109 protein-coding genes and 1 pseudogene (2 of these 110 cut by a window edge) are annotated in these 113234 nt (G+C 66.4%); 51 read left to right on the plus strand and 59 right to left on the minus strand.

Annotation, left to right across the window (positions count from 1 at the left end; genetic code table 11):
* Positions 1–284, minus strand: partial view of a transcriptional repressor LexA gene (lexA, locus tag AB0L58_RS00585; protein ID WP_364378698.1) — the beginning only. 427 nt of this gene lie to the left of the window's left edge; only the first 284 of its 711 coding nucleotides appear in the window; the start codon lies at positions 282–284; the stop codon falls past the left edge of the window.
* Between the two features lie 227 nt (positions 285–511).
* Here lexA and AB0L58_RS00590 point away from each other — a divergent pair, with 227 nt between their 5' ends.
* The 3 genes from AB0L58_RS00590 to nrdR all read left to right on the plus strand — a co-directional run bounded on the left by AB0L58_RS00590 (position 512) and on the right by nrdR (position 3010).
* Positions 512–952, plus strand: coding sequence for a hypothetical protein (locus AB0L58_RS00590; RefSeq protein WP_364378701.1), 441 nt, complete (start codon positions 512–514; stop codon positions 950–952).
* A 152-nt stretch (positions 953–1104) separates the two neighbouring features.
* Entirely contained in the window at positions 1105–2358 is a 1254-nt protein-coding gene (locus AB0L58_RS00595; protein WP_364378704.1) for a hypothetical protein, read from the plus strand.
* A 175-nt stretch (positions 2359–2533) separates the two neighbouring features.
* Positions 2534–3010: a transcriptional regulator NrdR gene (gene nrdR, locus AB0L58_RS00600; protein WP_364378707.1), complete on the plus strand. Its 477-nt coding sequence runs from the start codon at positions 2534–2536 to the stop codon at positions 3008–3010.
* 9 nt (positions 3011–3019) lie between these two features.
* On the opposite strand, the gene AB0L58_RS00605 is transcribed toward nrdR, so the two are convergent.
* The 4 genes from AB0L58_RS00605 to AB0L58_RS00620 all read right to left on the minus strand — a co-directional run bounded on the left by AB0L58_RS00605 (position 3020) and on the right by AB0L58_RS00620 (position 10068).
* Positions 3020–3244 (minus strand): hypothetical protein, encoded by a 225-nt coding sequence (locus tag AB0L58_RS00605; RefSeq protein WP_364378710.1) that lies wholly within the window; start codon positions 3242–3244, stop codon positions 3020–3022.
* 183 nt (positions 3245–3427) lie between these two features.
* On the minus strand, positions 3428–7756 hold the full coding sequence (hrpA, locus tag AB0L58_RS00610) for an ATP-dependent RNA helicase HrpA (protein ID WP_364378713.1): 4329 nt from the start codon (positions 7754–7756) through the stop codon (positions 3428–3430).
* Positions 7757–7944: 188 nt separating this feature from the next.
* Entirely contained in the window at positions 7945–9207 is a 1263-nt protein-coding gene (locus AB0L58_RS00615) for an MFS transporter (RefSeq protein ID WP_364378716.1), read from the minus strand.
* Between the two features lie 21 nt (positions 9208–9228).
* Entirely contained in the window at positions 9229–10068 is an 840-nt protein-coding gene (locus tag AB0L58_RS00620; protein WP_364378719.1) for a patatin-like phospholipase family protein, read from the minus strand.
* Between the two features lie 228 nt (positions 10069–10296).
* Between AB0L58_RS00620 and AB0L58_RS00625 the strand changes: the two genes are divergently transcribed.
* Positions 10297–11520 carry an aminotransferase class III-fold pyridoxal phosphate-dependent enzyme gene (locus AB0L58_RS00625; RefSeq protein WP_364380119.1) on the plus strand — a complete coding sequence of 408 codons (1224 nt, stop codon included), beginning with the start codon at positions 10297–10299 and terminating at the stop codon, positions 11518–11520.
* 149 nt (positions 11521–11669) lie between these two features.
* Here the strand turns inward: AB0L58_RS00625 and AB0L58_RS00630 are convergent, their stop codons facing one another.
* Positions 11670–12281 (minus strand): malonic semialdehyde reductase, encoded by a 612-nt coding sequence (locus AB0L58_RS00630; RefSeq protein WP_364378722.1) that lies wholly within the window; start codon positions 12279–12281, stop codon positions 11670–11672.
* Between the two features lie 36 nt (positions 12282–12317).
* Positions 12318–12737, minus strand: coding sequence for a nuclear transport factor 2 family protein (locus AB0L58_RS00635; protein ID WP_364378725.1), 420 nt, complete (start codon positions 12735–12737; stop codon positions 12318–12320).
* A 160-nt stretch (positions 12738–12897) separates the two neighbouring features.
* Between AB0L58_RS00635 and AB0L58_RS00640 the strand changes: the two genes are divergently transcribed.
* Complete coding sequence (locus tag AB0L58_RS00640) at positions 12898–13680, plus strand: SDR family NAD(P)-dependent oxidoreductase (RefSeq protein ID WP_364378727.1); 783 nt, start codon at positions 12898–12900, stop codon at positions 13678–13680.
* 12 nt (positions 13681–13692) lie between these two features.
* Positions 13693–14184, plus strand: a complete 492-nt coding sequence (locus AB0L58_RS00645) for a biotin/lipoyl-containing protein (RefSeq protein WP_364378730.1) — start codon at positions 13693–13695, stop codon at positions 14182–14184.
* 9 nt (positions 14185–14193) lie between these two features.
* Here the strand turns inward: AB0L58_RS00645 and AB0L58_RS00650 are convergent, their stop codons facing one another.
* Positions 14194–14583: a lipocalin-like domain-containing protein gene (locus AB0L58_RS00650; protein ID WP_364378733.1), complete on the minus strand. Its 390-nt coding sequence runs from the start codon at positions 14581–14583 to the stop codon at positions 14194–14196.
* A 29-nt stretch (positions 14584–14612) separates the two neighbouring features.
* Positions 14613–15107 (minus strand): luciferase family protein, encoded by a 495-nt coding sequence (locus AB0L58_RS00655; RefSeq protein ID WP_364378736.1) that lies wholly within the window; start codon positions 15105–15107, stop codon positions 14613–14615.
* A gap of 107 nt (positions 15108–15214) precedes the next feature.
* On the opposite strand from AB0L58_RS00655, the gene AB0L58_RS00660 reads away from it, so the two are divergent.
* Together AB0L58_RS00660 and AB0L58_RS00665 are read left to right on the plus strand one after the other, a co-directional pair.
* A complete protein-coding gene (locus AB0L58_RS00660; RefSeq protein ID WP_364378739.1) occupies positions 15215–15571 on the plus strand; it encodes a helix-turn-helix domain-containing protein in 357 nt (118 codons plus the stop codon).
* A gap of 111 nt (positions 15572–15682) precedes the next feature.
* Positions 15683–16159: a hypothetical protein gene (locus AB0L58_RS00665; protein WP_364378741.1), complete on the plus strand. Its 477-nt coding sequence runs from the start codon at positions 15683–15685 to the stop codon at positions 16157–16159.
* Here AB0L58_RS00665 and AB0L58_RS00670 read toward each other — a convergent pair.
* The 7 genes from AB0L58_RS00670 to AB0L58_RS00700 are packed head-to-tail and all read right to left on the minus strand — an operon-like array spanning position 16156 to position 22769.
* Positions 16156–16914 (minus strand): alpha/beta fold hydrolase, encoded by a 759-nt coding sequence (locus AB0L58_RS00670; RefSeq protein WP_364378744.1) that lies wholly within the window; start codon positions 16912–16914, stop codon positions 16156–16158. The genes AB0L58_RS00665 and AB0L58_RS00670 overlap by 4 nt on opposite strands.
* A gap of 2 nt (positions 16915–16916) precedes the next feature.
* Entirely contained in the window at positions 16917–18176 is a 1260-nt protein-coding gene (locus AB0L58_RS00675; RefSeq protein WP_364378747.1) for an FAD-dependent oxidoreductase, read from the minus strand.
* Positions 18164–19099 (minus strand): MBL fold metallo-hydrolase, encoded by a 936-nt coding sequence (locus tag AB0L58_RS00680; protein ID WP_364378750.1) that lies wholly within the window; start codon positions 19097–19099, stop codon positions 18164–18166. Before AB0L58_RS00680 ends, AB0L58_RS00675 begins: the two co-directional genes overlap by 13 nt.
* Positions 19096–20034: an aromatase/cyclase gene (locus tag AB0L58_RS00685; RefSeq protein WP_364378753.1), complete on the minus strand. Its 939-nt coding sequence runs from the start codon at positions 20032–20034 to the stop codon at positions 19096–19098. The genes AB0L58_RS00680 and AB0L58_RS00685 overlap by 4 nt, the downstream gene beginning before the upstream one ends.
* Positions 20031–20276: an acyl carrier protein gene (locus tag AB0L58_RS00690; protein ID WP_364378755.1), complete on the minus strand. Its 246-nt coding sequence runs from the start codon at positions 20274–20276 to the stop codon at positions 20031–20033. Before AB0L58_RS00690 ends, AB0L58_RS00685 begins: the two co-directional genes overlap by 4 nt.
* A 10-nt stretch (positions 20277–20286) precedes the next feature.
* Positions 20287–21504, minus strand: coding sequence for a ketosynthase chain-length factor (locus AB0L58_RS00695; RefSeq protein ID WP_364378758.1), 1218 nt, complete (start codon positions 21502–21504; stop codon positions 20287–20289).
* The gene (locus AB0L58_RS00700) at positions 21501–22769 is read right to left on the minus strand and encodes a beta-ketoacyl-[acyl-carrier-protein] synthase family protein (RefSeq protein ID WP_364378761.1); all 1269 of its coding nucleotides are present in this window, start codon (positions 22767–22769) and stop codon (positions 21501–21503) included. Before AB0L58_RS00700 ends, AB0L58_RS00695 begins: the two co-directional genes overlap by 4 nt.
* Positions 22770–22935: 166 nt before the next feature.
* Here AB0L58_RS00700 and accD point away from each other — a divergent pair, with 166 nt between their 5' ends.
* On the plus strand, positions 22936–24627 hold the full coding sequence (accD, locus tag AB0L58_RS00705; protein ID WP_364380122.1) for an acetyl-CoA carboxylase, carboxyltransferase subunit beta: 1692 nt from the start codon (positions 22936–22938) through the stop codon (positions 24625–24627).
* A gap of 16 nt (positions 24628–24643) precedes the next feature.
* Entirely contained in the window at positions 24644–25993 is a 1350-nt protein-coding gene (gene accC / locus AB0L58_RS00710) for an acetyl-CoA carboxylase biotin carboxylase subunit (RefSeq protein ID WP_364378764.1), read from the plus strand.
* On the opposite strand, the gene AB0L58_RS00715 is transcribed toward accC, so the two are convergent.
* Positions 25990–26859: an AfsR/SARP family transcriptional regulator gene (locus AB0L58_RS00715; protein ID WP_364378767.1), complete on the minus strand. Its 870-nt coding sequence runs from the start codon at positions 26857–26859 to the stop codon at positions 25990–25992. The two genes, accC and AB0L58_RS00715, sit on opposite strands and share 4 nt — an antisense overlap.
* A gap of 359 nt (positions 26860–27218) precedes the next feature.
* Here AB0L58_RS00715 and AB0L58_RS00720 point away from each other — a divergent pair, with 359 nt between their 5' ends.
* Both AB0L58_RS00720 and AB0L58_RS00725 read left to right on the plus strand, forming a co-directional pair.
* Complete coding sequence (locus AB0L58_RS00720) at positions 27219–27851, plus strand: helix-turn-helix domain-containing protein (RefSeq protein WP_364378769.1); 633 nt, start codon at positions 27219–27221, stop codon at positions 27849–27851.
* Complete coding sequence (locus AB0L58_RS00725) at positions 27848–29443, plus strand: MDR family MFS transporter (protein ID WP_364378774.1); 1596 nt, start codon at positions 27848–27850, stop codon at positions 29441–29443. The genes AB0L58_RS00720 and AB0L58_RS00725 overlap by 4 nt, the downstream gene beginning before the upstream one ends.
* 71 nt (positions 29444–29514) lie before the next feature.
* On the opposite strand, the gene AB0L58_RS00730 is transcribed toward AB0L58_RS00725, so the two are convergent.
* Complete coding sequence (locus tag AB0L58_RS00730; RefSeq protein ID WP_364378777.1) at positions 29515–29829, minus strand: L,D-transpeptidase; 315 nt, start codon at positions 29827–29829, stop codon at positions 29515–29517.
* Positions 29830–30320: 491 nt separating this feature from the next.
* On the opposite strand from AB0L58_RS00730, the gene AB0L58_RS00735 reads away from it, so the two are divergent.
* The 3 genes from AB0L58_RS00735 to AB0L58_RS00745 are packed head-to-tail and all read left to right on the plus strand — an operon-like array spanning position 30321 to position 32906.
* Positions 30321–30644 (plus strand): hypothetical protein, encoded by a 324-nt coding sequence (locus tag AB0L58_RS00735; protein ID WP_364378780.1) that lies wholly within the window; start codon positions 30321–30323, stop codon positions 30642–30644.
* Complete coding sequence (locus tag AB0L58_RS00740) at positions 30641–31933, plus strand: hypothetical protein (protein WP_364378783.1); 1293 nt, start codon at positions 30641–30643, stop codon at positions 31931–31933. The genes AB0L58_RS00735 and AB0L58_RS00740 overlap by 4 nt, the downstream gene beginning before the upstream one ends.
* Positions 31920–32906, plus strand: a complete 987-nt coding sequence (locus AB0L58_RS00745; protein ID WP_364378785.1) for a hypothetical protein — start codon at positions 31920–31922, stop codon at positions 32904–32906. The genes AB0L58_RS00740 and AB0L58_RS00745 overlap by 14 nt, the downstream gene beginning before the upstream one ends.
* A 448-nt stretch (positions 32907–33354) precedes the next feature.
* Here AB0L58_RS00745 and AB0L58_RS00750 read toward each other — a convergent pair whose 3' ends face one another.
* The gene (locus AB0L58_RS00750) at positions 33355–33852 is read right to left on the minus strand and encodes a GNAT family N-acetyltransferase (protein ID WP_364378788.1); all 498 of its coding nucleotides are present in this window, start codon (positions 33850–33852) and stop codon (positions 33355–33357) included.
* A 308-nt stretch (positions 33853–34160) separates the two neighbouring features.
* On the opposite strand from AB0L58_RS00750, the gene AB0L58_RS00755 reads away from it, so the two are divergent.
* Positions 34161–35804, plus strand: a complete 1644-nt coding sequence (locus AB0L58_RS00755; protein WP_364378791.1) for an acyl-CoA synthetase — start codon at positions 34161–34163, stop codon at positions 35802–35804.
* Positions 35805–35808: 4 nt separating this feature from the next.
* Here the strand turns inward: AB0L58_RS00755 and AB0L58_RS00760 are convergent, their stop codons facing one another.
* Entirely contained in the window at positions 35809–36537 is a 729-nt protein-coding gene (locus AB0L58_RS00760) for an SDR family NAD(P)-dependent oxidoreductase (RefSeq protein ID WP_364378794.1), read from the minus strand.
* Between the two features lie 188 nt (positions 36538–36725).
* On the opposite strand from AB0L58_RS00760, the gene AB0L58_RS00765 reads away from it, so the two are divergent.
* Both AB0L58_RS00765 and AB0L58_RS00770 read left to right on the plus strand, forming a co-directional pair.
* Complete coding sequence (locus AB0L58_RS00765) at positions 36726–37763, plus strand: AraC family transcriptional regulator ligand-binding domain-containing protein (RefSeq protein ID WP_364378797.1); 1038 nt, start codon at positions 36726–36728, stop codon at positions 37761–37763.
* Positions 37764–37926: 163 nt separating this feature from the next.
* A complete protein-coding gene (locus AB0L58_RS00770) occupies positions 37927–38595 on the plus strand; it encodes a DUF5134 domain-containing protein (RefSeq protein WP_364378800.1) in 669 nt (222 codons plus the stop codon).
* Positions 38596–38620: 25 nt separating this feature from the next.
* Here AB0L58_RS00770 and AB0L58_RS00775 read toward each other — a convergent pair whose 3' ends face one another.
* Positions 38621–39562 (minus strand): amidohydrolase family protein, encoded by a 942-nt coding sequence (locus tag AB0L58_RS00775; RefSeq protein WP_364378803.1) that lies wholly within the window; start codon positions 39560–39562, stop codon positions 38621–38623.
* Positions 39563–39619: 57 nt separating this feature from the next.
* On the opposite strand from AB0L58_RS00775, the gene AB0L58_RS00780 reads away from it, so the two are divergent.
* A complete protein-coding gene (locus AB0L58_RS00780; RefSeq protein ID WP_364378805.1) occupies positions 39620–40135 on the plus strand; it encodes a MarR family winged helix-turn-helix transcriptional regulator in 516 nt (171 codons plus the stop codon).
* A gap of 190 nt (positions 40136–40325) precedes the next feature.
* Here the strand turns inward: AB0L58_RS00780 and AB0L58_RS00785 are convergent, their stop codons facing one another.
* The 4 genes from AB0L58_RS00785 to AB0L58_RS00800 form a co-directional block, all read right to left on the minus strand.
* Entirely contained in the window at positions 40326–41000 is a 675-nt protein-coding gene (locus AB0L58_RS00785; protein WP_364380125.1) for a PhzF family phenazine biosynthesis protein, read from the minus strand.
* 71 nt (positions 41001–41071) lie between these two features.
* On the minus strand, positions 41072–44344 hold the full coding sequence (locus tag AB0L58_RS00790) for a DUF4132 domain-containing protein (RefSeq protein WP_364378808.1): 3273 nt from the start codon (positions 44342–44344) through the stop codon (positions 41072–41074).
* Between the two features lie 132 nt (positions 44345–44476).
* Positions 44477–45016 (minus strand): carboxymuconolactone decarboxylase family protein, encoded by a 540-nt coding sequence (locus AB0L58_RS00795; RefSeq protein ID WP_364378810.1) that lies wholly within the window; start codon positions 45014–45016, stop codon positions 44477–44479.
* A 50-nt stretch (positions 45017–45066) separates the two neighbouring features.
* Entirely contained in the window at positions 45067–45654 is a 588-nt protein-coding gene (locus AB0L58_RS00800) for a peroxiredoxin (RefSeq protein ID WP_040867866.1), read from the minus strand.
* A 113-nt stretch (positions 45655–45767) separates the two neighbouring features.
* Here AB0L58_RS00800 and AB0L58_RS00805 point away from each other — a divergent pair, with 113 nt between their 5' ends.
* Positions 45768–46676 carry a hydrogen peroxide-inducible genes activator gene (locus tag AB0L58_RS00805; protein WP_364378814.1) on the plus strand — a complete coding sequence of 303 codons (909 nt, stop codon included), beginning with the start codon at positions 45768–45770 and terminating at the stop codon, positions 46674–46676.
* A gap of 15 nt (positions 46677–46691) precedes the next feature.
* Here the strand turns inward: AB0L58_RS00805 and AB0L58_RS00810 are convergent, their stop codons facing one another.
* Complete coding sequence (locus AB0L58_RS00810; RefSeq protein WP_364378817.1) at positions 46692–47126, minus strand: MarR family transcriptional regulator; 435 nt, start codon at positions 47124–47126, stop codon at positions 46692–46694.
* An 86-nt stretch (positions 47127–47212) separates the two neighbouring features.
* On the opposite strand from AB0L58_RS00810, the gene AB0L58_RS00815 reads away from it, so the two are divergent.
* A complete protein-coding gene (locus tag AB0L58_RS00815; protein WP_364378819.1) occupies positions 47213–48067 on the plus strand; it encodes an NAD(P)H-binding protein in 855 nt (284 codons plus the stop codon).
* On the opposite strand, the gene AB0L58_RS00820 is transcribed toward AB0L58_RS00815, so the two are convergent.
* The gene (locus tag AB0L58_RS00820; RefSeq protein WP_364378822.1) at positions 48064–48987 is read right to left on the minus strand and encodes a hypothetical protein; all 924 of its coding nucleotides are present in this window, start codon (positions 48985–48987) and stop codon (positions 48064–48066) included. The two genes, AB0L58_RS00815 and AB0L58_RS00820, sit on opposite strands and share 4 nt — an antisense overlap.
* Positions 48988–49162: 175 nt before the next feature.
* On the opposite strand from AB0L58_RS00820, the gene AB0L58_RS00825 reads away from it, so the two are divergent.
* The 4 genes from AB0L58_RS00825 to AB0L58_RS00840 all read left to right on the plus strand — a co-directional run bounded on the left by AB0L58_RS00825 (position 49163) and on the right by AB0L58_RS00840 (position 51314).
* A complete protein-coding gene (locus AB0L58_RS00825) occupies positions 49163–49621 on the plus strand; it encodes a gamma-glutamylcyclotransferase family protein (protein WP_364378824.1) in 459 nt (152 codons plus the stop codon).
* Between the two features lie 59 nt (positions 49622–49680).
* Positions 49681–50271 carry a TetR family transcriptional regulator C-terminal domain-containing protein gene (locus tag AB0L58_RS00830; protein ID WP_364378827.1) on the plus strand — a complete coding sequence of 197 codons (591 nt, stop codon included), beginning with the start codon at positions 49681–49683 and terminating at the stop codon, positions 50269–50271.
* 81 nt (positions 50272–50352) lie between these two features.
* Positions 50353–51093: an SDR family oxidoreductase gene (locus AB0L58_RS00835; protein WP_364378830.1), complete on the plus strand. Its 741-nt coding sequence runs from the start codon at positions 50353–50355 to the stop codon at positions 51091–51093.
* The gene (locus AB0L58_RS00840) at positions 51093–51314 is read left to right on the plus strand and encodes a 4-oxalocrotonate tautomerase family protein (protein ID WP_364378833.1); all 222 of its coding nucleotides are present in this window, start codon (positions 51093–51095) and stop codon (positions 51312–51314) included. Before AB0L58_RS00835 ends, AB0L58_RS00840 begins: the two co-directional genes overlap by 1 nt.
* A 186-nt stretch (positions 51315–51500) precedes the next feature.
* Here the strand turns inward: AB0L58_RS00840 and speD are convergent, their stop codons facing one another.
* The 4 genes from speD to AB0L58_RS00860 all read right to left on the minus strand — a co-directional run bounded on the left by speD (position 51501) and on the right by AB0L58_RS00860 (position 57431).
* The gene (gene speD / locus AB0L58_RS00845) at positions 51501–52703 is read right to left on the minus strand and encodes an adenosylmethionine decarboxylase (protein ID WP_364378836.1); all 1203 of its coding nucleotides are present in this window, start codon (positions 52701–52703) and stop codon (positions 51501–51503) included.
* An 8-nt stretch (positions 52704–52711) separates the two neighbouring features.
* The gene (locus AB0L58_RS00850; protein ID WP_364380128.1) at positions 52712–53812 is read right to left on the minus strand and encodes a type III PLP-dependent enzyme; all 1101 of its coding nucleotides are present in this window, start codon (positions 53810–53812) and stop codon (positions 52712–52714) included.
* 126 nt (positions 53813–53938) lie between these two features.
* Positions 53939–56437 (minus strand): DUF3516 domain-containing protein, encoded by a 2499-nt coding sequence (locus AB0L58_RS00855; RefSeq protein ID WP_364378839.1) that lies wholly within the window; start codon positions 56435–56437, stop codon positions 53939–53941.
* 49 nt (positions 56438–56486) lie between these two features.
* Positions 56487–57431 (minus strand): PAC2 family protein, encoded by a 945-nt coding sequence (locus tag AB0L58_RS00860; protein WP_364378843.1) that lies wholly within the window; start codon positions 57429–57431, stop codon positions 56487–56489.
* A gap of 264 nt (positions 57432–57695) precedes the next feature.
* Between AB0L58_RS00860 and AB0L58_RS00865 the strand changes: the two genes are divergently transcribed.
* Positions 57696–58418 carry a sensor domain-containing protein gene (locus AB0L58_RS00865; protein ID WP_364378846.1) on the plus strand — a complete coding sequence of 241 codons (723 nt, stop codon included), beginning with the start codon at positions 57696–57698 and terminating at the stop codon, positions 58416–58418.
* Positions 58419–58615: 197 nt separating this feature from the next.
* Complete coding sequence (locus tag AB0L58_RS00870; RefSeq protein WP_364378849.1) at positions 58616–60103, plus strand: DUF4192 domain-containing protein; 1488 nt, start codon at positions 58616–58618, stop codon at positions 60101–60103.
* Positions 60104–60208: 105 nt separating this feature from the next.
* Here the strand turns inward: AB0L58_RS00870 and galE are convergent, their stop codons facing one another.
* Together galE and AB0L58_RS00880 are read right to left on the minus strand one after the other, a co-directional pair.
* Entirely contained in the window at positions 60209–61189 is a 981-nt protein-coding gene (gene galE, locus AB0L58_RS00875; protein ID WP_364378852.1) for a UDP-glucose 4-epimerase GalE, read from the minus strand.
* A 3-nt stretch (positions 61190–61192) separates the two neighbouring features.
* A complete protein-coding gene (locus AB0L58_RS00880) occupies positions 61193–61879 on the minus strand; it encodes an iron dependent repressor, metal binding and dimerization domain protein (protein ID WP_364378855.1) in 687 nt (228 codons plus the stop codon).
* Between the two features lie 198 nt (positions 61880–62077).
* Between AB0L58_RS00880 and AB0L58_RS00885 the strand changes: the two genes are divergently transcribed.
* Together AB0L58_RS00885 and AB0L58_RS00890 are read left to right on the plus strand one after the other, a co-directional pair.
* The gene (locus AB0L58_RS00885; RefSeq protein WP_364378858.1) at positions 62078–63355 is read left to right on the plus strand and encodes an acetoin utilization protein AcuC; all 1278 of its coding nucleotides are present in this window, start codon (positions 62078–62080) and stop codon (positions 63353–63355) included.
* Positions 63348–66116: a GNAT family N-acetyltransferase gene (locus AB0L58_RS00890; protein WP_364378861.1), complete on the plus strand. Its 2769-nt coding sequence runs from the start codon at positions 63348–63350 to the stop codon at positions 66114–66116. Before AB0L58_RS00885 ends, AB0L58_RS00890 begins: the two co-directional genes overlap by 8 nt.
* Positions 66117–66394: 278 nt before the next feature.
* Here the strand turns inward: AB0L58_RS00890 and AB0L58_RS00895 are convergent, their stop codons facing one another.
* The 3 genes from AB0L58_RS00895 to AB0L58_RS00905 form a co-directional block, all read right to left on the minus strand.
* Positions 66395–67363, minus strand: coding sequence for a sigma-70 family RNA polymerase sigma factor (locus AB0L58_RS00895; protein WP_364378864.1), 969 nt, complete (start codon positions 67361–67363; stop codon positions 66395–66397).
* 194 nt (positions 67364–67557) lie between these two features.
* A complete protein-coding gene (locus AB0L58_RS00900) occupies positions 67558–69075 on the minus strand; it encodes a methyltransferase (RefSeq protein ID WP_364378867.1) in 1518 nt (505 codons plus the stop codon).
* 74 nt (positions 69076–69149) lie between these two features.
* Complete coding sequence (locus tag AB0L58_RS00905) at positions 69150–69890, minus strand: VOC family protein (RefSeq protein WP_364378870.1); 741 nt, start codon at positions 69888–69890, stop codon at positions 69150–69152.
* A 273-nt stretch (positions 69891–70163) separates the two neighbouring features.
* On the opposite strand from AB0L58_RS00905, the gene AB0L58_RS00910 reads away from it, so the two are divergent.
* Positions 70164–71441: an MFS transporter gene (locus AB0L58_RS00910; RefSeq protein WP_364378873.1), complete on the plus strand. Its 1278-nt coding sequence runs from the start codon at positions 70164–70166 to the stop codon at positions 71439–71441.
* Positions 71442–71608: 167 nt separating this feature from the next.
* Here the strand turns inward: AB0L58_RS00910 and AB0L58_RS00915 are convergent, their stop codons facing one another.
* Positions 71609–71962, minus strand: a complete 354-nt coding sequence (locus AB0L58_RS00915) for a DUF3099 domain-containing protein (protein WP_364380131.1) — start codon at positions 71960–71962, stop codon at positions 71609–71611.
* Between the two features lie 172 nt (positions 71963–72134).
* Here AB0L58_RS00915 and AB0L58_RS00920 point away from each other — a divergent pair, with 172 nt between their 5' ends.
* A complete protein-coding gene (locus AB0L58_RS00920; protein WP_364378876.1) occupies positions 72135–72368 on the plus strand; it encodes a DUF3039 domain-containing protein in 234 nt (77 codons plus the stop codon).
* Here the strand turns inward: AB0L58_RS00920 and AB0L58_RS00925 are convergent.
* On the minus strand, positions 72344–73396 hold the full coding sequence (locus tag AB0L58_RS00925; RefSeq protein ID WP_364380134.1) for a YihY/virulence factor BrkB family protein: 1053 nt from the start codon (positions 73394–73396) through the stop codon (positions 72344–72346). The two genes, AB0L58_RS00920 and AB0L58_RS00925, sit on opposite strands and share 25 nt — an antisense overlap.
* Positions 73397–73840: 444 nt before the next feature.
* Between AB0L58_RS00925 and AB0L58_RS00930 the strand changes: the two genes are divergently transcribed.
* Positions 73841–75499, plus strand: a complete 1659-nt coding sequence (locus tag AB0L58_RS00930) for a DEAD/DEAH box helicase (protein WP_364380137.1) — start codon at positions 73841–73843, stop codon at positions 75497–75499.
* A gap of 49 nt (positions 75500–75548) precedes the next feature.
* On the opposite strand, the gene AB0L58_RS00935 is transcribed toward AB0L58_RS00930, so the two are convergent.
* Positions 75549–76157: a TetR/AcrR family transcriptional regulator gene (locus AB0L58_RS00935; protein WP_364378879.1), complete on the minus strand. Its 609-nt coding sequence runs from the start codon at positions 76155–76157 to the stop codon at positions 75549–75551.
* Positions 76158–76264: 107 nt separating this feature from the next.
* On the opposite strand from AB0L58_RS00935, the gene AB0L58_RS00940 reads away from it, so the two are divergent.
* Positions 76265–77005 carry an SDR family oxidoreductase gene (locus tag AB0L58_RS00940; protein ID WP_364378882.1) on the plus strand — a complete coding sequence of 247 codons (741 nt, stop codon included), beginning with the start codon at positions 76265–76267 and terminating at the stop codon, positions 77003–77005.
* A gap of 269 nt (positions 77006–77274) precedes the next feature.
* On the opposite strand, the gene AB0L58_RS00945 is transcribed toward AB0L58_RS00940, so the two are convergent.
* The gene (locus AB0L58_RS00945; RefSeq protein ID WP_364378885.1) at positions 77275–78219 is read right to left on the minus strand and encodes a helix-turn-helix transcriptional regulator; all 945 of its coding nucleotides are present in this window, start codon (positions 78217–78219) and stop codon (positions 77275–77277) included.
* Positions 78220–78274: 55 nt separating this feature from the next.
* Here AB0L58_RS00945 and AB0L58_RS00950 point away from each other — a divergent pair, with 55 nt between their 5' ends.
* Positions 78275–78844, plus strand: a complete 570-nt coding sequence (locus AB0L58_RS00950; RefSeq protein ID WP_364378888.1) for a class I SAM-dependent methyltransferase — start codon at positions 78275–78277, stop codon at positions 78842–78844.
* A 163-nt stretch (positions 78845–79007) separates the two neighbouring features.
* Here the strand turns inward: AB0L58_RS00950 and AB0L58_RS00955 are convergent, their stop codons facing one another.
* Both AB0L58_RS00955 and AB0L58_RS00960 read right to left on the minus strand, forming a co-directional pair.
* The gene (locus AB0L58_RS00955; RefSeq protein ID WP_364378891.1) at positions 79008–79571 is read right to left on the minus strand and encodes a hypothetical protein; all 564 of its coding nucleotides are present in this window, start codon (positions 79569–79571) and stop codon (positions 79008–79010) included.
* Entirely contained in the window at positions 79571–81436 is a 1866-nt protein-coding gene (locus AB0L58_RS00960; protein WP_364378894.1) for a DEAD/DEAH box helicase, read from the minus strand. The genes AB0L58_RS00955 and AB0L58_RS00960 overlap by 1 nt, the downstream gene beginning before the upstream one ends.
* Positions 81437–81579: 143 nt before the next feature.
* Between AB0L58_RS00960 and AB0L58_RS00965 the strand changes: the two genes are divergently transcribed.
* A complete protein-coding gene (locus tag AB0L58_RS00965) occupies positions 81580–82296 on the plus strand; it encodes a TetR/AcrR family transcriptional regulator C-terminal domain-containing protein (RefSeq protein WP_364380140.1) in 717 nt (238 codons plus the stop codon).
* 120 nt (positions 82297–82416) lie between these two features.
* Here AB0L58_RS00965 and AB0L58_RS00970 read toward each other — a convergent pair whose 3' ends face one another.
* Positions 82417–82611, minus strand: a complete 195-nt coding sequence (locus AB0L58_RS00970) for a hypothetical protein (RefSeq protein ID WP_029903635.1) — start codon at positions 82609–82611, stop codon at positions 82417–82419.
* 273 nt (positions 82612–82884) lie between these two features.
* Here AB0L58_RS00970 and AB0L58_RS00975 point away from each other — a divergent pair, with 273 nt between their 5' ends.
* The gene (locus tag AB0L58_RS00975; protein WP_364378897.1) at positions 82885–83259 is read left to right on the plus strand and encodes a DUF952 domain-containing protein; all 375 of its coding nucleotides are present in this window, start codon (positions 82885–82887) and stop codon (positions 83257–83259) included.
* Between the two features lies 1 nt (position 83260).
* On the opposite strand, the gene AB0L58_RS00980 is transcribed toward AB0L58_RS00975, so the two are convergent.
* Both AB0L58_RS00980 and AB0L58_RS00985 read right to left on the minus strand, forming a co-directional pair.
* Positions 83261–83905: a response regulator transcription factor gene (locus AB0L58_RS00980; RefSeq protein ID WP_364378900.1), complete on the minus strand. Its 645-nt coding sequence runs from the start codon at positions 83903–83905 to the stop codon at positions 83261–83263.
* A complete protein-coding gene (locus AB0L58_RS00985; protein ID WP_364378903.1) occupies positions 83902–85098 on the minus strand; it encodes a histidine kinase in 1197 nt (398 codons plus the stop codon). The genes AB0L58_RS00980 and AB0L58_RS00985 overlap by 4 nt, the downstream gene beginning before the upstream one ends.
* Positions 85099–85145: 47 nt before the next feature.
* Between AB0L58_RS00985 and AB0L58_RS00990 the strand changes: the two genes are divergently transcribed.
* The 3 genes from AB0L58_RS00990 to AB0L58_RS01000 are packed head-to-tail and all read left to right on the plus strand — an operon-like array spanning position 85146 to position 87068.
* Complete coding sequence (locus AB0L58_RS00990) at positions 85146–85370, plus strand: hypothetical protein (RefSeq protein ID WP_364378907.1); 225 nt, start codon at positions 85146–85148, stop codon at positions 85368–85370.
* 26 nt (positions 85371–85396) lie between these two features.
* Positions 85397–85879 carry a cation:proton antiporter regulatory subunit gene (locus tag AB0L58_RS00995; protein WP_364378910.1) on the plus strand — a complete coding sequence of 161 codons (483 nt, stop codon included), beginning with the start codon at positions 85397–85399 and terminating at the stop codon, positions 85877–85879.
* A gap of 4 nt (positions 85880–85883) precedes the next feature.
* Entirely contained in the window at positions 85884–87068 is a 1185-nt protein-coding gene (locus AB0L58_RS01000) for a cation:proton antiporter (RefSeq protein ID WP_364378913.1), read from the plus strand.
* On the opposite strand, the gene AB0L58_RS01005 is transcribed toward AB0L58_RS01000, so the two are convergent.
* Complete coding sequence (locus AB0L58_RS01005; protein WP_364378916.1) at positions 86970–87911, minus strand: rhomboid-like protein; 942 nt, start codon at positions 87909–87911, stop codon at positions 86970–86972. The genes AB0L58_RS01000 and AB0L58_RS01005 overlap by 99 nt on opposite strands.
* Positions 87912–88623: 712 nt before the next feature.
* Here AB0L58_RS01005 and AB0L58_RS01010 point away from each other — a divergent pair.
* On the plus strand, positions 88624–89400 hold the full coding sequence (locus AB0L58_RS01010; RefSeq protein ID WP_364378919.1) for an MHYT domain-containing protein: 777 nt from the start codon (positions 88624–88626) through the stop codon (positions 89398–89400).
* A 46-nt stretch (positions 89401–89446) separates the two neighbouring features.
* Here the strand turns inward: AB0L58_RS01010 and AB0L58_RS01015 are convergent, their stop codons facing one another.
* The 3 genes from AB0L58_RS01015 to ppgK form a co-directional block, all read right to left on the minus strand.
* Positions 89447–90298 carry an MHYT domain-containing protein gene (locus AB0L58_RS01015; RefSeq protein ID WP_364378922.1) on the minus strand — a complete coding sequence of 284 codons (852 nt, stop codon included), beginning with the start codon at positions 90296–90298 and terminating at the stop codon, positions 89447–89449.
* 415 nt (positions 90299–90713) lie between these two features.
* Positions 90714–92084 carry an RNA polymerase sigma factor gene (locus AB0L58_RS01020; protein ID WP_364378925.1) on the minus strand — a complete coding sequence of 457 codons (1371 nt, stop codon included), beginning with the start codon at positions 92082–92084 and terminating at the stop codon, positions 90714–90716.
* 196 nt (positions 92085–92280) lie between these two features.
* A complete protein-coding gene (ppgK, locus tag AB0L58_RS01025; protein ID WP_364378928.1) occupies positions 92281–93039 on the minus strand; it encodes a polyphosphate--glucose phosphotransferase in 759 nt (252 codons plus the stop codon).
* 180 nt (positions 93040–93219) lie between these two features.
* Between ppgK and AB0L58_RS01030 the strand changes: the two genes are divergently transcribed.
* Positions 93220–94128 (plus strand): inositol monophosphatase family protein, encoded by a 909-nt coding sequence (locus AB0L58_RS01030; protein WP_364378931.1) that lies wholly within the window; start codon positions 93220–93222, stop codon positions 94126–94128.
* A 65-nt stretch (positions 94129–94193) separates the two neighbouring features.
* Here AB0L58_RS01030 and cei read toward each other — a convergent pair whose 3' ends face one another.
* Positions 94194–94874, minus strand: coding sequence for an envelope integrity protein Cei (gene cei / locus AB0L58_RS01035; RefSeq protein ID WP_364378934.1), 681 nt, complete (start codon positions 94872–94874; stop codon positions 94194–94196).
* A gap of 417 nt (positions 94875–95291) precedes the next feature.
* Between cei and AB0L58_RS01040 the strand changes: the two genes are divergently transcribed.
* A complete protein-coding gene (locus AB0L58_RS01040; RefSeq protein WP_040692543.1) occupies positions 95292–95594 on the plus strand; it encodes a DUF4193 domain-containing protein in 303 nt (100 codons plus the stop codon).
* A 66-nt stretch (positions 95595–95660) separates the two neighbouring features.
* Here the strand turns inward: AB0L58_RS01040 and AB0L58_RS01045 are convergent, their stop codons facing one another.
* The gene (locus AB0L58_RS01045) at positions 95661–96140 is read right to left on the minus strand and encodes a DUF3093 domain-containing protein (RefSeq protein ID WP_364380143.1); all 480 of its coding nucleotides are present in this window, start codon (positions 96138–96140) and stop codon (positions 95661–95663) included.
* Positions 96141–96379: 239 nt separating this feature from the next.
* Here AB0L58_RS01045 and dut point away from each other — a divergent pair, with 239 nt between their 5' ends.
* Together dut and AB0L58_RS01055 are read left to right on the plus strand one after the other, a co-directional pair.
* Positions 96380–96877, plus strand: a complete 498-nt coding sequence (dut, locus tag AB0L58_RS01050) for a dUTP diphosphatase (RefSeq protein WP_364378937.1) — start codon at positions 96380–96382, stop codon at positions 96875–96877.
* Positions 96878–96881: 4 nt separating this feature from the next.
* Complete coding sequence (locus AB0L58_RS01055; protein WP_364378940.1) at positions 96882–97904, plus strand: DUF3710 domain-containing protein; 1023 nt, start codon at positions 96882–96884, stop codon at positions 97902–97904.
* Here the strand turns inward: AB0L58_RS01055 and AB0L58_RS01060 are convergent.
* A complete protein-coding gene (locus tag AB0L58_RS01060; protein WP_364378943.1) occupies positions 97901–98617 on the minus strand; it encodes an alpha/beta hydrolase in 717 nt (238 codons plus the stop codon). The genes AB0L58_RS01055 and AB0L58_RS01060 overlap by 4 nt on opposite strands.
* Before the next feature lie 130 nt (positions 98618–98747).
* Here AB0L58_RS01060 and AB0L58_RS01065 point away from each other — a divergent pair, with 130 nt between their 5' ends.
* The 3 genes from AB0L58_RS01065 to AB0L58_RS01075 all read left to right on the plus strand — a co-directional run bounded on the left by AB0L58_RS01065 (position 98748) and on the right by AB0L58_RS01075 (position 100641).
* Positions 98748–99125, plus strand: coding sequence for an OB-fold nucleic acid binding domain-containing protein (locus AB0L58_RS01065; protein ID WP_364378946.1), 378 nt, complete (start codon positions 98748–98750; stop codon positions 99123–99125).
* Positions 99126–99128: 3 nt separating this feature from the next.
* On the plus strand, positions 99129–99857 hold the full coding sequence (locus tag AB0L58_RS01070; protein ID WP_364378948.1) for a DUF3159 domain-containing protein: 729 nt from the start codon (positions 99129–99131) through the stop codon (positions 99855–99857).
* Positions 99858–100005: 148 nt separating this feature from the next.
* Entirely contained in the window at positions 100006–100641 is a 636-nt protein-coding gene (locus AB0L58_RS01075) for a sigma-70 family RNA polymerase sigma factor (RefSeq protein ID WP_364378951.1), read from the plus strand.
* A 40-nt stretch (positions 100642–100681) separates the two neighbouring features.
* Here AB0L58_RS01075 and AB0L58_RS01080 read toward each other — a convergent pair whose 3' ends face one another.
* On the minus strand, positions 100682–101353 hold the full coding sequence (locus AB0L58_RS01080; protein ID WP_062988989.1) for a TrkA family potassium uptake protein: 672 nt from the start codon (positions 101351–101353) through the stop codon (positions 100682–100684).
* 1 nt (position 101354) lies between these two features.
* Complete coding sequence (locus AB0L58_RS01085; protein ID WP_364378955.1) at positions 101355–102020, minus strand: TrkA family potassium uptake protein; 666 nt, start codon at positions 102018–102020, stop codon at positions 101355–101357.
* Between the two features lie 200 nt (positions 102021–102220).
* Between AB0L58_RS01085 and AB0L58_RS01090 the strand changes: the two genes are divergently transcribed.
* Together AB0L58_RS01090 and AB0L58_RS01095 are read left to right on the plus strand one after the other, a co-directional pair.
* Positions 102221–104209: an APC family permease gene (locus AB0L58_RS01090; RefSeq protein WP_364378958.1), complete on the plus strand. Its 1989-nt coding sequence runs from the start codon at positions 102221–102223 to the stop codon at positions 104207–104209.
* Positions 104206–105795: a TRAM domain-containing protein gene (locus tag AB0L58_RS01095; RefSeq protein ID WP_364378961.1), complete on the plus strand. Its 1590-nt coding sequence runs from the start codon at positions 104206–104208 to the stop codon at positions 105793–105795. The genes AB0L58_RS01090 and AB0L58_RS01095 overlap by 4 nt, the downstream gene beginning before the upstream one ends.
* Positions 105796–105913: 118 nt before the next feature.
* Here the strand turns inward: AB0L58_RS01095 and AB0L58_RS01100 are convergent, their stop codons facing one another.
* The 3 genes from AB0L58_RS01100 to glsA all read right to left on the minus strand — a co-directional run bounded on the left by AB0L58_RS01100 (position 105914) and on the right by glsA (position 109363).
* Positions 105914–106717 carry an enoyl-CoA hydratase gene (locus AB0L58_RS01100; protein WP_364378964.1) on the minus strand — a complete coding sequence of 268 codons (804 nt, stop codon included), beginning with the start codon at positions 106715–106717 and terminating at the stop codon, positions 105914–105916.
* Positions 106718–106782: 65 nt separating this feature from the next.
* Entirely contained in the window at positions 106783–107466 is a 684-nt protein-coding gene (locus AB0L58_RS01105; protein WP_364378966.1) for an SIMPL domain-containing protein, read from the minus strand.
* A gap of 79 nt (positions 107467–107545) precedes the next feature.
* A complete protein-coding gene (gene glsA / locus AB0L58_RS01110) occupies positions 107546–109363 on the minus strand; it encodes a glutaminase A (protein WP_364380146.1) in 1818 nt (605 codons plus the stop codon).
* Positions 109364–109612: 249 nt separating this feature from the next.
* On the opposite strand from glsA, the gene dxs reads away from it, so the two are divergent.
* Positions 109613–111511 (plus strand): 1-deoxy-D-xylulose-5-phosphate synthase, encoded by a 1899-nt coding sequence (gene dxs / locus AB0L58_RS01115; RefSeq protein WP_364378969.1) that lies wholly within the window; start codon positions 109613–109615, stop codon positions 111509–111511.
* Between the two features lie 92 nt (positions 111512–111603).
* Here dxs and AB0L58_RS01120 read toward each other — a convergent pair.
* Positions 111604–111726: pseudogene (locus tag AB0L58_RS01120) on the minus strand (hypothetical protein); the annotation flags it as partial.
* On the opposite strand from AB0L58_RS01120, the gene AB0L58_RS01125 reads away from it, so the two are divergent.
* Complete coding sequence (locus AB0L58_RS01125; RefSeq protein WP_364380228.1) at positions 111680–111994, plus strand: hypothetical protein; 315 nt, start codon at positions 111680–111682, stop codon at positions 111992–111994. The pseudogene AB0L58_RS01120 and the gene AB0L58_RS01125 sit on opposite strands and share 47 nt — an antisense overlap.
* 15 nt (positions 111995–112009) lie before the next feature.
* Here the strand turns inward: AB0L58_RS01125 and AB0L58_RS01130 are convergent, their stop codons facing one another.
* On the minus strand, positions 112010–113234 hold the 3' portion of the coding sequence (locus tag AB0L58_RS01130) for an HRDC domain-containing protein (protein ID WP_364378972.1). It continues 53 nt past the right edge of the window; 1225 of the gene's 1278 nt are visible here — the last part of the coding sequence; its start codon lies beyond the right edge, outside the window; the stop codon is at positions 112010–112012.

Raw genomic sequence — 113234 nt, forward strand, 5'->3', positions numbered from 1 at the left:
ACCGCCTCGTCGAGACCGCGAACGTCGACGGCGCGTGGGCGATTCGGGTCGCGGCGCAGATAGCCCTTGCGTTCGAGGGTGCGCAACTGATGGGCGACCGACGAGGTGGAGGTGAGGCCGACCGCGTCGCCGATCTCGCGGATGCTCGGCGGGTAGCCGCGCTCGCTCACCGAGGTGCGGATGACCTCCAGAACCTTGCGCTGACGCACGGTGAGATCCGCCCCGGTACCGGAGGGGTCGGTGCCAACTCCGCTCTCGTCGCCCGTGTCGTCTGTGTGGCTCACCGCAACCGCCCTTCTGTGTCCATTGAATTTCGTCTAAACGAATCTAGTCCGGTCACGCCGATGTATCAAACATCTGTTCGAGGCATGTCGGCCTTTTCTGCTGACTTTGTCGGTGGGGCGTGGTAGAAATCGAACAGAGGTTCTTCGAACACTTGATCGAATAGCTACCCCATCGTCTCGCGACATACCTGAGCACCCACCAACACCCCGTCACGGAGGTTTGTCCGATGAGCACAGCGATCAGCACCCCGAGCGTCGACCTCGAGAACGAGGCCGACGTCGATCTCGGCTTCGAATCCGTTCCGCGCGTACAGCGTCCGCATCGCGGTGGCATTCGCGCCCTGGGCGCCGCGCGCGCCGCGACGGATCGGCGCCCGCGCGATGGTCGGCCAGGCGGTGCGGTGGTGCTGTACGACCGCGGTCCCGTTCGAACGCACGCGCTACGTCAGGCGCGGGCTCCGCATCCCATGGAGCGGGTCGAACAGGCGCAGGTCGGGTTCGCGGTACTCGCGGTGGCCGCACTGTCGAGTGCGCTTGTGGTGACGGCGCTCATCGGGTTGGCGCATTGGCGCGCCGGAACTTTCGGCGGCGACGCCCCGGCTACGGTGCCTGCAGTGGTCGAGCAGCAGTCGGTTCCGGGTGGCGCGGGAGTCGGTGTGCCGCAGTAGCTCGTCGAAAGCCGATGTGGCGGACGGCGACCGGTCGATCCGCCATGAAGGGTGGCCGAAATTGTCGATTGCAAACTAGAACATGTTGCTACTGTGCCTGAAAACGTGACCTAGGCAACACTTGCCGACGAACGATTTCGGGACACCACGCAATGACGCATCGCTCCACCGCCGCACACGCCGTCCGTCTGCTCGTCCGGATCGCCGGGTTGCTGGCCTGTCTTATCTTCGGGCTCACCATGATTCCGGCCGCACAGGCGGCACCCGCATACGAGGCGTATCTGGATCTACCTGCCCTCAATGGGGACGGTGCCGGCCGCGGTGGTCTGAATCCCGCACTGCCACTGGACGAGTCGCTATTGGGTGCCGCGCTCGACCAGGCCAGAGCCGAGGGGGTGGCCCCGAGCCGCTATGCGACACTGCTGCACCAGTATTGGCTGGTGGTCTCGACCCGCAATGCCGATATCGACCTCGCGACCTGGGATCCGGCGCTCGGCGCACATGCCAACCAGCGCACCTTCAACCAGGTGTACGTCAACTACTTCCGGCTGGCGAATCAGCATCCGGAATACTGGTGGGCGGGCCTGGCCGGAATCGCGGGCGGTTCCTTCGCCTCGGGTTTCTTCGACCTCGGCGATGTCGGCCTGGTGCTCGATGTGCCGGGCATCCATCAACTCGGCGATGCGGTCGCCGACCTGTTGCACAGCACCCCACCGGAATTGGTGGCCCGGGTGCCCGCCGATATCCGGCTGCTCGCCACCGCGGGTTCGCGCCTGAGCGCCGCGGATGTTGCCTGGTACCAGACCCGGCTGATGATCATGCAGAAGCACATCTTCACCGATCTGGTCCCGATGCACGAGGTCTATGCCGCACTCGGCATGGCCGGAATCGACGAGCTGTATGCGGCAGGGGTGATAGATGCCGATATCCGCACCGCCTGGCAGTCGATCGATTCACATACCCGCGACGGATATGTGGACGCGCTCATCCGCATGACCGATCGTGAGCAGAACCGAGTCATCGCCGACCAATGGGATGTCACCTCGGCGGGTCGTGGCGCAATGGGGCGGGTGATGACCTACGTGAGCACGGTGGCCGGTAAGCCGGCGGTCCCCGGCGTCCGCGCACCCGGTGTTTTCGCGCCTGCCACCGTCAGCGCGGATATCGCGGGGCGCACAGTTTCGCTGCGCACTCCGCTGCCGGACTTCAACTGGGCCGACCGCGATGCCCGCTGGCACTACATCACGGGCGATCTGGTGCCGCGGCATATCGATATGGAGAGCAATCGCCCGTTCGCCCAGGTGGTGCTCGGTGAATCCTTCTGGAGCAAGCTCGCACACGGCCGGATGATCGCGCGCATTCCCGATTTGATCGCCGATCTGACGACACAGTGGCAACTCGGATGAGTGTCGGTGGACGGGGTAGTTGGGACGTGTGAGACGGTTGGTGACCCCACCCGGGTATCCTGGACCCGATATGGACGTATCGGTCTAGACCCCTGTACACGTGCTCGCCGGATCGGGACTGGCGAACCGGAGCCGATTCGGACGCGGGCGCGCGCATCGACGAAGGATCTCTCGGATGCATTGCCCCTACTGTCGACACCCCGACTCGCGGGTCGTCGACTCGCGTGAGGCCGAGGAAGGCACGGCCATCCGCCGCCGGCGTTCCTGCCCGCAGTGTGGGAGACGATTCACCACGGTCGAGACCGCGATCCTATCCGTGGTCAAACGCAGCGGAGTCACCGAACCGTTCAGCCGGGAAAAGGTCATCCGCGGTGTGCGGCGCGCCTGCCAGGGCCGCGAGGTCGCCGAAGACGCCCTGAACCTGCTGGCCCAGCAGGTAGAGGACGCGGTGCGCGCGAAGGGTTCGCCCGAAGTCCCGAGCCATGAGGTCGGCCTGGCCATCCTCGGCCCCCTGCGCGATCTGGACGAGGTGGCCTACCTGCGGTTCGCCTCGGTCTATCGCTCCTTCACCTCGGCGGACGATTTCGAACGCGAAATCGCCGATCTGCGCAAGCACCGTGCGGAAGCGACGGTCGCGGCCAGCGCGGACTGACCATCGCGGTCACAGGCAGATGCCCGGTGGACATGAGCAGCCGAAGCTGCCCATCGCCTGCCCGGGGCAGATGGTGACCGATCCGGTGTCGAGCAGGCGAACCAGCTGCCGCAGCAGGTCACTATCGGCGCGGACCGGCGCTGGTTGCGGTGCTGGTGGCTGTGCCCCGGCGGCCGTCATCGGGGCGAGCGCGATGGCGCATGCGGCGATTGTCGGTGCGAGGGATTTCCGCATGTCGAATGCATCCTTCGAGAATTCGCGCCGGACAGCCTGGGCACCTACCGGCGCGGAGCGAGTGTCGCGGCGGCCGTAGTACTTCTGCACGCCACCGTCTCCGGCGACATTAGCCGCGTTATCCGTACCTCGTCGCGCCCCCAGAACTACCGGTAGCGGATCGGCCTCGGCGCGCGGTCGGCATCAGCGGCGGATGGCGGCGATGGCCTTCTCGATGCGCTTGGTGGAGACCGGGTAGGGCGTGCGGAGTTTCTGGGCGAAGAGGCTGACGCGGAATTCCTCGATCATCCACCAGATTTCGGTGACATCGGGGCCATGCTTACGGGTTTCGGGCAGGACATTGACCAGGCGGTCGTAGGCGGCGAGGGCGCGGTCGATTTCGACCATGCCCTGTCGGTCGCGGACCGCGGAGCCGGGCAGTGATTCCAGGCGGATGCGGGCGGCCTCGAGGTAGCGGGGTAGTTCGCGCAGGCGAGCGCTGCCCCACTCCGAGATGAAACCGGGGAAGATCAGGTCGTCGAGTTGGTGGCGGACATCGTCGGCGATATCGCGTTCGGACGCATCGGCGAGTGCGGACGAAACCTGGTGCGCCCCGGCCAGCACCGGTACCACCAGCCGCACGATACGTGCCACGACGGATACGAAGTCGGGGCGGATCTTCGCGACCAGAGCATCGAACTGATTCGGACTGCGTACCGGGCCACCGGCGGCGGCGATCAGTTCGTCCGCGGCGGCGGCGCGGCAGTCGTCGATGAGTGCGTCGAGCGAACCGTACGGATTCTGGCTCAGCGCAAGCCGATCCCGCGGTGGCAGACTCGCGGTGACGGTGCGGACCGAGGTGGGAATCGCGCTGAGCACCAGTGCGCGCGTACCCGCCCGCATGGCGGCGGCCTGCTCGCCGGGGGAGCTCAGCACGCGCACGGCGACACCTTCGCCCTCGGGGACCAGCGCCGGATAACCGGTGACCGTCTGTCCGGCCACCTCGCTGCGCACCGTCGGCTCGACCGTCCCCAGCGATTCCGAGGTCCACACGGTGGCGGGGGCCCGTTCCGTGCCCGCGGTCGCCCGCGCGACCGAAGCCGAAACCTGATCGGACAGTTGGGTTTTCAACTGCGCGAGGTTCTTCCCGCGCGCCAGCACCTGGCCGTGGGCGTCGATCGCGGCGAATGTCATGCGCAGATGGTCCGGTAGTGCGGCGGGGTCGAGGTCGCTCGGTGCGATGGTGACCGCACCGAGCCGCGACAGTTCCCTGGCCAGACCGATACGCAGGGGCTCGGCGCGTGGGGTGAGCGCGGCCAGGGCGGCCGCGGCGAAATCCGGTGCGGGAACGACGGTGCGGCGCAGGGCCTTCGGCAGCGTCTTGATCAGCGCGGTGGCCACCTCTTCGCGCATTCCGGGCACCAGCCAATCGAAGCCGACGGCCCGCACGTGTGCCAGTTGCTCGACCGGGATCCGCACGGTGACACCGTCATCGTCATTGCCGGGCTCGAATTGGTAGGTGAGTGGGAAGCTCAACTCACCTTGGCGCCAGGCATCCGGAAAGTCGGTCGGGTCGAGCGTCGCCGCGGCGTCATTGACCACCGTATCGGTCGAGAAATCCAGCAGTGCCGGATCTTTGCGCTTCGCCGTGCGCCACCAGCTGTCGAAATGCCGCACCGAAACGATCTCGGCCGGAATGCGCTTGTCGTAGAACTCGAACAGCACCTCATCGTCGACGAGGATGTCGCGGCGGCGGGCACGATGCTCCAGATCGGCGACATCGTCGAGGAGTTCGCGATTGCGGTGGAAGAACTCGTGGCGGGTCTGCCACTCACCCTGGACGAGGGCATGCCGGATGAACAGCTCGCGCGACAGTTCCGGATCGATGCGGCCGTAATCGACGGCACGGCTTACGACCAGTGGCACGCCGTACAGCGTGACCCGCTCGTAGGCGCGCGCGGCACCGCGCTTGGTTGACCAATGCGGTTCGGAGTAGGTGCGTTTCACCAGATCTCCGGCCAGGCGCTCGGCCCACTCCGGCTCCACCCTGGCCGCCATCCGGCCCCAGAGCCGCGAGGTTTCCACGAGTTCGGCCGCCATCACCCAGCGCGGCGGCTTCTTCGCCAGCGAGGATCCCGGGAAGATCATGAATTTTGCATTGCGGGCACCGAGGAATTCCCGCGTCTCGGCCTCGCGGACGCCGATGTGGGAGAGCATGCCCGCCAGCAACGCCTGGTGGATGGCGGTCGAATCCCATGGGGTGCCATCATTTTCGAATGCCGTGGTGGCCTGCGGTGTCGAAGCGGCGGCATTGTCGCGGCCCCCGTAGCTCGCTTTCGTGCGAGACCGGTTCGGGTCCCGCCGCTGGCGCGGCCCGCCGTCCGAATCGCTGCCATCGGCAGCGGATCGCCCACGGCGCGAGCCGCTTTCGGCGCCGCTGGAACCGTCGCCGTGCGCCGACCACCCGAGCCCACGGGTGATGGTCCGCAACTGCCCGTGCAGATCCTGCCACTCCCGGATCCGCAGGTAGTGCAGGAACTCGTCCCGGCACATGCGCCGGAACTGATTGGCCGACAGTGACTTCCGCTGCTCGGTCAGGTACTCCCACAACCGCAGGTAGGCCAGGAAATCCGAGCCTTCGACCACGAAGCGGGCATGTTTGGTGTCCGCGGCCTGCTGATGGTCGGCGGGCCGTTCGCGCACATCCTGAATGGACAGCGCCGCAACGATGATCAGCACATCGGCGAGCACGCCGTTGCGGTGGGCTTCGACCAGCATGCGCGCCATTCGCGGATCCACCGGTATCTGAGCCATCTCGCGCCCGGTAGGAGTGAGCGTCAGCGTCGCATCGGACACCTGCTCCGCTCGGGTCCGTCCCTCGGTGCTGCTGTCGCTGGTACTCGACTGGTCTTTGGTCGTCGAATCGGCCTGCCGCCGAGCCGGTTTCGCGGTGGCGCGTGCCGCGAGCGCGCCCAATTCCTCCAGCAGTGCGACACCGTCGCGAATGGCCCTGCGGTCCGGTGCCTCCACGAAGGGGAACTGCTCGATATCGCCGAGCCCCAGTGCGGTCATCTGCAGGATGACGGCGGCCAGATTGGTCCGCAGGATCTCCGGTTCGGTGAAAGCGGGCCGGGATTCGAAGTCTTGCTCGGAGTACAGGCGGATGCAGATGCCGTCGGCGACACGACCACAGCGTCCCGCGCGTTGACGCGCCGAGGCCTGTGAGACCTCTTCGATGGGAAGGCGCTGCACCTTGGTGCGCATCGAATAGCGGGAGATGCGCGCGGTGCCCGGATCGATGACGTAACGGATGCCGGGGACGGTCAGCGAGGTCTCGGCGACATTGGTGGCCAGCACAACTCGTCGGCCCGGATGCGGGGCGAAGACGCGATGCTGTTCGGCCGTGGACAGGCGGGCGTAGAGCGGCAGGATCTCGGTGCGCGGAAGCTGTAAGTCGCGCAACGCATCCGCGGTGTCGCGGATCTCGCGTTCGCCGGATAGGAAGACCAGTACGTCACCGTCACCCTCGGCGAAGAGTTCGCGCACCGCGTCACCGATGGCGTCGACCGGGTCGCGGTCCACGATCCGGGTGTCCTCGTCGTCATCATCGGTGGCGGCGGGTAGCTCCAGCGATAGCGGTCGGTACCGGATTTCGACCGGATAGGAACGGCCGGAAACTTCGACAATCGGTGCGGGAGTGTTGGATTCGTCCGCGCTCGGGTCGTCTGTTTGCTTCGCGCTCGGGTCGTCTGTTTGCTTCGCGCTCGGGTCGTCTGTTTGCTGCGCGCTCGGGTCGTCTGTTTGCTTCGCGCTCGGGTCGTCTGTTTGCTTCGCAAAGTGGCGGGCGAACAATTCCGGATCGATGGTCGCCGAGGTGATGATCACCTTGAGATCCGGTCGGCGCGGCAGCAATTGCTTCAGGTAGCCGAGCAGGAAGTCGATATTGAGGCTGCGTTCGTGCGCCTCGTCGATAATGATCGTGTCGTAGCGGCGCAGCAGCCGGTCGCGCTGGATTTCGGCGAGCAGGATGCCGTCGGTCATCAGCTTGACGAGTGTGCGATCGGAGGCCTGATCGGTGAATCGCACCGTGTAGCCGACGACATCGCCCAGTTCGGTGCCCAATTCCTCGGCGATGCGCTCGGCGACGGTGCGTGCGGCCAGCCGGCGCGGTTGGGTGTGTCCGATGGTGCCTCGGATGCCCCGGCCGAGTTCCAGGCAGATCTTCGGAATCTGGGTGGTCTTACCCGATCCGGTCTCGCCGGCGACGATGACGACCTGGTTTTCCATGATCGCCTTGGCGATCTCGTCGCGGCGGGCGGAGACCGGTAGCTGTTCCGGATAGCGGATTTCGGGTACCGCGGCACGGCGGGCCTCGACGCGCTGCTCGGCTGCCGCGATCTCGGCCGTGATGTCGGTGAGATCGCCGCCGCGGGCCCGGTCCAGGTTACGGCGCAACCGGTGTTCATCGCGGAGGGTTACGGCGGCCAGGCGGGTCCGAAGCTCGCGGAGATTCGCGTCGGCTGTCCTGGTCATTGCGTTCACCAGGGTAGCGAAACCGGCACGTCGAATCCGAGTCGGGCGTGGGCATCCGGTCAGCACGCTGGCGACACCGTGCTCCTCGCGCGGGCCGGTTCACCGTTCGGAGCGGCCCTGATGTGGGAAGATCCGACGATGACCGCCGCTGCCCTCGGCGCACTCGTCGACCGGCGGCGTGCCGGAGATCAGCGCGGCGCGACCACGTCCGATCGTGCGTGACGAAATCCCGATGTGGTGAGCGCGAGCGCCGAGATCAACAGCCCGACGACCGCGATCCACACGGTCCACCGAATGCCGAGCCAGGCGGCGAGCACGCCACCGATCGGTGCCCCGACCACGATCGCGGCCCGGTTCAACGAGCGCATGGTCGCATTCATCCGGCCGAGCAGACGGTCGGGTGTGACGGATTGGCGGTAGCCCATTTCGAGCGGACTGTCGACGCCGATGGAGACGCCGAAGAGGAATTGCGCGGCGCACAGCAGGGGCAGACCCGCAACTCCGTTGTGCGCCAAGGGGATCAGCGCATATCCCACGGGCGTCAGCCACCGGCAGCCGATGATCATCGGCCCGATACCGAATCGTCGACCGGCGTGGTCGGCGACCGATGCCCCGGCCACGGCACCGACGCCACCGGATGCGAAGGTCAGTCCGAGGGTGGAGGCGCCGAAGCCGAGTTCGTCGATCACGAAGAGCACATACACCGTGGACACCATCGCGCTGAAAAAGAACCAGCCGTGCGAGGCGATGGCGAGCGGGGCGAGCATGCGATGCCCGTATACCCACGCCAGCCCTTCGCGCAGTTCCAGGCGCAGATTCCGGTCCGGCGGCGGATCGGATCGTTCGGTCACGCGCAGCCGCGCCACGATCAGCCCGGAGATCAGATACGACGCCGCGTCCACCATGATCGCCAGCGGCGCGCCGACGATCCGGACCAGCCATCCCCCGATGACCGGTCCGCAGGTCTGGGCCACCGCCGAGGACTGTTCCAGCCGGGCGTTCGCGGGGGTGAGCAATTCCGGTGGCACCAGACTCGGCAGAAACGACTGGTGTGCGGCGTCGTAGGTCAGTGACACGGTGCCGAAGAACACGACGATCGCGATCAGTAGCGACATGCTCAGGACATCCATCGTCGCCGACAACGGGATGACGGCGAGCAAGCCCGCCCGCACCAGATCTGCCGTCACCAGGACCGGCCGCCGCCGATATCGATCGACGAGCACTCCGGCGATGAGGCCGAACAGCAGATACGGCAGCCAACGCGCGGCTGCGAGCACGCCGAGCTCGATGGGCGATGCTCGCAGCGTCTCGACCGCGAGTACCTGCAACGCCAGCGCGGTGATGTAGGTCCCGACCATCGACAAGCTGTCGGCGGACCAGAACCACAAGAATCCGGCGGCGGACAGCAGGGGATACCGGGCTCGAACAGGTTCGTTGGTCGCCACGTTCATCCCCCGACAGTCGGCCCCAGATTATCTCGGCCAGATCCGTTGCAAGCGTGTGGCTTCCGCATCCGCTTGCGCGAATCCGGCTCGGTAGGACGGTATCCAGTGTGCGCGGTCGTGCAGGTCGGCTCCGAAGGCGGTGACCGATCGTTCGTCGGGGGTGATGAGCAATGATTCCGTAGGTTGCGCGGATAGCAGTTCCGCGTCGAGGTCCGCGGTCGCAAACAGGTGTGCCAATGGATGAATGATGACGAGAAGTTCGGCCGCGGCGGCCAGATCCGCATTTGTCGCCGAGTGCATACCGCCGTCCATGAAGCGGCGGTCGCCGATGGTCATGGGCGGGTAGACGCCGGGCATCGCGCGACTGGCGACCACCGCGTCCGGCAGTGCGGCCGCATCATGTCGATCGAAGACCCGGCGCTCGCCCGAGCGGGCGTCGACGGCGACGATCAGCAATCGGTCGGGCCACCGTGCCGTGCCGATCAGGGTTCGCATGCGCTCGACATGGACGGCATCGTGTTCGGCGCTCATCTCGAGCGCGATCTCGCCGACTCGTCGACGCCTTTGCTCCGGTGCTGCATCGCCATCGCCGAGGACCGCGAACACACGGTCGAGTACGCGGGGGTCGGGCGCGGGCAGTTGCGAGTCGGACGGCGCGGGTTGCCGGGGTGCGGCGAGTTCGTCCGGATCTCGCCCCGAAGCCAGGACCGCGCCGACGATCGCTCCCGCGGAGGTGCCGACGATCAGGTCGGCGGCGGCGAGATCGATGCCGTGCCGGCGCGATCCGGCAGCCAGACCGGCCATCCAGGCGGTTCCGACGACACCACCGGCGCCCAATATGAGCGCGCGCTTCGGAAACTGTGTCACCGCACCGACATTACGTTCCGATCGAGTTGCGGCCGGCATTGCTGCGGTAGCGGCTCGCGTTTGCGGGGCTGTTCGCCCATATCACCTGCTGGGACGAACAGCGGTGGGTGGATGACATGGCGCACCGGATCATGCCTATCGTGATGGTCGTGGACCGGGTGCCGGCGGCGGTCGCGCTGGGTTTCCGGGCGAGGAAATGATGTGGTTGTCGAGGTAGAGGTGGTTGATATGGGTGCGCTATGGCATGGGTTCGCCGATATGGGTGCCGTGGAACGCGAGGGCGCGTTCGTCGTGGCGCGCGGTGCCGGTGCCTACGTCTACGACCAGGCGGGTACCAGATATCTGGACGCGACGGCCGGGCTGTGGTTCACCAATGTCGGCCACGGTCGCGCGGAGATCGCCGATGCGGTCGCCGAGCAACTGCGCACGGTCGCGCACTACTCGAACTTCGGTGATTTCGCCGCACCCGCCACCCAGGAATTGGCGGAGAAGCTGGCGAGCATCGCGCCGGTGCCCGGCAGCAAGATCTTCTTCACCTCCGGCGGCTCGGATTCGGTGGACACCGCCGCGAAACTCGCCCGCCGCTACTGGCACGAGCTGGGCCGCCCGGACAAGACGATCGTGGTCGGACGCCAGCGCGCATACCACGGAATGCATGTGGCGGGAACGGCTTTGGCGGGTATCCCGGTCAACCGGGAGGGCTATGGCGAGTTGATGCCCGATGCCCGCACCGTCGCATGGGACGATGCGAAGGCGTTGCTCGCGCTCATCGAGGAAATCGGCGCGGAGCGCATCGCTGCCTTCTTCTGCGAACCCATCATCGGCGCGGGCGGGATCTACCTGCCGCCGGACGGCTACCTCACCGAGGTCCGCCGCATCTGCCGTGATCACGACATCCTCTTCGTGGTGGACGAGGTCGTGACCGGCTTCGGTCGCATCGGCGGATCCTGGTTCGCCGCAACCCGTTTCGATCTCGAACCCGACCTCATGACCACCGCCAAGGGCCTCACCTCCGGCTATGTCCCGATGGGTGCGGTCTTCATCGCACCCCACGTCGCCGCCCCCTTCTTCAGCGGCGGCGTCTGGTGGCGCCACGGCTACACCTACGGCGGCCACGCCGGTGCCGCGGCCGCAGCGCTGGCCAACCTCGCCATCGTCGAACGCGAAAACCTGCTCGACGAAGCGAAGCGTCTGGAGTCCAGCCTGCACGAAAAGCTCGCCCCGCTCGCGGATCACCCGCGCGTCGCCGAGATCCGCAGCGGTCTGGGCGCGGTCGCCGCCATCCAGCTCGCCGACCCCGCCGAGGGGCTACCGCTGGTGAAAACGCTACGGGAACACGGTATCTCGGGGCGTGCCGCAGGTCAGGGCGCCATGCAGATCTCGCCCGCATTCGTCATGACCGACGCCCAAGTCGACGAACTCGTCGAGGGTTTCACCCGCGCCCTGGGCTGAGCGGTCCAGCGCCCGATCACCGTGCGGATCGCTCGGCCGATGCCACCGACATCGCATGGCGGCGGCCCGACCGTCAGTGCGCGCGGGCTCGCACCCGATGCGATGGTGCCGACGAGTGGCGCACCTGCCACTCGTCGGCGGGGGTCGGTTCAGACGGTGGTCACGACCTCGTCATAGGTGAGGCGGGGGGAGCGGGGGAACCAGGCGTCGGTGCCGGGGATGCCGATATTGACGACGACGAGGGCACTGTGCGTGCCGTCGGGGAAGAAGTCCTTGTCCAGGCCCTCGGTGTCGAATCCGTTCATCGGGCCTGCGGCCAGACCCGCCGCGCGGATACCGAGGATGAAGTAACCGGTTTGGATGAGGGCGTTGAAACGGGCCGATTCGGCGCGATAGCCGGGGTCGGCGAAGTAGTCCTTGGCCTCGGGGGCGTGCGGGAAGACCTTCGGCAGGTTTTCGTGGAAGTTCAGGTCGGCGGCGAGGATGGCGGTCAGGGGTGCGGCCGCGGTCTTGGGCTTGTTGTTGTCGATCATGTGGGTGACCAGGCGGGCCCGAGCCTCGGGGCTGCGGACCAGGACGATGCGCAGCGGCTGCTGATTCATCGAAGTCGGGCCGTATTTGACCAGTTCGTAGATGTCGCGGATCCGGTCGTCGGTGACCGGTGCATCGGTGAAGGTGTTCGCGGTGCGTGCCTCCCGGAACAACAGGTCCTGGGCTTCGGCGGCAAGGGGCAGCAGGGTTGCTGGCTGCACGGTGTTCACGTGGTTCTCCTCGAAATATGGTCGGGGACAGCGGAATCAGTCATGGGCGACGCGCCGGGACCGGGTCAGCAGGTTGCCGTCGACGCGGACGAGCACGTCGTGGACGACGCAGCTCGGCGCGATTTCGGGCTTGCTGTCCGGCCGGATCTTGACCACGAGGCAGTAGGCGGTGGAGACGATGGTTCCGTCGTCCTGCGGCTGCAGGTTGATCATGTTGAACCAGTGCCTGCGCTGCATCGGATCGGCCTCGAAACGCTTGTGGAATTCGACCAGGTCCGAGACGATGCCCGCCCTGGTCCGGGCCGGTGGCCGACCCGGTGTGTGTTCGAATTCCGCTTCCGCGGTGAAGGTTTCGGCGTAGCCCGGGATGTCGCGGTTGTCCAGCCGCTGCATCTGATCGGCGTAGAACTGCTGGACCTCGGCGTACAACTCGGTGCGGCTTGCGACGGTGGTCATGATGGCTCCTTGGTTGCGGCGGGGCGCGGCTGCACGCAACGGTCGCCGATGGCACTAGAGGCTGGCTCGAGCCGCGCGCGGGTTGACCGGGGCTATAGGACCCGCGACGAGTCTGGAGGTCGAAAACCCCGGCGAGTACGGAAAGACCGATGGAGGAGTCATGGCGGAAAGTCAGCGCGTCGCACTGGTCACCGGAGCGACCAGCGGTATGGGCCTGGAGATCACCAAAAGCCTTGCAGCCCAGGGCATCGCGGTGTTCATCTGCGCTCGGGACCAGCAGCGGGTGACCGATACGGTCAAGAGCCTGCAGGACGACGGTCACGAAGTCGACGGCACGGTGTGCGATGTCGTCGATGCCGCGCAGATCCGTGAATACGTCGACGCCGGGGTGCGGCGCTACGGCCCGATCGACATCCTGGTCAACAATGCGGGCCGCAGCGGCGGCGGCGTCACCGCGCAGGTCACCGACGATTTGTGGTTCGACGTGATCAATACCAACCTCAACAGCGTCTTCCTGATGACCAAAGCGGTGCTGACCGCGGGCGGCATGCTCGAGCGCGGTAGCGGTCGTATCGTGAATATCGCCTCCACCGGCGGCAAACAGGGTGTCGTACACGGTGCGCCCTATTCGGCCTCCAAACACGGCGTGGTCGGGTTTACCAAGGCGCTCGGACTGGAGCTGGCCAAGACCGGAATCACAGTGAATGCGGTATGCCCCGGTTTCGTGGAAACCCCGATGGCGGAACGGGTTCGCGAGGTCTACTCGGGTCTGTGGGGTGTGGATACCCATGAGGTGCATGCCAGGGTGAGCGCACGCGTGCCGATCGGGCGCTATGTGCAGCCGTTCGAGGTCGCGGCAATGGTCGACTACCTGATCGGGCCCGGTGCGGGCGCGGTCACCGCACAGGCGCTGAATGTCTGTGGCGGACTCGGCAATTACTGAGAGGTCGGGACCATGACCGCAGTGGAGGCGAACTCCTCGGGCGCGCTCGACGGCAGCGCCGGGCACGACGAGTATCTGCGCATCCTGGATGCGATCCAGACGGGCGCGCTGCAATTGCTCGCAGGCTTCCCACAACAGCCCAGCGCGTTGCGAGTCCAGGTGGGCGAGGTGACGATCGAGGCGGAATGGCAGGTTTCGGCCGCATCGGTCGAAACGGCCGGGGGAGCGGTCGAAGCCGCTGCCGCACCGGATAGTCCGCCGCTCGGTGCGGTGTTGCGTGCACCGAGTGTCGGGGTCTTCTATCGCAGTCCGGAACCTGGTGCGGATCCCTTCGTCCAGGTGGGTGACCGCGTCACGGCCGGACAGCAGATCGCCATCGTGGAGGCGATGAAGTTGATGATTCCGGTGACCACGCAGACCAGCGGCGTGATCACCGAAGTACTCAAGGAAGACAGCGAACCGGTCCAATTCGATGAGCCCTTGTTCTCGTATTCTCCCGAATAACAAGGGTTTTCATGCCGGCGAGCCGGAGCGGCGCCAGGTCAGCACCCGGCGCTGTATCCGCCCGCCGACCTGGGCGGCCCCGATCAGCGTGAGAATGTCGCCGTCGAGCGACATCCGGCGCACCTGTTCGGTATCGGCCCAGGCCGGATTGGAGCACACGGTGATCGCGTGCACCATTTCCGTGCCGCGTCGCCGCCAGGTTCCCGCGTAACCCATGAAAGGCGGTGTGTCCATGGCCCCGTCGGTGCGCATCATGCTCACCGACATATAGCCGTGTGCGCCGTAGATCAGCAGGCCGCGCGGTGCGTCACCCAGTGGGCCGGTGCTGGTCGCATCGTGTTCGTCGATATCGAAGTAGGACAGCAATTCCCAGGTTCCGACGAGATCGGTCGCATTCATGACCCCCACGATGGCGGCCGCCGCTCTAATCACGCTGTAGCCGCCCCGCGTGCGAAGCCGTGGCTGATCCGCACGAGCCGCCAGACCACCTCGAGTTCGTCGAGATCGCGTGGCCCGTAGACCATGACCAGTGTCTGCGGCAGGAAACGCTGACGCGCCATGGGATGCAATTCCGCCCACTCGCGCGTGATCACCTCGGCCGCAATATCTTTCGGCAGACATATGTGCAGGCTGCCGTCGTCGTATCCGTGCAGATGGGCGAATTCGGTGCCGACCAGGTATGCCTCACCCGGTCCCTTGGCGATGGTCGGGCGCAGATGCAGCGCCCGGGTATCGGGCAGTGAGACGCCGCTGCGGCCGAGCAGCACGCCGTTCAGCGTGGTCATTCGCGACCACAGGGCTTCCTGCAGATCTGGTGGCGCGAGCTGGCTGAGCTGCTGATGCGGATTGTGCGCCCGCGTGTCCGGCCGGTCGCCGGAGCGGGGCGGCAGGTCGATGCGTCCGTCCACGGATGTCGCTGTCATGACTGTGTTCCCTTCGGTTTTCGTTCGCGGTGGTGCTCGCTCACGCCCCCTGGGGTCACATTACTTTCCAAAGTATAGTAGTTACCAAGTGGAAAGTGAGGACAAAAATGACAGCCACCGTCGACCCCTGCCCGATCACCCCGGTGATCGACTTGGTTTTCGGCCGCTGGTCCACCCAGGTGCTCTGGGTGCTGACCCACGACGGCCGCCTGCGCTTCACCGAACTCCAGCAGCGCATCCCCGGCCTCACCCCCAAGGTGCTGACCCAGCGCCTGCGTCAGTTGGAACGCGACGGACTGGTGTCGCGCACCTATCACGCCGAGGTGCCACCCCGCGTCGAGTACGAGGCAACCCCGCTCGCGATCACCCTGACCCCGGTCTTCACGAGCATTGTCGACTGGTCGAGCGCACATCTCAGCGAGGTGCTCGCCGCCCGCGCCGCCTACGACGCGGGCGAATCCTGACCCGATCCGACTGCGTCGCCCGCGGATTCGTCATCGACACGCAATGGCCATCGCGCGAGCGCACGGCTAGCGTCATATGGTCCGCCGGATGACGACCAAGGAGGCTCGCTCGTGTTCGATCGCTCGCAGCTGTTCGCGCTTTCGCCCCTCGCGTCACTCGCCATTGCCGCCGTGGTGGCTACCGCTGGACCAGCCGCCGCCGCCCCGAACGGCCTCGATCAGCTGACACCGGTGGACGAGGCCGGATATCTGGTCGACGACCCGCAGTACAAGGGCGCGGTCTTCTTCCGCTCGCCCGACGGCCGCAGCTGCGGATTCTTCCTGAACGGACCGGCGGGCTGTGACGCGGTGCCGATCGATGCGCCGCCGGACACGAACCAGGTGCGCTCGTCGACCGTGGCGCCGGCCCGCTACCTGACCGCCGACCAACCCACCTTCACCTACGCCGGCGGCGCGCAGGTGCTGCCGGAGGGACATAAGATCTCCGTCGGCGGCACCACCTGCGGCATCGGCTACCAGGGCACGGTGACCTGCGAGACCGGATCGCACGGGTTCACCATTGCGGCGACCTACGGCGTCTTGCACTAGGCAAGAGTGGTCCGCGGTGCCAATGTCAGGAGGTGTTCGGCCAATTCACGCGGCATGGTGATCATGCAGTCGTGTCCGGTCGGCAGCACATGCAGGCGGCCGGGCGGCAGGTCGGCCGGTGGCAGGGTGCGCGGCATGGCGGCGCGCATGGCCCTGTAGTCCTCGCCGCCCTCGCTGCAGTACACGTGCGTCACCGGAATTTTCGCCAGTGCGATGGGATTGGTCAGCAGCATCCGCTGCTGGAAGGTCTCCAGGGATTGCGCGGTCATCATCGAGGCCGCCCAGCTCAGATCGGGCTCCTCGGTGATGCCGTACAGACCGCCGTCGCCCATCGGCTCGGTCTGCGGCGGTACCCGCCAGCCGTCACCGTGGGCCGCGGCCGCAGCGGCGAAGGCATCGACCATACCGGGCATGATGTCGGCCACCGCCTCACCGTCACGTGGGACGAAGGTGTCGATATAGACGAGTTCGGCGATGCGGTCGGGGACGGCGTCGGCGAGCGCGGTCACCACAATGCTCGCGTAGCTGTGCCCGACCAGGATGACGTCGGTGCGATCGTCGGCGGTGAGCAGGCCGACCAGATCTTCGACGTGGGTATCCAGGCCGACCTCCGGGGTCAGCAAGTCCGCGCGGTCGCCGAGGCCGACCAGCGACGGGGAAAGCACGCGATGTCCGGCGTCCGCGAGGAGCGGCGCGACCCGCTGCCAGGCCCAGCCGCCATGGAATGCGCCGTGGACGAGCAGATATGTCGACACGATCAGTTCTCCCTGAATTTCGTTAGGGCAGTGACGGTTCCGGCGATATCGGCCGCCGGTGGCACGTGTTCGGGTCGGATGCCGAGCCCGATCACTCGGGCCACCGCACGGGGCAGCCCGGGAAAGCGGCGCAGCAGACGCACCAGCAGTGGCTTGTCGGTGCCGGGCCGTCCGGCATTCGGATAGAGGTCCGACAGCAGGCGCAGCTGCGCGAATTGGACTACCCGCATGGGGAATTCACGCCTGCGCTGCACGGCACGCAATTGCGCTACGCTCGGGCGCGCACCCGCGACGAGGCTGGGCGCGAGCAGCCGGGCGGCTGCGATCGCGTCCTGTACCGCGAGATTGATCCCGACTCCGCCCGCGGGCGACATGGCATGGGCCGCATCGCCGATCGCGAGCAGACCGGGCCGGTACCAGCGGCGCAGCCGATCCACCCGCACATCGAGGGGTTTCACATCGTCCCAGGTGCAGATTTCGGCCGCCAGCCGCGCGGTGAGGCTGGGATAGATCGCGGCGAGGTCGGCGCGGAAGGCGGCGAGTCCGGCGGCCTTGACGGTCGCGAATCCCCCCTTCGGAATCATGTAGGCGACCTGCAGATAGTCGCCGCGGTCGATACAGACGATGAAGAAACCGTTGCCGCTGCGCACTGTCGGCAGCCGCTCGCCGTCGGGTTTGCCGACCCGGAACCACAGTACGTCCATCGGTGCCGCGCTGGCCGCGACCTCGAGCAGGCCGCCGCGCACAATCGAATTGCGTCCATCCGCGGCGATCACCAGCTGGGACCGGACCTCCAGCGGTCCATCGGGTGTGCGCACCCTGGCACCGACCACGGTGTCGTGCTCCTGGATGAGTTCGGTGACCTCGGCCCGCTGGATCAGCCGGAAGCCCGGATAGCGCCCACCCGCCTCCGCCAGGAAGTTCAGCACATCCCACTGCGGCATGAATGCCACGAAAGGGAAACCACCTGGGAGACTGCGGAAATCGGCGAAGATCACCGGTCCGCTCGCGGTGGCCATCGGCAGCCGCGGCAGTTCGACGTGTGGCAGCGCGAGGAATTCGGTGGCGAGCCCGAGTTCGTCCATCGCCCGCAGCGTCGATGGGTGCACGGTGTCACCGCGGAAGTCTCGCAGGAAGTCCGCATGCTTTTCCAGCACAAGTACTTCCACGCCCGACCTGGCCAGCAGCAGACCGGTCATCAGCCCGGCCGGGCCGCCGCCGACGACGCAGACCCGCACCGATTCGGTGGTCACGCCAGACATGTCGGCACCCGCCCGTGGTTGTACACGATCATCTCGTCGAAAATCGACAGCACATCCAGCGGTTCGCCGATCGGACCGCCCGCCCACTCCGCATCGGCGCGGTACAGATTGCCGACTATGCGCTCTTCGTCGACCAGATCGGCGAATTCACCGTGATCGGCCTCGAGTGCGATGGCCAGCGGCGTGAGTCCGAGGGAGCGGCCCTCGGCAGCCAGGTCCCGCACCCACCGCAGATATCGCAGTGTCTGGTCGAAGATCTCGGGTCCGGTCACCGGACCGTGCCCGGACACCACGGTTTCCGCACCCAGTTCGGCGAGCCTGGTGATCGCCGTTATCGACCCACGTACCGATCCCATCAGGCAGAACGGCGCCGCGCCCGACATCACCAGATCCCCGGCGAAGAGCACCTTCTCCTCGGGCAGCCAGGCAACCACATCATTGGTGGTGTGCGCGGCCGGTCCGAGGTGGATGAGTTCGACACGCCGTGCGCCGATATGCAGGGTCACGCGGCTGCTGAAGGTGATGCTGGGCAGGGTGACCCGCACATCGCCCCACTGCACCTGCGGCCACAGATTGGTCAGCGCGAGTCCGGTTTCGATCATCTCCGGCCGGATCCGATCGTGGCCGATGACGACCGCGGTCGGTCCGAAGAGGTGATTACCGAAGTTGTGGTCGCCGTGGTGGTGGGTGTTGACAATCGTTCTGGCCGGACCGATATCGAGGCCGTCTACGAATTCGACCAGCGCGCGCGTGCGTCCCTCGGTAGCCAGCGTATCGATCACCACCGCGCCGTCCGGACCCGCCAGCACGCCCGCATTGCTCACACACCAGCCGCCTCGACTGTGCGTATACGCATAGACCCGGTCGGCGATTTCCCGCACGACCGGGCCCCCGGCCACCTGCGGCAGTTCGGTGGCGGTCATGTCGGTGACTTCACGGATTCGGCATACCGCACCGCGCACAACAGCGTATTGCGACTGTTGGTCGACAGCGCCTCGGCGAGATATGCGCGCGCATCGGCGAGATCGGTATCGGCTCCGAGGATTTCGCGGGCCGCGACCGGATTGATGGCGACGGTGTGCCGTGCCGTCACTACCGCACCGTCCGGGCCGTCCGCGAATTCCCAAGCACCGCTGTGCCCGAAGAGCATGGCGGGCGGCAGCAACTGCTTGTAATCGATGCGCTCGTCGGTGACGCACACACGGACCGATTTGGTGGTGTGCGGCATACCGCCCGCGGTGACGGTATCCATCTCCATCAGCTGTACGCCGGCGCCGTCTTCGTCGAGTTCGATCCGGCCGACGTGCGGGACGTGTTCGGGCCAGCGCTCACTGCGGTAGATGAACTCGTACACCGCTGCCGCCGAAATATCCAGCGAGACAGTGTCTTCGAAGGTGTGCACAACATCGTCGACCGGGTGACCCAGCTCCGCTATCCGGGCCAGCGCCGCCAGCTCGGTCTCGCTATTGCGATCCACCGCGCCCGCGATCAGATCCGGATCGGCGCCGTCCACCGCGGTGAAGCGGTGGTCGAGGGTGACCTTCGTGGTGCCGGGACCGATTTCGCGGAACGACCAGCCGCCACCCATGGATGCGATCGGCGCCTGACTGCGTTCCTGTTCGAAGACGATGCGCCGCTGCGCCGCATCGAGCACCCGCCGGGAGGTCCAGTTCTTCACTTCGCCATTGACGGTGGCCCACAACCGGAACCGCTCCTCATCGGGTCCGCGGTGCAGATGGCGCACCAGCACGCTGGGCTCGAAGATCACCGGCCATTTGGTCACATCGGCCACCAGGTCGTAGACGACCTCGGGCGGTGCCTGCACCACCTTGGTGTGGCTCATCACCTGGGTACTCATGCCGCACCTTGCAATTGGCTGTTGACGATGTCGATCAACTCCTGTGGCGTCTTGACATCGATGAGCTGTTCCTCCGGGATCAGCACGCCGAAATCGCGTTGGATCCGCGAGGCCGTTTCGATGAGCGCGAGGGAGTCGTAGCCGAGCTGTTCGAAGTCGAGTCCCGCGATATCTTCGGCGATATCATCGCCGCCCGCGCATTCCACGAGGATCCGGCGTAGTTCGGTGATGGTCATGGTCATGATCGGCTCCCTAGGTTTGGTCGACAGCGCGCACGACGACCGCGGAGTTGAAACCCCAACGGCCACGGGCCAGGACGAGGGCGCCGCCGACGGTGGCGGGCCGCGGTGCGCCGAGAACCAGATCGATCCGGTAATCCTCGGCAAGGGTGGTGGTGTAAGCGGTCGGCGGTATCACCGAATCGCGCATGGACAGCAGGGCGGTCACGATGTCGAGCGGGCCCGCACCCGAGAACAGTCGTCCGGTCAACGGTTTCGACGCCGTGACCGGGACACCGTCGGCACCGAAGACGGCCTCGATGGCCGCTGCCTCGTCGCGATCGCGGTCGGGCACGCCCGCCGCATCGGCGAAGACGACATCGATATCGCCTGGCGCCATACCGGCGTCGGCGAGTGCGAGTTCCGCGGCGCGACGCAGACCGGAGGGCCTGCCCGAACCCGGTGCCGGATCGAATGTCGAGGCATACCCGGCGATTTCACCGTGTACCTTCGGAACGCCGCGGGTGCGGGCCGCCGTGCCGTCCTCGACCACCAGCATCGCACCGCCCTCACCGGGCACATATCCGGCGGCCGCGGTGTCGAACGGTCGATAGGCACGCTCCGGCGCGGCCGAGATGCTGACCTCACCGCTCGCCAGATGCGAGGCCCAGCCCCACGGGTCGAGCGCGGAATCCACGCCGCCGGTGACCACCAGTGGGGTGCCGCGGTCGACCGTCCGCCTCGCGTGCCCAACCGCGTCCAAACCGCCCGCCTGCTCGGCGACCAGCGCACTGCTCGGCCCGCGCATGCCGTGGCGGATCGAGATCTGCCCGGTATTCACCGCGTAGAACCAGGCGAACGACTCGTAGACGCTCACATGCTCGGACCCGCGCGACCACAGCTTATTGAACTCGCGATGGGTGAATTCGAAACCGCCGGAGGCATTTCCGGTGACCACACCCATGTCGTAGTCGGTCAGCGCCGCGGTATCGACCTTGGCATCGTCGAGGGCCCATTGCGCGGCCACCAATGCCATCCGCGTCGAAATATCGGTCTGCGGCAGCAATCGGCTCGGCAGATGTTCGGCCGCGTCGAAACCGGCGACCTGCCCGGCCAGTCGCGCGGTGCTGCGGCTGGTGTCGAACCAGGTCAGTGGTGCGATACCGCCCCGGCCGTCCAATACCGCATCCCAGAAGCGTTCGACGCCGAGGCCGTTCGGCGCGAGCACACCCATACCGGTTATCAGGATCATGCCGCCACCGCCTCGGATTTGCGCAGCACCATCGCGCTCTGGAAGCCACCGAAACCACTACCGACGGTGAGTACGGTGTCCATCCGGTGCTCGCGCGCGGTGAGCGGCACGTAGTCCAGATCGCATTCCGGATCGGCCTCGTGCAGATTCGCCGTCGGCGGCACCACCTGGTATTCCAGCGCGAGCAGGGAGGCGGCGATCTCGACCGAACCGATCGCACCCAGTGAGTGTCCGACCATCGATTTGATGGAACTCATCGGTGTGGCGTAGGCGTGCCGACCGAGACTGCGCTTCACGGCCGCGGTTTCGTGCCGGTCGTTCTGCCGGGTTCCCGAGCCGTGCGCGTTGATGTAATCCACGCCGGTGGGGTCGATGCGCGATTCGTCGAGTGCGACCCGGATCGCCTCGGCCATCTCCCGGCCGTCGGCCTTGAGACCGGTCATATGGTATGCGTTGCAGCGCGTGGCGTAGCCGGTGATCTCGGCGTAGATACGCGCGCCCCGCCGGCGCGCGCTCTCGTACTCCTCCAGCACGAACATCGCCGCACCCTCCGCGAGCACGAAGCCGTTGCGTGAATTGTCGAACGGCCGGGAGGCGTGTTCGGCATCGTCATTGCGTGAGGTGGTGGCCTTGATCGCATCGAAACAGGCCACCACGATCGGCGTGATCGGGGTGTCCGCCGCACCGGCCAGCATCACATCGGCCGAACCCTCGCGGATCAGCTGCACGGCGTGGCCGACCGAATCCAGTCCGGAGGTGCAGCCGTTGGAGATCATGGCGACCGGCCCCTCGGCGCCGACACTCCAGGCCACTTCGGCGGGCATCACGCTGGGCACCATGTAGTCGAACATGTGCGGGGACAGGTAGGCCTCGTCGACCAGCCAGTTCTTACCGGAATCCGACAGCACCAGATATTCCTGCTCCAGGCTGGTCGCCGCGGCGACCGCGCTGCCGAGGCTGACGCCGAGCCGGTGCGGATCCAGCGATCCGATCTCGATGCCGCTATCGGCCACCGCCTCCCGTCCGCACACCACGGCGAACTGCACCGCCCGGTCCATGCGGCGAATCTCCCTGGGCGACAACCCTTCCTGAATCGGGTCGAAATCGGCCTCGCCCGCTACCTGGGACCGGTAGGGCGTGGGGTCGAAGAACGAAATCCGGCGCGTCGCCGTGCGGCCCTCGGACAGCAGTTTCCAGAACTCGTCCTTACCCGAACCGCCGGGCGCGCGGACACCGAGTCCGGTGACGACAACGCGGCGGCTCATACCGCACCACCGGATGCGTTGGGGTTCATGGCGATATCTCCCTTCGATCGTGGGTCAAGCATCGAAGGCCGTCCTCGAACCTGACTCGAGCGCCGGAGTCGAGCTGTTCTCTAGTGGGTGCGCGCAGGCTGTGCACAGCAATTCCGGAGCAGAGGAGATACGCGTGATGAAGTCAGCACACGGCCCGGACGGCGCCGCGGACTGGGTGCTCTGCCCGGCCTGTCTGATTCCGCTGTACGGTAAGCGATTCGCCCGCGATCTCGGTGTCTGTGGTGAATGCGGCAGACATACGCCGATCACGGCCGAGCAGCGCATCACCCAGCTCGCCGACGAGGGCCGGTTCGAACCGCTCGCCGTCATCCCCACCGCTGACGATCCGCTGACCTTCAGCGATACCAAGCCCTATGCGGACCGGCTCGCCGCCGCACGGGCACGCACCGGCATGCACGACGCCGTGCTGTGCGCGCTCGCGGCGATCGAGGGGAATCCGGTGCTCATCGCGGCCATGGATTTCCGCTTCCTCGGTGGCAGTTTGGGCACCGCAGTCGGTGAGATGATCACCGCGGCCGCGGAAACCGCACTCGCCGAACGGATTCCGCTGCTGATCGTCACCGCTTCGGGTGGTGCGCGCATGCAGGAGGGACCGCTGTCGCTGATGCAGATGGCGAAGACCAGTGCGGCGCTCGAACAGTTGGACCGTGCGGGCATTCTCACCATCACGCTGATCACCGATCCGACCTATGGCGGAGTGGCGGCATCGTTCGCCACGCTGGCGGATGTGCTGATTGCCGAACCGGGGGCCCGACTGGGTTTCGCGGGTCGCCGGGTGATCGAGCAGACGATCCGTCAGGAGCTGCCGCCGACGTTCCAGACCGCGGAATTCCTGTTGGAGCGCGGGCTGATCGATATGATCGTGCCGCGCGCCGGGCTGCGGCAGGCACTCGGTTCCCTGCTGCGAGTGGCCGGTCCGGCCGACCCGACCGGCGATGTGGTGACCGAACTGGACGCGGGAACCATCACCGATCCGGCTCGGGTTCCCGAGAGCGATCCCTGGGCGCAGGTGCGGCGGGCACGCACACCGAACAGGCCCACGGCGCTCGACTACTTCGCCCTTGCCTTCGACGGCTTCCAGGAGCTGCGCGGGGACCGCATCGCAGGGGACTGCCCGGCCATCGTCGGGGGTACCGCCTGGCTCGGTAACCAGCCGGTCGTGGTGATCGGACAGCAGAAGGGACATGAGCCGAAGGAGCTGATGGCGCGCAACTTCGGCATGCCCACACCCGCGGGATATCGGAAGTCCGCACGGCTCATGCGTTTTGCCGAAAAGCTCGGGCTGCCCGTCATCACGTTGATCGACACCCCTGGCGCTTATCCCGGCGCGTCCGCCGAGGAACAGGGGCAGGCCGTGGTGATCGCGGAGAATATCCGGCTGATGTCCGCGTTGCGGGTGCCGGTGGTCAGCGTGGTGATCGGGGAGGGCGGCAGCGGTGGCGCGTTGGCGCTGGGCGTCGCCAATCGGGTGCTGATATTCGCCAACGGGACCTATTCGGTGATCAGCCCGGAAGGATGTGCGGCCATCGTCTGGAATGACCCGGCCGCCGCACCGAAAGCCGCTGCCGCGCTGTCACTGACGGCCGGTGACCTGCTGCGGCTCGGTGTCGTCGATGCGGTGCTGCCGGAACCGGGTGACGACGTCGGTGCCGCACCGTCGGCGGCGGCGAACCAACTGCACCGTGCGCTCGCGGCGAGCCTGCGCGAGTTGACCGGGCTCGGCGGCGAAGACCTTGCCGCCGAGCGGCGCGCCCGCTTCCGCCGGTTCGGTGCGCGGCAGCAGGTTCCGGTTCGGTCGGTGGCGTAAGAGAGTGCGGGACACCATGTTCGAGAAGATTCTGATCGCCAATCGCGGCGAGATAGCGCTGCGCGTCGCGCGTACCTGCCGGGAACTCGGGGTGCGCACCGTCGCGGTGCATTCGGTCGCCGACGCGGAATCGGCCGTCGTGCAGTTCGCCGATGAATCGGTGCAGATCGGGCCGGCCGCCGCCAAACGCAGCTATCTCAACGCGGCCGCCGTACTGGCCGCGGCCGAGACGACCGGTGCCGATGCGATCCATCCCGGCTACGGATTCCTTTCGGAATCACCGGATTTCGCGGATGCTTGCCGGGCGGCGGGGGTCACCCTGATCGGTCCGCCCGCCGATGTGATGGCCCAACTCGGCGACAAGCAGTCGGCCCGCACCCTGATGGCCAAGGCGGGGCTTCCGCTGCTGCCGGGCAGTTCGGATCCGCTCGAACCCGAGGAGGCGCACGTGCTGGCCGACTCGATCGGCTACCCGGTGATCGTCAAGGCCGCCGCGGGTGGCGGCGGCCGCGGCATGCAGGTGGTGCGCGAGAGTGCGGCGTTCCCACACGCGTACCAGCAGACGCGGGCAACCGCTCGAATGTTGTTCGGGGACAGTCGAGTCTATCTGGAGAAGTACCTCGAGGGCGCCCGGCATGTCGAGGTTCAGGTGCTGTGCGATGGCTACGGCAACGGTGTGCACCTCGGTGAACGTGATTGCTCGGTGCAGCGCAGGCATCAGAAGCTCATCGAGGAGTCGCCCGCGCCGCGGCTACCGGAGGGCCTCGCGGCGCGGATGGGCAAATCCGCGGTGGACGGCGTGCTGGAAGCCGGGTACGTCGGCGCCGGAACCGTGGAATTTCTGGTGGACAGGCAGGGGAATTACTATTTTATGGAGGTGAACTGCCGAATCCAGGTCGAACATCCGGTAACCGAAATGGTAACCGGTATCGATTTGATCGCCGAGCAGATCCATATCGCAGCCGGGCAACCGCTCGGCATCGTGCAACAGGATATTTCCCTGCGCGGCGCGGCAATCGAATGCCGGATCAATGCCGAGGATCCGGCCGCCGAATTCGCCCCGGCACCCGGAATTGTGGCCGAGTTCACACCACCCGGCGGTCCGTTCGTGCGCGTCGATACTCATGTGCACGCCGGATATTCGATCCCACCGCATTATGATTCGCTACTCGCGAAGCTTGTCGTCTGGGCGCCGGACCGGGACCAGGCGCTCGCACGTATGCGACGAGCCCTGGCCGAATTCCGGATTTCGGGTGCGCGCGTAGCGACGACCCGCGATTTTCTGCGGGATGTCCTCGACCATCCGGCCATGCGGTCCGCGACGCATTCGACCGCGCTGGTGGACGAGTTGTTGCGGGCGGATTAGGCGGGTTTTGCTCGAGCCGAGCGGAATTCGGGGGAATACCATCCGATGAGGTATCCCGCGTGCCGACTGTTGAGCATGGCACTGACCGATACATCAGAGGCGGCGAGGATATCCTGATGCAATTTCTGCAGTTTCTGGCAGGGATCGAGACCGAGTTCGCGCTGCATCGACCTGCTGAATTGCTGGTAGGACTCGAGTGCGCGGGCGCGCTGGCCCGCACGGCTCAGAGCGAACATGTAGTACGCCTGCAGCCGCTCGTGCAGCGGGTGCTGCATGGTGAGTCGTGCCAGGTCAGGGCAGGCTTCGCGATATCGGCCGAGCCGCAGCTCGGCTTCGACGCGCAGCTCGATATTGGTCAGTCGCAGATGATCCAGATGCGAGATCTCCGCGGCCAGCGGTATTCCGCCCTCGATATCGACCAGCGCCGGACCACTCCACAGCGCCTCTGCGGCGGTGAACAGATCTACCGCGCGATAATCGTCGCCGGCCTTGGCGGCGCAGCGCGCGGCGTCGGACATGCTCTGATAGTCGCGCAAATCGAAGACACAGTCCTTGACGTCGAACGAATACCCTTTGCTGCGGGTGCGGAGAAAACGTTCGGCCACCTCGGCCTGTCCGATGCCGAGCTGCTCGGCCATCTTCTTCCGAATTCCCAACACATAGGTCTGTACGACGGTGACGGCGCTGCGCGGTGGATCGTCGTTCCACAACTCTTCGACCAGCGTGGTAACCGGAACGACGGTGTCGTGTCTGACGAGAAGTAAGGCGAGCAGTTGGCGTTGTTTCTGTGCTGTCGGCGTTGCGTTGTGATTATTGAGAGCAAGCGTCAATGGACCTAACACGCGGGCACACACTGGATACTTCACCTGGAGTTCTCCTACGGGCGTTATTCCCCCCGACCGATGTGAGTTCTCGAAATCCCACCTCGCTGTAGGCAATACCAACACTATCGAAAACCCAGTATCAAGTCGATGAATCTTGAGTTATATCGGAGTTAACTCGGCTCGGCGGCTTCGCTAATTCTCCTTCCTGCCAAGGAGATTCGCGCATCGGGTTGATTCGTGGGATGACGCTCGCTCGGGTTGCGCGTAACTGGTGATTCGCTTCCGGGTGGCGGTGGCGTCACTCGCGGCGGTTCGGCCGCAGCCGTTCGGCCCTGTCGCGCCGCCGTGCGTCTTGAACTTGCAGTTTCTGAAAAATTGCAGTTTGTGCTACTTTGGCGGACGTGTCCAAGGACGAGCGCCCGATCGGGTTGCGAGAGCAGAAGAAACGCCAGACCGAGCTCGATCTCTGTCTGGCCGCACGACGGCTTGCGGTCGAGCGCGGGCTGGATGCGACGACCGTCGAGGACATCGCGAGAGCGGTCGGGGTCTCGCCCCGCACATTCTTCAATTACTACGAGACGAAAATGGCCGCGGTAGTGGGGCCGATCAGCGAGATCGGCACACCGGAGCTGCGCGAGCGGTTCATCGCGGGCGGGCCCAGCGGTGCGCTGATGGACGATCTCACCTGGTTGTTCGCGCACGGCTTCGAATCCGAGAGCGAGGTGCGCGAGGGCATCGCGCTGGTCACCGAGATCATCAAGACCGAGCCGCGGGTGCTCGCGGCCTTCGTCGCCTCCGGCGCCCGCTTGGAGAGCGTGATCTCCGACCTGCTCTCGGCTCGGCTCGGCACTGCCGTCTCGCCCGAATTCGCCGGTCTGGCAGCGGGATTCATGACAGCCATCACCACGCGGGCGGCGATGGCCTCGGCCGGTGACCCGGCCGTATCGCTGGCAACGGCGGTACACGAGCACTGCGCGATGGCCGCGCGGATGTTCGAACAGCATGAGGGCAAGAAAGGGAGACGCAACACATGACCATCACGGCGGAATCGCCGCCCGAGCCGATTGTCCTGACCCAGAAGCGGATCTGGCTCATCTTCGGCGCGCTGATCGCGGGGATGTTCCTGGCCAGCCTGGACCAGACCATCGTCGGCACCGCGATGCCGACCATCGTCGGGGATCTCGGCGGCATATCCCATATGGCTTGGACCGCAACGTCATATCTGCTCGCGACCACCATCATGATGCCGATCTACGGCAAGTTCGGTGATCTGTTCGGGCGGCGCTGGCCGTTCCTGTTCGCCATCACGATCTTCACGGTGGCCTCCATCGGCGCCGCGGCGTCGACGAGTTTCTGGGAGTTCATCACCTTCCGCGGCCTGCAGGGCGTCGGCGGCGGTGGTCTGATGATTCTGGCGCAGGCCATCATCGCCGATGTCGTCCCTGCCAAGGATCGCGGCAAATACATGGCCCCGATGGGTGCGGTCTTCGGCATCACCTCGGTCGCGGGTCCGCTGCTCGGCGGCTTCTTCGCCGATCACCTGGGCTGGCGCTGGTGCTTCTGGATCAATGTGCCGATCGGAATTGCCGCACTGTTCATCGCCTTCCGCTACCTGAGCATCCCGAGTCACCGGCCCAAGACCCGGCCCGACTATCTCGGTGTGGTGTTGATGTCGGCCGCGACGACGCTGCTGATCCTGATCACCGACTGGGGTGGCAAGCAATATGCTTGGGGCTCAACGATTATGGTCACCATGATTGCGGCATTCGTCGTGGTGGTTGCGGCCTTCGTGCTGGTCGAGGCCCGCGCCGAGGAGCCGATGCTGCCACTGTGGTTGTTCCGCAACCGCACCTTCGTGCTGACCTCCGCGATCGGCTTCCTGGTCGGTCTGGTGATGTTCGCCGCCCTGGCCTTCATCCCGACCTATCTGCAAATGGCAACGGGCGCTTCGGCTTCGGTATCGGGCCTGCTACTGATACCGATGATGGTCGGCCTGATGATCGCGTTGGTCGCCTCGATGACGATGGTCACCAAAACCGGCCGCTACAAGGTCTATCCACCGCTCGGCGCGGTTTTGATGTTCGCGGACATGCTGTGGCTGACCCGCCTGGACGCGGACACCCCGATGTGGGTCGTCTCGGCCATGCTGTTCGTGATGGGCGCGGGCCTCGGCCTGATCATGCAGATCATCGTCCTGGTCGTCCAGAATGCCGTCGCCCCTGACCAAATCGGCACCGCGACCAGCGCCAACAACTACTTCCGGGAAATGGGCGGCGCACTGGGCGTGGCGATTTTCGGCTCCATCTTCACCAGCCGTTTGACCGAGGGCCTCACCGATGTCTTCGTCTCCCACGGCCCCGAAGCCGCGGCCGCGAAGCTGGATCCGGGCGGGTTGGTGCCCTCGGTGGTCAAGCATCTACCCGACGGCCTGCACGATGCCATCGTCGGCGCCTATGTAGACGCTTTGGTCCCGGGCTTCTGGTACCTGATCCCCGGCGTCGTAATCGCCTTCGTGCTCGCCCTGTTCATTCCCCATATGAAACTCGCCGACGAGGCGGGCATGGTCGCTCGCGGTGAGGCGGTCATGGCCGAAGACACGGATTCGCAGCTCGTCGGCGAACGCTGACGCGGGCGCGGCGCAGATGCGAAGGGCCCGAGCGGAATCCGCTCGGGCCCTTCACATACGCAATTCCGGTGTCAACGTACGACTTCGACGACGTCACCGGGGTTGAGATAGTGGTAGGTCGTCTCGGCGCCCTCGGGGGTCATCCGGATGCAGCCGTGCGACTGCTCCTCGATGGGTCCGATATGGGTGGCGATATCGCCGTTGAAGAAGACCGCCCACTTCATCGGAGCGTTGTGCATGGTGCTCCAGAAGTCTTCGCGCTTGAAGGCGACCTTGAAGACGCCGGGCGGTGTCTCATATCCGGGCCGACCGTGCGAGATCGGGGTCGGACCGTAGGTGACCTTGCCGTTGTCCATCAGCCATGCCTCGTTCGTCGACAGCCGCATGCACATCCGCGCGGTCTCGCCGCACGGTGCGTATACCGGAGCCGGCGGAATGGGCGGAACGATCGCCGGTGTGCCGATATCCGGTCCACCGGGCCACAATGGCTCAGCCTGTGCCGTCCCCGCCATCAGCAGCCCTGCGGAGATGGCACCGACGAGGGTTGCAGATCTGACCGACCACTTTCGAAGACGTTTGTTGTTCTGCACGTTTCTGACCCCTCTCACCTGTGCCGGCACCCTGTACGTGGATCGCCAGGGTGATGATGGGACCAACTTCGTTGCGACAAGCATAGAACCGGCACGGGTGGAATAGATCATTTCAGCATTCGACCTCGGTGTCTGCGGAACCGGACCGATGTTGCATAGGTGATGAACCCGGCGGCATAGACTCCAGCGGAAGGAAAGGATCCCCGCGCACATTGCCCGGGTCCCAAGTACGCTCGGAGTGTCGAAATGTGACGCGACAGATTGGTTTCCGTAATTAAGGGGGAACAGTGGACGCGCTGAAGCTCGACCCGGCGGCGATGGCCGCCTACACCACGATCGCGAATACGGTGTCGCAACAGCTGGCCTCGGCGTCGGCAGTCGCGGGGGGCGCGGTGCAGCCCGAGCGGCTGGTCGCCGATCTCGGTCAGGTCGGTGCCGGTTTCGTGGCCCGGTTCACCGAGAAGGTGAACGAACACGTGCAGGCGCTCTCCACCGCAGGGCAATTGGTCGCCGCCTACGGGCAGGTGCTGCGCGACTACAGCGCGGATATGCAGGGTATCGATGTCGATTCCGCGGGCGCCCTTGCCCGGCAAGGAGAGGCGCTGCCATGAGACGACTGCTTCGACGTCGGCCCGCCGATAACGCGTCCGACGCCCCCGCGAGCACGCCCATCGATCCGAATGTGGATCCGCCGATCGTGGCGGCGCTGGTCGAGCCGATGCTGCAATTGCGTGCCTCGCTCGGCAGTGGCGTCGCGACGCCGGACCAGTCCGTCGTCAACGCGCTGTCGGCCGCGTCCTCGCAGGCCGCCGATGCCGAGGGCCCACACCGCGAGGGGCTGCACGCCCTGGAATCGACCTGGACCTCACGCGCCGCCGCCGATGCCGTTCCCGCACTGCGCACCACGCAAACTCAGATCGGTGACATCACCGACCGCGGACCCGAATACCTGTCGGTACTCGGCGATGCCCATGCCACCAGCGCCCGCGCCGCGCAGAAGGTGGACCAGATCATCGCGGACTTCCGTCGCGACGCCAAGCAGATCATGGGCACCGCGAGCGCGTCCTCGGATACCGACGCGGTGATCGCGCGGGCGACCCAGGCGCTGCGCGACGCGGTCACCGCGGTCAGCACGGCGCAGTCGGAAATGGACGGCCATACCGCGCGGCTGGATGCCATGGGACCGCTCACCGTCACCACACCGCAAGGTGTCGGGACCACCCAGCAAACCGTGGCGCCGGGTACGACCAACGGCATGACCACCGCAGGCCTGACGACAACGACGCCACTGGATCCGGTGCAGGCGGCCCAGCTCCAACTGCAGCAGTATCTGATCAATGCCGGTGTTTCGGTCGGCACCGCCGCCATTGATGCCGGGGTCAATATCGGCACCCACCTCATCGACAAGATCGCCGAAGTCGGCACGCATGCCATGGATACCGTGGCCGCGTCCGCGGATAAGGCCATCGATAAGGCGATTCCCGAAATCATCCATCCGGGCAGCACCACGAATTCGCCCACCGGTGGTGACAGCGCGAGCAAGTCTTCGAACATCATCGACTTCGGCGGCGGATCGGGGCAGTCGTCCAAGCCCGCGCCGAGTACCGGGACCAACTCGGTGATTCCGCCGAATATGGGGGGCTCGACGGCGACGAGACCCGCTCCCGCGCCGGCGCCACAGGCACCGGCCGCCGGCGCGGACACGCCGCCGCCGCGCCCGTCCGGGCCGGAACCGACCAATCAGCCCGGCACCACCGGCGGTGGTCTGGCGATGCCGCCGTCGTCGCAGTCGGATGAGGACCGCCGACCGCGCGATGGCCAACTCGGCGTCACCGTGCCGACCGTATTGGCGACCGTCCCGCCTGCGGTGATCGGCGAATTCGACGATGACGAGCTCTGATTCCGGCTCTTCGAGCCAGAACCAGGGCAATCCGTTCGACACCGGGCTGCCCATGGTCCGGCCCGCCGCTCCGACCCCGAAGCGGCGCCGCCGTCCGAGCGCACGCCGCGGTTCGGGCCAGCGCCGGACACCGCTGACCGATGCGCTCGATCCACCCGAGCGGCCGCGCCGTCCCCGCCCGGCCGGGGACTGGCAGGAGTGGCTCGAACCGCGGCGTCCCGCGCAAGCGCCACCGGAGGCGGAGCCCGGTCGTCTTCGGACCCGCGCGTTCGAGCCCGACGCCGCGCTACCGGCGGAAACCAGTTCCGTCATACCGACGATCATCGATCGGTCCGGCGGCAATCCCGGACCGGCACTGCGGCATCCGCCGCGCCGTCGCGATCCACAACCGACCGGTGGTGGTGGCAACCGCGTTGTCGCGGTGCTGATCGTGCTCGGTGTGGTATTGGCGGTGGTCTCGGTGCTGATGTTCGTCTTCGGCGGTTCGGGCAATCACAAGCGCCCGGCGACGGCGACACCGGCGGTTGCCCAGGGAACCGGCGGGCGCGCGCCGGCGACCACGGCACCCGCTGACCAGCCGTCCGCGATCGCCACCCCGGGCTGCGAACAGCGGCGCACCGGTGATGTCATCTCCGGCACCGATCCCGGCGGCACCGGCGATGGGCCGTCGGCGATCCTCGCGTTCGAACGTGCCTACTATGTGCAGCGGTCCGGATTCGCCGCTCGCGGCGTAGTCGCCAATGATGCGAATGTGCCCGCCGCCGACCAGATCCAACGCGGGATCAACCAGGTGCCGATCGGCACCCTCTACTGCGTGCAGATCACTCGCGCGGGCGGCGATGCGGGCGAGGCGCATTGGGAAGTCCGACTGACCCAGCAGCGTCCGGGCGAGCAGTCGCAGACCTTCACACAGATCGTCACGACGCGTACGGCGGGCAACCGCACGCTGATCACCGCGATCAACGCGGCCTGACCGAGCCACCGGGCCGATCCGGATGTCCGCGCGTCGACGGCCGCCGATGCCCGCCGAACCCGTGGGCGTCAGAGGATACGCGCCGTCACGACTGGCGGTGCGCCGCTGGTCAGCGATGTCCGTCGAATGTGCGGTGTCAGGGTTGTGACCGTGCGTGCTGACGGTCCGTGATGCCTGCTGGATCTGTGGCGTCAGGGTATGCGCGTTTTCGATCCGACCGGCCGTGCGCTGATGGTCAGCGATGTGTGTCGAATGTGCGGTGCCGGACGATGCGCGTTATGACGACGCTGTGCGGATCCTCGGCGCCGAGCGATGAGGCGTGGCCGATGCGTTCGAGTGTGCGTGCTGACGGTCCGCGATACCTGCCGGATCCGTGGCGTCAGGGGACGTGCGTCATCGCTCCGACGGACCATGCGTTGACGGTCGATAACGCTCGCCGGGTGCTGCGTCAGAGCGTGCGCGTCATGAACACGCTGTGCGGATCTTCGACGTAGTCGGCGAACGGTGCGCAGATCTCGAACCCGTGGCGGAGGTAGAGCCGCTGCGCGGGGGCGAAGTAATCGGAGGCTCCGGTCTCCAGGCTGAGTCGCTGGTAGTTGCGCGCGCGGGCCTCGGCGATTACATGGTTCAGCAGGGCCGCGGCAATGCCGCGGCCGGTGTGACCGGCGGCGGTGTGCATCGACTTGATCTCGCCATGGGCGGGGTCGAGTTGTTTGAGCGCGCCGCAACCAGCAAGTTCGTCGTCCTCCCAGGCAGTCCAGAACGTGACGTTTCGGCCACGGAGCGCCTCCAGGTCGAGGGCGTGCACGCTGTCTTCGGGTGAATTGTCGTACATCTCGGCCAGATGCCGGGTGAGCAGGGCAGCGACCTCCGGACCGGACAGATCATCGGCGACGATCCGCAGCGCGGTCGGGCTCGGTAGGCGTTCGCCGATATCGCTGGACATCCGTCCATCATGGATCGTGCCTGCGTCGACTCTGCTGTCTGGGTCGGTACTCGACGAATTCGCCGGTGACGCTCTACTGTGAGGGCACTTGCCCTCACCTAGGTGGATACAATGCCGATATTCGAGAAGTTCGCGCCGCGCGCTGGTCGAGCCGTGCTGTCCGCCGGTACTGCTGGTCACCGCGGTCAGCCGAGGGGGAGCGCGATGCCGAACAGCTGCGTGTTCGGACGTACGGTATCCGAATCGGCTGCGGCCGAAGGGAATCGGGTCGACGAGCGATCAGGCGAGATTGGCGTCAGGATCGAATCATGAAGTTTGCGAACAGGGTCGGGGCGCTTGCCTCGGCCGCGGCGCGACGGGCCGCCGACGAGACCTATTACGCCGCGCTGACAGTGCGTGCGGGACTCGCGACCCCCGAACGCCCGGATCGACTTGCCCGCATGGGCGCCGCGGTGCTGCGTTCCGGACTGCTCGGCGGGCTCACGACCGTTGCCGCGCTGCGCTATCGCGACCGCGCCGCCATCGTCGATGAACTCGGCCGCGTCAGCTTTCGTGAACTCGACGAGCGCAGTACCGCGCTCGCGAATGCCTGGCGGGCGCGCGGACTGCGCGACGGCGAGGGGGTGGCCATCCTGGCGCGCAACCACCGCGGCTTCCACTACGCGGTCTTCGCCGCGGCGAAATGCGGTGCTCGAATCATTCTGCTCAATACCGACTTCGCGGCGCCGCAACTGCGCGAGGTGATGACCCGCGAGGGTGCCGATCTGCTGATCTTCGACGACGAATACGCAAGTATGCTCGGCGATTTCACACCGCGCAGGGGACGCTACCGCGCCTGGGCCGATAAACCGGGCGTCGACACCATCGACAATCTGATCGCGGGTGCGGCGCGCACACCTCCACGCAAGCCACGCACCGTCGCTCGCATCGTCCTGCTGACCAGTGGGACGACCGGTACTCCGAAAGGTGCGCCGCGCAGCAGCGAGCCGGTCTCCCTGTCACCACTGGGCGCCATCCTCGACAAGGTACCGTTCCGTGCCCGCGAAATCACCGAATGTCCTGCGCCGCTATTCCATACGCTCGGATTCGCGCACGCGGTCCTCGCGGTCGGTTTCGGATCCACGTTGGTGATCCGGCGCCGCTTCGATCCACAGGCGGTACTGGATAGTCTGGACCGGCACGGGGCAACCGCCATGATCGCGGTGCCGGTGATGTTGCGGCGACTCGTCGACGCAGGTCCGAAAGCCTTTGCCGGACAAGATCTTTCGCGGTTGCGGATCATCTTCGTCGCAGGCTCACAGCTCGGTGCCGACCTGTGCGTCCGCGTGACCGAGGCATTCGGGCCGGTGGTGTACAACGTGTACGGGTCCACCGAGGCGGCCTACGCGACCATTGCCACACCCGCGGATCTTGCTGTCGAGCCCGGCTGCGTCGGGTCTCCCGTGCCGAGCACCGTCGTGAAGATCTTCGACGACAACGACCGGGAAGTGCCTACCGGCACCACCGGACGCATCTTTGTCGGCAACGACTATCAATTCGAAGGTTATACCGGAGGTGGTGACAAGGCGCGCATCGGACGGCTGATGTCCACCGGCGATGTCGGTCATTTCGACAGTGCCGGAAGACTTTTCATCGATGGCCGCGATGACGACATGATCGTCTCCGGCGGCGAGAACGTCTATCCGGGCGAGGTGGAGGAACTGCTCGCGGCGCATCCGGCCGTGGCGGAGGTCAGCGCATTCGGGGTGCCGGACGAGCGATACGGTCAGCGCCTGCGCGCGGTAGTCGTTGTCCGCGAAGGGTATTCGCTCACGGCCGACGAGGTGCGTGCGCATGTCAAGTCGCATCTGGCCCGCTTCAAGGTCCCGCGTGAGGTGTTGTTCGTCGACGAGCTTCCGCGCAACCCCACCGGAAAGGTACTCAAACGAGTCCTGCGAGAGCTCTCGGCCTGACGGGTCACATACTGCCGAGCATCCGCCGCATCGTGTGACGCAGTTGCACCGGATCCGGCATCGCGGTACGGAACCAGCCGGTCGGCGGCACGACCACCAGTCCGCCGCGCCGGTGCTCGACACAGTCGACGATCGCGTCCGCCACCGCCTCCGGATCGGGTGCGTAGCCGGGCGCGATGGTGCTGACCAATACGCCCTGTTCGGCGAGTCCGCGATGCAGTGCGGCGCCGAGTCCGACCACCGCATGTTTGGTCGCGCAGTACACCGCGGCGCCGAGTGCGGCCGTGACCCCGATAGCCGAACCGATATTGACGATATGTCCGTGGCCCTGTTCGACGAAACGCATTCCGGCGAGCCGGGATCCGGTGATCACCGCACGTAGGTTGGTATCGATCTGCCGATCCGATTCCTGTTCGGATTCGACTAGAAACGAACTGGTTGGTTCGATATCGGCGGCGTTCACCACCACATCGAGACCGCCGAGTCTGCGTTCGGCGGTCGCCAGGAATTCGGCGAAACGCTCGCCGTCGGTGACCTCGACGGGTAGGCCGACGGTGTCGGCCTCGTGAATCCGGTTGAGCTGGGCGGTGATTGCACGCACTTTGCCGAGATCCTTATCGCCGATGGCCACATCGGCACCGGCGGCCAGGAAGGCCAATGCGGTCTCCTTGCCGATACCGGAGGTCCCGCCCGTAATCGCGACGCGCGTGCCGACAAGGGTCTTTCTCGGCATGTTGTTCTCGCCTACCTTGATCTTCGCTCGACGATAGCTATGACGGTAGATATGCGGTGGTGCGGTTGCCATGCGATATCGGGTCATGAGATTGCGCATACCGGTCAGCTCGAGCCGAACTCGCTTGGTATATACGATGTTCGGTCAAAACCTTGCGAGTCTCGGCCACCTGCGATCACGATGTATTCGTGGCCTCATGGGAGTGGCGGCGGTCGGTGGCGAATGCGGCGATCCTTGCCGAGCTCGCGGATGATCACAATCTGCCGCGCGCGGATCTCCTGCGCGGCACCGGTATTGATCCGGCGGCATTGAAAACACCCGGCGCGGAGATCACGGCGGCCCAAGAACTTCTACTCGTCCGCAATCTGGTCACCCTGCTCGACGACCAACCCGGACTGGGCTTCGATGCGGGGATGCGCACGCGCATCACGACACACGGCGTACTCGGTATGGCGGTGCTGAGCAGTCCGACCATGCGGTCGGCCATCGATGTCGCGATGCGCTACTTCAGCATGATGACCTCGTTCGCGCGGGCCTGGCACGTTTATCACGGCGACGAGATCTGGCTCTATGGCGACGACCGCGATCTGCCCGCAGATGTGCGCGCCTTTCTGGCCGAACGAGATGTGGCGGCCCTGCTGTACAACTGGTATCTGGTGTTCGGGGTGCCGCCCCCGGTGCTGCGGGCCGAGGTCGCCGGTGGGCTACTGCCCCGGATGCGTCCGATACTGGAGCAATTCGAGATTCCCAGCTCCGAATCCCCGGAGCTGCAACTCGCGGTTTTCGATGCCACCGATATCGATCGGCCGATGCCCAATGCCAGCCCGCTGACCGCGCTGCTCTTCGAAGGACAGTGCGCCGAACTGCTGCAACGCCGAGGTTTGAAACGGGGCCTGGCCGGATCGGTGCGCGAGGTGCTGCTGCATCAGATGAACGGCCGCATCACCCAGGAGGATGTCGCCGAACGCCTACACATGAGCCTGCGCACCATGCGTCGGCGACTGGCCGACGAGGGCACCTCCTACCGTCGACTGTGCGTCGAGACCTACGGCACCCTCGCCGAGGAACTACTCGCCACCGGTCTCACCGTCGAAGACGTCGCCTATCGCATGGGCTACTCCGGCGCACCGAGCTTCTCCAACGCCTTCAAACAATGGCGCGGCATCTCCCCCGGCCGCTTCGCCCGCGCCGCCACCGACCGCCTTCGCGCCAGCGTCGCGCGCTAGCCCACGCGGCGGGCGATCAAGATCAGGTGGAACTGGTGGCGAGGGCTTCGCGTTTCGCCGCCGTGGTTTCCACGTGATCATTTGTCCAGCAGGTGCGAATGGGAGTGGGGTGGGGGTGCGGGATGGGAGGATGGAGGGAGGTTTTGGGTTGGGAGGCGTGGGCGTGGTGGAGTTTGCGCAGGAGTATGGCGCCCTGCGGTGGTCGGTGGTGGCAGCGTTTGTGGTCGCCGCTGCGGTGGTGCTCGGGCGGCTGGCGGTATCGGATGGTGTCGGCGGGGGCGAAGCCGTTCGTCTGCAAGCGAATTCGCCTGGCGCGGCATGTCACGAGTCCGATGCCGCCCATCTGATCATGTGCATGGTGATGCTTGCGATGCTGGTCTTCCCGATGGGAGCGGATCCGGTAGCCCTGCGCGGGGTGCTGATCGCCCTCATCGTCGTGTTCGCGGCCTTGTCGGTAGATCGAATTGCTCAGTGGCGCAATGTAACTCGCGCACTGGCCGATGATCGGATCATCGCACTCGGATATCACATCGCCGTGGCGGCCGCCATGCTGTACGCCATCGCCGGACACCATGCGGGTGTGCACGTCGGCGGCCCAGCGCCGGGACCGGCGCTGGCTATGGCCACGCTGTTCACCACCGATGCGCTCGCCTTGATCGCCGCAGCCGGTACCGGCCGACGACGACGCTGGCTCGGCCACCCGATCGGCATCCGAACCGACTCCGGGCTTTCGGGTTCCTTCGTCGGCCGCGTACTGACATCGGCAATCGTGCCTCATATCGTCATGGACCTGGGCACGGCCTACATGCTGATCGCGGCCGTCTTCCGATAGGCCGCCAATTGCTGCTTTTGTTCGATCACGCTGCCGCGAGACGGGGGAAGAGGGCCTCGGCGCTGTCGCGATTGATCGCGTCGAGTTGGCCGGGTTCGAAGCCCTCGTAGCTCTCCAGCAGCGAGTCGAGGAGGTCACCGCTTGCCTCCGGGGCGAAGGGAAAGTCGCTGCCGTAAAGGATGTGCCCAGGTGCGGCGAAGGCCAGCAGGGAGGGGAGTGCGGACGGCGTGGTGGACAGCGCGGTGTCGAAATAGAAGCGCTGCAGGTCGGTCAGAATGCCCATGGGTGTGGTGCCGGGGTTGAACTGGGCGCCTCCGGTGAACCGCCAGGCGGCGTAGGGCAGGAAGCCGCCCGCATGCGAGAGGATCACCTTCATCCGGGTATGACGGCTCATCACACCGTTGAGTGTCATATGTACCGCGGTGCGCGTGGTGTCGAAAGGGAAGTCCAGCAGTGGGCTGGGCATGCCCTCCAGCATCGGCATCGGTGGGGCCGTTGGGTGGATGAAGACCACCGCGGCGCGCGCATCGAGCTCGGCCCAGAGCGGGTCGAACTCCTTGTGACCGAGGTAGCGGCCGTAGACGTTCGATAGCAGCACCACACCGTCGGCGTGCAGTTCGTCCAGTGCGTAGGCGGCTTCGGCGAGCGCGCCCTCGACGTCCGGCAGTGGGAGGCTTGCGAAGAACCCGAACCGGTCGGGCCGGTCTTTGGTCAGTTCCGCGCTGTCGTCGTTGACCCGGCGGGCGAGCGCGCGGGCCTCGGCATCGTCACCGAAGTGGGTGCCCGGTGAACTGATCGAGAGGATGCCGGTGGCGATCGAGCGGTGGTCCATCATCGAGATCGCACTCTCGGCATCCCAGGCGGGTGTCGGCCAGCCCCCGGCCGTCGCCTCGTGCGAATCCATCACTTTTCGATAGACGGGAGGGATGAGGTGCTGGTGGACGTCGATGCGAGATCGAGTTTCCATTTTCGCTCGCTTACTAATATTTAGCTCACTAATTATTGTGATGCTAGGCTAGCAGGCGTGGTGAATACGGGCAATGCCGAGCAGATCGCAACGGATGCCGACGCAATCGGGGAGGAGATCGCGCAGGCGGCGGACGCACTGTTCGTCGCCATGCGGCGGGCGCGTTCGGCGGGTGCCGAGCAGATCGGCGGACTTTCCCTGGCTCAGATCGCGCTGCTCGAACCGCTGGCCGGAGCGTCGGATATCCCGGTCGGTCGACTGGCGAGCAACGCGGATGTCAGTGTGCCCACCGCCACCCGTATGTTGCAGCAACTGGAAACCAAGGGCGTCGTGGTGCGCCGACGATCCCCCGAGGACGAGCGGCGAGTTCTGGTCAGCCTCACCGAGGTTGGCGCCGAGCGGCTCGCACTGCTCCGCACCCGGCTGCGCGAGCGCCAGCTCCGCGCCTACGAGGCGTTTTCGCCCACCGAGCGAGTCCAGCTCGTCACGCTGCTGCGCCGCCTCGCCGAACTCGTCTCCGATTCCGACCGCCACCCGCGGCCGCTGTCGTCCACCCGCGGCACGCAGAGCTAGCGCCGACCTCCGGAGGGTTCCGATGCAAACGCCTTCTGGCATCGGCGCAAACGATTACGCATGCCGACTTCCGATCTCCGGGACGGCAGCCTGCTGACCGCACGAGGTCGACAATTGGCGGCGAGCCGCGCAGGCCGATTTCGGTCGGCAACGACTGGTCCGAGTGGACCTACTGTCGGATGATCGCGGTCTACAGTTCGATGACCGAGTCGGCGACAACCCGGCCGCCGAGCCGGACCCAACCATCGGAGTCCCATTCGGTGAAGAGCTGCGAACCCTTGCCCTGAGTGATGATCAGGCCGCGCCGTAGTAGAGCGGTGAGGGCGACGGCGGCGGCCCCGGTCGCTTCGTCCTCGGCGACCCCCATGGCAGGGGCGAACATGCGGGAGCGCAAGGCGCCGCGGTGCTCGTCGGTCCAGGTCCAGAGGTAGTGCGAGCCGCTGTCGAAATCGTCGGGGCGCAGATTCGCCAGTGCGTCGAGGTCGTCGAGCTGGTGGAATTCGAATTCCGGGGCCCATTCGCCGCGTGCCGTGATCCAGACGAGCCCGTCGATGAGTTCGACGGCGACCGGACCTGCCGACAGCTGCAGAACCCGCACCGGCTGGCCCTGCTCGGCGAACCACCACGCGGTACCCACCGACGGATGCCCGGCGAAGGGCAGCTCCACCGCGGGGGTGTAGATCCGCACCTTGGCGATCTCGTCTACGGGGTCCTCGACTACGACCGTCTCGCTGTAGCCCGCCTTCGCCGCCAACGCCTGGTGATCGACCTCGGCGACGTCGGTGGCGCGAGCGATACCGAGTTCGTTGCCGCCCTGCCCCGCCGGGTCCGTGAAAACGCGCACGACCTCGATCCGCGTACCCATGGCCTCTGGTTCACCCTGTGTGCCCATGATCGTGAGCCTACCGGCCGCCGAAAAGTGATTCATGCGTGTTGTCAGTGCTGGCCACAGAGCCAGGTGAGATCACGGAGGATCTCCGACGCGGTGATCGGGCTGAGATCGGCGAACGTGGGGGCATTGCGGCCCGAGAGCGCGGCATACCGGAGCTCGTGCACGGGCGCGACCGGTTCGAACGGCTCCATGCCCGGGTCGATCCCGATGCTGAAAACCCGGTCGTCCGGGAGCCGTTTGTCGAAGGTATCGATGCGACCGCCATCCCCGCGTTCGGGCGGATTCCAACCACGGTTGGTCAGGCCGTGGATGCGGCCGACTGGCACGGTGGCGTTCGCCGGAATGCGGGCGCTGGAACTGGCGAGCAGTTCCGGATCCGGTTGGTACACCTCCCGGCCGATCTGTGGAAATGGTTGCAGGAGTTCGTAATCGGCAAGCACATCGGCCCATGCGCCAGTCGACTCGGTGCCGAGATGAAGGGGATGGGCAATGCCGATGATGGTGTCCTCCGCGATATCGAGGATGGCGTCGTCGGCATCGGCGAAGGTGTTGTCCTCGGCGATGCGGAACGAGTCGAGCACCTGGTCGTCGCGATAGGTCGCCCAGATCAGGCGGCGAGTCACGTTGATGCGCACCGGATGTGCGATGAACAGGGTGCGCAGTTCGTCGAGGGTGAAACGGCGTTCGGTGACCATGGCACGCTCGAGTCGGCGGATCTGATCGGCGGCGAACTTCTTGACGGACTTGCGGATCGAGCGATACCCCGCAGTCGCCGCGGCGGCCAAGTCACCGTCGTCGCGGACTCCGGCCTTGGGCAGGGCCTTGTAGCGGGTGCCGTCGGTACCGGTGATGGTGGGGCGCAGCTGTTCATCGAAGCCGAGCACGAATTGGCGCGGCCCGAAGTCGAGCAGGGCCGTGCCGTCCGCGCGCAGCCCGAGACCCGGAACCATGCGGTCGGCGAGTTGATCCTCGCTCAACCCCAATTCGTCCGCGACATCGGTGACCCGGATCTGCGCCGCATCCCGGACCGCGGCGTTTCGGCCTTTCTCGCTCAACGTGATCAACGCCGACAAGGCGTGATCCGTGCCGATGGCGGCAAGGGTGTCGAGCGCGTTGTCCTTGGCTCCACCCCAGAGGATATTCGGCAGCAGATCCTCGACAGTCTCGTCATTTCCGAAGGCGGCCAACACTTCCCACACCCAAGTGTCTTTCGATGGCGCACCCGCTCTGGTCCACTGGCCGTGGATCGCGCCGGCCGTGGCGGCCAAACTCGTCGCATCACAGTCTTCGCGAACGCGTGCCAGCGCGGCATGCGGCGCGCCGGGTTCCGACATCATCATCAAGGTGACGAGATTCTCGACGGCTTCGGGCGGTAGCGCATGGCCGCCGGTCAGCCCGATCGCAGGCAGCTCGGAAATCGATAACCACTGCGGGAGAACGGGAATCCGTGCGGGCACGATCTCGGTGGGATCGGTATCGAGCAATTCGCGCACCGCCGCGGTGGCGCCGTATACAGCTGCGGCGGCGATGATGGTATCGGCGTGACCGAGGGTGTCCAGGGTGCGCAGAGCCGCGGCACGCGTGCGTCTTGCCTTGCGCGCCTTGCCGATCGCACCCGGAATGAACGCGGTCGCGGCATAGGCCGGATGACGGCGCAACCAGTCCAGCGCGACGCGGCGGCGGGAGCGCATGCCGAGCCAGTTCACGACCAGTTCGGCGACGGCCGGACTTTCGAAAGGCGCGATCGCCGGTGCGAGGTCCCGCGGGCGCCGCACGACGACATCGACAACCAGATCGTGTGCCGCGGCACCGTGTGCGGCCGTGAGCATGAGTAACGGAGCGGCGGACCAGAGTCCCCAGCCTACTGTGCTCGTGCGCAGATACGGGTCCGCGATCGCGAAGTCGACCTGGGCGAGTGCGTACAGTGTCCAGTCGTTGAGAAAGTCATTGCCCGGCGGAATGCGCTCCAACCGCTCACGTATCTCGTCCGCGGACAGCGTGCCGATGGCATCGAGCCATTTCTCCCGTTCTCCATCGCGCCAGGAAATGGCAATGGCCGCAGGAACTTCGAGCGCTACCGTGGCAACCGGCTTGCGGCGTGGTCGCTGCCATGGCGGTGGGCTCAGGATCGCGGGAACCAACTGGGCAGGAGTCACCTCGACCGGCTGCGTCACCGGTAGATTCTCGGTGATCAACTGTTGTGCGATTTCCGGCAGTTCGTCGCGCATGGCGACGGCGAGTTCGGGGTGACGGCGGACGTGTCGGCAGAACTCGGCGGCGTTCTCGCGGCGGGTGGTCCGTTCGCCGAGCACCCGCAGGGCCCTGGCCGGAAACCGTTCGGTCGATGCCAGCAGTGCCGCGGCGGTCGCATTGCGCCACGAGTGCCCGGCCAGGAAGTCCATCGCTTCGTCGGTGGGAAGCTGGGCGAGGATGCGCGACAGGGTTTCGGCCCCCGGCGCGGAGCTGTTGCCTTGACCCGCCTCCCACAGTCGAGTGAGGACCGAAGTGGCATCGGGGCCGAGATGTACCGCGACACTGTAGATCAGCGATTTGTTGTCGCGCAGCAGATGCCAGTGCCAGCCGAGCAGATCGAGGATGCGATGCGCGTGCGCCGCATCGGTCACCGAGGCGAGTAGGAATATCGATCCGAGGCCGTCGGTGAGCTTCGGATCGGCGAGATCGACTCTCACCCAGTCTTGTTCGGTGGGGAACAGGTACGAGGTGAGCAACCGGATCGACAGCGGGCCGCGGCGCAGCTGCCGTGCCTGGTCCAGGGCGTCGGCGTAGTCCATCTGCCCGGCGGCGGCCAGCAGGGTGCGCAATCGTCGGACCAGAGTCGCGGGCGGATCGCAGGGCTGTGACACCACCGATCGCCCGCCCCGGTCATCGGATGCTTCCGCGTGGATGCCGCTGAGTGCGACAACGGTCGCTACGGCACAGCCGAGACCATGGGTCGCCACCAGATAGTCGGCCAGATCCGCGTGGTCGTCGTAGTAGCGGCCGAGGGCGTTGGCATCCCACAACTTCGCGTCCATTCCGATCGCGGCGCAAACGGCCGCGCCGAGCGGGTCGGCGCGGCGATCGGCCAGGTATTGCGCACCCCGTTCGGCGAGCACCTTGTTCGAGCCGGTACGGCTCAGGATGGCGCGGATCCGATCCGTGGATTGCGCCAGCTTTTCGGAGATTGTCTGTGCCGCGGCCGCATTCACGGCAACCTTGCGCGCGGGCCACCGGCCGCGAAATGGATCGGTTTTCGACCACCAGGCGGCGGGTACCACCCAGGTGTCCTCATCGGTCGGCGGCGTGCGGACAGCCATCGGCCTGCTCCCTTGTTCACGAGGTGCGTATCGCGGACAGGCTAGCGAGCCGCTCCGACACGTGCCGGTCGGCGCGGAAACGACAGCGGCCCCGTCCATCCGGACGGGGCCGCTGCGCGCTTCGGCAAGATATCAGACCGCGGCGGTGGCCAGCGTTTCCGTGGATTGCACGGCCTGGCCGACACCGGCGACGATCGCCGCCGCCCGCAGCGATTCGAAGATCACCTCACGCGAGACGCCCGCCTCGCGCAATGTCTTCTCGTGCGCCTCGAGGCAGTGCGCGCAGCCGTTGATCGAGGAGACCGCGAACGACCACAGCTCGAAATCGGCCTTGTCGACACCCGGATTGCCGATGATGTTCATCCGCAGACCAGCACGCAGATCGTCGTAGCGGCCTTCCAGAAATGCCTTGCCCCGGTAGAACACATTGTTCATGCCCATGATCGAGGCGGCGCCGAGTGCGGCGCTGTAGGCCTGCGCCGACAGATTGTCCGCGGCTTCTTCGGCGATTTCACGCAGCGTCGTCGCCGACCGGGTCGCGGCCGCCGACGCGAGCAGCGTGCCCCACAGTTGCTGTTCGTTCAGCACGGTGGTGCGTGTGATGGACGACAGATTGAGCTTGAGGTCCTTTGCGTACTCGGGAAGGGAGTTCTTCAGGGTCTCAATGCTCATTCGGCGAATCCTCTTCTTGTTCGGGGGTTTTCAGGTGTATCGGATAGTGCTCAGACACTCGCGGCGAGTAGTTCACCCGCGTTGATGGTCGGGTCGCCCTTCTTCCAGTTGCAGGCGCACAGCTCGTCGGACTGCAGTGCGTCGAGCACCCGCAGTACCTCGTCCACATTGCGACCGACCGAACCGGCGGTCACCGAGACGAACTGGATCTCGTTGTTCGGGTCGATGATGAAGGTGGCGCGGTCGGCGACGCCGTCGGCGTTGAGAACACCGGTGGCGGTGGCCAATTCACGCTTGAGGTCGCTCAGCATCGGGAACGGGAGGGTCTTGAGATCCTCGTGCTGGGCGCGCCACTGGAAGTGCACGAACTCGTTGTCGACCGAGGCGCCGAGCACCTGCGCGTCGCGGTCCTCGAACTCGTCGTTGAGCTTGCCGAAGGCGGCGATCTCGGTCGGGCACACGAAGGTGAAGTCCTTGGGCCAGAAGAAGACGATGCGCCACTTACCGGCGTGATCGTCGGAGGTGATCCGGGTGAAGTAATCGTCAGGCTGCTGAGCGTCGACCTTCGACAGGTCACCGCCGATCACCGCGGTGAGGTTGTACGCCGGGAATTGGTCGCCGATGGTCAGCAAAGCCATGCTTGTCTCCTCGTCAGTCGGTTTGCTAGAGCGAGTGGATCGAAAAGCTCACGATGATCTTGCCCAAAGGCCGGTGAAAGGTAAACGTGATCAGTCGCACTACACTGATAGGCGTGACTGATCAGACTTATCAGCCGACCCTGTCGCAGCTGCGTGCGTTCGTGGCGATCGCGGAGTACCGCCACTTCGGCACCGCGGCCGTGCGGCTCAATGTGAGCCAGCCCACGTTATCGCAGGCACTCGCCGCATTGGAACATGGGCTCGGGCTGCAGTTGATCGAGCGCAGCACCCGGCGGGTGCTCGTCACGGCCGCGGGGATGCGGCTGCTGCCGCAGGCGACGGCGACCCTCGAGGCGGCCGACCGGTTCGTCGCCTCGGCGACCGGTGACAGCCTGGGTGGTACCGTGCGGATCGGCATCATTCCGACGGTTGCCCCGTATGTGCTGCCGAATCTGCTGCCTGAATTGCGCAGGGTATTGCCCGCCTTGAATCCTCAGGTGATCGAGGACCAAACCGCGCGGCTGCTGGAGGGATTGCGCACCGGCGTCCTGGATGTGGCCCTGCTCGCGCTGCCGACCGAGGTGCCCGGCCTGGTCGAGATCCCGCTGTACACCGAGGAATTCGTGCTGGTGACCCCGCGCGGGCACGAACTGGCCGGGCGCACCGATATCGCACCCGCCAGCCTGGACGCGCTGCCGCTGCTGCTGCTCGACGAGGGCCACTGCCTGCGTGATCAGACCCTGGAATTCTGCCGTTCCGCCGATGCGCATCCGGGGGCGGTCGGCGATACCCGCGCCGCGTCGCTGGCGACCGTGGTTCAGTGCGTCGCGGGCGGGCTCGGGGTGACATTGATTCCGGAGATGGCGGTGGCGGCCGAAACCGCTCGCGGCACACTGGAAACCGCGCATTTCACCGCACCCGCCCCTGGGCGCACCCTCGGTCTGGCATTTCGTGCTTCGACGGCGCGCGCGGACGATTACGAACGGCTGGCGGAGATCATTCGGTCGCAGCGGCCGCGGTGAACCGAGTCCGCGAGATCAGTGTGCGGCGTCGCCGAGGAGTTCGGTCGCGGTGCGGTGGATCTTGTGCAGGGCGCTCATGAGGTGACGGCGTTCGGTGGGGGTGAGCTCGGCGGTGACCTTGTCCTCCAAGGCTTGTCGCTGTGCCTCGATCGGCTGTTGCAGGGCGCGGCCTTTATCGGTGAGCCAAAGGCGGACCAGGCGGTTGTCGTGGTCGTCGCGACGGCGCTCCAACAGGTCGGCGGTGGTCATGCGGGTGGCCATTTTGACGACCGTCGGGGTGGTGACGTTCAGTGCGGCGGCGACCTCACCGGGGGTGCGCCCGTCCTGCTCCCACAGCAGTGCCAGGACATGATTCTGGCCCAGATGCAGTCCGAGCGTTCGCATTTCGCGGTCCGCGAGTGCGCGCAACACCTTCGAACTGCGGCCGTGTAGGTCGAGGAACTCGGGCACCGGTCGGATCTCCTTGACGGTTGACGAACTGATCGTTAGCCGTCTAACGTTCTTGTTGGTTAGACGGCTAACGATATGGGGATCTGATGATAGTGGTCACCGGTGGCACCGGAAATATCGGCCGTGAACTCGTCGCCGAGCTCACGGCCAGAGGTGCGGAATTCCGTGTTCTCGTGCGCGATCCGGCCCGTGCCGCGAATTCGGGCCGAGGTGAGGTGATCGTCGGAAATCTGGACGATCCGGCGACGCTCGCGCCCGCACTCGACGGTGCCGACGCGTTATTCCTGCTGGTGCCCGGCATCGGCCTGCCGCACACCGTCGATGCGGTGCACGCGGCGCGAGCGGCCGGAGTTCGGCATATCGTGCAGTTGTCGTCGTTCAATGCGATGGGTGATCCGGTACCGGCCATGGGGCGTTGGCATCGCGAGCGCGAGCGAGTCGTGGCCGAATCCGGCATACCGGCGACCGTGTTGCGGCCCGGTGGATTCATGACGAATGCGCTGGCGTGGGCGGAGACGATCCGATCCGGTGGCGCGGTCCTCGACCCCACCGGCCCCGGGCGCTTCGCTCCGATCGACCCGGCCGATATTGCCGCCGTGGCGGCCGAGGTACTCACCGACGGCGGTCACCACGGCATGACCTATACCCTCACGGGTGCGCAAACCTGCACTGTCGCAGAACAGGTCGCGACCATCGCCCGCACGATCGGCCGCACCATCGAGGTGCGCGAGGCGGCCACACCGCAGGAGGCATTGGACTCCCGCTACCCCGGTGGTGCGCCACCGGCATTGGCGGCGGCGATCATCGAGGGGTTCGAGTTGATGCGGGCCGATACGGCGGGGTTCCGGACCGACACCGTGCGTGAGCTGCTCGGCAGAAGTCCGCGTACGTTTGCCGAGTGGTGTGCACGCAACGTCGATGCGTTCGCGGGCGAACGCTAATTGCAGGTTTCGAATTCGGTACGGAGTTGGCGCTGCAGGGCGATGGCATCGGGGGTGAGGTAGTGCTCGGGGTGGGCGTCGGCGGCGGTGGCATGGTCGGAGCATCCGGCCACCTCGACACTTCCGGTGAATTGTTTGTCGGGTGCGTAGCCGCCCCAGTTCCAACGCAGGTCCATCGGGTGATCGGGTGTCGGTCTGGTGGTGGCGATGACCGCGGTGAGGTCCTGGTAGGCGGTATCCGGGCTGTGTACTCCGACAGAGAGAATCGTCAGATGTCCGTCGATGATGCGGATGAAGGCGGCTGGGACGGGAAGCGCGGTCAGCAGGGTCTGGATGTCCCGTTCCTGCTGGGCGCCGAACGGCAGGTCGACGGTCCAGACCGGCCGCTGGTCGGCGGGCCGGATGGTGACCTGTGTCGGATCGTTGCCGAGGACCGTGCGTACCGCTGCCAGGGAATCCGTTGCGGGCGGGGACTTTTCGATCTCGATACCGGAGTTGGTCCAGGTGATGGTGGCTCCGGGCAGGCGTGCGCCGAGTTGGCGTAGCTCACGGGTGCGGGCGGTGATTCGATTCGGGTCCAATTCGGCGCCCAGTTTCAGTTCCAGTCGGTCGCCGACAACGAAGTCGGTCGACTGCTGGTAGGAGTCGAAGTCATGCCGCTTGATGGCATTGATCCGGTCGACGACGTCGGCGATCTGCGTGTCGGAGGCCGCACGCATCGATACGTCCAGGTCGAGGTAGGTGCCCCGGGTGAAGTCGTTGGAGTAGTCGACGGAAAAAGTATCCACGCCCGGCATGGCGGCGAGCTCGGTTCGTAGCAGATTCGCCTGCGGGCGGCGGTCGGATGCGTTCGTGCACCCGGCCACGGGGAGCGAAACGACGGCGACGGCAATCCCCGCCGCGAGCATACGCCGGATCATGGGTGCCTTCCTGTAGCGGGTAGCGGGCGGGTCGCGGCCCGGCGGACGTTGTCGGCTCCCGTGGCAGGGTACGCGTTCGGACGCCGATTTCCCGGTAGCGGGCGTCGGTGTCGGGCGGATCGGGTGTGTTGGTCGGGCGTAATGTCCGCTGGTAGACAGTCGGAAAGGGGTCGTGGTGGACGAGTTGGGTGCCAGTGCGTCGAACGAGCCGGGACAGCGCCTCGGTCGTTCGATGGCGAATGGTGGTCGGCTGTTCGTCTACGGAACATTGCAGTTTCCGGAGGTATTGGTCGAGTTGATCGGACGCTGTCCGGAATCGGCGGCGGCGGAGCTCACCGGGTGGCGGGTGGCGGCATTGCCGGAGCGGGTGTATCCGGGCCTGGTGCCCGCCGCGGGCGGGGTTGCCAGAGGCGTGGTGCTGTCGGGGCTCGACGCGGGAGAGTGGGCGGTGCTGGACGCGTTCGAGGACGACGAGTACGAGTTGCGGCGGGTGCGGCCCGGCGCGGCGCCGTCGGTGTGGACGTATGTGTGGACTTCCGTTGTCGCACCGGATGATTGGCACGCCGAGCGCTTTGCTGCCGAGCATCTGGGCGCGTTCGTGACGCGGTGCGCCGAGTGGCGAAGGTTGCTCTGAAACGGGCTTGGGCGGGGGCGTATTTGCCATTCCAAGACGACCGGTCATATATTAATCGCATGGCGCGACCGCGACGCAGTGATGACATTCGGCAGCTTCTGGTGGAGGAGGGTGCTGCCGGATTCTTGACGAACGGCTATCACGGGACCGGTATCAAGCAGATTCTGGATGCGGTCGGAGTGCCGAAGGGTTCGTTCTACAACTATTTCGATAGCAAGGAGAGTTTCGGGCGGGCCATCATCGACAACCATTCGCTGTGTGTGCAGCGGAATATGGCCGAGGCGTTCGGGAGTTCGCCGGATCCGGTCGTCGGGCTACGGGCGTTCTTCGGGCGGCTCATGGATGATTTCGTGCGGGCGGAGTTCACCGGTGGCTGCCTGATCGCGAATCTCGGCGGGGAACTCGAGGGCAGTGAGGTGCTCCGGGAGTCATTGGCGCAGGCCTGGCATTCCTGGCGGGACGGGGTGGCCGCGGCGTTGCGCCGGGCGCAGGAACTCGGGACGATTCGCGACGATATCGATGCCACCGAGTTGGCGGATCTGCTGTTGGAGTCGTGGGAGGGGGCGGTGATCCGGATGAAGATGGAGCGCTCGCTCGAACCGCTGCACAAGTGTTTGCGCCGAATGCTTGATGACTACTTTCGGCCCTGAACTGTAGGTTTTGCTGTCCTGGACGGCGTGCGCCTATTTCAAGACGACCGGTCGTATCGGTAGGTATTGCGAGGAAGAGAGATGAATATGGTCAAGACGGTCATCGTGACCGGGTCCTCCAGTGGGATCGGGCGCGATATCGCTCGGGCCTTCGTCGAGCGCGGCGACAATGTCGTGCTCAACGGGCGCGATGCGGACAAGCTTGCGGCGGTGGCGGATGCGTTGGACGCGCCAGCACAGGTGGCGGCATTCGCGGGTGATATCGGCGCGCCGACAACGGGTTCCGAGCTGGTACGGCTTGCGGTGGCGCGGTTCGGCCGAGTGGATGTGCTGGTGAACAATGCCGGGATCTTCGGCGCCAAGGCGTTCGTCGATGTCACCGAGGCGGAGCTGGACGGCTACCTGAACGGCAACCTGAAGGGGACCTACTTCACCACACAGGCGGTGGTGCGCCAACTGCAAGCGCAGAAAAGCGGTGGCAGCATTGTGAATATCGGGACGGTGCTGATCAGCCATGCGCTCGCGGGGCTGCCCGCATCGGCGGCGCTGGTCAGCAAGGGTGGGGTGCACGCGTTGACAACCAGTCTGGCCGCGGAACTCGCCGCGGACAGCATCCGGGTCAATGCCGTCGCACCCGGCATCATTCGCACACCGCTGTTCGGTGACGGCGACGAAAGCGCCTCGGGCCGACTGGCTTTGCTCAACCGGATCGGTGAAGTGAGCGAAACCACCGCGGCGGTGCTGTATCTCGCGGACGCCGCCTTCACCACCGGCCACATCTTCCCCGTCGACGGCGGATTCATCTCGGGAAGGGCCGCATAATGCCTTACGTCAATATCAAAGTCACGAACGAGGGTGTGACGCGCGAGCAGAAGACCCGACTGATCAAGGGCGTATCCGACCTGCTGCGCGACGTCCTCGGTAAAGATCCGACGACAACCTTCGTCGTGATCGACGAGGTCGAGCTGACCGATTGGGGTATCGGCGGGATGAACGTCGAGGACTGGCGCAAGCAGCAGGCGCAGGTCGCACCGCCGGTGTGAGCGTCCACGCCTGTCGGGACTTGCTCGGGACTCGGGCAAGCCCTGGCCGTTGAATCACGCTCCGCGCCGACAATGCGTCCTCTCGATGCCCGAGCCCGATCGAGTACGCGAGAAACGCGACCGAACGCCGAATCGCACCGGCCCGAAGGGAAATCCCTTGGCAGCCGGTGCGATTCGAGATTACTGCTAAACGCGCAGCGCGTGCGGTTCGATCGCGCCGCGCACCAGCGCCCGCGCATCTATCGTCTCGGCGCGGTAGGGCAGCGTGCCCAGCCGATCGGTCATCGCCGGCACCGGGTCATCGATTCGCTCGTTCAACCCGAACAGGAATGTCCATTCGTGCTCATCGCTGCCGTACTGCACCACGGTGTCGAACTGCTCGTGGAAGCGTTTCCAGGAACGCTTCAGCGTCTCGTTGCGCCACATCGTCGCGCATCCGGCCTGTGCGCTGAGCACGCCGCCGGGTGCCAGCAGCGCCCGACATCGTGACAGGAACTCCGACTCGTAGAGACGGTTGTGCTGCGCGTCCTCGACTCGCTCATCGGGCAGATCGATGACGATCACGTCGTAGCGGGTACCCGCCTCGGACGCGTTGGCCAGGAAATCCCAGCCGTCGGCGTAGTGCACCTTGACCGGGCCCTCGCCCTGGACCGCGGCGGCCAGCTCGTCGCTGGTGTAGCCGTAGGGCAGGTGCTCGGCGCACAACTCGACCTCGCGCTGGTCGATATCGACGTGATCCACCAGCGTCGCGCCCGCGGCGACCGACATCTGGCTGGCGACCCCCTCACCCGAACCGATGATGAGGACCTTGTCCAGCTTCGCGGCCAGCGCGAAGGCGGGGACCATCATCGCCTCGTGATAGGTGAGCTGGGAGAACTCCGTGGACTGGCGGTCGTCGTCGGAGAACAGGCTGATGCCTTGTTCGGTGCGCGCGATGACCATGTGCTGGAACGGAGTATGAGTGTCGACGATGATCTCGTGCAGTTCCCAGATGCGGGTCAGGCCATTGCCGACCGGCTCCTCGATCCTGGTCGACCCGTGCCCGCGCTGGATGACCTGCATGCGAACATCCTTGGGGGACAGCTTATCTCGCAGAAGCTCGACGGCCTTCGACGCGCCGGCGCCGATACTTCCGCAGGTGAATACGTCGACAAAGATGTCGCCGGACTCCGGATAAGTGTGAATCGAGGCGTGGGACTCCGACAACAGCGCGAGGACGGTCACCCCCTGCGGATCGAACTTCTTGTGTACGACATCGCAGATGGTGACGCCCGCGGCGATCAGAGACTCACGCAACGCCGATTCGAGTCGTTCGCGATCGTCGCAGAGATCTGCGTCGACACCACCGAACTCGGCCAGCACATGCCAGCCGGTGAATTCCGCCGTCATAGGCAAACTCACTCTCGCTCAGCGCCCGAGACATGAACGGTCAAGGGCGGAAAACCATTGAAGGACACCGACGAATAGCTCGCGGTATAGGCACCGGTATCGAGGATCTGGATGCGATCACCGGCTCGCAACGAGGTCGGAAGAAGGACCTTCGTGCGTTGATACAGTACATCGTCGCCATCACAGGTCGGTCCGGCCACCACCGCCTCGTCCACGGGATCTCCGTCACGTTCGGTGACGAAGCGGTATGCGATGTACTCGTTCTCGGTCTCGGCCATTCCGTTGTAGCGGCCGATGTCGAGATACACCCAGCGCCGTCCGTCCGGCGCGATGCGCACGCCGATGACCTCGGCGTGGATGGTGCCCGCCGAACCCACGAGCGCGCGGCCGGGCTCGACGACGAGTCCGGCGGTCTCGGGCAGGTATTCGGCGGTGGCGGCCGCGATGACGGCGCCGACATCGTCGAGCGCGGGTGCCGCCTCGACGTACGAAATGGGCAGTCCGCCACCGATATTGACCGACCGCACCCGAATATCTTTGTCTGCCAGCCCGGCCACGATGCGGGCGGCCTGTTCGATACCGATGCGCCAGGCCCGCGGGTCGGTCTGCTGGGATCCGACGTGGAAATACGGACCACCGACGATCAGTCCGAGATCGCGGGCGCGGATCAGCAGGCGCAGCGCCTCGGTGGGAGAGCAGCCGAATTTGGTGCCGAAGGGCGTCGTCGACTGTGGCGCCGAGGACAGGAACCGGCACTCGACCTCCGCGCCCGGCGCGTACTCGGCGATGCGCAGCAGATCGTCCTCGGTGTCGAAGGCATAGCGGTGCACACCCGCGGCGTAGGCGATCGCGATGTGGGCGGCCTTCTTGATCGGGTTCCCGTAGCACATGCGGGTCGGGTCGACGCCCTCGTGCAGGCACAGTTCGATCTCACCGACACTGGCGACATCGAACTCCGCCCCGTGGTCGTCGAGCAGACGGATGAGTTCCGGCACCGGACTCGCCTTGACCGCGAAGCGAATTCGGGCTCCGGGTACCGCGGTCTGGAGTGCGCGGTAATTCTCGCGCACCCGCTCTGGGTGGATGACCAGATAGGGCGATTCGGGCAGGTTTGAACCGGTCAATCTAAGGGAACTCTCCGTCGTTTGGGGGTCGGCCGTCGTTCGGGCACCGCGCGAGAGAGTATCAGCGCGATGCCCCCGGTAACCAACTCGTTGACGACACCTTGATCATGATCACCCTGCGACTACCGTGACCTCGTCGAATACGACCTCGCCCGCGGCGTCCGACTCGGCGAGATCGACCACCGCCGCCAGTGCCCAACCGTGGTCCCCGGCGGGGTCGTCTAGCACCTGACGCACCTGCCAGAAACCGGGGCGCTGTGCCACCTGGAACAGTTGCGGACCGCGAGCGTCCGGGCCGGTGCCGATGCTCTGGTACTCGTCGAAGTAGGGGACCAGCTCCGCCGCCCAGTCCGGCCCGGTGCCGAGTTCTGCGAGGGCCTCCCAGCGACGCAGCGCGGCGAGTTCGACGCGACGGAACATGGCATTGCGGACCATCACCTTGAACGCGCGTTCGTTGGCCGAGATCGGACGCACCGATTCCGCGCCGAAAGCGAGCTGATCGGCATCGGTCTCCGCGCCCGGGTTGGTGAGTTGCTCCCATTCGTCGAGCAGGCTCGAATCCACTTGGCGCACAAGTTCGCCCAGCCATTCGGTCATATCGTCGAGATCTTCGGTGCGCGCGGATTCCGGGACGGTGCGCCGCAGCGCACGATAGGCGTCGGCGAGATAACGCAGGACAACACCCTCGGAGCGGGCGAGTTCGTAGTGCGAAATCAGCTCGGCGAAGGTCATCGAGCGTTCGATCATGTCGCGGACGACCGATTTGGGAGACGGGGCGAATTCCGACATCCAGGGGTGGCCGGCGCGGTAGGTCTCGAAGGCGGGTTCGATCAGCTCGGCCAGGGGTTTGGGCCAGGTGACCTCCTCCAGCAGTTCCATGCGTTCGTCGTATTCGATGCCGTCGGCCTTCATCTCGTTGATCGCCTGGCCGCGGGCCTTGTGCTGCTGGGCCATGAGCAGCTGGCGCGGATCCTCGAGTGTCGATTCGATGAGGGAGATGACGTCGAGGGTGTAGCCGGGCGCGTCCTTGTCGAGCAGCTCGAGTGCGGCGAGAGCGAAGGGGGACAGCGGCTGGTCGAGGGCGAAATCGCGCTGCAGGTCGACGGTGAGTCTGGCGCGGCGACCCTGTGCGTCGGGTTCCGGAAGTTGTTGCACCACACCGGCATCGCGCAGGGCGCGATACAGGCGGATGGCGCGCAGGATGTGGCGGCGTTGTGCGGGGCGGGGCTCGTGGTTGTCCTCGAGCAGATGGCGCATGGCGTCGAAGCAATTGCCAGGGCGGGCGATCACGTTGAGCAGCATCGAGTTCGTCACATTGAAGCGCGACACCATCGGTTCCGGATTGGCGACGACGAGCCGATCGAAGGTCTCCTCGCTCCAGGAGACGAAGCCCTCCGGCGGTTTGCGGCGCACCACCTTGCGCTGCTTCTTCGGATCATCGCCAGCCTTGGCCAGCAGCCGGGTGTTCTCCACCTCGTGGTCGGGAGCCTGCACGACGACGGTGCCCATGGTGTCGTAGCCCGCCCGGCCCGCGCGGCCCGCGATCTGATGGAATTCGCGGGCCTTGAGCCTGCGGGTGCGCACACCGTCGAATTTGGTGAGGCCGGTCAGCAGTACCGTGCGGATCGGCACGTTGATGCCGACACCGAGGGTGTCGGTGCCGCACACCACCTTCAGCAGACCGTCCTGGGCCAGACGCTCCACCAGGCGGCGGTACTTGGGCAGCATGCCCGCGTGATGTACGCCGATACCGTGGCGGATCAGCCGCGACAGGGTCTTGCCGAAGCCGGAGGAGAAGCGGAAATCGCCCAGTGCCGCTGCGATGGCATCCTTTTCGGCACGGGTGGCGAAGTTGACGCTGGTCAGCGCCTGGGCGCGTTCCAAGGCCGCGGCCTGGGTGAAATGCACGACGTACACCGGTGACTGATTGGTCGTGACCAGATCTTCCAGCGTTTCGGTGATGGGCGTGCGGGCGTAGGAAAAACTCAGCGGGACAGGACGTTCGGTGCCCGCGACGATGGCGGTCGGATGGCCGGTGCGGCGTTCCAGATCGGCGGCGAAGAAGTCGACCTCGCCGAGCGTGGCCGACATGAGCAGGAATTGGGCGCGCGGAAGTTCGAGCAGCGGCACCTGCCAGGCCCAGCCGCGATCCGGATCGGCGTAGAAATGGAATTCGTCCATCACGACCTGGCCGACATCGGCGGCCGCGCCCTCGCGCAGTGCCATATTCGCCAGGATCTCGGCGGTGGCACAGATGATCGGCGCCTCCGGATTCACCGCCGCGTCACCGGTTACCATGCCGACCCGGTCCGCGCCGAAGACGTCGCACAGGGCGAAGAACTTCTCGCTGACCAGGGCTTTGATCGGTGCGGTGTAGTAGGTGCGCAGGCCACGAGTCAGCGCGAACAGGTGCGCGCCAACCGCGACCAGGGATTTTCCGGACCCGGTGGGGGTGGCCAGGATGACATTGGACCCGGACGCCAATTCCAGCAGCGCCTCATCCTGCGCCGGATACAGTGGGGTGCCCTGCTCGGCCGCCCACGCCCCGAACGATTCGTAGAGCGCGTCGGCGTCGGTTCCCGGTATCTCGAGCAGTTCGGTCAGATCCACTCCGACCACCCTACGGGCAGCCGTCTACGGCGCCGTCAGGGTGATCGGGTCAGTTTGACTGTTCGCCCTCGCCGCCGTCGTAGCCACCCTGCTCGGCCAGGAAGCGCTCGAATTCGGCGCCCAATTCGTCGCCGCTGGGCAGTTCACCGTCACCGACCAGCAAGCTCGACTGGCGCTCCTGGGAGGTGACGAAGCTGTCGTATTGGCGCTCGAGCGCGTGCACCACCGTCTCGACCTCGGAATTGCCCGCGATGTGCTCGTTGACCTGTTCGCGCACCCGCGCGGCGGCCTCACCGAGCGCGGCCAGCGGGAATTCCAGGCCGGCGTTGTCGGCGACGTGCTCGAGCAGGGTCTGCGCTGCCTCCGGGTAAGCGGTCTGCGCGAGGTAATGCGGCACGTGCACCGAGAAGCCGACCGATTCGTGGCCGTGCTGGGCCATCCGGTACTCCAGCAGCGAGGACGCGCTGCCTGGGACCTGTAGTTCGCCGGGCCAGCGCTGATGGTCGGCGATGAGGTCGCGGTCGGAGGAGTGCGCGGTGATGCCGAGCGGGCGGGTATGCGGGATTGCCATCGGGATGGCACTCAGTCCGATGCTGCGTCGCACGCCGAGCTGTTCGGCGAGCAGCCGCACCGCGGTGGTGAATTTCTCCCAGCGCAGATCCGGTTCCAGGCCCGACAACAGCAGGAACGGGGTTCCCGACGTGTCGCGCAGCGCCCAGAGGTTCAACTCGGGTTCGGCGTAATCGGAGAAGTGATCGGTTTTGAACGTCATCAGCGGACGACGCGAGCGATAGTCCAGCAACTCGTCGACATCGAACGAGGCGACCAGCTCGCTCTCGAGGCTCTCGCGCAGGTGCGTCGTGGCCAGCCGCACCGCATGCCCGGCATCGGTGAAGCCCTCCAGTCCGTGTACCAGGACCGGACCCAAGCCATCGTCGTTCGACAGCTGCGGAGCTGGGAACTCCAACTCGTACATTCGCGACTCGTGGTCCATCGCGTCTCCTTCCTGCGCGGTTCACCGATGCGAGCTTTCAGGTTCATCGGCCTGTTGGGCAATTCGCGGCGGTCAACCACTGTCCATTGTCCCCCATGACCCCGACACACGTTTGCCATGGGCGACACCGACCCACAAGAGAGGGCAACATCGGTGGTGCCCCGCACATTCCCGACCCGGTCACCAGTGGCGATCACGTGCGGCTCACTCGGAGAATCGGCGTGGCGGCGCGGGCGGGCACGCGGAGTTTGGCACAGTGGTGCGGTGACTGTGCCGAATTCGACGCGCAGGGGGCCACGCGGATTCGGGGTATCGGGTTGGGTGCCCCTCGCCGCGGGAGCAGTTCTGCTCATCGGCTGCTCGTCGACGGTGACCGGACATCCAGCGGCCTCCGCACCGAATACCGGGACCCAGCAGGTGGCGGCACAGCTTTCGACGCTGATGCCCGATGCCGCGCAGTTCCCGGCCGAGTACGAGGCCGTCGTGCTGCCACCGGAGGCGGCCGCGCAGGCGGCGGGAGATCTGACCGGGGTCGGGCGCGGTGCGACAGTGCAGCCCGATGGATGTGTCCCGCCCGCTCAGCAATTCGGTTCGAATCAGACGGCCGTCGCGGTGGGTACCGACAACCGGACACGCGCCACGATGACCGTGGAATTGACCAGGACCGGGCAGCCGCTGTCGGCCTTGCGTGAGCAGTTGAAACGGTGTCAGCAGGTGCACGTGAGCAAGGCGGGAGCGACAACGACGGTGACCACCGAACTGCAAACGCCGCCTCCGATCGATGTCGACGACACACTCGCACTGCGCCGTACGGTGGTGCCGCAGGTAAGCACGGCCGGGTTGACGCAGTCGATGCAGACGCTGACCGGGCAGGTCGCCGATGTGCGAATCACGGTGACGTACATGACATTCGGCGATGCGAAGCCGGATACGACGGCGTTGAACGAACTGTTCACGACGGCGGTGCGGAGGGTCGAAAAGGGGTGAATACCATCGGTTCCGCCGATCGGCGGCGGGAGCTCACGGCCGGACAGTAGCAGGTCGCACCGACACAGCTGCCGCCGCTTCCGCATTCGGTTCCCGATTCGTCCACAGTCCCAATGTTTTCCACAGGACAATTCGGTCCCGAGATATCCCCAGGTCAGCGTACGGAGCGTCGTGGTGGGGGCGCGCATCCTCGACGCATGACGACTTCCACGAACCCCGCTTCCGCCCTCGGAGATCCTGGTGATGGCGCATCGCCCCGGACCGGTTTCTGCCCGAGCCCCACCGTTCACCTCCGCAAGTCCGCCCGCCCAGCGCGTGTCGGCGACTCGGATCGGCGTGATGTCGAGTATTCGAGTGACGCCGCGGATACCGGCGGCGCGGTGCGAATCGACGGCGACAGCGTCGAGGCGTATGCGTATCGAACGTGGCCTACGGACAAGGTTGCTGCCCGAATAGATTCGGAGTCCTTCTTCGACCCCGACGTCGACGACGAATCGTCGCAGTGCACACGAGGTTTCGGGACAGCGCCGCGCCCGGGAATCTGTGCCGAACCGCCCCCGGAATTCGGGGATCGGCTTTCGGGAGAAGCACTGCATGTCGATGATCCTGGTGAATTGATAGTCGCGGTGCCCGCCATGGTCGGATTTGTGCCGGAGCGGTCGTTGGTGGTGGCTGTGCTGCGTGGCACGACCGATGCGGAGCAGAGTCCGATCATCGATGCGGTGGTGCGGTTCGATTTGGATCAGGAGGGTGGGAGTCGCCGCGGGCTCGCGGCGGCGTACGCGGAGTGTGTTTCGCATATCTGTGCGGCGGAGGGGGCGACAGAAGTACTTGCGGTAATCGTCGACGATCGAGTGCGCGAACCGCGGCGCACACGCCGAAACGGTACGGGGACCCCGGGACCGTGGGGCGCGCTCATAGCGGCATTCGCGCGGCGGCTGGCGCGGGCCGAGGTGTACCTCGAGGGTGCCTGGGTGGTGCGCGCCATCGAGGCGGAGCAGCCGTGGTGGAGCATGCTCGATACGAATCACCGTGGGAAGCTGCCGGATCCGGCGACATCGATGGTGACGGTGGCGCATGTGCTCGAGGGGCGGCCGATTCGTGGTACCCGTTCGGAGCTGACCGATCTGGTCGCATCGGATGTGGAACTGGCGAAGCAGGTCGCGGGGTATCTCGACAGTGCCCGCGAACTCGCGCACGAGCGGTACGCGGCGGCCGTCCGGCGCGGTGATCCTGATGGATATCATCGATGGGCACTTGAACATGTGCTGTGGCAGATCGCCAATATCGAATCCGGTATGGCCCTCACCGCCAGGGAATACGCGGAACTGGCCGCAGTGCTGCGTGATCGGACGGTGCGTGACGCGCTGTTCGGGCTGGCCGTCGGAGATCACGCCGCCCCTGCGGAGACTCTGTGGGTAGCACTGACACAGGCACTGTCGGGCAGCGACCGTGCCGATGCCGCAACACTTCTCGGCTATGGCGCCTACATCCGCGGTGACGGGCCGCTCGCCGGCGTCGCGCTGCAAGCTGCCTTGGCAGCGGACCCCGCTCATTCCATGGCGAGTCTGCTCGAGATCTCCCTGCGCACCGGGATGCGCCCGGATACGCTGCGCCGCCTTGCCTACTGTGGGCTGGGCATCGCCGCGGACCTCGGCATAGACCTTGGGCCAGTTGTCCGGTGAGCCTGTTCGCGTTCTCGGGTGGTCACGGATGAGTCGGCGCTTAACATGGTGGATGTGGCATGGGCCGCACCACCATGTGACCGCACTCGATGGCGGGAAACCGGCCTATTTGGCGCTGTGCGCCAGCGGACCGAGGTCGCGCAGGAATTCCCATGCATCGGCGACGATTTCGTCGAGGTTATTGTGCTTGGGCTGCCAGCCGAGGTCGGTGATGGCGCGATCGCTGGACGCGATCAAGGTGGCCGGGTCGCCGGCGCGGCGCGGCGCGTCCTGTGCGGCGATGGGCAGTCCGGTCACGCGCTCGCAGGCCGAAATCACCTCGCGGACCGAGAAACCGGTGCCGCTGCCGAGATTGAAGACGCGATGGATGCCGGATTCCGCGGAGCTCAGGGCCAGCAGATGAGCATCGGCGAGGTCGCGGATGTGGATGTAATCGCGGACCGCGGTGCCGTCGGGTGTGGGCCAGTCGGTGCCGAAGACCGAAATCGCCTTGCGATGACCGAGGGCGACCTGGAGAACGAGGGGGATGAGATGGGTTTCCACCACCCGGTTTTCGCCGAGACCGCCGTAGGCGCCCGCGACGTTGAAGTAGCGCAGGCTGGCCGCGGCCAAACCGTGTGCGATCGAGTAGGAGGTGATGGCATGGTCGATGGCCAACTTGGAGGCACCGTATGGGTTGGTCGGCCGGGTCGGCGCGTCCTCGGTGATCGGCACCCGTTCGGGTTCGCCGTACACGGCCGCGGTGGAGGAGAAGACCAGCCGCGGCGTTTCGGTGCGGCGCATCGCCTCGAGCAGTTCGAGCGTCTTCACCACATTGCCGTGCCAGTACTTCTCCGGCTGCTGCACCGACTCACCGACCAGCGACTGCGCCGCGAAATGCAGGACACCATCGAAGGATTCGGCCTCGAGCAGTGCCGGTGCGGCGACCGCGACATCACCCTCGACGAACCGCGCCTCGGTGGGCACGCCCTCGGCATTGCCGGTCGACAGATCGTCGACCACCACGACCTCGTGCCCCGATTCGAGCAGAACCTGTGCGCAGACCCCACCGACATAGCCCGCGCCGCCCGTGACCAGAAGTTTCACGCCTCAGACCAACTTCACCTGGACAGCGTGGGCCATTTCGTCCGAGAGCTCGAAACCGGCGTGGCCGGGCACGGTGATGACCACCGAACCGGGCTTGGTCTCGACCGTCACGCGGGCGTCGGGCACCACGCCCGCCTCCCGCAACTGGCCGATGACCTCGGGATCGGTCTGAATATGCTCGGCGAGGCGACGCACCACGACCGCGTGCACCTGACCGTGCGGCAGATCCGACAACCGCACCAGCGTCTCTTCGGCGGCGTTCGGCGGGGCGATGCCCAACTCGTCCAGGCCCGGAATCGGGTTGCCGTAGGGGGAGGTGGTCGGGTTGTTGAGCACCTCGACCAGCCGCCGCTCGACATCGTCGCTCATGACATGTTCCCAGCGGCACGCCTCGGCGTGCACGTTCTGCCAATCGAGCCCGATAATGTCCACCAGCAGCCGCTCGGCGAGGCGATGCTTGCGCATGACGGCCACCGCCATGCTGCGGCCCTTCTCGGTCAGTTCGAGATGGCGGTCACCGGCGACCAGCAGCAGACCATCGCGTTCCATCCGCGCGACGGTCTGGCTCACTGTCGGGCCGCTCTGCTCGAGGCGCTCGGCGATACGCGCACGCAGGGGCACTACGCCCTCTTCCTCGAGGTCGTAGATGGTACGGAGGTACATCTCCGTGGTGTCGACCAGATCCTTCACCTGTTACCCCTTCGTCGGCACGAATTCTACCCACGCACGTCGGCACCCCCGCGTGCCGCGTGGTTTCGCGCTACACCCGTGACTGCGCTGTGGGAATTCTGTCGGCGCACGGCCTGTCACCGTATTCGCTCTCGCTTGTATTTCTACTGCATACGAACGCCCAACGGGGCTGTTACCTTCCCGCGTAGCGTTGCGAGCATGGCCACTGCACCGCACGGCGAACAGTCCACGCCGCTCGACGAAGGTGATCTCGAGGCGGGATCCGCGACCGTTGTCTGGACCGACCGCTTCCTCGACTATGCATGGACCCCGGAGCACCCCATGAAACCGGCGCGCCTGAAGTTCACCATGGCCCTGGCGGAAAGTCTCGGATTACTAGACGGTGTCGAGCGATTGGTGCCCGAGCAGGCCGAAGTGTCTGATTTGCTACGCATCCACACCGCCGACTATATCGAGGCCGTTGAACATGCCACAGCGCCCGCGGGTGCGCCGCTCGCACCGCCGTACGGCCTCGGCTCACCGGACAATCCGGTCTTCCCGCGGATGCATCAGGCGGCCTCCGTGATCGTCGGCGGCACCTTGACCGCCGCACGCGAGATCGCTCGGGGACGGACCAGGCGTGCGGTGAGCATCGGCGGCGGCATGCACCACGCGATGCCGGATTCGGCGGCCGGATTCTGTATCTACAACGATGCGGCCGTGGCCATCTCCTGGCTGCTGGACAACGGATTCGATCGGATCGCCTACATTGATGTCGACGTGCATCACGGTGACGGTGTGCAGCGCGCCTTCTACGGTGATCCCCGGGTACTGACGTTTTCGATTCATCAGCATCCGGCCACTCTGTGGCCCAATACCGGGTGGCCGGAGGAGATCGGTCACGGCGCCGCCGAGGGCACCGCGATCAATCTGGCGGTCTTGCCGGGCACCCGGGATCCCCAGTGGCTGCGTGGCTTTCACGCGATCGTGCCCGGTGCGCTGGCGGCCTTCCGGCCGCAGATCGTGGTCAGCCAATGCGGTGTCGACACCCATCGCGAGGACCCACTGGCCGATATGGAACTGACCGTCGACGGTCAGCGCGCGGCCTTCATCGCCATGCGAGATCTGGCCGACGAATACGCCGAAGGTCGTTGGCTCGCCGTCGGTGGCGGTGGCTACGGCCTGGTGCGCGTGGTGCCGCGCGCGTGGACGCATCTGTTGGCGACCGCGCTGGACCGTACCATCGCACCGGAAACCGCGGTGCCGCAAGACTGGATCGATATGATCCGCTCCGCGGCACCGACCGTCGACCCGCCCCACTCCATGGGAGACGGTGGTGACACCGCCTACCACCCATGGGATGGTCCCGGCGGCACCGGGGAGACCGGTGACGCGCGGACCGACCGTGCGCAACGCGCTATCGATACGGCCGTTTTGGCTACGCGCCGAGCCACCTTCGGGCTGCTCGGCCTGGATCCAGAGGACCCCCGTGACTGAGAACCCGCCTGTTCCGGACTCTCCGAGCACGCCAGCGGTGCCACCGCCGCCGCCGCAGCACTGGTTCGCCGATGTGCTCGCCTCCGACGGCGGCGTGGTGCGGCTGCGCCCGATCACGCCCGATGATGCCGAGCGGCTGCAGCAGTTTCACACGGCACTGTCGGATCGCTCCCGATATCTGCGCTACTTCGGTCCGTACCCGCGCATTTCGCCCAAGGATCTCTACCGCTCCACGCACGTCGACCATCACGATCGGGTCGGTCTGCTGCTGGTACTCGGTGAGGCGATCATCGCGGTCGGCCGCTACGAACTGCTGACCGACCGCTCCGGACCGCGCGCCGCCGAGGTCGCGTTCGTGGTGGCCGACGAACATCAGGGACGCGGACTCGGGTCGATCCTGCTCGAACATTTGGCGGGTGCGGCCGCCGAGAACAAGATCGAGACGTTCGTCGCGGAGGTGCTCGCCGAGAACACGGTGATGGTCACCGTATTCCGTGACGCGGGCTATCAGGTGGAGCGGGCCAGAGACGGTTCGGTGCTGCATCTGGAATTCGCTATCGATCCCACCGAAGCGCTGCTCTCGGTGCGGGATTCGCGTGAGCGCGCCTCGGAGGCGCGCAGTGTCGGCAATCTGCTCGCACCGCGTTCGGTCGCGGTGATCGGTGCCACCATGGGCCCGGCCCGGGTCGGCGGAGTGATCTTGGCCAATCTGCTGTCCGGGGTTTTCCAGGGGCCGGTGTTCCCGGTCAACCCGAATCGGCGTTCGGTGCGCGGGGTGCGCGCCTACCCGACCGTGCGCGATATTCCCGATGAGGTGGATCTCGCGGTGGTCGCCGTGCCGCCGGAGGCGATCAGTTCGGTGCTGGACGACTGTATGGCCAAGGGTGTCAAGGGATTGGTCGTACTGACCGCGGGCTTCGGGGAGACCGGCGCAGGCGGTGTCGTCGCCGAACACGAGTTGGTCGCCGCGGCCCGCGGACACGGGATGCGCGTGGTCGGACCGAGTGCGCTCGGCATCGCCAATACCGATGCCGCGGTGTCGTTGAATGCGACCCTCGCCTCGGTGCTGCCAGGGCGCGGGCGTATCGGATTCTTCTGTCAGTCCGGGCCGTTGGGTGCGGCCATCCTCGGTGAGGCCGCCGCGCGCAACCTCGGTTTGTCGACCTTCGTCTCGGCGGGCAATCGCGCCGATGTGTCGGGCAACGACCTGCTGCAATACTGGGATACCGACTCCGCCACCGATGTGATCTTGCTATATCTGGAAAGCTTCGGTAATCCGCGCAAATTCTCCCGTATCGCGCGTCGGGTCGCACGCAGTAAACCGATCGTCGCGGTGAGCAGCGGGCGATTGGCCGCGCGGGCCCAGCCGACCGGCGATATAGACCGATCCATCGTGCGGGACCTGTTCGCGCAATCGGGAATCGTTCAGGTCGACTCGATTTCGGAGCTGTTCGACTGTGCGGCGCTGCTGGGCTATCAGCCGCTGCCCGCGGGGCCACGGGTCGCCGTGATCGGCAATAGTGCGGCGTTGAACTGGCTGGCTGTCGATGCCGCACGCGGCGAGGGGCTCGAGGTCCGGCGGCCTGCCACGGTGCCCTACGACGGCGTGCGGCGCCCGCGCCCGACCGAGCGCGTGGTGGACGCGGAGTCGCTCGGCGATCCGGTGAGTCTGGGACCGGACGCGACGCCGGGCGCCTATCTGGATGCGGTGGTCGCCGCGTTGCGCTCGGATGAGATCGATGCGGTGATTGTGGTTTTCGCGCCACCGGTGCCACTGCCGATGGCCGGATTCGCCGAATCCATTCGCGAGGCCGCGGCGGCCGTGCCCGATGCGGGTAAACCCATTCTCACCACTTTCGTTGCCGATCAAGGGATTCCGAACTTGCTGGCGGTGCGCGGTCCGAGCGGTACGGCGGCGCATGGCTCGATACCGTCCTATCCGGATCCGGAACGCGCCGCGCGGGCGCTGGCCAGGGCGCACCGGTATGCGCAGTGGCGCACGAAACCGGTGTCGACGGTGATCCGTCCGGCGGGTATTGATGCGGACCGCGCCAAGCGGCTCGTCGCCGGATTGATGCGCGAATCCGACGGGCGCTGGCTCACCGATCTGGAAGCCGTGGATCTGTTGGAGTGCTATGGCATTCGCGTCGTCGAATTCCGCGAGGTACGCAACGCCGACGAGGCGGCAGCGGCGGCCGAGGAACTCGGCTATCCGGTGGCGGCCAAGGCGACCGGCGAGATGTGGCGGCGCCGACCGGATCTCAGCGGTGTGCGACTGGACCTGTGGCGTCCGGAGGCGGTGCGCCAGGCCTATTCGCATCTGGTGGAACTGTGTGGGGATCCCGCCGTGCACATCCAGAAGATGGCCACCCCCGGTGTCGGCTGTGTGCTGCGGGTGCAGGATGATCCGTCCTTCGGCTCGGTCATCGGATTCGGCCTCTCCGGGATGATCATCGAACTCCTCGGTGACCGCGCCTACCGCGCCCTCCCGCTCACCGCCGATGAAGCGACCGCCCTCATCGACGCCCCTCGCGCCGCCCCGCTCCTCTCCGGCACTCCCGCCAGCCCCCGCGTCGACAAACCAGCCCTGGTGGAACTCGCCCAACGCGTCTCGGCCCTGTTCGACGACCTCCCCGAAATCCGCGAACTCTCCTTCGACCCCGTCCTCGCCTCCGCCAACGCCGCCGCAATTCTCTACGCCCGAGCCCGCTTCGGCCCTCAACCCAGTCGCTTCGACACCGGCCCCCGCCGCCTCGGCTGAGTCCTCACAGCCCACCGCCACTCCAGATCACGCAAGCCGTCGGCCGCCCAACACAGCAATCTGCCGCACCGGAGAACGTCGCGGTCGATGACTGATTCGGTGATGAAGGAGGTTCGCCGACCGGCTCGCGCGAACCCGGAGGGGGCGGGACGCGCGGTCACCGGTCGGCGTTTCGTGGTGACCGTTCGGGGGTCACCAAGCCGGACGCCGAACCGGCCTCGGAGTGGTCCGGCGTCATGGGCACGTGCCGGGATCACCGGCACGAGTTATCGCGGGAATCAGCTGGCGTAGGCGCGCAGGCGGTCGGCCCGCTCACCCTTGCGCAGCTTCGACATGACCTCACGCTCTATCTGACGAACACGCTCGCGAGAGAGTCCGAAGAGCTTGCCGATCTGATCGAGGGTGCGCGGCTGGCCGTCGTCCAGCCCGAAGCGCAGGCGGATGACCTGCTGCTCCCGCTCGTCCAGGGTGGCGAGCACGCTACGCACATCGTGGTGCAACAGTCCGGCGATCACGGCGGATTCGGCCGAGGTGGCCTCGGAGTCTTCGATGAAATCGCCCAGCGGTGCCTCTTCGTCATTGCCGACCGGCATATCCAGGCTTACCGGGTCGCGGCTGTGATCCAGCAGATCGGAGATCTTGTCGACCGGAATGCCCGACTCGTTGGCGAGTTCCGCATCGGTGGCCTCGCGACCGAGCTGCTGATGCAGTTCCCGCTTGATCCTGGCCAGCTTGTTGACCTGCTCGACCAGATGCACGGGGAGGCGGATGGTGCGGCTCTGATCGGCCATACCGCGGGTGATGGCCTGGCGGATCCACCAGGTGGCATAGGTGGAGAACTTGAACCCCTTGGCGTAGTCGAACTTCTCCATTGCCCTGATCAGACCGAGGTTGCCCTCCTGGATCAGGTCCAGCAGCGGCATACCGCGGCCCGTGTAGCGCTTGGCGAGGGAGACCACGAGCCGGAGGTTGGCTTCGAGCAGATGCGAGCGTGCGGCCTGGCCCTCGCGGACGACGATGGCCAGATCGCGCTTGCGGGTGGCCGACAGTCGTTTGCCGGTCTCCAGCAGATGCTGCGCATAGAGGCCCGCCTCGATGCGCTTGGCCAGCTCGACCTCGTCGGCTGCCGTGAGCAGTGCAGTACGGCCGATCCCGTTCAGGTACACACGTACCAGGTCGGCGGCAGGGCTCTGGGCGTCGAGGTCCGAATCGCTGGTGCGCACACGAGTGGTGGCGGGGCTTGTCATGACTTGCCTCCTGTCGGTGGTGTCTCACTCCGATCAACGGACCCGACAGGTAGAAAGTTCCCCGCTATTGCTCCGATAAACCGCTCTGAACTGCGGTTTCCGTCACTCGCGTCTGAGAAGTTCCTGAGAACCCCACCCTGTCGGAACAGCCGGTGTGCGAAGCGTCCGGCGGGTTGCGAGCGGTTGCCGCTTCGTTACACAGGTCGCACCAAACCGTGGCGAACCAATCCGGCTACCACGGATAATGCGTCGGCCGCGAACTCCTCGGTGACTTCGCCCGATCCGTCGGCGAGCGCGAGCAGTTCTACCAGCTCTTGCAACGGCAAACCGTCGGCGCGCATTCCCGCGACGAGCGCGATGGTGGACTCGTCCACCTCGTGCTGCCAGCGCGGACCATCGCCACGGTGCAGCCGCGCGACCTGCTGGTTCCAACCGAATTCGCCGTGCAAATAGACCCGTTCCAGCGCGGTCGCGGAATCGACCACGAAACGTGTTGACCAGGCAAGATTTTCGTCGGCGGCGACGCGACGCAACCAGGCCGAGCGTGCGAAATAGGCGGTGGCCTCGGCGCCGAGCGGATCGTCGAAACCGTGTGTCAGGTCCTCGGCGAGCAGTTCGGTCGGACCGTCGACAGCGTGCAGATAGACGAAGCCGAAGCCGATGCCCTCGACATCCGCGGCGGCGAAGGCGTCGAGCCACTGTTCGGCGCGCACCTGTGCGGCCGGATCGCGCGGATCCAAACCCGCGTCACGCAGCCATGTTCCGACATAGAGAGCCGGATCGGCGACATCGCGTTGGACCACCCAGGCATCGACGCCGTGTGCGGGCAGCCACGACGAGACGCGTTGACGCCAGTCCTCGCCGTCCACGTGCACCCACGCGGCCAGCATCGCTGCGGTGCCACCCGGGGCAAGCACGTTGGGGGCCTGCGAGATCACCAATTCGCTTGCGCCGTCGAGAGCAATGCCGGAGTCGCGGTACGTGTGTTCGATGCGGGCGGGGCCGACGACGAACGGCGGATTGGCGACCACCTGGTCGAAGCGGCGACCGGCCACCGGCTCGAACCAGGAACCGGCCAGGAGTTCGATGTCGAGTCCGTTGAGTGCGGCAGTCGCCTCGGCCAGCCACAGGGCGCGCGGGTTCACATCGGTCGCGGACACGCTGGCCGCGTAGGCGGCGGCGTGGACGGCCTGGACGCCGCAGCCGGTGCCGAGGTCCAGGACCGATCCGACGGGGCGAGTCGGTGTGGCGCGCAGCAGCGACAGCGAGGCGTGGCCGACACCGAGCACATGATCCTCGGTCAGGGTGCGCCGGAACATGGAATCGTCGAGGTCGGACAGGATCCAACGGGTGCCTGCGCCCGCGTCGAGCGGGCGCAGGTCGAGGGCCGCGCGGACATCGTCACCGTCGCGGGTGAGCAGCCCCGCGGCCACCGCGCGGTCGATATCCACCGGTGCCAGTGCCGCCGCGACCTCGCGTTCGGGCAGTGCGTCACCGAGCAGCAACAGGCGGATCAGGGTGCCGAGGGCGCCCGCCTGGCGAGCCGCCCGCCGGACCGGTACCGGTTCGGAGCGACCGAGTGCGGCGTGCACGTCGGCGCCGAGCACTTCCAGCAGCGTATCGGCGTCATAGCCGACGCGGATCAGCGCGGACCGCAGATCGGGGCACAGCGCGGTGAGTAGCGATCCGGTGGTCGTCTGGTTGGTAGGCACACCGGTACTCTGCCACCGCGACACGTCAGCAACCGAAATGTGCTCGTCGTGTCACGACGACAGTGCTCGCGATCTCAGACGGCGTTCGGATCGCGGCTGGTGATGCAGTAGGGCGCATCGGCCGGATCGGACATGACGATCCAGCGCTCGTGGCGCTCGACCAGGGTCGCGCCGAGGGACTGGTGCCAGGCGGCGGTGGCATCGATATCGGTGGAGGCGAGGTCGATGTGCGCGCCTGCGGGGCGGTCCTCGCCGAGGCGCTGCAGCAGCAGCTGCACGGGCATCGGCTCTTTCGCGCGCAGCCGGGCGAATTCGGGCAGGCGCCCCTGAGCCAGGTCCCAGTTGGTGAGGGTGGTCCAGAAACGAGTTTCGGCGGCGTGGTCGGTCGGGCCGATATCGAGGCAGACCTGGTCGAGACGGGTGAGAGTGCCGTCCGGAGTCCGCACGGCCGGGGCGGGAGTGCCCTTCGCACGGCCGCTGGGGGTGAAGCAGAAGAGCTGACCGCCCGGTGACCGCAGCACGGCGTAACTCTTGTGGTTGGCGACCAGTTCGGCGTCGAGGTCTAGTGCGATGCGGACCGCGGCGGTGACATCGTCGACGTCGATATCGAGGTGGACCCGGCCGAGTCCGGTCACCGCCTGCATCTTGACTCCCGCATCGGCGAAGAGTGCGGGATCCGGTAGGAGCGTGAGGAATTCGTCGTTCACACCGCGTCGCGGCGAGAGTTGGGTATCGGTGATCGTCGACCAGAATGTCGCGCATTGGTCGAAACGTTGCGTCGGGCGGTCGAGGAAGGCCCAGACCCACCGAATCATGTCTTCTCCTGTTTCCTGCGGGAGTTCCCGCGCCGCCACCGGTGTGCGGTTGTCGCATCTTCCGGTGATTCGGCGGCGCCCGCGCCCGGTTGGCGCGGATGTGTCGCACATCACTGATGGAGAGGGAGTTCCCGTCGCTTGCCCCCGCCACACAGTAGGTGTCGCCCGCGATGGTGTCGAGCCGGTTTCGGATCGGCCGTATTGGCACGATCTTGGCGGTTTATGGCATTCCGGCCACTCGTTCGACGGGCGGAATTCCGGCACGCTCAGCGGGTGACTGAACTGCAGACGCCTCCGGTAGCTGTCGATTCCGTGCCGAGGCGGCTGCATCCCGCCTGGATCGTCGCCGGTGTGGGATTCATCGCGCTGTTGGGCGCGGCGGCGTTCCGGTCGGTACCGAGTGTGCTGCTGGATCCGCTGCACGAGGAGTTCGGCTGGTCGCATGGCACCATCGGGGCCGCGGTCTCGCTGAATCTGCTGTTGTACGGACTGATTTCGCCGTTCGCGGCGGCGCTGATGGACCGATTCGGTATCCGCCGGGTGGTGGCGTGCGCACTGGTGCTCGTCGCGGCGGGTAGCGGGCTTACCGTATTCATGACCCAGCCTTGGCATTTGGTAGCGACGTGGGGGTTGTTGGTCGGGGTCGGTGTCGGATCGATGTCCATGCCGTTCGTGGCGACGATCACCGGCCGCTGGTTCGTGCGTCAGCGCGGTCTGGTGACCGGCGTGCTCACCGCGGCGGGCGCGACCGGGCAGCTGATCTTCCTGCCGCTGGTGTCCGCGGTGGCGCATGCGCACGGTTGGCGGGTGCCCTCGCTGATCGTCGCGGGTGCCGCGCTGGCGGTGGTGCCGCTGGTCCTGCTGTTCATCCGTGACTTCCCCAGTGATGCGGGTGTTTCCGCGTACGGTGCCGAACCGGGCAGCACAGTTGGACTGCGCGTGCCGGCGAGCGGCGGTGCGACCCGCGCGCTGACGGTCTTGGTCACGATCGCGCGCAGTCCCGGGTTCTGGCTGCTCGCAGGCGGATTCGCGATCTGTGGCGCGTCGACCAACGGTCTGGTCGGAACTCATTTCGTCAGTGCCGCACACGATCACGGCATGCCGCCGACCACCGCCGCAGGTCTGCTGGCGCTGGTCGGTATCTTCGATGTGGCGGGCACCATCTGCTCCGGCTGGCTCACCGACCGGGCCGACCCCCGCTACCTGCTGGTCGGCTACTACACGCTGCGCGGGCTTTCGCTGCTGATCCTGCCGTCGCTGTTCGCGCCGGACACGCAGCCGAGCATGTGGGTGTTCATTATCTTCTACGGCCTCGACTGGATCGCCACCGTCCCGCCGACAGTCATGCTCTGCCGCGAACTCTTCGGCGTGGACGGCCCCGTCGCGTTCGGCTGGGTCTTCGCCTCGCACCAGATCGGCTCAGCTATCGCTGCCACCGGTGCCGGCGTCATCCGCGACATCCAGGGCTCCTACAACCTCGCCTGGTACATCGCCGGCGCCCTCTGCGCCTTCGCGGCACTGATGTCCGCCACCATCCGCCGTCACCCCTGAACTCAGGGCCGAGAATGCGCTGATGGCGGAGCGCTCGCGACGTTTACCTCAACTGTCGCCCGGTGATCGCTTGTCCAGCTCGGAATCGTCGTGTCGACGCCCGCGTGGTGGAGGTGGGCGTCAATTCCTGGCCGGACCTGGACCTAGGGCGGGCTGGGCGGAGCGCGTCAGGAGTCGATAGCGCGGTGGGGGCGCGATTCGATGGCGGTGCGGGGGCGGTCCCAGCGGCTGGGTTCGTCCTTGCGGCGCGGCGGGCGGTCGTTGGCGATGAGGACGGCGATCCAGGGCAGCGGGATCGACGCGGCGATGATCAGGATCGAGAGCAGGGCGTTGCTGAAGACGCTGTAGGCGACCGCGGCGAGGATCAGGCAGGGAATGCGGAACGCCATGATGATGGTGTAGCGGCGAACCCTGGCGCGGTGCTGATCCTCCAGCGACGGCGCGGCCTCCGTGATCAGCACCGGGTGCTTTTCGTCATTGCCGGGGAAGTAGCCGGTGGACTTGCGGGGTGGCGTCGGCATCGTCACGTCGGGGCGATCACCGCTGCCGATGTCGTCGGCGTCGGGGGTGTCGCCGTACTGCTGCATACCCTGAGTCTTCCACTGTCGAGGGCGCACCGCACATGGCCTGGTCAGCCGCACGAACACCAACCGTGAGCAGCCGAGCTCGCGGGGATGCGGCATCATGGAATCCGTGAGTACCGACACCCTGGTTCGCCCGGATACGACCACCGACGAGACGACGGGCGACGACACCCCGAAGTTCTTCCACTACGTGAAGAAGGACAAGATCGCCGAGAGCGCCGTCATGGGTACCCATGTGGTCGCGCTGTGCGGTGAGGTCTTCCCGGTGACGCGCTCGCCGAAGCCCGGCTCGCCGGTCTGCCCGGAGTGCAAGAAGGTTTACGACGGCTTGCGCAAGGGCTGAGACCCCGCCCGCGATGACGAACCGCCCGGCGCGCTGAGTCGTGTCCGGGTGCCGTCGGCGTCGATGCCGGCTGTCCGCTCGATCGGCCCCTGAGCCTGCGGTGGGCTCGGGGGCTTGGCTGTGCCTGGATCATCCTGGTCGGTGTCGGAGTCGTCCCCGCTCAACTGACTGGACAACCATTCCTTCACCTGGTCGATGCGGGTGCTGCGGGCGGGCCAGAATTCCTGCACGGCCGCATTGAATTCCGCGCCGAGAATGACGGCGAAGCCAAGGAAGTAGGTGAACAGCAGGAATGCGATCGGCGTCGCGAGCGCGCCATAGCTGACGCCGGTCCTGGTGACCCAGCCGAGGTAGCGGCGCAGCCCCTCGCTGGCGGCCATGAAGAACACGGCAGCGACCAGCGCCCCGCCGAACAAGCGGTGCCACGGCAGCGATCTGTGCAGTGCCAGCTTGTACAGCGTGGTGAGTCCGATGATCAGCAGCAGGCCGACACCCGGGTAGTAGAACGAATCGATCAACCGCAGCCCGGGTTCGCGCCACGCTTCCGGCAGCACCCGTCCGATCAAAGTCGGACCCAGCGCGATGAGCGGCAGCAGGAATACCGCGACCACCAGGAACAGCACATACAGCAGCAAGGCGAAGATGCGCTGCCACACCGGATGCCGGGCATCCTGCTGTCCGTGCGCCTCGACGATCGAATCAACAAAGGTCGACATCGCCGAGGATCCGGCCCACAGCGACATGACGAAGCCCACCGAGACGAAGGCGGCGCGTCCGCGACCGAGCACATCCCTGACGGTCGGCTCGATCAGATCGCTCACCACACTCGGGCTGAACAGGTCCCGGCTGAACGCGATGATCTTCTGCTCGACGATCTGCACGGTGTCGGGTCCGAACCATTCCCCGACGTAACCGAGGCTGCCCAGCACGCCGAGCAGCAGCGGTGCCAGCGACATCGTCTGCCAGAACGCCGCGGCCGCGGATTTGGTGAAAATCGAATCGTTCCACGACTTCACCGTCACCCGCATGACGAGTTTGCCACCCTGTCGCGTGGCATGTGCAACCCGCGTCGCCGCGGTGCGGGCGTAGGTCGACGCGGTGGGTTCCGTGCCGCCTCCGCCACTGTGGATCGGCTGGTCGCCGGTCCCCGGGGTGTTGCGCGGTAGGGCACTTTCGTCGGTCATGATGCCTAACAGCATTGCGCATCCGAGCAGATTGTTCCGGTTTGCCATGGCATCGAGTCGATGGGGAGCAGATGAACACGGCGTGGCGCACGGTTCGGTGTGTGATGCCCGTCGCCCACGCCGCGTCGGTTTGGCGACACGCCATGGGGGACAGCTAGGGTCGTCTTCGTGACTGGGTCGGGTGGCGCCGCTGTGGCGGGAGAAGCGGAAACACCGGGCGATTCGCAAACATCGAGCGCCACGGGTTCCGCAGGTGGTTCGCTACGTGCCTGGCAGCGCCGGGCCCTGATGAAGTACTTGTCCACCAAGCCGAGGGACTTCCTCGCGGTGGCGACGCCGGGCGCGGGTAAGACCACCTTCGCACTGCGGGTCGCGGCCGAACTGCTGGCCGACCGCACCGTCGACCAGGTGACCGTGGTCGCCCCGACCGAACACCTCAAACATCAGTGGGCCCAATCCGCGGCTCGCGTGGGCATTCAGCTGGATTCGCGCTTCTCCAACGCGACCGGCGCGACATCCGGCGACTATCACGGCGTCGTGGTCACCTACGCCCAGATCGCCTCGCATCCCGCCCGGCACCGCGTCCGCACCGAAAGACGCAGAACGCTGGTGATTCTCGACGAGATCCACCATGCGGGCGATGCGAAGTCGTGGGGTGAGGCTACCGCCGAGGCATTCGGTGACGCCACGCGACGGCTCGCGCTGACCGGAACCCCGTTCCGCAGCGACGACAGCCAGATTCCGTTCGTCATCTACGAACCCGATGAGGCCGGGTTCCCGCGCTCGCGCGCCGACCATACCTACGGTTACGCGGAGGCATTGGCCGACGGCGTGGTCCGGCCCGTGGTCTTCCTGGCGTATTCCGGTGAGGCGCACTGGCGCGACAGTGCGGGCGAGGAGTATTCGGCGCGTCTCGGTGAGCCGCTGAGCGCGGAACACACCGCCCGCGCGTGGCGGACCGCACTGGATCCGGCCGGCGACTGGATGTCGAAGGTGCTGGTCGCCGCGGACACCCGACTGCGCCAGTTGCGTGCAACGGGTATGCCTGATGCCGGTGGTCTGGTGATCGCCACCGACCAGGAGCGGGCCCGCGATTACGCAGAACTGCTGGAGCACATCTCGGGTGAGCGGCCCGCGGTGGTGCTGTCGGATGATCCGTCCTCCTCGGACCGGATCGCCGAATTCAGCAAGACCACCCAGCCGTGGATGGTCGCGGTGCGCATGGTGTCCGAGGGTGTCGACGTGCCGCGGCTCGCGGTCGGCGTCTACGCGACCAGTGCCTCGACCCCGCTGTACTTCGCCCAGGCCATCGGCCGGTTCGTGCGTGCGCGCAAGCCCGGCGAAACCGCCAGCGTATTCCTGCCGTCGGTGCCGGTGCTGCTCGATCTGGCCGCGCAGCTGGAGCTGCAGCGCGACCACGTCATCGGCAAGCCGCACCGGGAGCAGAACGGCCTCGAGGACGCGCTGCTGATCGAGGCGAACAAGCAGAAGGACGAGCCGGGCGAGGACGAGAAGCCCTTCGTCGCACTCGCCGCCGACGCCGAACTCGACCAGGTCATCTACGACGGATCCTCCTTCGGCACGGCCACTTTCGCGGGCAGCGCCGAGGAGGCGGACTATCTGGGAATTCCGGGACTGCTGGACGCGGAGCAGATGCGCGCGCTGCTGCGGGAACGTCAGTCGAGGCAGCTCGCTGAACGCGGTGAGGCCGCGACTCCCGATCCGGGTCCGCAGGTCGCTTCGGCCGCCGAACGGGTCGCGACCGCCGATAAGCTCGGTGAGCTGCGTCGCGAGCTGAACAGCCTGGTCGCCATGCACCACCATCGCACCGGCAAGCCGCACGGTGTGATCCACGGTGAGTTGCGGCGCGAATGCGGCGGTCCGCCAACGGCACTGGCCAGTGCGGACCAACTGGGTGAGCGCATCGCCGCGCTGCGCCGGAAGTAACCGCTGGGCCGCCGGAAATAGCCGCTGGCGCTGAAATGCCCGCTGGCGGTCAGCGCGCGATGGCCGCTGTCGGCCACGCGGCCATGGCACAGTCGATGGATTGGGTGAGTTCGGTGTGGGCGGCGCCGTCGCGGGCTCGGATCGACAGGCCGTACAGGACCGTGGCGTAGAAGCTGGCGAGGGCCGCGGTATCGGTGTCCGGAGGTAGATCACCTTCCGTGACACCGCGATCCAGGCGGCTGCGGATGTCTTCGGTTGTCTCGCGGCGCTTTTCGACCAGGAAGTCGCGGATGGTTTCACTGCGGGTGGTGTAGGTGGAGCCTGCCAGCACGACCATGCAGCCGTGCGGTTTGTCCTGCTCGGTATAGGCGGTGGCATTGTCGCGGAGCATGGCTTCGATGCTGGCGCGGGCGGTGGGTTCCTCGCGCAAGGCGCGGGCGGTATAGCCGCCTTCGGTTGCGCCGTACAGGCCGACAGCCGCGCGGAACAAATCCTCCTTGCCGCCGAACGCGGCGTACAGGCTCGGTGAGTTGATCCCCATCGCCGCGGTGAGATCGCTCATCGACGAGCCTTCGTAGCCGTGCTCCCAGAACACCTCCATGGCGCGACGCAGCGCGACCTCACGGTCGAATGCGCGTGGGCGTCCACGTTCCGCCATGGCCGCTTCCTTTCTGTGTCGATCGTTAAATATACCCCTTGACGCCGTTGGCGCCCATACGCTTAGCTATTTATGTACTGATCGACACAGAATTTGGAGGAGTTGCGATGTCGGATCTGACGGACAAAGTGGCGCTGGTGACCGGGGGGAGCCGGGGGATCGGTGCGGCGATCGTCCGGCACCTGGCCGCCGCGGGCGCGGATGTGGCGCTCACCTACCAGCACAACGAACTGCAGGCGAAATCGGTGGTCGCCGAGGCCGAAGCGGTGGGGCGGCGCGCGATCGCCATCCAAGCCGACAGCGCCGACGCGGGCGCGGTCGTCGCGGCGGTGCATCGAGCCGCGGCCGAACTCGGCAGGCTCGATGTGCTGGTCAACAATGCGGGAATCTTCCCGGCGAAGCCGTTCGGGGAATTCACCGTCGAGGAGATCGACCGCGCGCTCAATATCCACGCGCGGGCCGCGTTCATCGGCGCACAGGCCGCGGTCGAGCATATGACCGAGGGCGGGCGGATCGTCAGCATCGGCAGCAACCTGTCCGAACGCGCCGCATTCGGCGGAATCACCCTGTACAACCTGAGCAAATCCGCACTGAACGGATTCACGAAGGCCCTTGCCCGCGAACTCGGTCCGCGCAGTATCACCGTCAACCTGGTGCAGCCCGGCTCCACCGACACCGATATGAATCCTGCCGACGGCGACCACGCCGCCCACCAAATCGACCTGACCGCCCTCGGTCGCTTCGGCACCGCCGACGACATCGCCGCCACCGTCGCCTTCCTCGTGAGCCCCGCCGGCCGCAGCATCACCGGCGCGACCTTCACCGTCGACGGCGGTACTAACGCCTGATGCCACCGCCGCTCGGACCGCAGCGTGGGACCGTTGTCGACGCCGACGTGCGATCTCCGCGCAGATCCGGTGAGCACCGCACATCGGCGGCAACTTGTGCGCGGTACGCACTTTCGTTGTGCGCCAGGTTATCGGGATGGCATGGGCGTCGGCTCGTGGCCGCCGGGGTGCCTCGTCGCTCGGTTGCGGGTCTGAGACCTCTGGCGCTGCGTGCGGCCGTGAGCGGATGTCGGGTCCACCAGTGGTTCCGGGCGCGGTGTGAGCGGACGTTATCCGGCGAAGTAGCGACCGGGGGAGACGCCGACGGTGCGGCGGAAGGCGGCGACGTAGGCGCTGGGGGTGGCATAGCCGATGCGGCCCGCGATGCGGGCGATCGGCAGGCCTTCGGCCAGTAGGGGGAGGGAGGCGGCCAGGCGGATCTGGGTTCGCCACTGGCCGAAGGAGATTCCGGTTTCGGCGAGGAACAGGCGGGCCAGGGTGCGGGGACTGGTGGCGGCGTCGACGGCGAATTCGGCGAGGGTGCGCGGGTCGGCAGGATTGCGGGTCAGGGCATCGGCGACCTGTCCCGCTCGAGTATCCATCGGTCGGCGGGCGCCGACGGGAATCACATCGACCGGCTCGAGCAGGTCGAAGACCACCGCCTCGGCGCGCTCGCGCCGTGCGGCGGCGATGGCGTCGGCGGGGTTCCGAGTCTGCCCGGCGGCCGGGCCGGCTCGGGCGTCCGTGAGCGGGCGGACGCTGATCGGAGGCTCGTCGACGGGCTCGAGTCGATCGGCGTCTGTTGCTCGTGCGAGCGCGGTGTCGGGCCCGGTGAGATGGTCGAACAGTTCGCGCAGCAAGGGTGACACTCGAAGCATTGTCGGAGTGGTCAACGACACCGGGCAGCGATCGGGCGCCACAAAGATGCCGCGCATGGTCGCACCCCGGGTGGTTCCGGTCCGGTGCCGAGTGCCGCCCGGAATCCACAGGGCGCGGGTCGGTGGCAGCACCCAGTACCCGTTGCCGATCTCGACGGCGATGACACCCCTTGCCGCCCAGGCGATTTGGTGTTGCGGGTGTTCATGGGTGTCGAACCAGAGGCCCGCGGACATGACGCCCGCCCCGAAGACCATGGCGGTATCGCCGATCGCGGCCGGCAGTACCACGGATCCGCCGTTCGGCTGACGGGGTATCCGGCGTTGGCCGGGCACCAGGGATTGGCCGTTTCGCGACACAACTTGTCACCGTAGCCTGTCGTGGTCATAAGCGGCCGCCCCTAGCGTGAATCACATGGCGATGAACTACTTCCACAAATTGCTGTGCCGGTCGGCGGCTTGGGAGCGTACGAGTACGACGCGGATCGTCCCGTGGGCGCTGTCCGGCCTCGACCTGGGTGCGTCCGCACTCGAGATCGGCCCCGGATACGGTGCGAATATCCGAGCCTTGCGAGAGCGCACCGGCACGCTCACCGGTGTCGAGATCGATCCCGTGCTCGTCGATCGGCTACACATCCGGCACGGTGCCACCATGACGGTGATACAGGGCGACGGTGCCGATATGCCCCTGCCGCCAATGCAATTCGACTCGGTTGTGTGTTTCACCATGCTGCACCACGTGCCCACCGCCGGCGCGCAGGACGCTCTGTTCGCCGAAGCCCTACGTGTCCTGCACCCCGGCGGTGTCTTCGCGGGCAGCGACGGCCTCGATGGACGAATATTCCGGCTGATGCACCTCGGTGACACCTGCGTACCGGTACCGCCGGAGCACGCCGCCGAACGGCTCACGCGAGTCGGCTTCACCGATGTCGAGATCGAAACCGGCACAAGTAGTTTCCGCTTCCGGGCGCGACGCCCCGAGTGAGACCGAGCCTGTACCCTGCTGTGAATCAGGCGGTTGTCGCCATATCAGTGCGATCAATGCACACTCAGCCCGACAGCGGTTACCTGTGGCTTACCCGGCCGTCGCGACCTGGTCGCGTTCGACGTCGGGCGACCGTGAGTCGTTCGGCCGGAGATCCTTTCTTTCAGCGCACCGCCGTTGCGGATACCCCGAAGTAGTCCGCGGTGTCGAGTGCGTTGATCGGGGTCCATCTGGCTGATTCGACCGGCACCGTCGAATCTTCCGGTGCCGCTTGGAAATAGCCCTGGATCTCCAGCGTCAGGCGCGGGTTCTCGTCCACGCGGCGGGCCATGTCGTAGTAGACCGCTAGGACGTGTACGCAGCGGGCGGTGCGAGCCGAACATGAGCAGTCCGTGCCGGCCGGCTTCGGCGCCGGACTGGTGCCGGCGCCGACGAGTGCCCGGTGCATCTCATCGGTGAGAACTGTTGTGTCCGGGATGATTTCGGCGATCGCGGTGACAGCCGGGCGGGGCAGTGGCGCGAGTTCGAGGTGGGTCACCGAGGCCTGCCCACCGCGGTGGATGGTGGCGCGCACGATACGCCCCTCGATGGTCGCCTGGACACCGGTGTTGCGGGCAATGCTGCGCGCCCGGGGGAGCAGCGGGTCGGGGCGGGTCTGGCGCAGGGGCTCGGCGAGCCGGACCCAGTCCATACCCCATGCCGTATACCCGAATTCGTTGTTCGCCATCAGTTCTCCCTCTTGCGGCGCAGGATTTCGATCAGCTGGTCGTCGTCGAGGCGGGCCAGTGCGGCGATGCCCGCCGAATCGTTGAGGTCCGCGAGCGCGGATTTGCGGTCGTGCATGCCCGCGATGTGCTCCTCGACGGTGGTGCCCGAGGTCAGGGTCGTGATGGTGACGGTGCGCGTCTGGCCGATGCGGTGCACCCGGTCGGAAGCCTGCGCCTCCACGGCCGGATTCCACCACCGGTCGAAATGGATGACATCGGCGGCGCGCGTCAGGGTGAGCCCGGTGCCCGCGGCGCGCAGACTCAGGATCAATACGGGCGGACCGTCCACGGCTTGGAAGCCTGAAACGATCTCCGCTCGCTCGGCCTGATTCAGGGCACCGTGGAAGAACGGTGCCCGCACGCCGAACTGCTCGTGCAGATGGCGGACCAGCAGGTCGCCGGTGGCACGGTACTGGGTGAATATCAGTGTCGGAGCGCCGGTTTCGAGATTATTGGCCACGATATCGGCACACAGGTCCAGCTTTCCGGAACGCCCCGCCAATTCGCCGAGCTCGCCGGTGATCAGTCCCGGATGGTTGCAGACCTGCTTGAGGGCGGTCAGCGCGGCGAGCACCCGGCTCTGCCGTTGCGCGCCATGGCCGAAGCCGTCATCGATCGCTTTGTCGAGTAGTTGGTCGTAGATCTGTTCCTGTTCGGGGGTCAGATCGCAGAGCAGATCACTGTGGATCTTCGCGGGCAGCGAAGCGGCGACCTGAGCCTTCTTGCGCGCCAACAGCACCGGTTCGAGCGAATCCCGCAGTCGGGCCGCCGCGGCCGCCGAACCCTCGTGGATCGGCCGGACGAACCGACGTCGGAACTGCGTACGGTGCCCGAACAGCCGCGGCGCCACCAGATTCAGCAGTGCCCACAGCTCCTCGAGATGGTTCTCCACCGGTGTGCCCGTCAGTGCGACCTTCGCCTCCGCCGTCAATGCCCGCGCCGCCTCGGACACCTGCGTGCGCGGATTCTTCAATGCCTGCGCCTCGTCGAAAACGACGGTCGCCCAGGATCGATCGGCCAACGCACCGCCGTGCAACCGCAACATCGGATATCCGGTCACCACCACGGTCCCCGCCGCGTCGGCGATCGCGCCCCCGCGCCACACCACGACCCGCAGCCCCGGCGCGAACCGCGAGATCTCATGGGCCCAGTTCCCGACCAATGATGTCGGACAAACCACGAGCTGCGCTCGATTCCGAGCCCGCCCGAGCAGAAACCCGATGGTCTGCACGGTCTTTCCGAGCCCCATTTCATCGGCCAATACCGCCCCGCCGTGCGCCGAAACGGTCTCGTGCAACCACCCCACGCCTCGCACCTGGTACGGCCGCAGATCCGTTGTCAGCTCCGCCCGCAAATCCGTTCCGACACAACGTGTTTCATGCAACACCCGCACCGCACGTTCGGCGGACACGATCGCGGTCCCGGCGGCATCCGGGACCGCGTGCGCCGCGATCGGCAGCTGCGACGTATCGCCTGCACCACGTCCCGACTCGGGCCGCGACGGTGTGCGCAGCGGCGATACGCCGCCCGCCGGATCAGTCGCCGCCTCGCGGTCGGCTTGCCGACGAGATGTGTTGTGTGCTGACGTCCGCGCATCGCACGGTTCGGCGCCGTCCAGCAGTACCGCGCGCCAAGCATGGAAGGACGAGCCCCCGTCACCGAGGTTCAGATTCACCAGTTCGTCCGGATCGACGAGTGCGCAATCGACATCGGTGACCTCGATCGCGCCGTCCGTACCCGTCGGAACTGCCAGAGAGAGCGTTTCCTGATTGCCATCGGGCGCGCGGCCGGGCGCGGAGCCGGTCCAAGTCCAGAGCGCGAACATGTGCCGGTCGGGCAGGTACGTGGCCTGTGTGCTGGACAGAGCGGTCCCCTAGATCGTCGTATGGTGTACGGAGTATTATAACAACGTACGGCGTACTGGATTAATTCCGAGAGGACCATGTGACCGACCAGGCGAAACAGCTGATGAGCCTGCTCTGGCGACATGCCGTGCCGCCGCGATCCGGCGCGCGTGGCCCGAAGCAGACGGTGAGCGTCGATGCGGTCATCGCGGCCGCGATCGCCCTCGCCGATCGGGACGGGTACGAGAAGGTATCGATCCGTGCGGTTGCCGCCGAATTGGGACTGCGCCCGATGAGCCTGTATACCTATGTGCCGAGCAAGGAGGCCTTGGCCGTGCTGATGGTCGATGCGGTCGCACTGGAGGACGCGCCCATCCCGGCCGATCTCCCGTTGCGTGACCGGATGGCCGCGATCGCCGGGCAGGTCCGCGCGGAACTGATCGCGCATCCGTGGCTGCTGGAGGTGCCACCGTGGCGGCTGGTGCTCGGTCCGGGACGGATGCGCCGCTATGAACGGCAGCTGGCCGCGATCGAGGGGATCGGGTTATCGGATCTGGCTATGGATCGGGTGATCGCGGTGCTGTCGGAATTCGCGACCGGCAATGCCCGGATGGTGATCGCCGGAATCCGCAGTACGGCGGAGCTGACCGACGCGCAGTGGTGGGAGCAGCACGGTCCGCTGCTGACCGAGGTCATGTCGGTCGAGGAGTTCCCGATCGCCTCGCGAGTCGGTGCGGCGGTAGGCGAACGCTATCAAGCGCCGTCGGACCCGCAGGGCGCCTTCGCCTTCGGTCTCGCGAAACTGCTGGACGGCATCCTTGCCGATCCGGGCGCGGCATGAGTGGGCGCGGCGAGAGCACGGTGTGGAAAAGCCGACAGCGGGCGACTTGGAAGTCGCCCGCTGTCGGCTATCAGCGATGTTCTGTTGTTCGATGCTGTTGTGTCGGGACGCGAGGACCGATCAGAGCGCGGGAGCCGATTCCGTATCGATCACGGCTTCGAGCTCACGCAAGCGATCCATGTGTTCATTCGCGTGGTGCTGGCAGAAGAGCAACTCGCCACCTGCGGGCAATACGGCACGAACTCGTGCGGCAGCACCGCAGCGGTCGCAACGATCGACCGCGGTCAGTGGGGTGCTTGTCAGGGTTCCTGGCATGACTCCTCCGTCCTGGCTCCCGGCACTACAGTCCGTTCACCTGGTGTGGGGCCCGTGGTCACTCCGCGGGCTCGCTACCGCTACTTCCCAGCAGGGGTATGACTACTCTGTCAGACGTTCGGGACGGGGGCTTTGTTCCCGGAAGTGATTCAGTGTGTTTTCGGTAACACGACCTGGGATTTCGCTACTGGCGAACATCACTGGTTACGTATCGAACTCCACTCGACCACGATCACGAACAGGCCTATCCAGTTGTCTACCGGGAGATTACCCGTGATCCATGACACTCACACGCTCGTTCACATTTGCACGCTCGCCGACTGGCTGACCGCGCGGCAAACCGGCGAGTACCGCCCGGAGTCGTTCGAGGAGATCGGATTCATCCATCTCTCCACGCCACAGCAGGCGCATCTGCCCGCTAATCGACTGTTCGCCGGACGCCGCGATATGGTGCTGCTGCGCATCGATCCGGCCCGCGTCGGCGCACCGGTGAAATGGGAACCGGGCGTGCCTACCGATCCCGAATCGATGCTGTTCCCACATCTGTACGGTCCGCTGCCGGTCGGCGCGGTCACCGCCGTGGTCGAGTATCAGCCGGGGCCGGACGGCACCTTCGTCGCGCTCGACCCGAACTATCCGAAGGTGTGACCTACCGGTCCCTGACCTCACGCGCCACGATGGCGGCCTGAACCCGGGACCGCACACCGAGTTTGGTGAGCACCCGCGAGACATGTGTCTTGACCGTCGTCTCGCCGATGAACAGCCGCGCGGCGATCTGCGCATTGGACAGACCGTCGCCGAGACAGGCGAGCACCTCGCGTTCGCGTTCGGTCAGCTCGTCGAGTCCGTGCGGTGCGGGCGCGCTCGGTTCGCCATCGGTGGAGGCGAACGCATTGATGACTGCGGCGGTCACCTCGGGTGCGAGCACGCCGTCACCCGCGGCCACCGCGCGTACCGCATCGACAAGTGCCTGTCCCGACGCGGATTTCAGCACGAAGCCGGACGCACCGGCGCGCAGCGTCCGGAAGACGTACTCGTCCAGATCGAAGGTCGTCAGGATGAGCACTCTGGCCAGGCCGTCGTCGGTGATGCGGCCGGTCGCGGTGATACCGTCTACGCCGGGCATGCGTAAATCCATCAGCACCACATCCGGGCGCAGCGCCTTGGCCTGTGCCACCGCGATATCGCCGTCGGCGGCCTCGCCGACCACCTCGATGCCCTCGGCGGTCTCCAAAATGATCCGCAGTCCGGCCCGGATCGCGCTGTGATCGTCGGCGATCAGTACCCGGATCATGACACCTCCGTCGTCGAGATCGGCAGCCGGGCAAGGACTTCCCACCCGTCGGCGCCGGGGCCCGCGGTGAAGGTGCCACCGAGCGCCACGGCCCGCTCCCGCATATTCATCAGACCGCTGCGGCGTGCGTCCTCGGTCGGTCGATTGCGCACCGGAACCGTGGGATTGCGCACCGAGATCGTCAAATCCGCTGCCTGGGTGCGCACGTCGATATCGACCTCCTGTCCCGGTGCGTGTTTCATGGCATTCGTCAGTGCTTCCTGGACGATTCGATAGGCGGCCTGATCGACCGCGCCTGGCAGTGCTGTCCCGTTCAGCGAATCCCGCACGCGCACGATGATTCCGGCCGCGCGGGCCGCATCGACGAGAATCGGCAGCTGGGCCAGTTTGCGCGGCGCGGCCGCATCGTCCTCGGCGCCGTCGTCGCGGCGCAGCAAACCGATCATGGTGCGCATCTCCTGCAGCGCGCCGACGCTATTGGACCGGATCGACGAAACGATCCCGGCAACGGTGGGATCGGTTTCCTGCCGGGCCAGCACCCCCAGCGCCGCCTCGGACTGGATGGCGATGGCGGACAGATGTCCGGCGATCACATCGTGCAGATCGCGTGCCATCGTCTTGCGTTCGTCGGCGATGGCGGCGCGCCGATCCAATTCGGCGACCAATGTCATCGCCTGTGCGCGTTTGCGTTCGGCCTCGGCGATATCCTTGTGCCCGCGCACCGACAGCGCCCACCACAGGGGCGTCGCGACGAATGCGAACAGCGCGGCGATGGTGATCACCGCGACCCGCCAGTCGCCTAGCGCCAGCGCCAGTACGGTCAGTGCGGCCGACACCATCCCGCACACCACGACCAGAAAGCGTGAGCGCGCGGGCGAGGCATACAGCACGCCCGCGTAGATCAGATCCGAATAGATGAGCCAGACCGGCACCGTCGGACCGAGCACGAAATCGATAGCGAACGGGATCAGCCCGATTCCGAGCGCCGACATCGGCATGCGACGCCGCAGGAAGCTCGCCACGCAGATCAGCGCGAGCACCCCGAACCGCACCGGCAGCGACGGATGGCGACTCAGATCACTGGCCATTTCGAACAGGCCGGTCAGATAGAGCGCGACGCCGAGCACCAGCGCGAAGGCGGTGACCAGCGCGTCCTGCGCGGTCACCGACAACGCCTCCCACTGCTGCCGCATCGACCCATCACAGCACACGCACCCGCGTCCCCGGGTCGACCGAAGGAATGAGACCCGGTCGATCCGATGACCCACGTGCTCGGACCCCGCGCGCCGCGACGCTGCCCCGGATCGAACCGCTGCCGCTGCGGGTCGACGGATTCCTGTCCCGGCATGCGGACAGCGCCACCGGTTGGGCGTCGGCGATCGCGGGATTGTGCTTGCGCGCCCGTAGCGATTGCCTGCAGGTCGCTCGAAAGGTCAGCGCGGTCGCGGGCCTGGTGGGCGGTTAGCCCTTTTTGCCGGTTAGGGTAGAGGTGTGAATGTCGATGTCACCGCCCTACCCGGGATCGGGGTACGCAAAGACTTCCAGCTACGGTCGGGCCGCCGGATCGGTGTGGTCGATCACCGCGATGGCGGCATCGATCTGATCGTCTCCAAACCCGATGACCCGGATTCCTGCGCCGCGCAAGTGCCGCTGACTCCCGACGAGGCCGCGGTGCTCGCCAATCTGCTCGGCTCGCCGCAGCTGGTCGCGAAGCTACGCGAGGATCACCGCGACCTACCCGGGATCACCACCCGTCAGCTACCCATCGGCGAGGATTCGCCGTACGAGGGCCGCACCCTCGGCGAAACCGGAATGCGTACGCGCACCAAGGCTTCCATCGTCGCGGTCATGCGTGCGGGGCAGCTACACCCCTCGCCGGGACCGGATTTCACCTTCACCACCGATGACATACTCGTGGTCGTCGGTACGCCTGACGGTCTGGACGCGGCCGCGAAGATCCTGACGCACGGGTGAGAGCGTGAACGAAACCGCGCTCGCCCTCATCGAGCTCGGGGCGGTGTTATTCGCCCTCGGCATGCTCGGGAGAGTGGCGGCACGATTCGGTATGTCCCCGATTCCGCTGTACCTGCTGGGTGGGTTGGCCTTCGGTCAGGGCGGATTCATCGAACTGGGCGCCGCGAACGAATTCGGCCATATCGCAGGCGAAATCGGCGTGGTGCTGCTGTTGTTGCTGCTCGGCCTCGAGTACACCGCGGCCGAATTGGTGACCGGATTGCGTCGCTCCTGGGCCGGGGGCCTGGTCGACCTCGTCGCGAACGCGACGCCCGGCGCGGTGGTCGGCTTGCTGCTCGGCTGGGGCCTGAACGGCGCCATCACCATGGCCGGCGTCACCTACATCTCGTCCTCGGGCATTGTCGCCAAGGTGCTGAACGACCTCGGACGCCTCGGTAACCGGGAAACCCCGGTGATCCTGTCGATTCTGGTCTTCGAGGATCTCGCGATGGCGATGTATCTGCCGATTCTCACTGCGGTCCTGGCCGGTACGAGCTTCCTGAGCGGGTTGACCGTACTCGGTCTCGCCCTGGCTACCGTCACCATCGTTCTGGTCGTCGCGCTGCGGTACGGTCGGTACGTCTCGGCGATCGTGGACAGTGCCGACCGCGAGGTATTCCTGTTGAAGTTGCTGGGCGCGGCACTGCTGGTCGCCGGATTGGCATCGGCGCTGAATGTTTCGGCGGCGGTCGGCGCGTTCCTGCTCGGCATCGCGATCTCCGGTTCGACCGCGCACGAGGCGACCAAACTGCTGGAACCGATCCGGGATCTGTTCGCGGCCATCTTCTTCGTGGCCTTCGGACTCAGCACCGATCCCGGTGCCATTCCGCCCGTGCTGGGCTGGGCGATCGTGCTCGCGGTGGTGACCGTGCTGACCAAGGTCGCGACCGGCTGGTGGGCGGCGAGTCGACAGAGCATCCGCCGGATGGGCCGGGCGCGAGCGGGCGCAGCCCTGGTCGCGCACGGTGAGTTCTCCATCGTCATCGCGGGTTTGGCGGTGGGCATGGGTGCGGTGGACGGCCAACTCGCGGCCCTCGCCTCGGCCTATGTACTACTGATGGCGGTGCTCGGCCCGATCGCTGCTCGCGTCGTCGAACCGATCATCGGCATGGTGCAGCGCCGTTTCAGACCCGCCGTCACTACCGGATAGCGGCTGCGCCGCAAGGAAACTCGGGCCAGTGTGGTCAGCGGCCATGGGAATCGGGTGCGTCGCAAGCGGATTCGTCGCCGGTCTCGGCGCGGCGGAGGTCGCCTCGCGTTCGGCGCGTAGGTGCTCGATGCGCCGCCACAGCGTCGATGCGACGAGCCCGACCGCCAAACCGATCAGGGCCGCGCACATATGCCCGTAGTCGGTGAAGGTCGGTCCGATCAATAGCGCCGAGCCGAGGACCGCGACGATGACACCCGCCCACAATGCGCGGACCACACCGCGGAAGTGGAAGGCCATGGCCGCCAGCACCGCGGTGAATCCGTAGCTGGTGCCGACATCGGCCGCGTACTGCACGCGCACCGGGATGACGTGGTGGTCGATGGCATGGTCGATCGCGGTGACGGTGAGCAGCGTCGCGCCGATATGTCCGGTCGCGAACAGCAGAATCCAGCGACTGGTACCGAGCCAGCGTTCGGCGAAGCCCATGACCACCAGGATCTCCGCGATGGTGACCCAGGGAAATTGCCCCTGGGTCCAGAACGCCGACGCCACCAGGACCTGGATCGGGTTGTGCTGCATGTTGTAGAGGTTGGTGGAGGCCGAGAAGATCAGCCTGCGCTCCACCGAATCGCCGACGCCGCGCAGTGTCCACCAGGTGACGAACAAGGTGAACGCATAGGCGGTGCTGGCCGGTGCGCCGGACAGGTGCTGGCGCAGTTCGGGCAGCAGTCGGCGCAGCAAGTGGGGCCGACGCGCCCACGACCAGACCGCGCGCAACTCGTCACCGAGATCGACGGTCTGCGTCCAAGGGGAGTGGATTCGGCGCAAAGTGGGGGCAACCACAATGCACAAGTCTGCCGGTTCCGCGCGCTTCTGTCCGCAGACCCGCCAGGTCTGTGTCGTGGCTCACCTGACCTGGTCGTTCCGCTGAACGGTCGATTCACGCCCGGGTACCGCCGCCTCCACAGAGTTGGTCGTACGACCAAGAGATCGGCTGACGGGAGTCGGCGGCAAATGCGACGGTCGGCGATCCCGGATCGCCGCATCGGCCGGGGATGAGTGGCTGCTCGGTCGCATTGATACCGGTCGCAACCGCATGTCCGAATTTCCGATATCCACTCACTCGACGGCCTCGGGTGTTGGATGCCGGTGCTCGGTCAAGGCTGCTCGGCGACCGCACCTGATCCTGCTCGGCGGCGCTGGGCCGCAACGAGACTCGGCATGCATGCCGAAATCGCCGGGCTGTTCTTGCAAACGTGCGAGCGCACGTTGTCGACCGACGATTCCACGAGATCCATTGTGCCCCATAGGTATCGGTGCTGATCGATTGCCAGGGGCGGCTGCCGACGAGATTCGACAACAGTAGACCGTTCGGTATGCGTGCAGAACGGGCGATCGCCGCCCGGTAGCGGGTGTCGTCTCGCTGATCGGATTCATCCCATGACAAATTTAGCGGATGGTAGTACTGTAAATCGCCTACCTGCTGGTTCTGTACAAGCGGGCGGGCTCGTGCTGTCGCTGTGACGGCCGACGGCCGCCCAACGAGGGAGTTCGCGTGCTGGAAATCAACCACTTCAGCCACGGGTTGCTCACGCCGGTACTCGCCTATCTGATGTCATTCACCGGATCATTGCTGGGACTGCGGTGTGTGGTTCGGGCGCGAGCCGGTAGCGGCCACGCCGGATGGCTCGTCGCCGCGGCCGTCGCGATCGGGGGCACCGGTATCTGGGTTATGCATTTCATTGCCATGCTGGGCTTTTCGATCCATGGCGCGTCGATCCGTTATGACGTGCCGATCACCCTGCTGAGCGCGGTGATCGCGATGGCGGTGGTGTGGATCGGGCTGCGGGTCGCGCAGCTACCGGGATTGGGGCCGGTGGGTTTGTACATCGGCGGTGCGATCACCGGTGTCGGCGTCGGCGCTATGCATTACTCCGGCATGTACGCGATGAAATCCGATGCGGTCATCGAATACGACGGACGAATCGTCTTGCTGTCCATGGTGATCGCGGTGATCGCCGCGACGGCGGCGTTGTGGTTCGCGCTGCATATCCGCGGCACCCTCGCCACCATCGGCGCGGCATCGGTGATGGGCGTTGCGGTCTGCGGCATGCACTACACCGGCATGCTCGCGATGCATGTGCAGAACGGCCACCATATGCACCCGCCCGCGGGTGCGGGCGCGGCCCAACTGTTGACGCCGCTGACGGTCGGCATCGGCATGGTGACCATGATGCTGCTACTGCATATCGGCATCACCGATGTCGAAGATCCGGCCTACGACGGTCCGCGCGGACCGCGGGCGACGGGCTACTGGCCGACCAGGGACTGAGTGCGCATCGCTCGGTGAGCTCGTCGCACAGGCGATTTCGATGTGCTCATGGGCGCGGTACCTCGGTCCGTGTCGGCCAGTACGCGGTCGTGGACGGCATTATCTCCGACTCCACCGGTGGCAGTGGCGGTAGCGGATCGAGTTTGGCGCGCGGTGCGATGCGCAGCGGCGGCAGTTCGATATTGCGGTCGATCTCGGTCAGGCTGACGCTGATGAGCAGGAGCATGGTGACCACACTGGCCACCACGATCAGCGGGGCGATCAGATCCATAGCACCGGCCCCTTCGGGGGTGTGGGTATCTCCGGAGTGCGCGTGCATCGCCGACATCCCGGTGTAGTGCATACCGCAGACCGCCACGCCCATGATCAGCGCGGCGCCGACGGTGGCGAAAAATCCCTTGACCCGCAACGTGAACCAGAGCGCAACCGTCGCCGCGACCACCGCGATGACCAGTGACAGCACGACGCGGCGGGGATCGTAGGTGATCATCGCATTCGACTTCATCGCGTACATGCCCATGTAGTGCATGGCCCCTACGCCGATTCCGGTGATCGCACCCCCGCCCAGCAGGCCGAGCAGCGACGGTTCGGGTTTGACGACGATGAAAAGCCCGATGCCGACCATGGCGATCGCGGTGATCGCGCTGAGCAGGGTGAGTGGAATGTCGAACCGTATCTGGGAGCCGCGGATCGAAAAGCCGAGCATCGCAATGAAATGCATGACCCAGATGCCGGTTCCCCCGATGGCGACCGCCGCGCCGAGCAGCCAGCCGATCCGGTCCTTGCCGGTGCGGGCGCGGGCGGCGCACTGCAATCCGAGCAGGCATCCGGTGACCGACATGGTGTAGGCCAGCAGCGGAGTCAGTAGACCGTAACTGAAATGATAGATGTCGAGCACGCAACACCCCCACTGCCGATACTGGAACATTCGGCGATTGAAACAACAGCGGGTCAGACGATACGACAGCCGTGGACGGGATGGGGGTCGAAATCTGGTTTCGCACAAGTGGTTTCAGTCACTTTTAGGTTTGATTGAAACCTGAATTGGTTAGCGGATCGGACGCTGTTCCGGTTGCCGCACTGTGGCTGATCGATTGCGCGAATGTGTGCCGAAAGAGTCTGTCGCAGAAGCGATTCGGTTCAAGACAATGGACAACCCCAATGGGTGCAGTCGAATTCGGCAGTAGCGGGAGCGCAGGCGGATCGAATGCGGGCAGAGTTGCCGGCCGATGGGACGACGAGAAGGGCGGTCGCATACAAAGAAGCGCCCGCGCTGTCGGGCGCGGGCGCTTCGGAAAGCGAGCAGAACGAACTCAGTCGAGATAGTCGCGCAGGACCTGCGAGCGGCTCGGGTGGCGCAGCTTGCTCATGGTCTTCGACTCGATCTGCCGGATGCGCTCACGGGTGACCCCGTACACCTGGCCGATCTCATCGAGGGTGCGCGGCTGGCCGTCGGTCAGGCCGAAGCGCAGCCGGACCACGCCCGCCTCGCGCTCCGACAGCGTCTCCAGCACCGACTGCAGCTGATCCTGCAGCAGCGTGAAGCTCACCGCGTCCACCGCGACGACGGCCTCGGAGTCCTCGATGAAGTCGCCGAGCTGGCTGTCGCCCTCATCGCCGATGGTCTGGTCCAGCGAGATGGGCTCACGCGCGTACTGCTGGATCTCGAGGACCTTCTCCGGCGTGATGTCCATTTCCTTGGCCAGTTCCTCCGGGGTGGGCTCGCGGCCCAGATCCTGGAGCAACTCGCGCTGGATGCGACCGAGCTTGTTGATCACCTCGACCATATGCACCGGGATGCGGATGGTGCGGGCCTGGTCGGCCATGGCGCGGGTGATTGCCTGCCGGATCCACCAGGTGGCGTACGTGGAGAACTTGTAGCCCTTGGTGTAGTCGAACTTCTCCACCGCCCGGATCAGACCCAGGTTGCCCTCCTGGATCAGGTCCAGGAATGCCATACCGCGGCCGGTGTAGCGCTTGGCCAGCGAGACCACCAGACGCAGGTTGGCTTCCAGCAGATGGTTCTTGGCGCGGTTGCCGTCGCGCACGATCCAGGTGTAGTCGCGGCGCATCGCGACCGGCAGCTTCTCGCCCTGCTCGGCGAATTCGCGCACCTTCTCCGCCGCGTAGAGGCCGGCCTCGATCCGCTTGGCGAGTTCGACCTCCTCCTCGGCGTTGAGCAGTGCGACCTTGCCGATCTGCTTGAGGTAGGCACGGACCGAGTCGGCCGATGCGGTGAGTTCGGCATCCTTGCGGGCCTGGCGCAGCGCCTCGGATTCCTCCTCATCCCACACGAAGTCGCCGGAGGCCTTGTCCGCGGCGGACGGTTCGTCGGCCTCGCCCTCCTCGACCTCCTCGGCGACGTCCTCGACCAGTTCCTCGGCCTCGTCGGCGAGATCGTCCTCGGAGACCTCGAGATCGCCGAGATCCTCGAGATCGAGATCCTCGGACTCGAGGTTCTCGTCGCCGGGCTCGCCCTCTGGACCGGCCTTCTTCGGTCCGGCCTTCTTGGCCGGGCCCTTCGTCGCCTTCGCGGCGGCGGCCTTCTTGGCCGGAGCCTTCTTGGCGGCGGCCTTCTTGGCCGGAGCCTTCTTCGCGGCAGCCTTGCGGACCGGCCGTGCTTCGGTTACATCTGCGGAGTCGGCATCGGCCGATTCGGCGGTCTGACGGGTCGTGGCTACCACGTACGCCCTTTCGTGACGGTCTCGTGCGGCGTCACGCCAGAGTGGTTTTCCGGCGGAGCGGTCTGTCGGGTTTCACCGGCGGAGCGCCGGGTCTGGGGTTTCCGGCTCGCGGCCGGAGTACGTTCCATTGTAACGATCGAACCAGGGTACCTACGGCACGATCCCGGCAACGGCTAATGCCGCACCCTCCGCGCGTCTACGGTGCGATGCCGGCATCGATCGCCATGGCCGCCCCGACGATGCCCGCGGTGTTCTCCAGCCGAGCGGGAATCACCGGCGTTCGGTTGGTGAGCAATGGAATCCATTGCTCGGCATCCCGGCTGATGCCGCCACCTGCGACGAAGACCTTCGGCCAGAACAAATTCTCCAGCCCGGCGAGCACAATGCTGACCTGGGCGGCCCACTGCTCGTAGGTCAGGCCGTCGCGATCCTTGATCGATGCGGCGGCGCGGTGTTCGGTCTCCATGCCGCCGATTTCGAGATGGCCGAGTTCGGTATTCGGCACCAGCGTGCCGTGGAACAGCAGTGCCGAGCCGATGCCGGTGCCGAAGGTCAGCAGCAGCACCATACCTTCGAATTCCTTTGCCGCGCCGTAGCGATCCTCGGCCAGACCGGCCGCGTCGGCATCGTTGAGCACGGTGACGGTGCGGCCGTCGAGCGCCTCGGAGAACAGTGCGCGCGCGTCGGTGCCGATCCATGCCTTATCGATATTGGCGGCCGTCTGCGCGACACCCTCCAGTACGACCGAGGGCAGCGTGATCCCGACCGGGCCATCCCAACCGGCCTTGGCGACCAGTTCGGTGACCGCATCGGCGACCGCACGCGGTGTGGAGGGATGCGGTGTCAGAATCTTGATCCGCTCATGGACCAACGCTCCGGTGGCTAGATCCACCGCGGCGCCCTTGACGCCGCTGCCACCGATATCGATGCCGAATGCGTGCCCCCGAGCGGACATGCCGTTCCCTCGCTCCCTGTACTGGCCGATGTCATGAACGCGCCGCCGCACAGGAGCTCACCACCGGCTGGTCGCGGAGCATACGGTGATGTGCCCGACGACGGCGTTGTGTCGTGCACGACAAGAGTAATGGGCGGGCATCGGTTCCCGTTCGCCGAGGATGTGTGATGGCATGGGGGCATGCCGGAGACCACAGCGCCAGTTACCGCCCGCCCGACCGCGACGCCATCCGAGGATGTTGCCGAATTGCGTCGGATCGCGGTCCAACTCGCCGAAACCGCGGCGGCGCACGTGCGCTCGCGCCGCCCCGAGGTATTCGGTCCGGAGGGCGCGCGCGATGGGGCCGTGCACACCAAGGGCCACCCCACCGATCCGGTGACCATCGTCGATACCGAGTCCGAGGATCTGATCCGGCGCCTGCTCGCCGAGGTGCGCCCCGGCGATCCGATCCTCGGTGAGGAGGGTGGCGGCGGCAGCCTGGCCGGAGGTGACCGCGACGCCGTGCACTGGGTGGTCGACCCGATCGACGGCACCGTGAACTTCCTGTACGGCATTCCGGGCTACGCGATTTCGGTCGCCGCGGTGCGTGACGGACAACCCATCGCCGGTGCGGTGGTCGATGTCGCGCGGGCGGCGACCTACAGCGCCGCACTGCGGATGGGAGCCACAAAGGTGACCGGTGACGGCACCGTGGAACATTTGCGTTGCACCCCGGTGCGATCGGCGTCGATGGCCTTGGTGGCCACCGGATTCGCATACGGCAAGCACCGCAGGGCCAGGCAGGCGGAGCTGGTCGCGCAGATCCTGCCGGAGATCCGCGATATCCGCCGCCTCGGTGCGGCGGCGCTGGATCTGTGTTTTGTAGCCGAGGGCCGGATCGATGCGTACTACGAACATGGACTCAACGCGTGGGACTGGGCGGCGGGCGCCTTGATCGCCGCGGAGGCGGGTGCGCAGCTGCGCCTGCCCGCGGCGATCAGCCCAGGTGTGGCGGGTGAGTTGGTCGTCGCCGCCGCACCGGGCGTCGCGAACGAACTGATCGAGCTGCTCGAACGCGTCGGTGCGACCGACGCGATCCCGGACGCCTGAATAACGGATCGCCCCGGTCTGCCGAAGCGGCACACCGGGGCGATGAAGGTCGGTTTTCGGGGAGATCAGCAGCGTGCGGTGCGCGCCGCGGACAGCAGTTTGGGGTCGATGGACGGGGATCCGCCCGGTGCCGGATTCTTCAGCGACTTCAGCACTTCCTCGGCGTCCGGGCTCGGCCGCAGCGATTCGCCGAATACCGAACCGAGCACCAATTCCACGGTGTCGTCGTTGCGCTGATCCTCGATCAGCTCGGCGCACGGTGCGACCAGCTGAACCGAGGCGGCGGCCGGTCGGCCGTTCACGCCGAAGCGGATCTGGCCGGTGCAGTTCAGGTCGCCGTTGACATAGACCGTATCGTTACCGAACTGCTGCCCAGGTGCGCTCGCGAAGCCGAGATCACCGAGCGCCGAGGCGATGTGGGAGGCCTGACCGCTCTTGTTGTTCGCGTTGAGCACGCGGACCTTGGACGAGGCCAGTGGCGCCGGTTCGACATCGGTCAGCCGCGACTGGCCGACCCGCTGACCCAGCGGGGCCGGCTGGGGCGATTTGGCGTCGGTGGCCGGGCTCGGCGAATTGCACGCCATCGCGGTTCCGCTGCTGTCCTCGGTGGTCAGGGCCTTGATCCACACCACGGTGCAGATCAGGAGTAGGACGCCGACCAGGATCAACCATGGCTGGTTGCGTCGCCGGAGGAAGGGTTGACCCGTTCGATCCGTTGAACTGCCTTCGGTGATGAGTGAAACCACCTGCACACTCTACGAAAGTGTTTCCGGGACTGGGGGATGGCAGGTCGGCGGAGTCGGGCGGGGTGGGTAAAAATAAGTGCGTAAGGTCTCGGCGAGCTCACGGTTGGTGTCGATTACCCCTCAGTTTCGAATCGTCTGTGTTTTGATTGCGACTTTTGCCGTGGCGTCCGCTATTGTCTGGCGGCCCAGATCGAAACACCGCAGCCCAAAACGGTGGTCGGTCGCGGGAACAAGAAGGGCATGTCCTGCGTTTACCGAGCGCTATCAAAGGTGGGTCCGCATGATCCGCCCTGATAGGGGACCGGTGTACGTGTGACGTGCACCACCGGCGGGGCGGTGCTGGTCATTCCGATTCCGAGGGATCGGTGTGAGCGGCCCGGTCCGGGATATACGGAGTAAGGACGAGGGGAAGACGACATGGCAACCGACTATGACGCACCGAGGCGCACTGAATCCGACGAAGTGTCGGAAGATTCGCTGGAGGAGCTGAAGGCTCGTCGCAACGAGGCACAGTCCGCCGTCGTGGATATCGACGAATCCGATACCGCGGAGTCGTTCGAGCTTCCCGGCGCGGACTTGTCCGAGGAGGTCCTGACAGTTCGGGTGATCCCGAAGCAGGCCGACGAGTTCACCTGTTCCAGCTGTTTCCTGGTCCATCATCGGAGCAGGCTGGCCAGTGAGAGTGGCGGTCAGCTGATCTGCATGGACTGTGCAGCCTGATCTCCGGTGCGAGATCTGATCTCCAGCCCGAGATCAACGGTCAGCCCGCGCTCGGCACGCCCGGCCTCAGCCAGGTATGCCAAGCGCGGCCAAGACCCGGTCCGGCCGTCGCGTACTGATCAACCAGTACGGCGTCGGATCGTCCGGGTCGTCGAGTACAAGCAACACCATCGGCCCCACCCATGGCCGATGTTGGACATAAGCGGCGGGGTCGAGCTGGCGGCCCAGCGCCGCGCTCTTGGCGGTGGGAGCCACCGTGGCCGATCTGGCCACGAAATTCACCGGCAGATAAGCGCGATCGGCGCGGAGTTCGCGGATACCGGCGGCATCCTGGGCGACCTCCACCCGATGGCGGCTCAGCCACAACAGCACCCACACCGGCACCGGAAACAGCAACGCGTAGGGCAACCAGGCGCGCAGACCTGGTGCGCCCATATGAATTTCGGCGGCCAGCAACCCGGCGATGGCGAATGCGATCGGCCACCACCACAGCGGCACCCACAGCCGTTCGCGGTAGGGCTCGAAGCTTCGCTGTTGTTCGTCCATGGTCACTGGGTTGGGCTGGTCCGACACGACTCAACACTAATTCACTGAGGTCGAGGGCGTACGCGTAGGCTCGGGCAATGTGAGCGAGCGCAGCGAGCGATTAATCAACACAGCCGCCTGGGCGGTCATGACGGAGCCGAGCGTCAGCGAGGCGCAGTCATGAGCGAGCGTAGCGAGCGACTGATAGACACAGCCGCCTGGGCGGTCATGACGGAGCCGAGCGTCAGCGAGGCGCAGTCATGAGCGCCCTTTCACCCATACCTTTGCTGCGGCTTGATCCCGGCATCCCCGTGCCAATGCGTGCCCACCACGGCGACGCGGGCGTGGACCTGTGCACTACGGAGGACGTCATCATCGAACCGGGGGAGCGGGTGCTGGTCGGCACCGGTGTCGCGGTCGCACTGCCGGTCGGTACGGTCGGCCTGATCCATCCCAGGTCCGGACTGGCCGCGAAAACCGGTCTGTCTGTGGTGAATACGCCGGGCACCGTCGATGCGGGCTATCGGGGCGAAATCAAGGTGTGCCTGATCAATCACGATCCGCGCACCCCGATCGAATTGCGCCGCGGCGACCGGATCGCGCAGCTGCTGGTGCAGCGGGTGGAGCTGGTCGACTTCGTGGAGGTCGACGTACTCGACGACACCACGCGAGGTGCGGGCGGTTACGGGTCGAGCGGTGGCCACGCGAGTCTGGCCGCGCCGGCCGACGAGGCGGGCACACTCGGCAAGGAGGCATGACGGAATGTTCGGAAAGAGACGTAAGTCCGGTGGACGTGACGAGTACGCCGAGGACCGCTACGACGACGAATACGCCGACGAATACGGTGAGTACGCCGCCTATGGCGACCCGGATTACGACGACGAGCCGATCACCGATGAGAACCCCATCGTCGATCCGATCACCGATGAGAACCCCATCATCGATCCGATCACCGATGAGAACCCGATCGTCCCAGCTGATTACGCCGCCGCGCATTACGACGACGAGCCCGAGTACGACGAATCCGAGTACGACGATGACGACTACGACGATGACGACTACCACGATGACGACGTCGCGGAGATGCCCAAATCCGGCCCGTACGACTACGACGAGGTGGCCGAGCTGCTGGACAATGTCTCCGATCAGCGCCTCGATCTGGGTTCGGTAATCCTGCCGGTGCCACCGGGTGGCCAATTACAGGTCGAGATGACCCCGGACGGCACGCCGCAGGCGGTGCACTTGGCGACCGAACACGGTCGGCTCACCGTCGCGGCCTATGCCGCGCCCAAGTCGGCGGGCCAATGGCGTTCGGTGGCAGCGGATCTCGCCGAATCGCTACGCAAGGACGGCGCCAGGGTCGCGGTGGAAACGGGACCGTGGGGCCGGGAACTGCTCGCCATCACCGAGGGCGCGGATCTGCGCTTCATCGGGGTGGACGGTCCGCGCTGGATGGTGCGGCTGGTGGCCGCGGGTCCACAGGGTGCCGCCGATGACGGCAGTCCGCTGGTGCGGGCCGCGCGAGCCATCCTGACCGAGACCGTGATCCGGCGCGGCGACGACCCGATGCCGGTGCGCGAGCCGCTGGCCGTCGTGCTGCCGCCGGAGTTGGCCGAGCAGCTGGCCGCAGCGCATCATGCGCAGGTGGAGGCCCAGCAGCAGGCAATGGCCGCCCAGCAGGCCACTGTCCAGCCCACCCCGCAGCCGCTGATCCCGCCGCGCATGCCGAATGAGCCGCGCCGCGGTGCGGACGGCTCCGCCATGCAACAGCTCGGGCTGAACTAGAACACCGCGAGTCCCGCGGTTCCGAGAATCGCGGGATTCGTGCCGAGTTCATCGAGGGTGACCCGGATCAACTCGGCGCGTGGGATCAGCTCGGCCCATTCCTCGGCGACCGACAGCGGATGCACGGGATCGTCGACGGCGGTCACGATCGCGACGGGCACCTCGACGGTGCCGAGTCGCTCGGCATCGGGCCACTTGTAGTCCGCGGCTTCCTGCAGTGCCTCCGGCAGCCGCGGCCACTGCGAATGCCAGGACTGGGTGAGCGCATCGGCGAGCCAGCGCGGGCTGCTGGCGCGCATCCGTGCCACGACCGCGTCGAGACCGTCCGCACGCAGCTGGGCCGCGGTGGCGGCGGCGCTGAGCGCGGCCGGGCAGGCGGCGGTATCGGGCCCGGTCCAGGCCGGTAGCGCCGCCACCACGCCGGTTGCCGCTTCGGGATGTTCAGCCGCCCATTCGAGCGCGACCGCCGCACCGAGGGAGATCCCGGTGGCCAGGACCGGGCCACGCCTCGCGGCCGCATCGAGCGCCGCCCGGTAACCGGCAACCACTCCGGTCGGGTCGGGTTCGACGGCTACGAATTCGATTCCGCGTGCGGCGCAAGCCGGTCCGAAGGCGCGGCGTGCGAAGTCGGCATCCGATCCGGTTCCCGGCAACGCAACGGCGATCGTGGCGCGGCCGCCGCGGCCCGGCGCGAAATGTGGGGAGTCGAACACCGGTCCGAGCGTAGCGGGGGGAGGGTTGCGCATCTACAGTGGCGGGTATACGGCCAACAGCCGGTCGTTACCGGAACAACCCCGATGGCGTGTGACCCACGTCGTCTTGCTCCACGCAGGAGAGCGTCACATGTCATCCGCCGCCTCAGGTTATTTTCGCCGTCTGAGCCGCAGGCTGACCGAGGATATCGATCAGTTGGACGCCGAGGAACTCGCCGAATCGGCCGATGCGTCGGGTGCGTGCCGGGCCTCGGACTGTCAGCGCGGTGAGGAGGCCACCATGCTCGGCCGACTACGCAGTGTCGAGGCGTGTCCGAAGTCCGTCGGCGCCAGTGTTCAGGCAGAATTCTTCGACGGCACCGATGCCATCAGTCTGGTGTGGATCGGTCGCCGACGCATTCCCGGTATCGAACCGGGACGCAAGATCCTCGTCCGCGGTCGAGTGGGTGACCGGGATGGCCGTAAGGTGATCTACAACCCCTACTACGAATTGCGTGAGAACAGCTGACGTATGCCATCGAGCAACGAGAATGCCGCCGAGCTCCACACCAGAGGTCGTGAGCCGATCGAGACGGGCCCGTCCGACGTCGTGGATCGCTCTGTCGACGCGGAAACCGAAGAGGCCGAACAAACCTTGCTCGAGCAACTGGGCGGCTTCAGCGGCCTGATCTACTCGACTCTGCCCGTACTGGTCTTCGTGCCCGTGAACACCTTTGCCGGGCTCACCGCGGCGATCTGGACGGCACTCGGCGTAGCGGCCGCGATTCTGGTGTGGCGGCTGGTGCGGCGCAGCCCCATCCAGCCCGCGATCTCCGGCTTCCTCGGGGTGGGCATATGCGCGTTCATCGCCTATCGAATGGGTGAGGCGAAGGGCTTCTTCCTGTTCGGCATCTACACCAGCCTGGTCTATGCCGGAGTGTTCCTGGTGTCGATGCTGGTGCGCTGGCCGCTGGTCGGCGTGATCTGGGGTGTGCTCAACGGCCACGGCACCGAATGGCGCTCCGACCGCCGCGTCGTGCGCCTCTATGACCTCGCGACCACCACCTGGGTGGTCGTCTTCGGCGCGCGCTATCTGGTGCAGTCACAGCTCTACGACACCGATCGCACCGGCTGGCTGGCCTTCGCGCGCATCGCGATGGGCTGGCCGCTGACCGCGGTCGCGCTGGCCGTCACCGTGTGGGCGGTGCGCCGGGCTGGACATCTGCCGGTGGGCCGGGGTACGGCCGCCGAAACGGCCTAGGACTTCCCACCCCGATTTCGCTGGGGTGTTAACGAATCGCCGCCGGAGGTGGGGGAGTCCCCACCCTGGGGTACCTGGTTGGGCCATCGAGTTCGTCAGACGATCAGTGCAAGCAAGAAAGCACGATCGACGAGGAAGGACTCGGAAGTTGGCTACCGAGCACAACATTGCGGCACTGTCGAAGAAGCAAGCCCACCACAACCCGGCCCTCTCGGAGAGCCGTCGGGTATCGGCCGAACTGGATAAGTTGATCGCTCCGGCGGCCGCGGGCGACCGCCCGGCGATCGCCGAGATCATCCGGCTGGTGCACCCGCTCGTGCGCCGGTATTGCGGTGCGCGCCTTGGTAATACCGCACATCTGCACGTCACGGCCGACGATGTGGTGCAGGAGATCCTGCTGGCCACCGTCAACGCCATTCCACGCTATCGCGATCAGGGCAAGTCGTTCCTGGCCTTCGTCTACGGCATCGCGGCCAATAAGGTGGCCGACGCGTTCCGGCGTTCGCAGCTGCACCCGATGTACCCGGTCGACGAGGTGCCCGATACGGCATCGACCGCCGCCGGTCCGGAGGAGTGGGCGATCGCATCCGAGCGTCGCGAGGCCACCCGAGAACTGATGAAAATCCTGGCACCCGCCCACCGCGAAGTACTGGTGATGCGGATCGTGCTCGGCTGGACCGCGGCGCAGACCGCCGAGGCCATCGGCACCAGTCCCGGCGTGGTTCGGGTGATGCAGCACCGTGCGCTGAACAAGCTGCGCGCCCAGCTCGCGGCCGCGTCCTGAGGTCGGTAAGGCGCTGATCCGCATCAGCCCCGTCGGGGTGTCAGGGTTTGATGCCGTGCGTGGCCAGCGCCACCCGCAGATCTTCCTCGGCCTCCACGGAGGTCACGAACAACAGCTCGTCATCGCCCTCGAAGGGGTCGTCGGGCTGCGGCACGATTACCCGGCCGCCGCGCAGAATCGTCACCAAGGCGGCGTCGCGCGGCAGGGTGAGTGTGCGGACCGGTTTGCCCGCCAAGGCGGTATCGCTGGGCAGGGTGATCTCGACCAGATTGGCCTGCCCCTGCCGCAGCGTCATCAACCGGACCAGATCGCCGACCGACACCGCCTCTTCCACCAGCGAGGCGAGCAGCCGCGGTGTCGACACCGCGACATCGACGCCCCAGGACGCGTCGAAGAGCCATTCATTGCGCGGATCGTTGACGCGCGCCACCACCCGGCGCACGCCGAATTCGGTCTTGGCGAGCAGGCTGTGCACCAGATTCGCCTTATCGTCGCCGGTGGCGGCGATGACGACCTCGTAGGTCTGCAGACCCGCATCCTCCAGCAGTGCCAGTTCGCACGCGTCGGCATGGACCCAGACCGCATCCGGGATGGCGGCGGGGTCGATGTGGTCGAGCTGGCGCTCGAGCAGCATGACCCGATGGCCGCCGCGCAATAGCTCCCTGGCTATCGATCGGCCGACGGCGCCGGCTCCGGCGATCGCCACTTTCATTTCAGTCCTCGCTTGCTGGGGGCTTGCCGGCCAAGGCGACGGCCTCGCCGACGGAGCCGGAGGTGGCTGCGACATAGACGATGTCGTCGGCTTGGACCACGGTCTTGCTCTCGGGGAGCAGGCCCTGACCGAACCGGATGATGAATGCGACCCTGACGCCCACATTGCGCTCCAGATCGCGCACGGTGCGCCCGTACCACTCTTCGTGCAATGTCAACTGGGCTACCGCGACGGTGCCCGTCGGATCGCGCCAGGTGGTGGTGCCGCCGTCCCCGATCAGCGTGGTCAGGAAGCGGTCGGTGGTCCACGGCACGGTGGCGATGGTCGGAATGCCGAGGCGCTCGTAGACGGCGGCGCGTTTGGCATCGTAGATGCGCGCGACCACGCGCTGCACGCCGAACATTTCCCGGGCCACGCGCGCGGATATGATGTTGGAGTTGTCGCCGGAGGAGACCGCGGCGAACGCGTCGGCCCGCTCGATTCCCGCGCGGGTCAGCACATCCCGGTCGAAGCCGACGCCCACCACCCGTTCGCCGGGGAAGTCCTCGCCGAGGCGCAGGAAGGCGCTGTGGTCCCGGTCGATCACGGTGACCTCATGGCCGACCCGGACCAGGGCGCGTGCCAGCGACGAGCCGACTCGCCCGCAACCCATGATCACTACGTACACCGCAACCTCGTTCCTGGAAACTGTGTTCAAGCCGGGCCGTGAGCTCACGCCCGCGGGGCGTCCAGTTTGCTATCTCCGGCATGGAACCGTACCCGCCAGATGTTTCCATGGCCCAACTTCCCCCTCTGCCTGTCAACCAAACATACGACGGGAGCCGGCCGAGGGAGCGCTCCATCCTGCGGGGATCTATGCTCGCTCCAGTGTCCAAGTTGACGACGGCAGCCAAACGTGTGCTGCTGGGCAGGCCTTTCCGTAGCGATGCGCTGGGCCATACCCTGCTGCCGAAGCGAATCGCACTCCCGGTGTTCGCCTCCGATGCCATGTCCTCGGTGGCGTACGCACCGGAGGAAATTTTCCTCGTCCTTTCGGTGGCAGGCATCTCTGCCTATGTCTACGCGCCCTGGGTGGGTCTGGCCGTCGCGTTCGTGATGGCGGTGGTGGTAGCCAGCTATCGGCAGAATGTGCATGCCTATCCCTCCGGCGGCGGTGACTACGAGGTTGCCACGACGAATCTCGGGCCCAATGCCGGGCTCACCGTCGGCAGCGCGCTGCTGGTCGACTATGTGCTCACGGTGGCGGTATCGATCTCCTCGGCGGCGTCGAATATCGGATCGGCGATACCGTTCGTCGCCACGCACAAGGTGTTGTTCGCGGTGATCGCCATCGTCGTGCTGACATCGATCAATCTGCGCGGCATCCGGGAATCGGGTGTCGCCTTCGCGATTCCGACTTACGCCTTCATCTTCGGCATGTTCGCGATGCTGGGGTGGGGACTGTTCCGCATCTTCGTGCTCGGCGACGACCTGCGCGCCGAATCGGCGGGCTTCGAGCTCAATGCCGAGGAGGAGCACCTGTACGGACTCGCGTTCGCCTTCCTGATCGCGCGGGCGTTCTCCTCCGGCTGTGCCGCATTGACCGGTGTCGAGGCGATCAGCAATGGTGTGCCCGCATTCCGGAAACCCAAGTCGCGCAATGCCGCCACCACGCTGCTGATGCTCGGCAGTATCGCGATCGCATTGCTGATGGGCATCATCATCCTGGCCCAGAAGATCGGAGTCGTCTACGCGCACAACGAATCCGACTTGATCGGCGCTCCCGCGGACTATCACCAGAAGACCTTGATCGCGCAGCTGGCCGAGACCGTATTCCACGGATTCCCGATCGGCTTCTTCTTCATCACCACGGTGACCGCGCTGATCCTGGTGCTCGCGGCGAATACCGCGTTCAATGGCTTCCCGGTGCTGGGTTCGATTCTGGCGCAGGACCGTTACCTGCCGCGGCAGTTGCATACGCGCGGCGACAGGTTGGCGTTCAGCAACGGGATCCTGTTCCTCTCCGGTGCGGCTGTCGCCTTCGTCGTGGTGTTCGGCGCCGAGGTGACCAAGCTCATCCAGCTCTATATCGTCGGGGTGTTCGTCTCGTTCGTGCTCAGCCAGACCGGCATGCTGCGGCACTGGACCCGGTTGTTGCGCACCGAAACCGATCCGTCGCAGCGAGCGCGGATGAAGCGCTCGCGGGTGATCAACGCAATCGGGCTGAGTGCCACCGGGACGGTGCTGGTCATCGTGCTGATCACCAAGTTCTTCGCCGGTGCCTGGATCGCGATCTGCACCATGGTGGCGATCTTCGTTGTGATGAAACTCATTCGGCGACACTATGATTCGGTTTCTCGCGAGCTCGACGAGCACGAATGGGACGGTGTGCTGCCGAGTCGGTCGCATTCGATCGTATTGATATCCAAACTCCATTTGCCGACACGTCGGGCGCTGGCCTACGCACGCGCTACCCGCCCCGATACCTTGGAGGCGGTGACGGTGAACGTCGACGAGGCCGATACCAGGGCGCTGGTGCGGGAGTGGGAGCGCAGCGATATCACGGTGCCGCTCAAGGTGATCGAATCGCCCTATCGCGAAATCACCAAGCCGGTACTGGATTACGTCAAGCGGGTGCGGCGCGATTCGCCGCGCGATGTGGTGACCGTATTCATTCCGGAATACGTTGTCGGACATTGGTGGGAGCAGATCCTGCACAACCAGAGCGCGCTGCGGCTCAAGGGCAGGTTGCTGTTCGAGCCCGGCGTCATGGTGACGAGTGTGCCGTGGCAGTTGACGTCGTCCGCGAAGGCCAGGCAGGCGGGTGTGGTGAATGCGCCGGGCGCGGTGCGACGCGGGTACGAGGACCAAGGGTGACCGACTGGCGCTCGAACACATTCGAGGTACGGCTCGGGCCGCCAGGGCACGGCGGATTCTGCGTCGCGCGGTACGAGGGCCGGGTGGTCTTCGTGCGACATGGACTGCCCGACGAGCTGGTTCGAGTGCGGGTCACCGAGGATCGCGGGGGTTCGTTCTGCCGGGCAGAGGCGATCGAGATTCTGGAGCCGTCCCCGGATCGTGTCCCCGCCACCTGTCCCGTCTCCGGACCCGGTGGCGCGGGCTGCTGTGATTTCTCCTTCGCCACCCCGGCGGCGCAGCGGGAGCTGAAGGCGGCGGTGGTCGCGGAGCAGTTGCGTCGTATCGCCGGAATCGAACGCGATGTCACCGTGGAGCCGATCGCCGGATACCCTGTCGACGCCATCGGCGGCTGGCGCACCCGCGTCCGGCTGGCCGTCGATGCCGAGGGCCGCGCCGGAGTACACGGGTACCGCAGCACCGAAGTGATCACCGATCTGCGCTGCCCCCAACCGGTTCCGGGTGCGATGGACGGCATCGCGGATCGAATGTGGACGCCCGGTGCGGATCTGGTGATCGCGGTGGATGGTGACGGGATGCGACACATCGTCGAGCTGGCCCCGTCGGTGGTCGCGGGTCGTGCCGAGCGTGGGAGCGAACGGCCCTCGCCGCGCGGCGGGGACCGCCGCGCCGGGAAACGTCGTGCCGCTGAGCGCGGACCCGGTGGTACCGACTGGCCGCACACCGGCGCACGCGGGCACGGTGATGACGCCCGTCGGGGTGGTCGTGCGGGTCGCGGTGGCGCGGGGTGGCAGCGCTTCGACGATGTCGGCGGGGGCCGGGATGGTGTCGGTCGGAGTCGTGGTGCCGAACCAGGGGAGGATGGCGAGTGGAGTCGCGGTGGTGATCGGGGTAGGCGGCAGGAACGGGGTCGTGATGAGTTCGGTGGCGCAGTTGGGGGCGAGGGGGTTCGGCGGCGGGCGGCGGCGCGGCGGGCGGCGACGCATGCGGCTCGGGACGAATGGGTGATGGGTGGTAGCGGTCGGACGGTCGAATATGTGGCCGGGCGGCGGTGGGAGCTCGCGGCGACCGGGTTCTGGCAGGCCCATCGTGGTGCGGCGCAATGCTATTCGGATCTGGTCGCTGGCTGGGCCGGGCTCGGTCTCGGAGCGCGAGCATGGGATCTGTACAGCGGTGTCGGGGTCTTCGCGGCCGCGTTGGCCGGACAGGTCGGTCCGACCGGTTCGGTGCTCGCGGTGGAATCGACAAGGTCCGCGGTCGCCGACGGCAATGCCGCGCTGCGCGATCTGCCGTGGCTGGACCTGCGCGCCCAACGCGTCGAACACTGGCTGGCCGAACACGCCAGCAGCGCCGCCCCGGATGTCGTCGTCCTCGACCCACCCCGGGCGGGCGCGGGCAAGGACGTCGTCACCGCCGTGACCACCAGCGGTCCGACTCGAATCATCCACATCGGTTGCGATCCGGCTTCTTTCGCCCGCGACCTGGCCCTTTACCGGTCGGCGGGCTACCACCTCACCGACCTCCGCACCTTCGACGCCTTCCCCGCCACCCACCACGTCGAATGCCTCGCTCTCCTCGAGCGCTAAACCCCCCACACCTCATCAAGATCAGGTGGAAACTGTGGCGGCATCGTCCCCTTGAACCCAAGCGAGAAGGCGCCGCCACCAGCTCCACCTGATCTTGATCGACGGCCGTGCGTGGAGGTCAGTCCTCGTATACCGGTGGCCGACGGTCGCGGCGTGCCCGGATGGCCTCGTCGAAGTTGTCGGTGGTGAGGCGGACGTAGAGCTGGGACATGCCCTCGTGCTGCATATGCGATTCGAAACCGCCCGCCTCCATGCCGCTCCACAGCATGCGTTTGGTGAGCTCGGTGCCGACGCGGCTGAAGCTGATAATCCGTTCGGAAAGGTCGTAGCAGGTGTCGAGAAGTTTGGCGATGGGCACGACACGCGAGACCAGGCCGATGCGTTCGGCCTCGACCGCATCGACATCCCGGCCCGACAACATGATCTCGAAGGCGCGCGAGGCGCCGATGGCGCGCGGCAGCAGATAGCTGATGCCCAATTCCGCTGAGGTGAGGCCGTTGTTGATGCCCGCCGCGCGAAAGTAGGCGTCCTCGCCCGCGATTCGGATATCGGTGGCGACGCTGAGACAGAATCCACCGCCGATCGCCGCGCCGTTGATCGCGCCGATGACCGGTTGGTTCATTCGCCGCAGTGTGATCATCACATCGTTGAGCAGATCCATCGAGCGCCGCGCGACGCTGGTCTTGGTCAGGCCCTCGGTATTGGGAATCGGGCCCGCGTTCTGCAGATCCGCGCCGGAGCAGAAGCCGTCGCCCGCGCCGGTGAGCACCACGACTCGCACCTCGTTATCGGCACTGACCGTTTCGAGGGCCTCCCGCAGCGGGATCATCACATCGAAGGCCATCGCATTCATCCGCTCCGGCCGATTGAGCGTGACCAGCGCGACCTGTGGTCGCGGTTTCTCGATGAGCACGAACGACATGCGGACTCCTGAGCAGATATGGTGAAGCCCTCACTATACCCAAGCAAGCATTAGGTAGAATTCGATCAGTCGAGCTGCCAGGTCGCGCGGATGGTCGCCGAGATTTCGGATTCGCCGAGTTCGACGGGAACCGGCGCGCCACCGTATGACTCGTTCATCGGGGCCGACACGGCCATGAGCCGAGGCGGCGTGGGCGGCGCGGAGGCGGCGTTCTCGGTGATTTCGAGGACCGGTCCCAGGGTGCGCCGGGCGCGGCCCGCATATTGTTCGGCCTTGGCCAGCGCATTGTCCCAAGCGGCAGCGCGGGCGCGGGTGAGCAGACTCTCCTGATCGGCGAAGCCGAGCGTGAGGCCACCGAGGCGGACATCGTCACCACCGGCGTCGACACAGTTGGCGATGATCGTGGCGGGGCCCGGATCGGCCGTTTCGCCGATATCGCGCAGCACGACGGTGAGATCGGTGGTCGCGACATAACCGGTGATCTTGGAGCCACCGCCTTCGAGCCAGACGGTTTCGGTGCGCACCGACAGTCCGCTGGTGGCGATGTCGGTGCCGGGAACGCCATCGGAGCGCAGCGAATCGGTGACGGCGGCGACGCGCGCACCGGCCTGGCCGTAGGCGAGGGCGACCTTGCTGGCCCGGGTTTCGATGGAAATGGTGACGCGCATCAGATCCGGGGTGGCGCGGGCGTGGCCGGATCCGAAGGTGGTGACCGTGCCCGTGGTGTCGTCGGACTTCTTGTTGCTCACGGCCCTCTCCTGACTTCATCGGTTTCAGATGCAACGGTCGATGTTTCGGAAATGTCCCCCGCGGTCCGGGCGAAACCGGTCAATAGTCGCCGCCACGCACGGCGATCGCGCGCACCGCCGCATCCATCTGCGCATACGCACCCGCGGCGAGTCGCTCGATCAGCGCGAGTTTCAGCGTCGGCGCTTGCTCGGTGAGCACGTCGAACCGCTCCGGACGCAGAACCGCAACGCGGACTGCGCTTTCCGCGCGTGCCTCGTTCACGAACGGCGTCCCGACCAGCATCGGCATCTCGCCGAAAGACATGCCGGCCGAAAGCGATACCAGCCGATGGATCCGGGCATCGGCGCCTTCGAAGGTGATACGGACCCGGCCCTCGAGAATCAGATACAAACCGGAGCGGGTGCTGCCGCGCTCGGTGATGACCTCGCCGCGAGCGATGGTGCGCACCTCGAAATCCTTGGCCAGCCTGGCGCGATCGTCCGGAGCGAGTGCCGCCAGCGTGGGATGGTCCTCGATTTGCAGGGAGGTGGACACCGGTTCGTCGGCGGGCCGATGGTGGTCGAGGACGATGTCCTCACACCATTCGGTCGCGGTATCGCGGTCGATGAACACCCGCCCGCGCGGATCGGCCGGATCGAGGCTGGAGACCAGGTGCCCCAGTTTGCTGTCCGGGTCGACGATGGCGACGCGGCATCCGGACGCGGCTAGTTCGGTCTGTAGCGCATCGAGCATCCGCACCGCGATCTCGCTCACCTCACCGACCTGCCGCAGATCCACCACCAGTGCCTCCAACTCGCGCGCCTGCTCCTCGATCGAGCGAACCGTGCGTTCGGCACCCGCGAAGAGCAGGTCGCCGTGCAGTTCGTAGACGCGGGCCCGGTGCCCGTATTCGGCGAGTACGTCCAACTCGTCAGTGGTACGTCGCAGCCGCGACGGCGCCTGAGCCACCGTGTACGCGGCGCGGACCGCGGTGCGCGCGGACCGGGTGACGTGCAGGAAGTGCAATTCGAGCCGCTGCGACAGTGCCCGGCAGGCCGCGACTCCGCGCACGCTGTTGCCGTGTGCATCCAGCCGAGGGGAGTAGACCGCGATGCCGATCTGGCCCGGCAGTACGGCCAGGATGCCACCGCCGACACCGCTCTTGGCGGGTAGGCCGACGGTGGTCACCCAGTCACCCGCGGCGTTGTACATGCCGCAGGTGGTCATCACGCTGAGCACGCGTTCGGTGAGGGCCGCGGTCAGCGCACGCTCGCGGGACAGCGGGTTGATTCCGTTATTGGCCAATGTCGCGGCCATCAGCGCGAGGTCGCGGCAGGTGACGTCGACCGAGCACTGCCGGAAGTACCGGTCGACCGCCTCGTCCGGATCGGATTCGATGATGCCGAAGGAGCGCAGCATGTAGCCGATGGCGCGATTGCGGAATCCGGTGCGTGCCTCCGATGCGTACACCGCTTCGTTCATGGTGAGTTCGCGCCCGGCGAAGCGGGAGTAGCAGCGCCGGATGCGTTCGAAGCGGTCGGTCGGGTTGCGGCCGTTGATCAGCGCGGCCGCGGTGATCGCACCGGCATTGATCATCGGATTACGTGGGCGTTCGGTCACCGGGTCCAGGCTGATCTCGTTGAACGCGTCGCCGGAGGGTTCGACATCGATGTGTTCATCGACACTCGCGATGCCCCGATCGGCCAGTGCGAGTGCGTAGGTGAAGGGTTTGGAGATCGACTGGATGGTGAACTCGGTGCCGACGTCGCCGGTACCGTAGACGCGTCCGTCCGCGGTAGCCAGGCATAATCCGAACGAATCGGGTTGTACGGCAGCCAGTTCGGGGATGTAATCGGCGAGTTCCCCGGAGTCGTCGGTGCGGCACAATTCGTAGACATCGGTGACGATGCGTGCCACGACGCCGGGGTCGACCGTTTGCGGAACCTTCTGCTCGGGCAGGGCCACAGGTCCACTCTAAGCTGGGTAACGTTACGTGGATCGGCGAACTCGTCCGCCCGAGCGTGTCTTCGGATGGGCTGGCGATTCGTGTGGAGGCTCACATTTCCACGCGAAGTCGACTGGTGGCGGGGCATTGTCGTGCGGCGCCGCTGGCGCGGCTCCGTAGACTGATCGGATCAGATTGCTATCCGGAGGGAGCGAGTTCAGGTGGGAGTGCTTTCCCGGGTCGATACGCCCGAAGACCTGCGACGGCTTACCGTTGCCGAATTGGGTGAACTGGCGGAGGAGATCCGCGAGTTCCTGGTGCAGAAGGTCGCCGTTACCGGCGGGCACCTCGGCCCCAATCTCGGTGTGGTCGAGTTGACCATCGCACTACACCGGATCTTCGACTCGCCGGCCGATCCGTTGATCTTCGACACCGGGCATCAGGCCTACGTGCACAAGATCCTCACCGGCCGCAAGGATCAGTTCGACACGCTGCGCAAGCAGGGTGGGTTGTCCGGCTACCCGAGCCGATCCGAGAGCGCCCACGACTGGGTCGAGTCCTCGCACGCCTCGGCCTCGCTGTCCTATGCCGACGGTCTGGCGAAGGCCTTCGCGCTCACCGGGCAGAACCGACATGTTGTCGCGGTCGTCGGCGACGGTGCGCTCACCGGTGGCATGTGCTGGGAGGCGCTGAACAATATCGCCGCCGCACCGGACCGGCCCGTTGTCGTGGTGGTCAACGACAACGGTCGGTCCTACGCGCCGACCATCGGCGGCCTCGCCGACCGGTTGACGGCGCTGCGCACCCAGCCCGCCTACGAGCACGCGTTGGACGCGGGTAAGCGGATTCTCAAGAGCATTCCGCGCGTCGGTGAATCCGCGTACTCGATGGTGCATGCGGTGAAAGCCGGGATCAAGGATGCGGTCAGCCCGCAGGAGCTGTTCAGTGACCTCGGGCTGAAGTACGTCGGGCCGGTGGACGGTCACGACACCGTCGCTCTGGAGGCGGCGCTGCGTCGGGCCAAGGATTTCGGCGGGCCGGTGGTCGTGCATGTGGTGACCCAGAAGGGGCGCGGCTATGCGCACGCAGAGAACCATGTCGCCGACCAGATGCACGCCTGTGATCCGATCGATCCGCTGACCGGCCGTCCGCTCGGCGGGCCGAAGGCGCTCGGTTGGACCTCGGTGTTCTCCCAGGAGCTGATCGCGCATGCGGAGAAGCGCGACGATATCGTCGCGATCACCGCGGCCATGCCGGGACCGACCGGACTGGCCGCATTCGGGGAACGCTTCCCGGAGCGGACGTTCGATGTCGGCATCGCCGAACAGCATGCGATGGCCTCGGCCGCCGGACTCGCCCTCGGCGGCATGCATCCGGTGGTGGCGATTTATTCGACATTCCTGAACCGTGCCTTCGACCAGTTGCTGATGGATGTCGCACTGCTGAAGCAGCCGGTGACGGTGGTGCTGGATCGCGCTGGAATCACCGGCCCGGACGGCGCCTCGCACAATGGCATGTGGGATCTGTCGGTGCTCGGCATCATTCCCGGCATGCGGGTCGCGGCCCCGCGCGATGCGGCGACCTTGTGTGAGGAGTTGGCCGAGGCGCTCGCGGTGAGCGACGGGCCGACCGCCATTCGGTTCCCGAAGGGCAGTGTGGCCGAGGATATTTCGGCTGTCGAGCGGCTCGACGGGGTCGATGTGCTGCGGCTGCCCGAGCGTGAGGGCGGTTCGGCGCGAGCTCAGCGTGGTGATGTGTTGTTGGTCGCGGTCGGGCCCTTTGCGTCGACCGCGGTCGCGGTTGCGGATCTGCTGGAGCCAGAAGGTATTTCGGTCACCGTCATCGATCCGCGTTGGGTGCTGCCGGTTTCCGATACCGTCGTCAAACTGGCCGAAAATTACCGTCTCGTAGTGACTCTGGAAGACGGCGGTCTGCACGGTGGCATCGGCTCCACCGTCTCGGCCCGGTTGCGCGGCGCTGGCTTGGATGTGCCGACCCGCGATCTCGGTGTGCCGCAGCACTTCCTGGACCACGCCTCCCGCAATGAGGTACACGAGGAACTCGGCCTGACCGCTCCCGATATCGCCCGCCGCATCTCGGGTTGGCTCGACGCACGCTGAGCGAGCTTGCCGCTGGGGCGCCGACTAGCGTTGCGACGACGGGAGGCACGGACTTTCCCGCGATTGCCGCAGACGTCCATGGAGCACCAGGTGCGGCCGCGATTGCGGGAATGGTCGTAGCAGGCCCAGCGGCAGCTCGGTTCTCGGCGGGTCTTCAGGCGTGACCCGGTGCCAGCCGCGACGGCGGTGGCGACGTCGGCGAGCCGGGTGGCCAGGGTGTGGTCGACCGGGTCGCCGGTATGCGGGACCAAGCGGGGCGCGGTGCCCGGCACGTCCAAGGTCAGTGGCAGCGCCGCGCTGAGCGCGACGAGTTCGGCGCGTGCCGCCGGGTTCAGGCCGTCCGGGCGCGCCGACTGCCGCCGTTTCGTCTGGATCCACGACACGCTGCCGTACGAACTCGCCGACACCTTCGGCGCGGCGATGGAGCATGGCCCGCAGGTGTTCGAGCAGACCGTCGAGAACGCCGTCTCGACCAGGCCCTGAACGTCGATGCGCGGCCTACTCGCCTGGGGTTGGGGTCAGGGCGGCGGCGAGCCGGGGAACGGCGAGTTCGCGCTGCCAAGGCCGGGCACCGCCCGACTTGAGGAATCCGTCGATCGCGGCGGATAGGTCGTCCGGCTCGCCGACGTGGTCGTAGTCGGGGAGTCCGTCCCAGCACAAGCGGCGCACCAGGTCGGGGGACAGCAGATTCTCCACTGGAATCGCGTACTCGGTGGACAGTTCGCCCATCGCCGCACGCGCGCGAACCAGCCGAGCCGCGGCGGCCGGATCGCGGCGCTCCCAGCGGTTCACCGGCGGCGGTCCCTCGAACGGTTGGGTCAGGGGCGGTAGGTCGGTGTCGGGGAGGGTGCGTCCGCGGTCGACGGCGGCGAGCCAGTCACGGGAGTATCGGCGTTGACGTGGTCCGCCGAACACCGGCAGGGTGCGCAGCTGGGCGATTGTGCGCGGTTCGGCATTCGCGGCGGCGACGATCGCGGCATCCGGGAGAATGCGGGCGGGTGCGACATCGCGGGTGCGGGCGAGGGTGTCCCTGGTGTTCCACAACTCGCGCACGATGGCCAGTTGGCGGGTGCGGCGCAGGGTGTGGATGCCGGAGGTACGCCGCCAGCGGTCGGCCTTCGGCGTACCGGGTTCGGTGATCCGGACGTGCTCGAATTCCTGTGCGGCCCAGTCGGTCTTGTGCTGGGTATCGAGCGAGGTGGCCACCTCGTCGCGCAGCTCCAGCAGCAATTCGACATCGAGTGCCGCATAGTTCAGCCAATCGTCGGGTAGCGGCCGGGTCGACCAGTCGGCGGCACCGTGTCCCTTACGCAACGCCCGGCCGAGCAGCCGCTCCACCATGGCCGCTAGTCCGACGCGCTCGAAACCGGCGAGTCGACCACCCAATTCGGTGTCGAACAGTCGCGCGGGGCGCAGGCCGAGTTCGGCGAGTCCGGGCAGATCCTGATCCGCCGAGTGCAGCACCCACTCCAGATCGTTGATCGCGGCGGCCAGCGGTGCGAGCGCATCGGCGACCGGAATCGGATCAATCAGGAAGGTGCCCGAACCCGCACGCCGCAACTGGATCAGATAGGCGCGCGCCGAGTACCGGAAACCGGAGGCACGTTCGGCATCGACTGCCAGCGGTCCGGCGCCTGCCGCGAGCCGGGCGGCGGCATCGGCGACTTCATGGGCGGTGACGAGCACTGGCGGCACACCATCGGCAGGCACGAGCAGCGGCTCC

Origin of the sequence: Nocardia sp. NPDC052112 (assembly GCF_040680135.1) — a bacterium.
In the GTDB taxonomy this organism is placed as follows: Bacteria; Actinomycetota; Actinomycetes; order Mycobacteriales; family Mycobacteriaceae; genus Nocardia.

What these genes read in the sequence shown, in the direction of transcription:
- AB0L58_RS00965 (WP_364380140.1), top strand. Translation starts at nt 81,580, where the DNA reads ATGAGCCTGCTCTGGCGACATGCCGTGCCGCCGCGATCCGGCGCGCGT.
- accD (WP_364380122.1), top strand. Translation starts at nt 22,936, where the DNA reads ATGAAGTCAGCACACGGCCCGGACGGCGCCGCGGACTGGGTGCTCTGC.
- AB0L58_RS00835 (WP_364378830.1), top strand. Translation starts at nt 50,353, where the DNA reads ATGAATATGGTCAAGACGGTCATCGTGACCGGGTCCTCCAGTGGGATC.
- AB0L58_RS00655 (WP_364378736.1), bottom strand. Translation starts at nt 15,107, where the DNA reads ATGACAGCGACATCCGTGGACGGACGCATCGACCTGCCGCCCCGCTCC.
- AB0L58_RS01080 (WP_062988989.1), bottom strand. Translation starts at nt 101,353, where the DNA reads ATGAAAGTGGCGATCGCCGGAGCCGGCGCCGTCGGCCGATCGATAGCC.
- AB0L58_RS00980 (WP_364378900.1), bottom strand. Translation starts at nt 83,905, where the DNA reads ATGATCCGGGTACTGATCGCCGACGATCACAGCGCGATCCGGGCCGGA.
- AB0L58_RS00675 (WP_364378747.1), bottom strand. Translation starts at nt 18,176, where the DNA reads ATGTCTGGCGTGACCACCGAATCGGTGCGGGTCTGCGTCGTCGGCGGC.
- AB0L58_RS00815 (WP_364378819.1), top strand. Translation starts at nt 47,213, where the DNA reads ATGATAGTGGTCACCGGTGGCACCGGAAATATCGGCCGTGAACTCGTC.
- AB0L58_RS01045 (WP_364380143.1), bottom strand. Translation starts at nt 96,140, where the DNA reads ATGGACGAACAACAGCGAAGCTTCGAGCCCTACCGCGAACGGCTGTGG.
- AB0L58_RS00795 (WP_364378810.1), bottom strand. Translation starts at nt 45,016, where the DNA reads ATGAGCATTGAGACCCTGAAGAACTCCCTTCCCGAGTACGCAAAGGAC.
- AB0L58_RS00725 (WP_364378774.1), top strand. Translation starts at nt 27,848, where the DNA reads ATGACCATCACGGCGGAATCGCCGCCCGAGCCGATTGTCCTGACCCAG.
- hrpA (WP_364378713.1), bottom strand. Translation starts at nt 7,756, where the DNA reads ATGACCAGGACAGCCGACGCGAATCTCCGCGAGCTTCGGACCCGCCTG.
- AB0L58_RS01030 (WP_364378931.1), top strand. Translation starts at nt 93,220, where the DNA reads ATGCCGGAGACCACAGCGCCAGTTACCGCCCGCCCGACCGCGACGCCA.
- nrdR (WP_364378707.1), top strand. Translation starts at nt 2,534, where the DNA reads ATGCATTGCCCCTACTGTCGACACCCCGACTCGCGGGTCGTCGACTCG.
- AB0L58_RS00650 (WP_364378733.1), bottom strand. Translation starts at nt 14,583, where the DNA reads ATGAATGCGACCGATCTCGTCGGAACCTGGGAATTGCTGTCCTACTTC.
- AB0L58_RS00615 (WP_364378716.1), bottom strand. Translation starts at nt 9,207, where the DNA reads ATGAACGTGGCGACCAACGAACCTGTTCGAGCCCGGTATCCCCTGCTG.
- AB0L58_RS00940 (WP_364378882.1), top strand. Translation starts at nt 76,265, where the DNA reads ATGTCGGATCTGACGGACAAAGTGGCGCTGGTGACCGGGGGGAGCCGG.
- AB0L58_RS00955 (WP_364378891.1), bottom strand. Translation starts at nt 79,571, where the DNA reads ATGGCGAACAACGAATTCGGGTATACGGCATGGGGTATGGACTGGGTC.
- AB0L58_RS01070 (WP_364378948.1), top strand. Translation starts at nt 99,129, where the DNA reads ATGCCATCGAGCAACGAGAATGCCGCCGAGCTCCACACCAGAGGTCGT.
- AB0L58_RS01040 (WP_040692543.1), top strand. Translation starts at nt 95,292, where the DNA reads ATGGCAACCGACTATGACGCACCGAGGCGCACTGAATCCGACGAAGTG.
- AB0L58_RS00860 (WP_364378843.1), bottom strand. Translation starts at nt 57,431, where the DNA reads ATGGACCACGAGTCGCGAATGTACGAGTTGGAGTTCCCAGCTCCGCAG.
- AB0L58_RS00790 (WP_364378808.1), bottom strand. Translation starts at nt 44,344, where the DNA reads ATGGCTGTCCGCACGCCGCCGACCGATGAGGACACCTGGGTGGTACCC.
- AB0L58_RS00730 (WP_364378777.1), bottom strand. Translation starts at nt 29,829, where the DNA reads ATGCGGCTGTCGACGAACGAGGCATGGCTGATGGACAACGGCAAGGTC.
- AB0L58_RS00950 (WP_364378888.1), top strand. Translation starts at nt 78,275, where the DNA reads ATGGCGATGAACTACTTCCACAAATTGCTGTGCCGGTCGGCGGCTTGG.
- AB0L58_RS00595 (WP_364378704.1), top strand. Translation starts at nt 1,105, where the DNA reads ATGACGCATCGCTCCACCGCCGCACACGCCGTCCGTCTGCTCGTCCGG.
- AB0L58_RS00640 (WP_364378727.1), top strand. Translation starts at nt 12,898, where the DNA reads ATGGCGGAAAGTCAGCGCGTCGCACTGGTCACCGGAGCGACCAGCGGT.
- speD (WP_364378836.1), bottom strand. Translation starts at nt 52,703, where the DNA reads ATGACGGCGGAATTCACCGGCTGGCATGTGCTGGCCGAGTTCGGTGGT.
- AB0L58_RS00830 (WP_364378827.1), top strand. Translation starts at nt 49,681, where the DNA reads ATGGCGCGACCGCGACGCAGTGATGACATTCGGCAGCTTCTGGTGGAG.
- accC (WP_364378764.1), top strand. Translation starts at nt 24,644, where the DNA reads ATGTTCGAGAAGATTCTGATCGCCAATCGCGGCGAGATAGCGCTGCGC.
- AB0L58_RS00745 (WP_364378785.1), top strand. Translation starts at nt 31,920, where the DNA reads ATGACGAGCTCTGATTCCGGCTCTTCGAGCCAGAACCAGGGCAATCCG.
- AB0L58_RS00870 (WP_364378849.1), top strand. Translation starts at nt 58,616, where the DNA reads ATGACGACTTCCACGAACCCCGCTTCCGCCCTCGGAGATCCTGGTGAT.
- ppgK (WP_364378928.1), bottom strand. Translation starts at nt 93,039, where the DNA reads ATGTCCGCTCGGGGGCACGCATTCGGCATCGATATCGGTGGCAGCGGC.
- AB0L58_RS00915 (WP_364380131.1), bottom strand. Translation starts at nt 71,962, where the DNA reads ATGCCGACGCCACCCCGCAAGTCCACCGGCTACTTCCCCGGCAATGAC.
- AB0L58_RS00775 (WP_364378803.1), bottom strand. Translation starts at nt 39,562, where the DNA reads ATGGAAACTCGATCTCGCATCGACGTCCACCAGCACCTCATCCCTCCC.
- AB0L58_RS00925 (WP_364380134.1), bottom strand. Translation starts at nt 73,396, where the DNA reads ATGCGGGTGACGGTGAAGTCGTGGAACGATTCGATTTTCACCAAATCC.
- AB0L58_RS00785 (WP_364380125.1), bottom strand. Translation starts at nt 41,000, where the DNA reads ATGGGTACGCGGATCGAGGTCGTGCGCGTTTTCACGGACCCGGCGGGG.
- AB0L58_RS00820 (WP_364378822.1), bottom strand. Translation starts at nt 48,987, where the DNA reads ATGATCCGGCGTATGCTCGCGGCGGGGATTGCCGTCGCCGTCGTTTCG.
- AB0L58_RS00970 (WP_029903635.1), bottom strand. Translation starts at nt 82,611, where the DNA reads ATGCCAGGAACCCTGACAAGCACCCCACTGACCGCGGTCGATCGTTGC.
- AB0L58_RS01055 (WP_364378940.1), top strand. Translation starts at nt 96,882, where the DNA reads ATGTTCGGAAAGAGACGTAAGTCCGGTGGACGTGACGAGTACGCCGAG.
- AB0L58_RS00690 (WP_364378755.1), bottom strand. Translation starts at nt 20,276, where the DNA reads ATGACCATGACCATCACCGAACTACGCCGGATCCTCGTGGAATGCGCG.
- AB0L58_RS00645 (WP_364378730.1), top strand. Translation starts at nt 13,693, where the DNA reads ATGACCGCAGTGGAGGCGAACTCCTCGGGCGCGCTCGACGGCAGCGCC.
- AB0L58_RS01100 (WP_364378964.1), bottom strand. Translation starts at nt 106,717, where the DNA reads ATGTCGTTCGTGCTCATCGAGAAACCGCGACCACAGGTCGCGCTGGTC.
- AB0L58_RS00695 (WP_364378758.1), bottom strand. Translation starts at nt 21,504, where the DNA reads ATGATCCTGATAACCGGTATGGGTGTGCTCGCGCCGAACGGCCTCGGC.
- AB0L58_RS00590 (WP_364378701.1), top strand. Translation starts at nt 512, where the DNA reads ATGAGCACAGCGATCAGCACCCCGAGCGTCGACCTCGAGAACGAGGCC.
- AB0L58_RS00990 (WP_364378907.1), top strand. Translation starts at nt 85,146, where the DNA reads ATGAGACCCGGTCGATCCGATGACCCACGTGCTCGGACCCCGCGCGCC.
- AB0L58_RS01065 (WP_364378946.1), top strand. Translation starts at nt 98,748, where the DNA reads ATGTCATCCGCCGCCTCAGGTTATTTTCGCCGTCTGAGCCGCAGGCTG.
- AB0L58_RS00905 (WP_364378870.1), bottom strand. Translation starts at nt 69,890, where the DNA reads ATGATTCGGTGGGTCTGGGCCTTCCTCGACCGCCCGACGCAACGTTTC.
- AB0L58_RS00840 (WP_364378833.1), top strand. Translation starts at nt 51,093, where the DNA reads ATGCCTTACGTCAATATCAAAGTCACGAACGAGGGTGTGACGCGCGAG.
- AB0L58_RS00960 (WP_364378894.1), bottom strand. Translation starts at nt 81,436, where the DNA reads ATGTTCGCGCTCTGGACTTGGACCGGCTCCGCGCCCGGCCGCGCGCCC.
- AB0L58_RS00750 (WP_364378788.1), bottom strand. Translation starts at nt 33,852, where the DNA reads ATGTCCAGCGATATCGGCGAACGCCTACCGAGCCCGACCGCGCTGCGG.
- AB0L58_RS00605 (WP_364378710.1), bottom strand. Translation starts at nt 3,244, where the DNA reads ATGCGGAAATCCCTCGCACCGACAATCGCCGCATGCGCCATCGCGCTC.
- dut (WP_364378937.1), top strand. Translation starts at nt 96,380, where the DNA reads ATGAGCGCCCTTTCACCCATACCTTTGCTGCGGCTTGATCCCGGCATC.
- AB0L58_RS00625 (WP_364380119.1), top strand. Translation starts at nt 10,297, where the DNA reads ATGGGTGCGCTATGGCATGGGTTCGCCGATATGGGTGCCGTGGAACGC.
- AB0L58_RS00885 (WP_364378858.1), top strand. Translation starts at nt 62,078, where the DNA reads ATGGCCACTGCACCGCACGGCGAACAGTCCACGCCGCTCGACGAAGGT.
- AB0L58_RS00755 (WP_364378791.1), top strand. Translation starts at nt 34,161, where the DNA reads ATGAAGTTTGCGAACAGGGTCGGGGCGCTTGCCTCGGCCGCGGCGCGA.
- AB0L58_RS00680 (WP_364378750.1), bottom strand. Translation starts at nt 19,099, where the DNA reads ATGACCGCCACCGAACTGCCGCAGGTGGCCGGGGGCCCGGTCGTGCGG.
- AB0L58_RS00700 (WP_364378761.1), bottom strand. Translation starts at nt 22,769, where the DNA reads ATGAGCCGCCGCGTTGTCGTCACCGGACTCGGTGTCCGCGCGCCCGGC.
- AB0L58_RS00760 (WP_364378794.1), bottom strand. Translation starts at nt 36,537, where the DNA reads ATGCCGAGAAAGACCCTTGTCGGCACGCGCGTCGCGATTACGGGCGGG.
- AB0L58_RS00930 (WP_364380137.1), top strand. Translation starts at nt 73,841, where the DNA reads ATGAAGTACTTGTCCACCAAGCCGAGGGACTTCCTCGCGGTGGCGACG.
- AB0L58_RS00685 (WP_364378753.1), bottom strand. Translation starts at nt 20,034, where the DNA reads ATGAGTACCCAGGTGATGAGCCACACCAAGGTGGTGCAGGCACCGCCC.
- AB0L58_RS00740 (WP_364378783.1), top strand. Translation starts at nt 30,641, where the DNA reads ATGAGACGACTGCTTCGACGTCGGCCCGCCGATAACGCGTCCGACGCC.
- AB0L58_RS00895 (WP_364378864.1), bottom strand. Translation starts at nt 67,363, where the DNA reads ATGACAAGCCCCGCCACCACTCGTGTGCGCACCAGCGATTCGGACCTC.
- AB0L58_RS00660 (WP_364378739.1), top strand. Translation starts at nt 15,215, where the DNA reads ATGACAGCCACCGTCGACCCCTGCCCGATCACCCCGGTGATCGACTTG.
- AB0L58_RS00935 (WP_364378879.1), bottom strand. Translation starts at nt 76,157, where the DNA reads ATGGCGGAACGTGGACGCCCACGCGCATTCGACCGTGAGGTCGCGCTG.
- AB0L58_RS00985 (WP_364378903.1), bottom strand. Translation starts at nt 85,098, where the DNA reads ATGCGGCAGCAGTGGGAGGCGTTGTCGGTGACCGCGCAGGACGCGCTG.
- AB0L58_RS00800 (WP_040867866.1), bottom strand. Translation starts at nt 45,654, where the DNA reads ATGGCTTTGCTGACCATCGGCGACCAATTCCCGGCGTACAACCTCACC.
- AB0L58_RS00635 (WP_364378725.1), bottom strand. Translation starts at nt 12,737, where the DNA reads ATGACCACCGTCGCAAGCCGCACCGAGTTGTACGCCGAGGTCCAGCAG.